We start from the raw sequence: 115,343 nt of genomic DNA, 5'->3' as shown, positions 1-115,343 counted from the left end.
TAGTTCTTCTTCACTGATGGGTTTACTGACATAACCATCTAAACCACTGTCCATAAAGCGTTCACGGTCACCCTGCATAGCGTGTGCTGTCATGGCAATAATGCGTTGATGAGCCTGTTGATGTGTGTGATTCCATGCACGAATTTTTTCGGTTGCGGCAATACCACCCATGACGGGCATTTGAATATCCATCAAAATGACATCATATGTATGCTTAATTGCGGCTTCATACGCCTCTAAGCCATCTTTAGCTAAGGTGACTTTATGGCCTAATTTGTCTAATAACCGCATGGCTAAACGCTGGTTTATCGTGTTGTCTTCTGCTAATAAAATATCAAGAGAACGATTCATGGTTGAGTCTACAGTAGAAAACGGAGCGCTAAAGGGAAGGATATGTGGAGCAATGGGCTGATTGCCTAAACAATCCAACAGGCAATTGAGCAATTTATTGCTATCAATGGGTTTGGTAATCAGGTCTTTAATCCCTAAGAGGGCAAGATTTTTGGGTTGTTCGTGTTCAATCGTGCTCAATAAAATAATAGCAGGTTTGCCTAATTTAGCATCTTGGCTGATGTCACGACTAAAGCTAAGCACATCTTGGTCATACATATCGGCATCTAGTAAGACCATGTGGCAGGGTGTGCCTTCAAGCGCTTGGTCGACTAATTTGATTTTAGCACTGCGTAAGTCGTGTGCTACTAGCGGTTGCATGCCAGAGCTATGGAGTAAATCATGCAAAAAGCGACGATTAGTGGGGTCTTGGTCAACAATTAAAATAGGCACATCACTTAAAAGCTGTGGGTTAATCGTGACTTCGGCGATGTCTTCACCAATGGGCATCGTCAAATTAAAATAAAAACGGCTACCCTGATATGGCGTACTTTCAACGTGCAGTCGGCCACCCATCAGCGAGACTAAATTGCTAGAAATCGCTAAACCTAAGCCTGTTCCGCCATAACGGCGGGTAATTGAGGAGTCAGCTTGCGAAAACGAATCAAAGATTTTATGTAACATGTGTGCTTCGATACCAATGCCTGTATCACTGACACTCACGGTTAATTGAGCTTGCTCTTTATCGATGGCTTGGCATGTGATGTTGAGTTTGACTTCACCCTGTTCGGTAAATTTGAGCGCATTCCCAATTAAGTTCACTAAAACTTGTCGTAAACGTACATCATCACAGACTAAATAGGGCGGAATTTGTTCATCAATTTCGGCGATGAGTGCTAGACCTTTTTCTTGGGCGCGTAAGGAAAATGGGCGTAACACCTCACGAATCAAGGCGCGTAATTTGAATGAGCGCGGGTCGAGTAGAATTTTACCTGCTTCTATTTTAGAAAAGTCCAAGATGTCATTAATCAGGGTAAGCAGTGCCATCGCCGAAGACTGCACCATATCCAAATACTCGCGCTGCTCTTGATTGAGTGGGGTATCTAAGCACAGTTTAGTCATGCCAATAATGCCATTCATGGGAGTGCGAATTTCATGGCTGACATTAGCCAAAAAATCACTCTTGGCACGACTATTGGCCTCGGCCGCTTCTTTGGCTTTGACAAAGGCTTCTTCAGCTGCTTTACGCGTCGTGATGTCCATCATGGTACCGATACCACGCTCATAGTCACCACTGGCACTGCTAATCATTTGGCCATGTACTTGCATCCAAATGTAGTGTCCTTGACGGTGGCACATACGCACTTCGATATCAAATACTGAGGCACTGCCATATAACATGGCAAAAAGACCTTGTTCAAAACGCTGCATATCGGCAGGATGAACTAAACGATTCCATGAGTCGAGGTCAGGCGTAATGTCTGTTCGCTGATAGCCCAATAAAGAGCACCATTGCTCACTGTAATAAACCGAGCCTGTAGTTAAACTCCAGTCCCATAAACCAATTCCAGTTGTTGCAACGGCAAGCTGAAAACGTTCTTCGGAGGCATGTAAAATTTCACTGATTTGCTCGTGTGACTCGACTAGGTCTGTCAGGAGTTGAGTGACTGAGCTGAGATTGGCATCATCGTTATTTTGATAAACAACGTGCATACGTTTAGACAACGTATTCGCGACAGCATTTAATGAACGCATGGCTAGGCGTTGATTTTCGACTTCTTGGGTGAGCTGTAAATTAGTGGCTTGTAGTTCTTGAGAGCGGAGAGCCAGACTACGGCTGTGACCTTCTAAATCACGTGTGGATTGTAGATAAGATTGGTCGACGGTGGATAAGAACGCCTGAAATTGTTGTAGCAGACTTTGGCTAGTACTAGACAGTGTAGGATTGGCCGCATCGGTCGCGAGATTCTTGATAAACTCTGCATACTGTGCAGAATCATTCACTTGAAAAAAATGATGCAGTTGTTGTTTGAGTAAATTACTGTCAATCATTATACGTCCAAGCAGTTTAGGCCTGAGTAGGGTTATGGGGCAATTATAAGTCACTCATGTTATCAGCTTCGTGGTAAAACTGCACCGTACAAACAGAGGGCTATACGTCCTGAGTCTTTAAGTGTGTGATAACAATAGGGGCTGTTGACGTTTTTCGTGTGAGCTGCGTTGCTAATAAAAATAGACTCAGGCAAGGCACAAAACGCAGCGAATAGTTGTTCTATTGGCAAGTTTTGTAACATAGAATGAGTCAATTTTTTACGCAACCCAAAGGGAAAGAACTATTTTTTGAGGCTACCTCGTTGCTCATCGCTTATTTGGAATAACCAAATCACGCGATTCACGCCTTGTATCCTCTAAAAATAGTCTCTTTCGCAACCACAATCAAAATGTTAACAGACCCTAACGCTATGTCATTAAATTAGGAGTTTAGAATGGCTTTTCATCGACGTGTGGTATGGATTACGGGCGCTTCCAGTGGCATTGGAGAGGCCTTAGCTTATGAATTTGCCCAACAAGGTGCGCGCCTTGTGTTGTCGGCACGTCGTGCGGATGCCTTAGAGCGTGTACGTGCGAATTGCCAACGACCTGAGCAACATTATGTGTTAGCAATGGATATGAAAGACATAGACCGCTTTCCTGATTTGGTCAAAGCAGTAGAGCAAGCAATGGGGACGATTGATTTACTGATTAATAATGCGGGGGTCAGTCAGCGCTCTTTAGTGAAAGATACGTGTTTAGCGGTAGACCGAGAGCTGATGGAAGTAGATTATTTTGGCCCTGTGGCACTGACTAAAGCTGTTTTACCCTTGATGTTGGCACGTAAACGTGGCCGTTTAGTCGCCGTGTCCAGCATCGCGGGTTTAGTCGCCACGCCGATGCGCTCCACCTATGCCGCCGCTAAACATGCACTGAGGGCATTTTATGACGCTCTGCGTGCTGAAGTGTATGACCACGGGGTGTATGTCAGTGTCATTTATCCTGGTTTTGTAAAAACCAATATCAGTATTGCCGCGTTAGTAGGCGATGGTTCTACACAAAACAAAATGGATGATGCACAAAATGCCGCCATGTCGCCACAGACTTTTGCGCAGTTAGCAGTGGCTGCGTTGGCACGCGGCGAGGAGCATATTGTCATTGGTGGGCTTAAAGAAAAATTGGCTGTTTATATTGACCGCGCCTCTCCTGAGTTACGTCAGTGGTTAATGCGCAAAGTCAAGGTAGTATAGGGAATAGGGATGTTTGGCATGTCGGTGTATTTTGACAGTTATTCATAAAAAAGAGACTAAATAAACAAGAGACACACACAGCTTATTTGAGGCTTAATCTTCAATAGAATGCATCCTTTTGGTATCATGCGCCACCGCGAGTCTGTAACGCTGGCGCATAATCATGCTTTAGGCTTTCTACAGATGAGATATCGTTTATTCCCCGACGTGAGTATAAGATTTATATGTCAGAAGCCGCCATTTCTACCTCCCGTAGTACGCATTACACGCAAACTCAAAAACAAGCGTTTTACGACCAAATTGAGCAGGAGTTTGACGCAATAAAAAATAAATATCGCGCCCAACTCGGCCAAAAAGATATTGATTATATTGTCGGTTTACGCCGTAAATCACGCGTATTTGAAGTGGCAGGTCGTGGATTGTTATGGCTCAGCAGTGGCCCGATTAGTTTTGGCTCGGGTGTCTTTTTTTTATGGCTTCACCGCAATTTAGAAGCCATTGAAATAGGTCATAACGTACTTCATGGTCAATATGACTATTTTCCTGAAATTCCAGAGTTTCATGCCCATAACTTTAAGTGGAAAGCGCCTATTGATGAAGAAGGTTGGCGACGTGAGCATAATGCCATGCATCATGTGCATACCAATGTTTTTGAGAAAGACCCTGACCTAAATCACGGGGTTTTACGTACTAACGACCTAACGCCTTGGCACAAGTCTAATTTGTATCAAGTCCCACTGTATTTAGGCATTGTCTATCCGACGATGTTGTATCACTTTAATGCCCAAAATTTAGGCTTTACCCAAGATTATCGGCAACAAAATTTTGCTGACGGTAATAAGGGTTATGCTGTAGTTGACCAACACCCGTGGGATGCACAAGAGCGCTTAAAGCGTAGACAGCGTTCGGTATGGCGTGTGTGGGCTAAAGAATTTGCGGCATTTCCCGTCATGGCACAAGTGACGGGTTTTTCGGGCTTAAAAGTATTTGCAGGTAATTTATTGGCCGATACTATTAACAATTATTGGATTGCACTCACCATTCAAGCCACCCATTTAACCGAGCCGTTACAACCCGAAGAAGCCGTTAAACATAAAGGGCATTGGTATTTAACTCAGTTAGACTCGTCCGTCAATTTTAAGGGTAATCGTGTGATGAGTATTTTGTGGGGGCATTTGAATTATCAGATTGAGCACCATTTGTTCCCAGATATTCCCTCGCATCGTTATCCAGACATGGCCAAAGAAGTAAAAGCGGTCTGTGCTAAATACGATATTCCCTATAAGTGTAATCCGAGCTGGTCTCGCGCCATTAAAAATTATGTGTCGGTCTTGTGGAAATACTCCTTTCCATCGCGTAAAGGAGCAGCACAAGATGCTTAATCATTTACGTCAGCACACGAATCGTTGGTTAATGCAAACGGTTGGACACGATTGGGTCGATTATATTGCGAGTAATACCATGACAGTCCTTAATCGTCGATTGAACGATTTTATTTGGACCTATGAGTTGAAGGCGCAGGTCATCGCCATAACTGAAGAAGCCGACCAAGTCAAAACAATGACGCTTATGCCCAATCAGCGTTGGCAGGGGATGCAAGCGGGACAATATATTCAGCTAAAGGTGCTCATTGATGGAGTTGCCTATCAACGCGCCTATAGCCTTTCACCCTTAGAGAACGGCTGTTTTACGATTACGGTCAAACAGCACGCAGGAGGGCGTGTATCAACATGGTTACACGAACAGTTGACGGTGGGTATGGAGCTAAGGCTTGAAGCTGCGCAAGGGCAGTTTTGTTATCAGCAACAAGAGAAAATTTTATTTATCAGTGCAGGCTCTGGCATTACCCCGTGTTACTCCATCATTCAATCGCTGTTGGCGGACACTCGTGCTAAGGTAGACATTGCGTTATACGCACAATTTTCACAGACTAAAGATGTGATTTATCGTCAATCGTTACAACAATGGCGTGCTCAAGGTGTACAAGTGCATGTGGCCTTAAGCCAACAAACAGGCAGTGACCATCTATTGACGGCAGATAATCTACTTCAGTTGTATCCTGATTTTAGACAACGTGATATTTATTTGTGTGGCCCAGCAGGCTTTATGGACAATATCATCACCTTATTACAAATGTATGGTTATGATATGACACGCTTACACTGTGAGCGTTTTAATTTTGCGGCTCCTAATTTGGGTGAGCAATTCGACTTTAGCCAATGCCAGCCGATTGTGGACTTTAAGCATTTACACCAACGTATTAGCTTGAGTCCAGAAGACCAAGGACAAACGCTATTAGCCTTAGCTCATAAGTACGGTGTGTTAGTAGAGTCAGGCTGTGAGCGGGGGATGTGTGGTAGTTGTAAGCTCACCCTCAAAGAAGGTAAGGTGAGCGGTAACCAATTGGGCAAAGCCGTCTACCTGTGTACGTCCTATCCTGATTCGGCGCACGTCGTATTAGATGCTTGAGCGTCAAGACGGAGGGGGCACACCCTCCGTCACCTATAAAAATCATTCAATATGTTCGCCGACTCAGACATTAATCGGCTCGCAGTTATCTATTTTACGGAAGTTTCTTGTCAGTCTAGTGGCTCTCTAGTATTGTCCGTGTAGGCCGATGATGTGCTTAAGTCATTTTGCTACCACCGAGTAGAACTTATGCACTTATCGCTGATATATTCACATGTTTATGTCCAGTTTAAATCCTCGTTTACAGAAGGATAGTATGATGACAACGCCCACTCTCCCCGAATCAACGATGACCCCCATTTTAGTAACGGGCGGTTCTGGTTATATTGCTAGTTGGATTATTAAGTATTTATTAGAAGCAGGATACACGGTGCATGCTACGGTACGTGACCCTGCTAAACAAAGCAGTGTCGGGCATTTGCTCAAAATCGCTGAGCAAGCCAAAGGAACACTCAAGTTATTCAAAGCAGATTTATTGGCAGAAGGCAGTTTTAATGAGGCTATGCAGGGATGCGGCATTGTCATGCACACTGCGTCACCCTTTGTTTTAGAAGGCTTTAGCGATGCAAATGAAGCGCTTGTACGTCCTGCTTTAGAAGGCACGCGTAATGTCTTAAATGCAGTGAATCAATGTCCGACGGTACATCGTGTGGTATTAACCAGCAGTGTTGCCGCGATTTACGGCGACAATGAAGATATTTTGGCTGTCCCTAGCGGTGTGTTTACCGAGGAGCATTGGAACACAACCAGTAGCGTTGACCATAATCCCTATCAATATTCTAAAGCGGTGGCCGAGCGTGAGGCATGGAAACTGCAAAAAGAGCAAAGCCGTTGGGATTTAGTCACCATTAATCCTGCGATGGTGTATGGGCCTTCCTTAACCTCAGGCAGTCAATCGGCCAGTATTGATACGCTGGTACAAATGGGGGATGGCCGTTTACGCACAGGCGTACCCAAATTAACGATTGGTGTCGTGGATGTGCGTGAAGTCGCGAGTGCGCATTTATTGGCGGCATTTAATCCTGCGGCAAAAGGGCGTTTTATCTTAAATGCCACAGAATTAACCATGCTAAAAATTGGGAAGATATTACGTCATAAATACGGTAGCCAATACCCATTTCCCCGTATGGAAGCGCCTACCTTTTTGGTTTGGGCATTTGGTCCTCTAATGGGGCCGATTACCCGTGATTTTGTGAAACGTAATGTGGGCTTACCCTTAAAGTTTGACAATCGCCGTAGCCGCGATATTTTGGGCGTACAATATCGTCCTGTTGAAGAAACATTTATTGAGCATTTTCAACAAGTGATTGATGATGGTTTATTAAAGAAGAAACGCTGATACGTTTAGGGGTGATGGAGGTTTTGCGTGCGGTTGTGAAAGACGCTCTGTTGAAAATGAGACGTTTAAGACGGTGTTGTTCACGGCCTACGCTTATCTCAAATAGAGGTGTCAATCTGGTATTTTTGAGAATACGCGGCGTCATTCGTCGATTTAGATAAACGCCAACCCTCAATAGTGCCATAAACGGAGTATTCCCTATGTTAGCCAAATTATCTTTAGTGTGTTGCTTGAGTTTGGTGACGGTATTGGCGCAAGCCGACGTATTAAAAGGAGAAGTCACTAACCAACTGACGCAAGCCAAAATTATAGGGGCGACAGTTAACATTTTAGACATGCAGTTACAAACCATTGCAACGGCTCAAACAGATAGTCAGGGCGTGTATCAAATAACCGTTAAAAAAGCGGGTGTTTATAATGTCGATGTGCATGCGCAGGGTTATCAGTCGTTTAGGCAAATGGAAGTTACCATTACTCCAAAAAAAGGCCGTGTTTTTAATGCCGCGTTATGGCCAAATGACGATACTCACGATAACCATACCGAGACTATGCCTTAAGTAAGGGTATTAACAAAGGGATATCTTGTTCTGTTCCAAAACAGCACAGCAATAATTTTAAGATAGCCATGCGTGTCTGCGCATAAGTCTGGTCACTACGGTCGGATTCTAATAAAAACTGAAAAGCTAAAAACTCAACGCCTGTAATAAATAAACCCAATGTTGTCTCCGACGGTCTGGGGCGTCCTGACTGAATCACGGCTTGTGTAATCAGACCTTGTAAGGCCTGAATGACTTGTTGTCGGTATTTGGCAATCGGCGAAGAGCGTTCATAAAATTCTGCATACAACGCCTCTACTAAACGACCAAGACTTTTTCCCCAGTCAACATAGGCATCACACGCTAACATAGCTCCCCAAATAGGATCACTGGCTTGTTCAAACGCGACCTCAATACGATGATATAAATCTTGATGTAATTTTAGTGCTGCAATTTGTAAGGGTTCTTCAAGGTGGCGAAAATATTTATAAAACGTAGGACGAGAAATATTTGCTTTTTCTAGAACATGCTCAACTTTTAATTCACGATAACCCTGCTCGCCAAAAGCGGCTAAGGTGGCTTGAGCAATTTTTTCTTTGAGTTGTTCTTGGTCAGCGTCTGTTTTTGGGGGACGTCCGCGACTACGTAGAGGAGGAGTAACAGAGCCATCAACAGTCATAAATCGCTATCCTAATCCAATCGTGATACGACACAGTCTACAAAAAGGTATCACTCAAAATGTCTACTATCGAGTGAAAAAGTGACAATTGTCACATCGGTATTTTCTTTTTTTGACAAGCCTTTTCATATCTTTTGAATGACCATTTGTCGCCAATTTGTAATAAAAAGTAAATTTTCACGCAAATTAAATTAACACAAAAGTTAATATAAATGCTTGAGATATAAGCATTTAGCGTGATTATTGTCAAAAAACGACAGTTGTTTGACAAATTATGACCTATTGCACAAAAAAAAGAATCTCTTTAGCATCCGCCCACAGATGAATAATTGCTGAAAAAAACAGCATTAATTCATAAAAACAACACCCAGTGCATACGGTCAAATCACACATCTACAAGGGCGATGTGGGCTTTTATAACAGGGTATGTATGGGCTGATAACAATAAGTGGAGACCACACATGAAAAACTTTTTTGCCAAAAATGCCATTGCTGCAACCGTATTATTCGGAGCAGTGACAGCGCATGCCGCTTCTTATCAGTTATGTTCAGTATCAACAGGCTGTCGTACAACAGGTAATATCAGTGTGACCTCAAGTTACACCAAAACAAAATATCCTTTAGTGTTTGCACACGGCATGGCGGGCTTTTCTAAGATTGGCCCAGCAGACTATTGGTATGGTATTCCTAAAGACTTGGTGGCAGGTGGCTCTTCGGTGTACGTCACACAAGTAGCTTCATTTCAGTCATCCGAAGTGCGTGGTGAGCAATTATTAAAGCAAGTACAGGATATTGTTGCGATTAGTGGTGCTGCTAAAGTCAATTTAATCGGCCATAGTCACGGTAATCAATCTATTCGTTATGTCGCCGCTGCTATTCCTAGCAAAGTGGCCTCTGCAACAGGGGTTGGCGGGCCTAATAAAGTTCTCCTGTCGCCGATGTGATTAAAGGGGCAACAAACATTCCAGGTTTAGGGCCGATTGCTGCACCTGTCATTTCGGGTGTTATCAATGGGTTTTTTACGTTTGTAGATTTATTTTCAGGTGAAGCCTATCGCCAAGATGCCTTAGCAGGTTTAGATTCCTTAACCACAAAAGGCGCAACCGCATTTAATGCTAAATACCCCCAAGGTATCCCCACAACGGCATGTGGCGAAGGCGCTTACACTGTCAATGGTGTACGTTATTATTCATGGAGTGGTGTAGGGCATTTGACCAACCCTTTAGATTTAGTTGACCCTGCTTTGGCGTTAACGGGTGTGGTCATTCCTGAAGGAAATGACGGTTTGGTGGGTCGCTGTTCGAGTCATTTAGGTCAAGTTATCCGTGATAACTATTTTATGAATCATTTAGATGAAGTAAATCAACTATTTGGCTTAGTTAGCTTGTTAGAAACAAATCCAGTATCGGTGTATCGTCAACAAGCGAATCGCCTCAAAAATATCGGTTTATAAGTGACTCAAACCGTGTTTTAGCCAAAAAGCCACCTCCGTGTGGCTTTTTTATTCGGTTCAGACAATCAAACGACAAAAGTGGTGTCGACTTCATCAACTGTTCACAAAAGCACATCGCACTCTCGTTGAACTCGCGTTACAATGGCCGCAACTTTGCAAACTTGTAACAAGTTATGATGCGTAAAAATCCTCCCCAAAAACCTGAACAAGGATTTATTCTAACGATTCTCGTTTTATGTGTAATGCTTAGTCTGCTTGCTGCGGTGGGTCTGGGTGTGTATGCCTTATCGTTGGATAGTTTAGTACGAGAAAAATTTGAGGGCAAACGTTGGGCGATTCCTGCAAAAGTGTTTAGTCGTCCCTTAGAGTTATACAGTGGTGCGCCACTAAGCAAACAAGATGTCACCGCCGAATTAGCTTTGTTACATTATCGTGCGCAAGCCAATTATGAAGCACCGGGTGTGTATAGCGAAAAAAACGGTGACTTATATATTCATACACGCGGTTTTGTGTTTAGTGATGGCACAGAGCGTTCACAAGTTTTGAAGCTACGTTTTGACGGTAATACACTGGTTGATTTAGCCAGCACACAAGAAAATGAAAAAGGGATAGTTCGTTTAGAGCCGTTAGTGGTTGGCGGGATTTACCCGAAACAAAATGAAGACCGCGTGTTAATGCAACTTAAAGACGCGCCAAAATATTTAGAGCAGGCTTTATTAGCCACTGAAGATAAAAACTTTTATCAACATTACGGTGTCTCTATTCGCGGTACATTACGCGCCATTTTTGTCAATGTTAGTAGTGGTGAATTACGCCAAGGCGGTAGTACGCTGACCCAACAATTGGTCAAAAATTTTTATTTAACCGATGAGCGTTCCTTAAAACGTAAGGTGAACGAAGCCTTAATGGCCTTATTATTAGAATGGCATTACGATAAGCCTGAAATTTTAGAAACCTACCTTAACGAAGTCAATTTAGGTCAAAATGGTAATCGGTCTATTAATGGGTTTGGTTTGGCGGCACAGTTCTATTTTGGTCAACCTATCAGTGAATTGTCGTTACATCAAGTGGCTCTATTAGTCGGTTTGGTCAAAGGGCCTTCATTTTATAATCCGTGGCGTAATCCTGAACGCGCCTTAGAGCGTCGGAATGTGGTGTTGTCTAATTTATTAAAAGATGGACACATTAACGAAGCCCAATATAGCAAAGCCAAAAATAAACCCTTAGGCATCTTGCGTGCGCCAACGGCGGGTTTGAGTGTGTATCCTGCCTTTTTAGATGTGGTACGTCGTCAGCTAAAACAGGAATATAAAGAAGAGGATTTAAGCTCTGCGGGACTTCGAATTTTTACCACCCTTGACCCGCGTGTACAAAATGCTAGCCAACAAGCCTTTAACCAGCAAGTAGGCAGATTACGCGGTGCGAATCGGCGTTTAGCGGCATTACAAGGTGCTGTCGTGGTGGCGAATCCAGAAAGCGGCGAGCTACTCGCTGTGGTAGGAGGTTATGGGACATTTACAGGCTTTAATCGTGCCTTAGATGCTTCGCGCCAAGTCGGGTCTTTGTTTAAGCCCGCTATTTATTTAGCGGCTTTGGCATCGGGGCAATATTCGTTATTATCGCCGATAGATGATAGTCCTGTGACCGTGACCAGCAAAAGCGGTGATGTATGGGCACCTGAAAATTATGACCATCAAAATCACGGGATTGTGCCGTTATACGAAGCCTTAGCATATTCTTACAATCAAGCGACCATTCGTTTAGGCATGACTGTTGGCTTATCCGAAGTCATTGATACCTTAAAAGCCTTAGGCGTAACGCAAGATTTACCCCATTATCCTTCTATTTTATTGGGGACGGCTAATTTATCACCCATGGAGGTATTACGTTTATATCAGCCCTTTGCTGCGAATGGGTTTCAAACTTCACCCCGTGCCATTCGTGAAGTGGTGGATGCTGAAGATAAACGTCTGACACGCTACGGCTTAGAAGTAAAACAAGTCTATGACCCCTCGGCATTATATTTAACTAATTATGCCATGCAGCAAACGATGCGAATGGGAACAGCAGCGGCGGCATATCAACGTTTACCAAAAGATTTAGTGATGGCAGGTAAAACAGGCACAACCAATGATGCACGTGACGCATGGTTTGCAGGCTATACAGGCAATTATTTAGCCGTAGTTTGGTTGGGAAATGACGATAACAAAGCGATTGGTCTATCAGGCGCAACAGGCGCTTTGCCGATTTGGATAGATTTAATGACTAAACTCAAGCCTGTTTCTTTGCAAGCGGTACAACCTGATAATGTACAATGGCAATGGGTCGATAAAACGACTGGCCAGCTCAGCGCTGAAAATTGTGTGGGTGCGATTTATGTCCCTTATTTAGTCAATACGATTCCTGTAGAAAAAACAGCGTGTGCTGAAGGGCAGGATGTCGAAAACGACCCTATCAACAATGTTGTTAATGGCACGGTGAATAAAATTTTAGATATTTTTCGCTAAGGGCTTCACGCTTAAGCATGGTATCTCATCGTGGTGTGTTGCCCAGTCCTCAGTTAATAAAGGACAATACAAGCGTCGTGCTAATTGTATAACCGCCCTATACCTAAGGAGTAGTAAATGCGTATTGTGATGACAAGTGTCTGTTGTTCAATGCTATTAGTGGGCTGTCAACAAATGCCGGATTACAGTTTATCCCGCCAAGCGAAACCCATTGTAAAACCCGTCCAAGTTATCAAAGAAACACCAGCCGTGGCGACCGCCGAAAAACCTAAAGAAATTCGTGCGGCAATGCCCAGTGCTAATTATGATGGACTCAAGGCCTCTGAAATTCCTACCATGATTAAACCCATGCCGACTGTGGTGGTTCAACCGACTAAAAAATTAGCTGATGGCCGTGATATGCCAGCCGTACAAAATTTATTAGCGAGTGCCAGTGACAGTTTGCGTCAAGGTAAGCCCGAAGATGCGGCCACCAGTTTGGAACGTGCTCAGCGTTTAGCCCCACAATCTGCTGTTGTGTATCAACGTTTGGCCGAAGTCCGTTTACAACAAGGGCGTGCCGCCGAAGCAGAGCAACTCGCGCGTAAAGCCATACCTTATGCTCAAAGTACCGTACAGCAAGCGGCGTTATGGCGTATTATTGCCAATGCGGCTGACCGTCAAGGAAAAACGGATACGGCTAATACGGCACGCGATAAAGTACAGCAATTAGAAGGCTTAGGCGATAGAGGATAAGTGACTTATAGTGCGCCTAAAAAGGCGATTAAATCTGCCTTTTCTTGAGCGCTAAAATGTATCTGAAAACGGCGATTATAAAAATCAATAACCGCTTGAAGATTAGCGGCTTGGCCATGGTGAAAATACGGAGCGCGAGCCGCTAAACCGCGTAAAATCGGGACCTTGAATTTCCCTATATCCTGCCATTTACCTGTTAACAAGGCTAAGCCTGCGTCAGTGGTACGAACTATCTGTCCAGTCTGATTATGCTTAAAGGTATATAGCGGTTGGTCAAGATGACGTAACTCGCCATCTGCTGTACCAATATTCATAAAATGTGGCACGGTGGTATTACCAATATTAGGCGCACTATGGCAGCTTGAGCAAGTCGCTACGATTCGTCGTTGTTGGCGTTGGTCATTAAAGCCAGTCACGCCCGTAATCACGATAGGGCGATGATTAAACAAAACTTCGCCCCGTGCAATAGCCGCTTGTTTGGCATTAACTGTGTGGGATGTTGAACGGGGTAGCCATGCTTGATAGAGGGTAAAAACTTGCGGATTAAATTTTGCTTTAGTTCGATAGTCCCCTGCAAAAAAATCATTCATCCCAAAGTATGTACGCAGGGTGCTGAGGGCTTTTACGCCACCAAACGCGCCATTGACACTCAGTTTGCCTGCCTCTCCGTCATATTCTTGGGCGCTAAAATGTTGCATTTCAAAACGGACGATGCGTTGTAAATTCATGCTATTTAGCCCGAGGTGAAATTCACTGTGTCCCTGAATGGCACTATGGGCTTGATGTAATAAGCTGGTTGTTAGGCTGGCATAACAAGGTCTTGACTGAACATCGAGAGGGCAATTTCCGTATTTTTTTGTATGTTGTGTTTCACGCCCATCCCACATCACGGTACTGAGAAAAGCGACATTAGTACTGGGTAATGGCCGTCTAAATACAGACAAATCTTTTTCGTTAGCATAACCATAAGGGTCATCCACCTTAACCAAGCTAAAATCAGCCGCAAGTGGCATCGGCTTAGCAATCCGAATCACTCCATAGTTAAGAAGCATACTGTAAGCTAGTTGACGTTGTGCAAGCGTATTAACACGTTGGTGAGGTGAGTTTGCACCATCTACTAAACGAAATATGGGGTCTAAACCTTGACTCTCACGAAAACGCGCTTGTAGTGCGGTTGGTGTGACAGTCCAACCTTGGTTTTCTTGGTGACAAGAGCCGCAATGTCTGCCATTTCCTACGGCTTGAAAAAAAGGCTGATGATTGAGCATTGTTTGTGTTGATAGTGTCGCGAATCCCTGTGTAGTGACGGTGATAATCGGCTCAGTAAGGGTGGCGGTTGATAGAATAGCGGCTGTGGACAGTGCGGTTGCACTGCTGAGAGAAAAACACGATAGGATGATACTTATCAATCGGCTCATGACGAGAAGCCCTTGTACACAGCATTAATAAGTATCTATCTATAGTATGGAGTAATTATGTAGTCGCTTATCATTCGGTGCGTAGGTGTTGTGCTAAAGCGGCTCTTAAATGGTCAGGTAATGGACTAGATTTTTGTAACTTAAAGTCAAAATGGACTTGTACGGCTTTGCCTTTTGCCACGAGCTTATCATTTTGAAAAGCCTCATGCCAAACCACAAAGGATGAATTAGCTATTTTTTCAATTCCAGTATGTACAGTCACTTCTTGGCCATAATAAATCTGCGCCACGTAGTCGACTTCAACACGCGCCAAAATCATACTCAAGGCTTTAATGTCCATTTCAGGCGTAAAAATCCTAAAAATAGGTTCGCGTGCGGTTTCAAACCAACCTGTCACCACGGTATTATTGACGTGGCCAAAAGCATCCGTTTCATAAAAGCGTGGTGAAAAAGAAGAGATAAACATAGTAGCATTCCGAATATATGTGGTTCACATTCAAATATCATGTGTGCTGTAAGGCCTTAAAATAAAAAAGGGCTATGTTAGCCCTTTTTTATATTGCTTTACTTAGCCTTCAATCGCCTTTTTGATGCGGCCAATCGCATCTTCCAGTACTTTTAGACTCGTTGCGTAGGAAATACGCATGTGACCATCCAAACCAAAGGCAGAACCAGGTACAACGGCGACGCCAACGGTGTTTAATAAGACTTCAGAAAACTCTAAATCATTTTTTAAGCCCATTTTAGCAATCGCACCTTCGACATTAGCAAATGCATAAAATGCCCCATCCGCAGGTGAACAAGACACGCCTGCAATTTGATTTAAGGCACTGACCACATAATCATGGCGCTCTTTGAACGCAGCAACCATCGGTTTTAAGACGTCTTGGTCACCGTCTAATGCTGCTTGTGCAGCAACCTGTGATACAGAGGTCGGGTTGGATGTAGATTGTGATTGCACGTTTTTCATGGCACCAATCACCTTAGCAGGGCCTGCGGCATAACCAATACGCCAGCCCGTCATGGCATAGGCTTTAGAGACACCATTTAATACCAATGCACGGTCATATAAGTCAGGTGCAACAGTGACGATATTAACAAAGGGCTCTTTTGTCCAAATGATATGCTCATACATATCGTCGGTGGCAACCCAAACGTGTGGATGTTTGCGTAGCACGTCGGCGATGGCCAATAATTCGTCTTTAGAGTAGACCATACCTGTGGGGTTTGATGGCGAATTTAAGACTAATAATTTGGTTTTAGGCGTAATCGCCGCTTCTAATTGTGCAGGAGTGATTTTGTAGTTTTGCGATTGAGGACATTCAATACATACAGGTGTGGCATCAGCAATCAATACCATATCAGGATAAGAGACCCAATAAGGCGCAGGAATAATCACTTCATCGCCTTTATTCAAAAAGGCTAAAGCCAAGTTAAAGAAACTTTGTTTGCCGCCACAAGATACTAAGATTTGATTGGCTTGGTAGTCTAAACCATTATCGCGTTTGAACTTGGCGATAATTGCTTTTTTAAGACCAGCAGTGCCATCAACGGCCGTGTATTTGGTAAAACCTTCTTGAATGGCTTTAATAGCAGCCGCCTTGATATGTTCTGGCGTATCAAAGTCTGGTTCGCCAGCACCTAAACCAATAATATCCTTACCTGCAGCTTTTAATTCAGCCGCACGGTTAGTGACCGCTAGGGTTGGGGAGGGTTTGATGCTGAGTACACGGTCAGATAAGCGTAGTTCCACGGAGTTAACCTCTTGATTAAATGGTCGGCACAAAAACTTAAACAATGTTATCAACGACGTATAGTGTCGCTTAATGAGTTAATGATGACTTGCTAAACCACGACAGGCATGGCGTGATTGGTTACACTTTCTGTTAGGCTATGACCGCCTGCACAGAGCAACTTTCAACTCAATGCTCACAGTATCGACTTTGTAGGCTGTCTAAGTCGTTAATGGGCGTAGATAATACCGCAAAATATCGGTAGATAAGAGACCTAAAATGCAATCTAAACAGGCTTTTCAATTACAAACTGACTTTCAACCTGCAGGCGACCAGCCGACAGCAATACAAGCACTGTGCGATAGCATTCAACAAGGTCAGCAACACCAGTTGTTATTAGGCGTAACAGGCTCTGGTAAAACCTTTACCATTGCCAATGTGATTGCTAAGTTGCAACGCCCCACCATCATTATGGCGCACAATAAAACCTTAGCTGCACAGCTATATAGTGAATTTAAGGCGTTTTTTCCGCACAATGCAGTTGAGTATTTTGTCTCCTTTTACGACTATTATCAGCCTGAAGCCTATGTCCCATCGTCCGATACCTATATCGAAAAAGACTCTGCCATTAACGAACATATAGACCAAATGCGTCTTTCGGCCACTAAAGCCTTACTGGAAAGACGCGATGCCATCATTATTTGTAGTGTCTCGGCCATTTACGGTTTAGGTGACCCAGATGCTTATCTAAAAATGTTATTGCATATTAGCCGTGGGGAACGCATTGACCAACGGGCTATTTTGCGTCGTTTAGCAGAAATGCAATATCAGCGGAATGATATGGAATTTAGTCGCGGGACATATCGTGTACGTGGCGAAATCATTGATGTATTTCCTGCCGAGTCAGACGATGAAGCCATACGGATTAGTTTATTTGATGATGAAGTAGAAGGCATTCATTATTTTGACCCTTTAACGGGGGCATTATTGGGCAAAATCGCACGCGTGACCATTTATCCTAAAACACATTATGTCACGCCTAAAGAGCAAATTGATAAAGCGATTGAGACGATTAGAGCCGAGTTGGAGCCACGTTTAGCGTGGTTTATCAGTGAAAATAAATTATTAGAAGCACAGCGCTTAAAAGAACGTACCCAATATGATTTAGAAATGCTGCAACAGCTCGGGTATTGCAATGGGATAGAAAATTATTCGCGTCATTTATCAGGCCGTAAAGAAGGCGAAGCGCCACCCACTTTATTTGATTATGTGCCTGCCGATGCCTTATTGGTGATTGATGAGTCCCATGTCAGCGTACCGCAAATTGGTGCGATGTATAAGGGCGATAGAGCGCGTAAAGAAAACTTAGTCAACTATGGCTTTAGGTTACCATCGGCCTTAGATAATCGTCCCATGAAGTTTGAAGAATGGGAAAAAATTAGCCCACAAACGATTTTTGTCTCGGCTACGCCTGCGCAATATGAACTCCAACACTCGCCCACACCCATTGAGCAAGTCGTGCGTCCGACAGGGTTGGTTGACCCTGTGATTGAAGTCCGTCCTGCCTTTACGCAAGTCGATGATTTGTTATCTGAAATAAATCTCCGCTTAGCCCTAAAAGAGCGGGTATTAGTGACCACGTTAACCAAAAAAATGGCAGAAGATTTAACCAACTATTTAGCAGAATATAAAATTAAAGTCCGTTATTTGCATTCTGACATTGATACCGTCGAGCGCGTTGAGATTATCCGCGATTTACGTTTGGGTGTATTTGATGTCTTAGTGGGAATCAATTTATTACGTGAGGGCTTAGACATGCCCGAAGTGTCTTTGGTTGCCATTTTAGATGCTGATAAAGAAGGCTTTTTACGTTCTGAACGTTCTTTAATTCAAACCATCGGTCGTGCTGCCCGTCATGTCAATGGCAAGGCAATTCTATATGCAGATGTGATGACAGGCTCTATGCAGCGTGCCATTACAGAAACAGAACGTCGTCGACAAAAGCAAATTGCCTTTAATGAACAGCACGGTATTACTCCCCGTAGTGTCTCTAAACCGATTATAGACATTCTAGAGATTTATGGTGGACAAGCGGCTAAACAAGCGGCGAATGATGCAAAAGCCGATAAAGTGGCTGAATCTCAGGCGGAATATGTGATGAGTGACCCTAAAATGTTAGTGAAGCGTATTAAGGAGTTAGAGCAACAAATGCTGACCAAAGCCCGTGAATTGCAATTTGAGCAAGCAGCTAAGTTACGCGATGAGATGATGAAATTAAAAGAGCAGTTGCTCATCCAAAACACATAACGCAATAAGGATTGATACGTCACGTTAGCCTGAGTGAAAGCGACTAAACTTCTGTCGCTAAATGCACTCTATTACGTCCTAGTCGTTTAGCGGCATATAAGGCTTGGTCAGCATGTTGTAGTAAAGTAGCCAAAGTTTCCATCGGGTAGACAGGTGTTGCTACGCCTATACTAATGGTTAATGGAACTTTGTGACCATCGTCAAGGTAAATTTCACTATTAGCAATGTTTGTTTTGAGTCGTTCGGCCACCTCTTGAGCATGCTCCATACGGGTTTGTACTAACAAAATAGCAAATTCTTCACCACCAATACGACCCGCAATGTCTGTATCACGTAATGTATTTTTAATAATTTCCGCCACTTGTTGTAAAACAAGGTCGCCCATAGCATGGCCAAAGGTATCATTGATATGCTTAAAAAAATCAATATCACACATCAGCAAGGCCAGCGGCTCGTGATAGCGTCGACTACGGTTCAGTGTTTGCTCAGAGAGAGTTAAGAAATGACGACGATTATAAAGGTGGGTTAATTCGTCCGTTGTTGCCAGTCGTAATAATTCATCTTCTAAGCGTTTGCGTTCGGTGATGTCAGTAGACATGCCAAGTAGGGCATACATATCACCGTTGTCGCGTTGCAGTGGCACTTTCACCGACCAATAATAGAGTGGTTCATGGTGATGTAGCTGAAAAGTTTCCATGCCTGCAACTTTTTGCTGACTTGTAAAGGCTAGTTGGTCGAGTTTGGCAAAATGGTCAGCCGTGTTTTGTGGAAATAAGTCGCTATCCACACGACCAATTAACTGTTCTGGACGCCTGTTTAATAAGGCGGCCATTGCGGCATTGGCATACAAATAACGGCCATCAGGCGCTTTCATATATACACATGCACCGATATTATCGAGTACGGTTGATAATAAGGCTTGATTATCACGCAGCGCTTGCTCCATCTGCTTACGTTCAGTGATATCGGTTGAAATGCCACATAAACCACGAATATGACCACTTTCATCAAATAACGGAATCTTCACCGTCCAATAAATTCGTAATTCGTGGCCATCTACGGGGCGTAAATGTTCTTCAGCGCGAATGGTTATCCCTTCTCGTAACACCTGTTGGTCGTGTTGTTCAATGTCATTCACCGTATCTTGAGAAAAAAAATCGTGGTCGGTATGACCGATAATATCAATCAAGTTTTTAGAAAATAGTTCACGCACAAGACGATTGGCATAGGTATAACAACCGTTAAGGTCTTTAATAAACACATAAGCGCCAATGTTATCTAGGGCATGAGCAAGGTCGCGTACAGGCAGTTCTAAGGCCAGATTATCAGCCGCCAAATGATGTTGAGCTTCTTCGGTCAGTGCTTTTAACCAATGTTTGAGTGTCTCTTCTGAAACACGGGCTTTGATGGCGACTTCTTCTAAGGGCGTGCCTTGTAACACTGCAATCACCGCCCAAGTTTGAAAATTTTCTAAATGGTGGTCGCTCATACGGTCAGTCCTTAGATTTTGATGGGATATCCAAAAGTTTCATATTTATTAAGGCTTTAATTTGAATATCTTTACGTATTCTGCAAATAATCTTAGACCTAAAAATAGATGTTGTCCTACACTTTGTCGCTAAAATGTCATGTGATGGTCATTTATTCGACACCTGTTTTTTGCACACTAATCGCAAGAAAGAACAATAGGTGCGTTTATGAACACTTGCAGTGACATCTCCTTGTCTACACCCGCTATCATACAGCGTAGACAACAGACACCAACTAAACAACCCAAATTCATCGCGCAGTTTGCGCATAGCCAACGCGCTATTAAGGCCGCGCAGAAATTACGGGCAGAAACCTTTAGTGCAGAGTATGGCGTACAATTTCATCATGCACAGGGTTTAGATGTGGATGATTTTGATAATTATTGCCAACATTTGAATGTTTACGATACGACAACGGGTAAAATTATTGCTACCACACGTTTACTGAGCGATAAACAGGCCAAATTAGCAGGCGGATATTATTCGGCTCAAGAGTTTGACTTGAATAACTTGCTGCCTAAATTACAGGGGCGGGTATTGGAGATTGGCCGAACCTGTGTTCACCCTGATTATCGTTCTGGTGCGGCAATTACGGTCTTATGGTCGGCTTTAGCGGACTATTTGCTGGCAGAAGAGTTTTCCTATTTGATAGGTTGTGCGTCTATTTCCTTAGATGAAAATGGTCAGCGTTTTCATGCCATTATGGCCAGTTTAGATGAAGAAAATTTTATTGACCCTGAATTACGTGTTGTGCCCAAGCGAGCGATGCCCATCCCTAAATTAGCTGTCTTAGAAACCAAAGTCAGCTTACCGCCCTTATTAAAAGCCTATTTACGTATGAATGCCAAAATTGGTGGTGAGGCTTGTTTAGATTTAGACTTTAATTGTGCGGATATGTTTATTGTCTTAGATGTTGCTACCTTGGCAGGCCGTTATGCACAGCGTTTTTTGAAGACTGCATAAACGTATAACCGATGATTGCTGTCTATTTGTACAAGTGTATGCGTTTTCTGCTTCACAAATGTGTTGGATTAAGCTCAAATCAGCAAGCCTGTTAAGGTATGCCCACTGGTATCATTTGAGAGAATTTATGGCACATACACGTTTCATGCTAGACCAAACATGGCGTCAAATGACTCGCTTGGCGCGTTTAGGGCTGCATATCGGTGAAGGTTTTGCGTTAGGCACAGCATCTGGGGCTTTATTTTTTCCACATCAACGCTTTCAGCAACCTGTGGTGAAATTTTGGCATAAACGATTTTGTCAGGTTTTGGGGATAGACATAACGGTACATGGTAAACCTGACCCCCGTCCTGCCTTGTGGGTCAGTAATCATATTTCTTGGTTAGACATTCCTGTCATAGGTGCGCATTTTCCCGTCCATTTTTTATCGAAAGCCGAAGTACAAACATGGCCAGTCATTGGTCGTTTAGCCAAAGCAGGCGGTACGCTGTATATAAAACGGGGTTCTGGCGACTCAAATTCTGTTTCTGAACAGATGGCCGCTCATTTGCAAGCAGGGCGCTCCGTTTTATTTTTTCCAGAGGGTACGACAACGGATGGCAAAGAGTTAAAACGATTCTTTCATAAGTTATTCAAAGCGGCATGTGTGACAGGCACTGATATTCAACCTGTTGTTTTATGTTATCGTGATGAAACTGGCAGCTTGCATCCTGTTGCACCCTTCATCGGCGATGATGCCTTTGCAGACCATTTACTCAAGGTGTTGAAAGAAAAAAAGATTCAAGTAGAGCTTTTAATTTTGCCTAGAGTCAGTATCAATGGCCGCGATGAGCGTACCTTAGCCCGTGATTTACGCCAAATGATGACAACAGCCCTACAACATTTACAAGCAGGCATAGACCTTTGAGGCGAGCTTAAACTCGCCCCGCAACCTATATTATTGATAGCGCGCGTATTCTAAGGAATCATGGGCACTAAAAAGTTGGATTTCACCTTGAGTATTTTGGGCAAGTTGTTGTAAACGCGACAGATTATGTGCACGTGCTTTATTGTCCATGGCTAAACTGCGTTGAAATATCTCTAAGCCAATAGGGCAACTCGGTTCTGCTTTCATTTGATTATGATGGAAGTAAGCATCGCCACAATGTAATAACCAACCCTGATGGGTATTAACGGCAATGCCACTGTGACCGCGCGTATGACCGACTAAAGGGACGAGTAGAATTTCATCTTCTAAGTCGGGAATAGCTCGAATACTGTCAAAGCCATGCCATGTTTCGCCTTCGGTTTCATAAGTGACCCAATTCACGCCATGTGACCATTGATGTGGCATATAGCGGAGTTTTTCACGCCAGTTAGGATTCATGGCTGCTCTAAATTCAGGTGCAAAAACGTGGACTTTGGCTTGTGGAAAATCGGGCAAGCCCCCTGCATGGTCTAAGTCGAGATGCGTGACTAAAATATGACGTACATCCTGAGGATTAAAGCCTAACTCTTTGATTTGTATAAAAGCAGTTTCGCGATAATCTGCCACAGGACGAACAGCCGCCATAAAAGCATGACCTAAGCGTTGTTGTGGATAACGTACATCTTGTATGCCTAAACCCGTATCGACTAAAACCAAACCCTCTTTAGTTTCAATGAGTAAACAATGACAAACCATATGGCCATGGTCGGTTATTTTGCCATGACCATTGATGAGTGGTGCACCATGTGGACACATCGTGCCACAGTTAAGGTGATGAATTTTTAGAGCCATTTGTTGTACCTCAAGAAATAATTTGCTATGGACTACATACAGCTATTTTTGGTTTTTACATTAAGTAAATACTGTAAAATACTGATTTATAACAATAATTAAATAAAATTATCGTGAGTTTGCTAAGCTGTCTGACGATTAAATAATTAGACAGGGGCATTTGTCAAACCTTATATCATGCATTATTCGCGATGGACGGTATCTCATAAACCGTTTATCCGCTTAAAGTTAGCGTTTATACCAATCGTTGATGACTGTCAGACAAAATGAATCTATCGCCGAGAAAAGCAGACTAAACTTAGAATGTATGCCTTGTATTTGTTTACCCTTAAGCATCATGGTATGGAGCGCAACGTGTGAAACAGTTTTATGGCCGTAAAGTGATTATAACAGGGGCTGGCAATGGCTTAGGGCGCTTATTAGCACTCGCTTTTGCAGCGCGTGGCGCAGATGTGATTGTCACCGATTTAAACTATGTCAGCGCCGAAAAAGTAGCGGCTGAAATTTTAGATATTGGCCGTCAAGCGTGGGCTTATGCGTTAGATATTGCGGATTTAGAGGCTATATCATCGTTTAAGCAACAAATTCATCGTGATATTGGAAAAATTGATGCGCTCGTTAATAATGCAGCCATTGTCTTCGGTGGTGCATTTGAGATGATGCCCTTAGACAAACATTTATTGACCCAACAAGTCAATAACATCGGTCTCATGGCCATTACCCATACTTTTTTTACCGACTTACTTGAAAGCCCTGACAGTCATATTGTCAATATTGCCAGCGCGTCAGGCTATATTGGTTTACCTTATGGTTCGAGTTATGCTGCCAGTAAATGGGCAGTGATTGGCTTGTCTGAATCCATTCGTTTGGAATTGGCTGAGCGCGGTTTTGAACAAGTCGGGGTGACAACTGTCTGCTCAGGTTATTTAACAAGCGGGATGTTTGAAGGTATCAAACCACCTGCGTTATTAGCCAATCTGAGTCCAGAAAAAGTCGTTGATAAAATTATGGAAGCGATTGAGCGTAATCAGCCTTTTGTGAAAGAGCCGTTGACTGTTAAATCGGTTGATTTATTGCGGGCAGCACTGTCACAAAAGTGGTGGGATAAGGCCGCTAAAGCCTTGGGTATTTCGACGTCGATGAATCAATGGAAAGGTAATACCCGTTAAAAAGGGACTTTACGACCCACGAGTGCTTCTAGCATAACCAGCTCCTCGTCGGTATGGCCTTGCATCCCTGTTTCTACGACACTGCCATCACTGCCCACTAGTTTGCCTAGATGATGTTCTGCACTGAGTGGGTAGTTAAGTGCAGGGCTATGATTGGCTGCTAAATCGACTTTGCCGTAACATAAGCAGATATAACTGCTGTCTGCCTCAGCCATCATATAAACACCTGTCCCGCGAATACCAATCGTAGCGGTCGGTGTGAGTAATTTTTTATTTCCTGTCCCAAACACACTCAGTAAACCACCAGTCAGTAAACGCAGACCAGAAATAGTAGTCGAGCGTTTGCGAATGGGGTTAAACCGTACTTCACTGTTGGCCGCTAATAAAAATGCATTATCCCCAATGACAAACTGGGCTTTACCGTTAGCGCCTGTTTTGATACGACTATTGGCATTAACCGACATTTTCTGTTGTGCTTTACGGCCATCTATCCAAATACTGCCTTCGGTGGCGGTAAATTGGCTGGCATCTCCCAAAGAAGGGAGTAACAAAGCTAAACCTAAGCCTAGCCCTTGACCTAAAAATTGACGCCGACTTTGGCATTGGCAGTTAGCGCGCATACATTTCTCCGCTGTATATGAGTGTCATGACGATTAGACACGCTTAGTCAGCAGTTGTAACACGTGAGATAGATTTTTTATATACGAAAATGAAATGAACCAGCACTTACAGCGAGTATGGATTGTATGAGAAATACATTTGTGAGATGAGAGTATCTTAATGGGTATGTAAATGGTGCCTAGGGCCGGAATCGAACCGGCACGGCTGTCACCAGCCGAGGGATTTTAAGTCCCTTGTGTCTACCAATTTCACCACCTAGGCTTATAAGATGGTTTTGAGCGGGGGTTATTACATGGTGCCTAGGGCCGGAATCGAACCGGCACGGCTGTCACCAGCCGAGGGATTTTAAGTCCCTTGTGTCTACCAATTTCACCACCTAGGCGTAATAACTTGTTGTGGAAACATCCACTGGAGGCCGAGGCCGGAATCGAACCGGCGTATACGGAGTTGCAGTCCGCTGCATAGCCACTTTGCTACCCGGCCGTACCAAGGACGCAAATGATATATAGCTTGAGGTTGGTCGTCAACTCTGTTTGCTTCAAATATAGACAAATAGTATATAAACCAGAGGGAGCGCTGTTTTTTTGAGCTAAAACAGCGGCTTAGGTCGATGGTTATTTCTATTTTAGGCGTTTAAATCTTCAGCTCTCTAAAATCCATAATCTCACTGCTACGCTCCCACCATTCTAGAAAGCGTTGACGAGCTTGTTGGGCGTAGGGGATGCCTTTGGCTAGCAGAGAGCCACGCCACGGGTCACGTTGCGTACAACGTAATAAGCCCATATTGTCTGCAATCATCACGGCTTCTAAATGCGGTATATCATCTTCGTGCGCTTGTCGAATCTCAATCAGGCTACTGAGTTTACGCATCAGTTTGACGAGACGATGGCCATCGGCAATCGCCAAACGAGGGTCAGCTAATAAGATTCGGGTGATGGTATACCGACTAGAACGACTAAATCCAGATAAGGCGTTAATAAACGCATCGTTATCAAAACGCTCATGTTCTAAATCGGGACTAATGACTAAGATTTCGCGTTGCGTTTGGGCTAACAATGCAATAGCCGCACTTTGCAACATCACCAAATGTGATAATTCAATACGGTTTTCAGTTTCCCCCAAGATAAACGGCGTCAGTTGTTCATCACTAAATAGGACGGTAGGACGGGGTGTCAGTGTGCTGTCACTGTCTTTAATAATCGCTAAGGGTTGAGTGATGACAGGTGGCACATAGTCAATTGTGCCATCTTCACGCAGTTTATCATCAGGGGAGTGCATCATATTAATCTTCCAATAACAACCAATAACCCGCTTCAACTTGTTGGCTTAACCACGTTTGGTTAGCGGTATTGGCTAAATGATGTTGTAAGGCAGGCCAAGTCAACTGACGGTTATCTGCGACTAATGCAATAAATGTAGACTCTGCGCCGTCAATGTCCACAGATTCACCATTAATGTACAAGGCATGTGCAGAACCTGCTTCACCGACATACACAAAACGCGAGGCAGGGTCACGGCACAATACGACTCCCGACTCCAGTTTTTTGACCAAGGTAATCGGGGTCATGGCTTCGCCTGCGGGCTCGTAATCATCGTATTTGGCTTCGCTTAAAAAGGGTGCTAGAGCCTCTGTTAAGAGCGTCGGTTGATTCAGTAACGCCAAGACTTGTGTTTGTAGTTGTTGTAAATGCGCGGGATTGAGCCAAGCATGATGCGTTTGCGCTTGTAAGTCTTTGTCTTGATAAAGATTTTCTGAGCCTGTATGCGCTAAAGCCGTATCGACTAACTGTTCTAATACATGACTTAATGACGGTGCTCTAAAGCCAAACGAGTAAGTAATGCACTCGTTTTGGGCGACACCATAATGCGCTAATTTGGGTGGTACATATAACAAGTCACCTGCATTTAAGACCTCATCAAACGTGACTGGCATATCTTGTAAAATGCGTAATGACGTATTGGCGACTAAGGCGGCATTTTTGTCACAAAACTCACCCAGTTGCCAGCGACGTTGTCCTGAGCCTTGCACTAAAAAGACATCATATTGGTCAAAGTGTTTACCTACAGAACCGCCAACAGGCGCATAAGAAATCATAATGTCATCGGTACGCCAACTGGGTATAAAACTAAAATTTTGCCAAAAAATTGCTAATTCTGGAAAATAATGGTCAACAGCTTGTACTAAAATCGTCCAATGCGTTTTGGGGAGGGTTTTATAAACTTTGCTATTAAACGGCCCTTTGCGTAATTCCCACGGTTTTTTGCCGTCTTTTTCTAAAATAATACGCGCTTCGATACTGTCTTCTTGGCCAAGTTCTAGTAAGTCTTCTTTGCCAACCATCATCGCTAATTCAGGAAAAGCATTACGGACTAATAAGGGTTTTTTTTGCCAATAATCACGTAAAAATTCGTCGGCAGTTAAGCCACCTAAATAAGACAAAGGAATATTCGTTGCGGTCATGACAATATCTCAAGTTATAAATGCAAATGTGGGTAAGCTATCTGTAAAGTGTCGAGTAAACATGTATCAAAGACATCAACACTCACAGGTGTGCTGGCGGCGGGTAATTGTTTTTCTAAACGGCTAAATAAGGCTAATAAATAAGCATCCAATTCTTCTTGGGGCGGAATATGTTCACTTTCTAAGACTTGGCCTTTTAACACCAATAATTCATCAATTTGCTCACGAATATCACCACTTGGCAAAAAACGATTGACCAACTCAATAAAAGCCATTGGTGGTTGGTTATTATTGGCAATTACCCATTGCGTGGCTAATAAGGCTCTAAACATATAGAGATACTTTTTGAGACGAATGTCGCTGCCAATGACCAGTTTGTTAATATCCTGACGAGCCATCGACAAATAATGATGGCAAGACGACAATGGCAAAAATGAAGCTTGTGCTAAGGCTCTTAGTGGTTCAATGGCAGCGTGTTGACGATAAATGATGGGCGAAGATAACCATTCCATCAATGCAGGATTCGATTTTCGCAACAAACCTAAGGCTTTTTTAATATCCCAACCACTAATGTCTAATAAGCCATCAATCGGTTCTTCAATCACATCGCGTTTATCAAACACCCGAATATAACTACTGGGCTTTTGAGCATAAATAAATCGTACATCATAATCACTATCGGGTGAGGGAAAGCCCCATGCGCGGCTGCCCGATTCGCATGCCCATAAAATAGTGACTTGGTATTGTGCTTCAATACGTTGTAACTCCGCTAAAATGCTATCTTGCATTATTTAACCTAGTATGAAGTAAAACCTGAATTGTAATATGCTTTTTTGACAGACAGTGAGATTTTTGTGTTGATAGTGATGGAGAAGTGGGCTTAAGCGGATTGATAACAATCATCTAAGGCCATTAAATAATAGTGCATGCCTTCTATAGCCGTATTTAATGCGGATTTTTGCGCTAAACAGTCCTCTAAACATAATTGCCGAATAAGCTCCATGGCTTCATAAGGATGTAAGTCATCATAGTGGGCATGTGCTTTTAACCATGCAATTGTCCGTGGGTTAATGCTGATGTTTTGCTGCGCGTAGGTGCTGATACCCGCAAATACCTGACTACTCCATTCACCTGTTGCCCATTCTATGGCTAAGTTAGTTGCTGCCAGACTATCGGCAACTGAACCCCTCTGATTGATATGCCATAAAAAATGGTTGATTGCGTTCATCGCTGGTGGCGGTGTGACCTGTTCAAGCTCATGAAGAGAGACACCAAAACTTAGCGCCCAGTCACGATACCACTGCAAATGTCGCTCCTCGGTTTTAATATTATGAATTAACCACGTCCGTGTTGCCTGTATAGCGTTATTTTGAAGATGTGTCGTTTTGGCTAAATTCAGTGCCATATAAGCAGGAAAATTAGCAATGAGAGGATAAAAATTCAGTAACGCATGGCGAAATCCTTTTAAAGACAAATGACCTGCGGTCATATCGACAAAAAGTGGATGTGAGGCAATCTGATTTTTGAGGGGGGTGAGTGTTTGCCAAAATTCGGCAGACCAACCTGAAAGCGGCACGATTTCTAAATGAGTTTTCATGGTGAATATCCTTATTCTTGGTATTTTAATTAAACATGGCTACACTTGCATTATAAGTTAGCTATTCGCTAAGGCATAGGTTAGAACGGCTTTGCTTTGACTGCCTCAGATTCTCATCAATCTGTGAAGGATTAGACACAATGGACTGTCAGTATATTTCCCCTTATAAAGAAATCATTCAACAAACCCTACAGCAAGGGTTTATCACGCTACATTTTCCTTCTCCCATTGAAAAAATTTACCGCCAATTCCATAACGAACAGGCTAGTATCAATTTTCGCTCCCGTTCCTTTGTCATTTTATTTTTATATTTTGTTCTCAGTACAGGCATTATTGGGTTGCTCCCCAAAGGCGAATTTAATAATTGGCTGGCCATATATGGCTGGGTCGGTCTGATTATTATCGGTGCTGGGGTGTTAGCACATGTCAAAAAATTGATGCCGTATTTTGAGTGGTATGTCGGTTTAGGCAGTTTAATTGCCGTGGCTTTGTCGTTTGCGGTGGCGTCAATTCCCTATATAGGAAAAAGTAATATTTTGTCGCACGCAGGGATTATGTACGCCACAATCATTGTTTATGGCTTTGTGGGCTTGCGTTTTTATACAGCATGTATTGCGGGTTGGGGGGGCGGCATTTTAGGGATGATTTTGACCTTATACTTGCAAGCTGATATTGATTGGCTTCTTTTTCATCGAACCTATACAGGAAGTAGTATTTTAGGTATGTGCTTGGCCTATGTGACCGACCATCAGCAACGAGCAAAGTTTTTACAGTCATGTCTATTACAGTTAGCACATGCAGAAAGTGAGGCCAAAAATCAACAACTTGCCATACTTTCTTGCGAAGATGCTTTAACGGGACTTGCCAACAGACGTTATTTACAAGATATGTTTCGTAAAGAGTGGCAACGCGCATATAGACAGCAAACACCACTGGCAGTCGTGATGATTGATGTCGATTATTTTAAGTTATATAACGATTATTATGGTCATCAAGCAGGGGATGTGTGTTTACAAAAAATTGCCACCGCCCTAAAACAACAAACCAGTCGAAGTAGTGACTTAGCGGCACGCTATGGTGGCGAAGAGTTTTTATTGGTGTTACCGAATCTGTCTTTAGTCGAGCTAAATCATTACTTGGCACGTTTACAGTTAGCTATTTTTGAGTTAGCTATTCCTCATGTAACATCCCCCTTAGGGGATTATATCAGTTTGAGTATGGGGGCAACGGTCGCCATCCCTCATCAAGATTTGGGTGTTGATGGATTGATTAAACAAGCGGATATGGCATTGTATCGTGCTAAAACTACAGGCAGACAGCGTTATGTCATATATGAGCAGGACATCTTAACGACGACGTATTTGCCTGAGCCAACACGTGATAAAACAAAAACTCGGCATCATTAAGGAAGGTAAAAAAGCCTTAACCTTGGTTAAGGCTTTTGCTAGATGTATCTTAGATGGCTTTGGCTTGTGTATTGGCATTGCCAATATAGTTAGCAGGTGTGAGGGCAGCTAATGCCGCTTTGGCCTCAGCAGGTAAGCTCGCCATTTCATCACTCGCTAAAAAGGCTTGGATATCGCTAGCAGTGATGACTTTGCCACGGGTAAAGGCTTTGAGTTTTTCATAGGGTTCAGCAATACCAAAACGACGCATCACCGTTTGAATAGGTTCGGCCAACACTTCCCATGCATTATTAAGGTCTTCAGCTAAACGCTGCGGGTTAACTTCTAATTTGCCAATCCCTTTTAAGGCCGCTTCATAAGAAATAACGCTGTGTGCAAGACCAACCCCTAAATTGCGCAATACGGTGGAGTCAGTCAGGTCACGTTGCCAGCGAGAAATAGGCAGCTTTTCGGCTAAATGACTCAAAATAGCATTGGCTAAGCCTAAGTTGCCTTCAGAATTTTCAAAGTCAATTGGGTTGACTTTATGCGGCATGGTCGATGAGCCTACTTCGCCATCTTTTAATTTTTGTTTGAAATAGCCTAAAGAAATATAACCCCAAACATCACGGTTAAAGTCAATGAGAATGGTGTTGAAGCGTTTAATGGCATCAAATAACTCGGCTATATAATCGTGCGGTTCAATTTGCGTGGTATAAGGATTGTAGCTCAAGCCTAAACTTTCAATAAAGTCTTGAGCATTAGCTTGCCAATCAATATCTGGATAGGCAGATAAATGGGCGTTGTAATTACCCACAGCGCCGTTGATTTTACCTAAAATAGTGACACCCTTGACTTGTTCAATTTGACGACCTAAGCGGTAAGCCACATTCGCCATTTCTTTACCTAAGGTAGTAGGCGAAGCGGTTTGACCATGTGTCCGTGATAACATGGCTAAATCGGCATATTGCACACTGAGTTGACGAATAGCTTGATACACCGCTTGCATTTGGTTAAGGATGATGTCTCGGCCTGCATTTAACATTAAACCATGACTCAGGTTGTTAATATCTTCTGAGGTGCAGGCAAAGTGAATGAATTCTGTCACTTGGGCTAATTCGGGCATTGTCGCTACTTTATCTTTTAAGAAGTATTCGACGGCTTTAACATCGTGATTTGTGACCCGTTCTTTGGTTTTAATCCATTCTGCATCTGCTTCTGAAAAGTTAGCGACTAACTCATCCAAAAATGTATTGGCGTCTGCGCTAAAAGCAGGGACTTCGGCAATCTTAGGATGGTTACTCAGTTGTTGTAGCCAACGCACCTCAACGGTAACACGGGCGCGAATGAGGCCAAACTCACTAAACCAAGGCCGTAAACTGTCGACTTTACTGGCGTAACGGCCATCAATAGGGGAAAGGGCTGTGAGAGTGCTTAACATCGCGGACTCCAAATAAAAAAGAAGGGGGCGTGTAGCCCCAAAAAAACAAAGCGCGAATGATATAGTAATCGCGGTGAATCTGCGAGTATTTAGCTCTGTTGGGCTTCACGAATCAGTACGCGTAACTCCGTCAAGATTTGTGAGCGGGTAAATAACAGGTGCCATCTACGCCCTCCCAAACGTCGCCATAACCAAGCACCACGAATGCCCGCTAACAAACAAGCGCGAATTTTTTCGGGAATACCCGCAGTTTCTAAACGCTGCTGATTGCCGACGATTTTGAGCCGAAAACGCAGTGTACCCACCGTATCGACATAAATACTGGCAAAGTTATTTACCATCCCCTGTGCTAAAATGTCATGGTCAAAATGTGCTAATTGTGCCTGACTTTGTTCTAGACGTTGCCTGAGTGTATGGAGTAAGGCGTTTGATTTGTTCAATTGACCTTCTAGATGAATGAGACCTAGCGCATAACGTAAGGGTTCAGCGGATTCTGGCTGGTTTTGTCCTGCGTCAGTGAGGCTATTTTCTAAGGCGCGTAAGCCAAGTTTAAGATTTTTAGCACTACCATAAATGGCATTCGGATTGTCTGTATCAAAGACAACAATGCTGTCTAATAGCACTTTTAAGGCATCAGGGTCGGCTTGCCCGCGTCGTGCTAATTGGTCACACAAAGCAGCCGCTTGAAAGACAGCGGCTAAGGCTAAGGTTTTTTGTTTATGTATGTCTGTCATCTTTATTATCGCTCTATTACATACGAACAGGAGTCTGTACTCGTGTGCTCAATCACCCCGCCACCTAAACACATATCATCAAGATAAAATACGACAGACTGACCCGGCGTGACGGCACGTTGTAGCTCATCAAAGACGACACGAACGCCATTCGACTCAGCAAAAATGTGGCAGTCTTGGTCGGGTTGGCGATAGCGTGTTTTGGCTTTGCAACGTAAAGGTAAGGTAGGACACTGACCCGCAACCCAGTCAAGTTGCTCGCTATATAAACTACGACTCATCATTAATGGGTGTTCGTGGCCTTGACCAATGATTAAACGGTTATTGACAAGGTCTTTAGCAACAACAAACCATGGTGCTTCGGCAGTATTTTTAATGCCACCGATACCAATTCCTTGACGTTGGCCGAGCGTGTAATACATCAAACCTAAATGCTCACCAATGACTTTGCCCTCATCGGTGACAATTTCGCCTTTTTGTGCGGGCAGATATTGTTGTAAAAAGTCTCGAAAGCGGCGCTCACCTATAAAACAAATGCCCGTCGAGTCTTTTTTGGCGTGATTGATAAAACCTTGTTCGGCAGCAATACGTCGTACCTCTGTTTTGGGTAACTCACCGACAGGAAATAGGGTACGGGCAATTTGTTTGCCATTGACCGCATGCAAAAAGTAGCTTTGGTCTTTATTGGCATCTAAGCCTTTAAGCAGTTGGGCGCAATCAACATGGTTACTACGGCGGGTGTAGTGGCCTGTGGCAATATAATCTGCACCCAAGACAAGGGCATAGTCTAAGAAAGCCTTAAATTTGATTTCTTTATTGCACAAAATATCGGGGTTGGGCGTGCGGCCTGCACGGTATTCGGCCAAAAAGTGCTCAAAGACCCTATCCCAATACTCACTGGCAAAGTTAGCCGTATGCAACTTAATGCCTAATTTATCACACACGGCTTGTGCGTCAGCTAAGTCTTCTTTGGCGGTACAATACGCTGTGCCGTCATCTTCTTCCCAGTTTTTCATAAATAGGCCTTCAACATGAAAGCCTTGTTGACACAAAAGATAAGCAGACACCGAGGAGTCTACACCACCCGACATGCCAACGATGACTTTGGGGCGGTGATGAGGAGTTATCACATTCATGCTATAGGATGTTCGTAAATCAGGGCTAAAGGATAGGCTTGGCCTTTGAGATAATCGCGGATACATTGAATGACCAGTGGACTACGGGCACGCTCCGTGGCGATTAACTCATCTAAGGTTAACCAAACAGCGCGAATGATACCTTCATCTAATGGCCGCTCATAGTGATGAATGGCTTTTGCAATAAAACAAAAACGATAATAGCTCATATCGGGGCTATTGGGTGGAGTATAGGTATATACACCCAGTAAGTGTGTCGGCTCGACTTCCCAGCCTGTTTCTTCTAATGCCTCGCGTTTGGCAGCGACAATCAGGGTTTCGCCTTGCTCGACATGCCCTGCGGGCTGATTATAAACATCCACGTGCGAAGACAGAGTTTCTTCTTCAACTAATAAAAATTTACCGTCACGTTCAACCACAACGGCGACGGTGACATGAGGTTGCCAAGTCATGATTTATGCTTCCTATGTAGTTATATAACAATTCAACATCCGCTATGCGCTAGCTATCTAGGTGATTCCCGCCGAATTAACGTCACTCAGATTAGGGGCTGTTGACATTCACAATCAACACGTTAACAGACCCTAAAATACACGAATAATTGCACGCCATTTCAGTTACATTCTATCGTGAGCGCAAGATAATCAGCTCACTAACTTGCGCCATCAGTTATGCTAAGACCAGCGATTTAACATCACGAGCGTTACGCTATCATCTGGCGGCATGATACGCTATTCTTCTCTGCTTAAGCCAATAGGCGAACCATTAACAATGGCCAGTTGCAGCAATTGCTGCAAGATGGGACAGGATTTATTGACTATCGCCTTGTAACAGCATAGTTGCATTCAGGGTTTTTAAGCGATAAAACCCATGAATTTTTTAACCTGAGAGACATTATGGCATTAACCCATTTAGATGAAACGGGCGCAGCACGTATGGTCGATGTTACTGATAAATCGTTGACTCATCGTATTGCCCGTGCACAAGCAATCGTCACCATGCAGGCAACTACCTTAGCAATGATTATGGAGGGGCAACATGCCAAAGGGGATGTTTTGGCTGTCGCCCGTATTGCAGGCATTCAAGCGGCCAAAAAAACAGCCGATTTGATTCCATTGTGCCATCCTTTAATGTTGTCTTCGGTGACGGTGACGTTTCAAGCAGACTCATCTACACAATTATATGTGACGGCAACGTGTAAACTGACTGGCCAGACGGGGGTGGAAATGGAAGCCTTAACCGCAGTTTCGGTTGCGGCATTGACGATTTACGATATGTGTAAAGCTGTTGATAAAGGCATGGTCATTGAAAATATTCAACTGCTAGAAAAAAAGGGTGGTAAGTCGGGAGATTGGCAACGATGATAAAAATTTTATATTTTGCGCGTTTTAGAGAAAAATTAGGCTTAGACCAAGAGCAATACCCCACGACTTTTCCGTTAACCGTAACGGAGTTATTGCAACAATTAGCCCAGCGTGGTGGACATTGGCATGATTTATTTGATTGTCCCCAAGGCGTGTTGGTGGCAGTGAATCAAGAAATGACGACGCAGCAAGCAATAATTACAGTAGGTGATGAAGTGGCTTTTTTTCCACCTGTCACAGGGGGTTAAGATGATTAGTATTCAGCAAGAAGATTTTGACTTGGCGCATGAGTTACAACAGTTAAGAAAAAGTTGTAACCAAATGGGTGCCTTCGTGAGCTTTGTCGGATTAGTGAGAGACTATGCGACGCAGGGGCAAGTCACTGCAATTGAACTAGAATACTATCCTGCAATGACGTATAAATCATTAGTCCGTATTGTACAGCAGGCGGAGTTACGTTGGCCATTATTGGGGCTAAGGGTGATTCATCGTATTGGCTATTTGCCTGCACATGCACAAATTGTGTTGGTGGCGGTGGCAAGTCAACATCGACATTCTGCTTTTGCTGCCTGTGAGTTCATCATGGATTATTTGAAAACCGAAGCCCCATTTTGGAAAAAAGAGTACATCAATGGGCAAAACTATTGGGTAGAGGCTAAAGCCACAGATACGCAGGCTTTAGCAAAATGGCAAAATTAACGAGTTTGTAATTGTGGCTGGTCAAGTAAGGTTTGTGAGCCAACTAACATCATCCGTAACATCATCACCGTGGGTTCAATAATTTCGGCATGGCGTTCTCGTGGCAAGTCGAGGGCAGTTGTACCCATTGCAAAGACTAAACGGGTCATGCCTTTAGCGACTACATCAGGCGCATACAAAGTCTGATTCTTGGCCTGTCCCAAACGAATTAAATCGGCACACAGCTCTTCTTCAAAAAAACGTAATTCCCGTTCAACGGCCTCTTTGAAGGCGGGTGAGCCGACACTGCCTTCGCGTAATAAAATATGTAATAAGGCTTCATCGGCAGAGAGCTGTTCTAAAAAAGTTTCTACAGAACTTCTAATCACACTGCGCTCACTGCTAGCGCGTTGCCTTGCTGCACCAATAATGGTTCGTAATGAGCGGCCTGCCTTATCAATTAAGGCAATTGCCAGTTCGTCCATATCCCGAAAGTGACGATAAAAACTATTAGGAGCAATATTGGCAGCACGTGCCACCTCACGCAAACTGAGTGAAGAAATGCTACGGTGTGGGCCAACTAGCTGCAATGCTGCGTTTATCAAATCTTCGCGTGTAATCACCGCTTTACGTCCTTGAGGGTGAATCACTGTGGTCGTTTCTTTTTCGTGTAACACAACAGTTTCACTCATATACCTTACCTTTGCTGGTTGAGGAAGTATTATTTTTGATAGCGTATACGTTGAGCCTAAACGACTCAACAACAATAAACAGTGTAGCGTAGTTAGTTTATTTAGTCACATGCCTTTTTTATACACTCCCTAATTTTAAGTTAATTAACGCAAAATAACATTTGATTCCTTTTTAATATACATTTGTATATACAAATGTATATTAAATGGTTATGATGGTGGCTGTTCCATAGGCAAACAGTATGTTGGGTACTGTCTAACAAAGGCGATAGAGTGATGTTAAAAACAGTAATTCAGCCCTTAGTGTCAGAAAAAACAATCGATTTTTGGGCAGAGGAGTTGGGATTAACATGGCGTTGGCAACGGCCAATTGCCCGCATCGTGGCACGTCAAGTATCGGCCAAAAATACAGTGAGCTTATGGTTAAAACCCAATAAACATTTTTTAGGATTTAGTGCAGGGCAACATATCAACTTGACGGTAGATGTGCAGGGTACCCGTTTAACGCGTAGTTTTAGTTTGAGTCATGCACCGCGTAAAGACGGATTATTGCGAGTGACGATTAAACAAAATCCAACAGGTACTGTGAGCCGATATTTGATTGAGAACGCGCAAGTCGACGACATCGTAGATATTAGCCAAGCCTACGGTACATTTAATTTAGTGCCACAAAAAACAACGGTATTAGTTGCCGCAGGGAGTGGCATTACACCCATGATGAGCTTATTACATAGTCTAGATGAGCAACAACTTGCGCCTATTTATTTATTTTATTGGGCAAAAACACAAGCTGATGTCTGTTTTTATGAGGAATTACAACATCTTAGCCAACGCCATAAAAATTTGACAATCAAGTTTATCTTCACTCAAGAAGCGCAAACTCACGGCTTAACAGGCCGTGTCAATGCCGAATTATGGCAGCAACTAACCGCAACTTTAGATGAGTACCATGTTCTCATTTGTGGCAATGCAGAATTTGTTGACACGGTTAAGCAGCTATCAAGTAAGGCTATCTCTCAGCAATATGAAGCATTTACACCCCCCAAATTAAGCAACTCGGCAGCACAAGCGGTAGTCCGTGTGGAATTAAAACAAAGCCAAAAAGTGTTAGCACTAACCACAGGAACGTCGTTATTAGCCGCTTTAGAAGCTGAGGGTATTTATCCTCCTTCTGGTTGTCGTATGGGGATTTGTCATACCTGTAGTTGTCAAAAATTAGTGGGTACAACAGAAGATTTACAGTTCGCTGAGCTGAATGCAGAGTCTGGTGCGATTAAATTATGTACTAGCCGTGCCTATAGCGATTTAGTGTTAGATTTGTAATTTACTTGGGTCTGATAGGCAGTAAATTATAAATAAAATCAGAGGTTTGTATGAGTCATATTCAAAATCGTGTGTTGAACGCCGCCGAAATAGCACAATTTGGTGCAGAATTAGATGCATTGCGTGAACGTATTGTCGCCGATTTGGGCGAAAAAGATGCGCAATACATTCGTCGTATTGTCAAAGCTGTCCGCTATACCGAAATTGCGGGGCGTGGTTTACTGTTTGCAGGGATTTTTCCTCCTGCTTGGTTGGCTGGAACTGCGTTATTGGCTACGTCTAAGATTTTAGAAAACATGGAGTTAGGCCATAATGTGATGCATGGCCAATATGATTGGATGCGTGACCCACACTTACAAGGTAAAAGCTACGAGTGGGATATTGTGGGTACCAGTGATAATTGGCGGCACACACATAATTTTAAGCATCATACCTATACCAATGTGAAAGGGATGGATGACGATATTGGTTATGGCTTATTGCGCTTGTTTCCCGAGCAACGCTGGCGACCTTTTTATTTAGGGCAACCCATTTATGCGGTCATTTTTGCCCTATTATTTCAATGGGGGGTGGCTATTCAAGACTTAGAGCTGGGCAAAGTATTTGCAGGCAAAAAGAGTAAAGAACAGTTTCAAGCGGAATGGCAACCGATTGCTGCCAAAATCAAAAAACAATTATTAAAAGACTATGTGGCGTTTCCTTTATTAGCAGGCCCGTTATTTTTGCCTGTTTTGTTGGGGAATTTGGTCGCCAATGGTCTGCGTAATATATGGACGTTTTCGGTGATTTTTTGTGGGCATTTTACCGCAGATGTAGAAGTGTTTCCCAAAGAGATTATTCACAATGAAACACGCGGCCAGTGGTATTTACGTCAATTAAAAGGCTCGTCAAATTTAACGGGTGGTAAATTATTTCACATTATGACAGGCAATTTGAGTCATCAAATTGAGCATCATTTATTCCCTGATATTCCTGCGCGTCGTTATGCTGAGATGGCTGTTGAAGTACGGGACATTTGTCAGCGTTATGGCCAACACTATAATACGGGTTCTATGCCCAAACAGTTTGGCCAAGTGTTGGGGCGGATTGTGCGTTATGCGTTGCCTTCCAAACCCCTAACAACGCCGCTCTCGGCAGTCTAATTTTAGGCACATAGTCTGTAAAGAAAAGACTATGTGCCTTATGGTTTAAGATTCACCACGTAGTCGCATCAGTACTTCATTAAAGCGCATAGGTTTGCCAAACGCATAACCTTGCGCAAAATCGCAATGCTCATCTTGTAATAGACTAATTTGCTCTTGCAGCTCTACCCCTTTAGCAGTGACTAACCAGCCTAATTTGTGCGACATAGCAATCAGTGCCGCAATAATTTCGTGGTCGCTATGATTACTGGGGTCTAATAATAAACAGCGGTCTAATTTTAGTTCACAAATAGGCAACGTTTTTAGCCAAAGCAGTGAAGAGGCGCTGGAGCCAAAGTCATCCACAATCAATCTGATGTTTGACTGCATCAGTTTGCCTAAAAATAGCGGTGCTTTATGCCGATGCTCATATAAAACGGCCTCTGATAATTCAAAACAAAACCATTGGCGGTCAATATTTTCTTCTTGCAATATGCGTTCTGCTTCGGGAATAAAACGGTCATTATTGATATTTAATGCCGAACAATTCATGCTAATGCGTAGCGGAAATTGATGGCTAAGTAAGGTTTTAATATCTCGGCAAATGTGCCGAATGACCCACATATCGACCAACTCAACAAAACCATTAAACTCGGCGATATTGATGAAGTGTTCGGGCGTTAAGATGCCTTTTTCGGGGTGTTGCCAGCGTACTAAAGCCTCGAGCGCAATAATTTTGCCATCACTTAAACGGATAACGGGTTGATAGTCCAAAAAGAGCTGCGATTGAGTGATGGCCGCATGCAGGTCTTTTTGTAAAGATAATTCCCGATGTGACTTATGTTGTAAGTAATCACTGTAAAAGTTAAACGTGTTACGACCACTGCCTTTGGATTGATATAAGGCAGTATCCGCATTTTTAATTAATTGATCTTGGGTATCGCCATCATACGGAAACAGACTAATACCGATACTGATGGTTGTGGTAGCGACTTGTCCACTCAGCGTGATGGGCTCTTGCATTTTATGCAGAATACGCGTGGCAATCACTTTGGCTTCTGCGGTACTGCTAATAGGGGCAATCAGACAAAACTCATCGCCACCAATACGACCAATTAAGTCATGGCCACGTAGTACAGAGCGTAAACGACGGGAGATGATACGTAAGAGTTCATCGCCTGCGGAGTGACCTAAAGAGTCATTAATTTGTTTGAAATTATCCAAATCAATAAATAATACCGCAAGTTTATTGGCGGCTTGCCGTGCTTCATTCAGCCGTGCCGTGAAGGCTTCTAAAAAGGCATGACGATTATGTAAGCCTGTTAAGTTGTCAAAATTTGCCAATCTTTCTAAAGATTGTTGGTCGTTATTTAAGCGGTTCAGGGCGTTTTTGTTTTCTGCTAGGGCATCTGCTTGGTCTAGGAATTTTTTGTGGGCATAAATGGCTAAGCAGACTAAAAAATTCATCACTAATAAAATAATGGTAATCGAAAGCGCACTAATAATTTTGGTTGCCTGTTGTGGCTCACTAATAATCGGCGGCACGATAAATAGGTCTAAGCTGCTTAACGAAATCCTGAAGGCAATCACTAAGCTAATCACGGCTATCACACTCAGAATGCCCGATTTAACAACATGTTTGGGTTGGTGTGTAAAAATGGCATAACTCACTAAACTGACGAATGCCAGTAATAGGCCTGCAATCGCGGCGCGATATGGATGAAAGTCCACATAATTGTTTTTAGTCAGTAGCAAAATAAAACTGCCTTGAATCAGCAGTAAAATAAAGGTATGGCTCATCAGCCAAGCATATTTTTTGACAGGGTGAATCTGATGACTGGCAAGTAAAAAAAACAGTAAAAAATAACTGAATACTGCCAGCAATAATGGCCAGACGATATTAAAATCTGGAGATGGAATAGGGAGCTTTAAGCCTAAACTTAATAAAATGTGACTCGACCAAACGGTTGTACCTAATACAGCACCAGACACAAGTTGCCAACCCAATTTGAGCCGTGGATTACGCATACGTTGCATTTGTTCGGCAATAGGGGTAATTGCGTAGAAGCCGATACTTGCCAAAATCAAACTAAGAATGACAAAAAACGGAGAAATTTGCCAAACAAAGAGGTCTAGTGTCGGATTGGAGAAGGCAGCGATTTGCCAGTTATGCCATGGGCTATCCATAAAAGTCTACAATGTCTCTTAAGTGGTAATGCAGTGACAGTCAGTGAATATACAGGCCATTTTAGCCTAAATCACCGTTAGGTTTACGTTAGAGCTGTGGATACTTTGCATGTCTTTTGTCTCAAATAGTTTTCACTGTGTCACTGCTTAAACATGCCATATATCAGATACGATGCCTATGACGCGGGTTATCTCAGTACACGTTATTTATGCCACCATACGCTGACGACGTGTAGCCCTTATTCATTATGGCTTATAGATGAATGCTACTATCTCTCATTATAACTTGTGATAGTGTTGGTAAAAAACGTCTTAAAGTGTTTTAACGAGTCTTAAAGCATTTGTCTAGTCAACTAAATGGATAAATTACGACTAGTAAAGACTTGACTACATCCTTTTTCTTATAAAAATAATGGCATATTGTCGACAAAGTATGGGCTTTAATTTGACAAAAAGACTTTTTTAGGTAATATCAGCTCAGTTTTATTAAGATTGTAGACAATGTTGTGCAACAAGCTCCTTCTTTAACTATGGAATCTTCCGATGAAGCTAATATGACTTTAGCCGACCGAGTGTTTGCCCAAATTCAGGATGCGATTGTTAAAGGACAGCTCAAAGCTGGCGTAAAAATGTCGGAAGCGGAGTTGACCACGCGTTATGGTGTATCCAGAGGGCCTTTGCGCGAAGCCTTACGTCGTCTTGAAGCGCGAAAATTATTGACCCGTATTCCTCATGTGGGAGTGCGTGTTGTTGAGCTAACCATTGATGATGTGTTGCAAATGTACCAAGTGCGTGAAGTCTTGGAAGGCATGGCGGCTCGTTTGGCGGCTGAGCATGTGACCGAAGAAGAAGTACAAGGCTTAAAGCAACTGTTGCAACAGCACCAACAACAAACCGAATTACAAACAGGTAAGGGCTATTATCAAGAAGAGGGTGATTTTGATTTTCACTATCGTATTGTCAAAGCCAGTCGTAATGACGTGTTGATGCAAATGCTCTGTGGTGAGTTATACCATCGAGTACGTTTGTATCGTTATCAGTTTTCGGTGACCGAAGGTCGTCCCCATAAGGCATTTGCCGAACATTCCCGAATTATTGAAGCCATTGAAGCCAAAGACGGTGAAATGGCTGAGTTGTTAATGCGCCGTCATATCAGTGCCGCGCGTCAAAATATCCAAAACCACTTAGTTGGAGAGAAAAGATGAGTTTACACAGTGCAGGTGCGCGTTTTCGCCAAGCCTTAGCCGAAGAATCACCGTTACAAGTGATTGGTGCTATCAATGCCAATCATGCGTTATTAGCTAAACGTGCAGGTTTTAAAGCCATTTATTTATCAGGTGGCGGTGTTGCCGCAGGTTCGTTGGGTTTACCTGATTTGGGTATTAATACTTTAGATGATGTGTTGATTGATACGCGCCGTATTACCGATGTTTGTGATTTGCCCTTATTGGTAGACATCGACACAGGTTTTGGCCCAAGTGCATTTAATATCGAGCGTACGGTAAAAAGTTTAATTAAAGCGGGTGCTGCCGCTTGTCATATTGAAGACCAAGTGGGTGCAAAACGTTGTGGTCATCGTCCGGGTAAAGAAATTGTTTCTACCGAAGAAATGGTTGACCGTGTTAAAGCTGCCGCCGATGCTAAAACTGACCCTAACTTCTTTTTGATTGCTCGTACCGATGCGATTCAAGTGCATGGTGTGGATGCCGCCATTGAGCGTGCGATTAAATGTGTCGAAGCGGGTGCAGATGGTATTTTTGCCGAAGCCGCCTATGATTTAGAAACCTATAAAAAGTTTGTTGATGCAGTAAAAGTGCCTGTGTTAGCCAATATTACTGAATTTGGTAAAACACCGTTGTTTAGCGTTGACGATTTAGCACCCACAGGTGTGGGCATGGTGTTATATCCGCTCAGTGCTTTCCGTGCCATGAACAAAGCAGCGGAATTGGTGTATCAATCGGTACGCGCCAATGGTCATCAACGTGAAGTGGTGGACATCATGCAAACGCGTGAAGAGTTATATGATCGTATTGGTTATCACGCTTTTGAAGGTAAATTAGACGCTTTGTTTGCGGCTAAAAAATAAAGCAATTCGTTTCTCTCCCTTAAACTAGGGGAGGGTTAGGATGGGGTATTTTGAGACCCCCTCCCGACTTCCCCCTAATTTAGGGGGAGGAGAATTCATTTGAGACAAGAGGAACAGTAAAAATGACGACAGAAACAACGACAACCACAGGTTTTAAACCAAAAAAATCCGTTGCTTTATCAGGCACAGCCGCAGGTAACACCGCTTTATGTACCGTTGGCCGTAGTGGTAACGATTTACACTATCGTGGTTATGACATTTTAGATATTGCAACGACCAGTGAATTTGAAGAAGTCGCGTATTTATTGGTGCATGGCAAATTTCCAAACACAGCTGAATTAGCAGGTTATAAAGCCAAATTAAAAGCCTTACGTGGTTTGCCAGCGGCGGTAAAAGTTGCTTTAGAACAATTACCACCATCTTCTCATCCAATGGATGTCATGCGTACAGGTGTGTCCGTATTAGGTTGTGTGAAACCTGAAAAAGAAGACCATAATCACCCTGGTGCACGCGATATTGCTGATAAGTTAATGGCTTGTTTGGGTTCTATGTTGTTGTATTGGTATCACTTTGCTTATAACGGCAAGCGTATTGATGTTGAAACCGATGACGACTCCATTGGCGGTCATTTCTTACATTTGTTACATGGTCAAAAGCCAAGCGAAAGCTGGGTTCGTGCTATGCATACGTCCTTAATTTTATACGCAGAGCATGAGTTTAATGCATCTACGTTTACAGGTCGTGTGGTTGCTGGTACAGGCTCTGATATGTATTCAGCGATTTGTGGTGCGATTGGTGCATTGCGTGGTCCTAAACATGGTGGCGCTAACGAAGTTGCTTTTGAAATCCAAAAGCGTTACGACACACCAGACGAAGCCGAAGCAGATATTCGTGAGCGTGTAGGCCGCAAAGAAGTGATTATTGGTTTTGGTCATCCTGTTTATACGGTTAGCGACCCACGTAACGTGGTTATTAAAAAGGTTGCTCATGAGTTAAGCGTAGAGCAAAGCAATACCAAGATGTATGACATTGCTGAACGTTTAGAAAGTGTGATGTGGGAAATCAAAAAGATGTTCCCGAACTTAGATTGGTTCTCTGCGGTGAGCTATCACATGATGGGTGTACCCACAGATATGTTTACACCATTGTTTGTGATTGCCCGTACCTCGGGTTGGTCTGCACACATTATTGAACAACGTATTGATGGCAAGATTATCCGTCCAAGTGCTAACTACACTGGCCCAGAAGATCAAAAATTTGTGCCATTAGCAGAGCGTAAGTAAGCATTTAGAAACTTTTCAAAAAGAAACCGTTTCCTTCCCCTAATTTAGGGGGAGGCTAGGAGGGGGTAGACCTCACCCCAACCCTCTCCTAACTTAGGAGAGGGGGATTCAACCCCCACCTGAAACCTCCTCTAGATAAGAGGAGGGAATTCTCTGTAGAGACCGCTATTATGAACAGCCAATTCCGCAAAAAACTCCCCAATACCAACCTAGACTATTTTGACGCACGTGCTGCGGTTGATGCTATCAAGGCAGGTGCTTGGGCAACATTGCCCTATACCGCACGTATTCATGCCGAAAACATTGTCCGCAAAGCCGATCCAGCCATTATCAATGACTGTTTAACACAATTAATTGAGCGTAAACGTGAACGCGATTTTCCGTGGTTTCCTGCGCGTGTGGTTTGTCATGATATTTTAGGTCAAACCGCTTTAGTTGACTTAGCAGGCTTACGTGATGCGATTGCCGACCAAGGTGGCGACCCAGCCAAAGTGAATCCTGTTGTGCCAGTCCAATTAATCGTTGACCATTCTTTAGCCGTAGAGTGTGGTGGTTTTGACCCTGACGCTTTTCAAAAAAACCGCGACATCGAAGAACGCCGCAACGAAGACCGTTTCCACTTTATTAACTGGACAAAAACAGCCTTTGATAATGTTGATGTTATCCCAGCGGGTAACGGCATTATGCATCAAATTAACCTCGAAAAAATGTCACCTGTGATTCACAGTGACAATGGTGTGGCCTATCCTGATACCTGTGTCGGTACAGATTCACACACGCCACACGTTGATGCTTTAGGGGTTATTTCTGTGGGTGTCGGTGGTTTAGAAGCCGAAAATGTGATGTTGGGTCGCGCTTCATGGATGCGTACACCAGACATGGTTGGTGTTGAATTAACTGGCACACGTCAAGCAGGCATCACCGCAACGGATATGGTCTTAGCTTTAACCGAATTTTTGCGTAAAGAAAAAGTGGTTGGTGCTTATTTAGAGTTCTATGGTGAAGGTGTACCATGTTTGACCATTGGTGATCGCGCGACTATCTCCAACATGGCACCTGAATATGGCGCAACGGCTGCTATGTTCTCTATTGACAACCAAACCTTAGATTATTTGCGTTTGACGGGGCGTTCTGATGCCCAAGTTGCCTTAGTTGAAACCTATGCCAAAGAAGCAGGTTTGTGGTCTGACAGTTTGGTCAATGCACAGTTTGAGCGAGTGCTTAAATTCGACTTGTCAACAGTTGTAAGAAACATGGCTGGCCCATCTAACCCACATCGCCGTTTGCCTGTTTCTGCCTTAAAAGAGCGTGGTATTGCCGTTGATTTAGATAAAGCACGTGCCGAAGAAGCACAAGGTTTAATGCCTGATGGGGCAGTGATTATTGCGGCAATCACCAGTTGTACTAACACTTCCAACCCTCGCAATGTGATTGCGGCGGGTTTGTTAGCACGTAATGCTCGTCAATTAGGTTTGGTGCGTAAGCCTTGGGTTAAATCCTCTTTAGCACCCGGTTCTAAAGTTGTTGAATTGTACTTAAAAGAAGCAGGCTTATTAGAAGACCTAGAAGCACTTGGTTTTGGTATTGTTGCGTTTGCTTGTACAACGTGTAATGGTATGAGTGGTGCATTAGACCCGAAAATTCAACAAGAAATCATTGACCGTGATTTATACGCCACCGCTGTGTTATCGGGCAACCGTAACTTTGATGGTCGTATTCATCCATATGCTAAACAAGCTTTCTTGGCATCTCCACCCTTAGTCGTGGCTTATGCGATTGCAGGTACAGTACGTTTTGATATTGAACAAGATGTGTTAACGGTGGTTGATGGCAAAGAAATTCGCTTAAAAGACATTTGGCCAAGTGACGAAGAAATTGATGCGATTGTCGCCAAGGCGGTTAAGCCAGAACAATTTAATCAAGTTTATATCCCCATGTTTGAGAAGCAAGATGCCGAAAAAGCGGCTTCTCCGTTGTATGACTGGCGTCCGATGTCGACTTACATTCGTCGTCCACCGTATTGGGAAGGCGCATTGGCAGGGGAGCGCACGCTCAAAGGGATGCGTCCATTAGCTTTGTTGCCAGACAATATCACCACTGACCATTTATCGCCCTCCAATGCGATTTTGATGAACAGTGCCGCAGGGGAATACTTGCACAAAATGGGCTTGCCTGAAGAAGATTTTAACAGCTACGCCACCCATCGCGGCGACCATTTAACCACCCAACGTGCGACCTTTGCTAATAAAGAGTTGGTTAACGAAATGGCGATTGTTGATGGTCAGGTGAAAAAAGGCTCGTTGGCACGTGTTGAGCCAGAAGGCCAAGTGATGAGAATGTGGGAAGCCATTGAAACCTACATGAACCGCAAACAACCGTTGATTATTATTGCGGGTGCGGATTATGGTCAGGGTTCTAGTCGTGACTGGGCAGCCAAAGGCGTGCGTTTAGCAGGTGTTGAAGCGATTGTGGCTGAAGGCTTTGAGCGTATTCACCGTACTAATTTAATTGGTATGGGGGTATTGCCTTTAGAGTTTAAAGCTGGCACAACGCGTAAAACTTTGGGCTTGGATGGCACAGAAACTTATGATGTTGTAGGTAAATTAACACCACGCGCCGATTTAACCTTAGTGGTTAATCGTAAAAATGGTGAAACTGTTGAAGTAGCAGTGACTTGTCGTTTGGATTCTGACGAAGAAGTGTCTGTTTACGAAGCAGGTGGTGTGTTACAGCGTTTTGCTAAGGACTTTTTGGAAAAACAGGGCTAACTATCCTTTCGACTTCGCTCAGAGAACAGCGTCGCGCTGGTTGCCCTTCGGCTGCGCTCAAGGAGCATAGGTTGTGGTGGTCGAGCGTAGTCGAAACCCGAAACCCATTGAATGAAGCAAAAAGCCCTATCGAAAGATAGGGCTTTTCTCTTTTGTACTCTCTGATAGGCCTTAATTGTCGGGTAAATCCCAAAAACGACGGCGATACATAGCAGGCGTTTCCCCAGTCATTTGTTTAAATAGTTTGGCAAATGCAGTACGGTCATCATAGCCCACACGTGTGGCAATTTCATCAATACCTAGTCTATCTTGTGCCAGTAAAGATTCTGCAGCACTGATGCGCACCCGTTGTAAATAGTCATAAGGCGTGAGTTGTGTCGCTTCCTTAAATCGTCTAATCACGGTACGCGGCGAGCAATGTAGCTGTTGTGCCATATGGTCTAATGTAATATGTTGCGCATAATGTTGTTCTAGCCAACGCTGTAAACGCGCCAATGCGATATCTTGCTGTTGAACAGGCGGCAAGCGCGGAACAAAGCGACGTTGTGAACCTCTGCCATATTCCATTACTAACATACTGGCGACTTGCCTAGCCAACCAATCGCCCTGAAATAATTGAACTAAGTATAAACATAAATCTAATCCTGCCTGAGCACCTCCAGAACAAAAACGTAAATTATCATGGGTCACTAATTGGTCTACAGCCAATTTAACTTGAGGAAAAGTCTGTTGAAAACTGTCAGCTAAATGCCAATGTGTAGTGGCTTTATGGCCATTCAATACGCCTGCCGCCGCCAACATAAAAGCCGCACTGCATAAGCTGGCTAATTTTAATTGTGGATGTTGACGCAACCATTCAATAAAGAGGGAGTTTTGTTTAATTGTTTGCAACGGTTGTGCGCCAATCGCTGGGACTAATAGCAAATCTGCGTCTGCCGCGCGTGCTAAATCGCCTTCTACAGGATAGCTGAGTCCTTTTAAGGGCACGCTTAAACCATCATCACTTATCGTACTCAACTGAAATAAGCGTTGTCCTGCCAGTTGATTAGCCACATTAAAACAATCTTGTGCCATGGTTAAACTAGATAAGACCGTATGACGACAAATATAGACAGCAATTTTAATCATAGTTTGAGCCGATGAATTTTTGTCTATTTTAACCATAAAAATGTCAATAATGACAGTAGAATCTAGGTAAGATTAAACGCATACTTTCTCTATACCTTGAATAATAGAGGAACATAATGCGTATATTTATCGCAGTCGCAGTGAGTAGTCTGTTGATGGCATGTAGTCATGTGTCTGTCACATCAGAAACCGTCAACCCACCCCCCAAAAGAGCGGAGCTTTCTATGAAATCATTACAAAATCAGCAGCTTTTAGACAAGTTTTATCGTGCTTTTCAACAACGTGATGGCGAAGCCATGGCGCAAAGTTATGATGCAAATGCTACCTTTAGTGACCCTGCATTTGGTTTATTACAAGGCCAACAAGTAGGGGATATGTGGCGTATGCTGACCGAACGCGCTCAGGACTTTTCGTTGCAATATAAACTGTTAAGTATCGACGATAACAAAGGTGAGGCGGAGTGGACGGCAAGCTATACGTTTAGTCAAACAGGCCGTACCGTGGTTAATCATATACACAGTGAATTTCGTTTTCAGAATGGTAAAATTGTGGCGCAACAAGACCAGTTTGATTTATGGCGTTGGTCTAGGCAGGCTCTGGGCTTAAAAGGATATTTATTGGGCTGGACACCCTTAGTGCAGCATAAAATACAACAACAAGCGACTAAAAATTTGGCTAACTATCAACAGAACAAAAGCCGTTGAAATATAGCGATTAGTGCTGACTATTTAGCCAGCACTATTTGCGACTAGGTAAGAGTTAAATACAATAATTACATCTCTTCTAATAGATTATTTAACTCTTTAGAAGGCGCTACTTTTTCATCCCAAAATTTACTAAAGTTTTGTGTGGGCGCACGACGGCGTTCATGTTTTAACCATAAACGGTCAGCAATACGACGAATTTGCAAGCCTGCCATTTCATCAAACAGACGATATTGACTGCTGAGTGCTTGTGCGGGGATTGCTTCATAACGCTTCAGTGCATCACGTAAATAATCTTCTCTATCTTTAGCATAAGCAACAACGGCATAGGTCGCATGGCTCAAGCGCACACCTGTTTGTAAACCAATATCGGTAGCTTCTTGTAATTGTTGCCAGCCTTGTGCCTCATCAGCAGCATCTTTGGGTAAAATGACCCGTAAACTCGCTTGCACGGCAAGTGGCTCTCCCCACCATTTTTGATTATCTAAGCAACTCATGGCACGTCCGATTTTGGGGGGGATAGCCATATCAAAATCCACTAAGCGGCCAGAGGCCACATCATTTTGTAAGGCTTGTAAGGAGGCTGTTGCTGCAACCAATAATAACAGTTGTTCTGAGTCGTTTTTGAAAGCAGGGCACTTGCCTTCGCCTATCTCATAACGATATTGATTTTGAAAATAAGTCGCTGCATGTTGATAAGCACGTACTTGACGTACCCCCGCTTCTTTATTTAAGAGTTGTTGAGCGATACGGGCATCAATAGCAATGTCTGTCCAGCCTTGTTGTTCGGCTTGTGTAGACCAAAATTCTTTTTCTGCGGCTTGTCTCTCGATACAGGCAGAAGAACCAGAATAACTAAAGGCTAAAATCATATTTGTGTCTACGCCTGCACGGGCAAAAGACATCATCAACGGGCTAAAACTCTCATTAGAATGACAAACCATCGTAATATCGTCAGACTTCATGACTTCAGGTAATACATTTTCCACCGTATTATGTACGACTTTATTGCCAATAAAACGATTAGGCGAGCAAGCGGTCGTTAAGATGGCAGCAGAAATCAAGGCCAGACGATAAATATGACGCATAGACATAATGGAGTTCCCTAAATTGTGTTTTAACGTTACGCACTATTGCGCGCACAATTGTTTAGTTTTAGAGCCAAAGAGTGTCACCCAAAGGCGAACTTATTTATTTTTATAATAGCTCAGTTTATGAAGGTTAGGCGTAAGTTTGATGGCTATGTTACGCGCTGCTACGTTACTCATAAAGCCTTATAAAGTAAATGGCTTTTTAGGACAAAGCCTTAGCCTGATAAATTATGATTGATGACGATAAAGTTTAGTGATTATAAGGAAAATTTCGTAAAATAGAGAGCTAATACTCTACCGATTGTTGTAAATTTAGATGTCTATCGCATTAACACCTGCATTTTTTTTGATGGGACCTACGGCCAGTGGTAAAACGGATTTAGCCATTCAGTTGGTACAAGCCTATCCTTTTGAAATTATTTCTGTTGACTCTAGTATGGTCTATCGTGGCTTAGATATTGGCACAGCCAAACCGAGTGCCAACGAATTAGCGCTAGCACCCCATCATTTAATAGATGTTCGTGATCCTGCCGAGCCCTATTCAGTTGCTGATTTTAGACGAGATGCCTTACAGGTCATGGCAGAAGTCACAGCAAGAGGCAATATTCCTTTGCTAGTTGGAGGAACAATGTTGTACTTCAAAGCATTGAGGGAGGGTTTAGCCGATTTACCAGAAGCAGATAATTCACTCAGACAATCTATTTTAGCGCGTGCCGAATTAGAGGGATGGCATGTATTGCATCAAGAGTTATCTAAGGTAGATACTGTCACGGCAGCACGCTTAAAGCCAACCGATAGTCAGCGTATTCAACGGGCATTAGAAGTTTATTATATTACCGCAAAACCCTTGTCTGAATGGCATGCACAACAAACAGAACAGAGCTTACCTTATCAACTACACCTATTTAGTTTAGTTCCACAAAACAGAGCATTACTGCATCAGCGGATTGAACAGCGTTTTGATAACATGTTAGTCAATGGTTTTATAGAAGAAGTGACACAACTTAAACAACGACAAGACTTACATTTAGAACTACCCGCCATACGCTCTGTCGGGTATCGTCAAGTTTGGGAGTATTTAGAGGGTGTGTACGGCTATGAAGAAATGCGATTTCGCGGTATTGTAGCGACAAGACAATTAGCTAAGCGTCAACATACGTGGTTACGGAGCTTTGGAAGTGACGTTCACGAACTCTACACAGAAGATGCTCTGATTGTCCTACAAAAATACTTGAAAAAAAACCAGATTGGCCGCAAATTAGGCACTGGTAATTTTTAGTTGTTGAATTACCTTTTTTAATTTTGCACTGATTAAAATTTAGTCTGCCGTGTTGGCAGAGGAGAAGACCATTATGTCTAAAGGGCAAACCTTACAAGACCCGTTTTTAAATGCTTTGCGTAAAGAGCGTATCCCTGTTTCTATTTTCTTGGTCAACGGTATTAAATTACAAGGCCAAATTGAATCATTTGACCAGTACGTCGTATTATTAAAAAATACAGTCAGCCAGATGGTATATAAACATGCCATCTCTACGGTCGTGCCTTCACGCAACCCACGTCCTGCGGGTGCGCCGAATGCGCCAATTGGCCCAATGAGCAGTGGCACAATGGGTGGCGGTTATCCGTATGATGACCACGGTGATGACCAAGATTTAAACTACTAACGAGTTTAAGCATAAAAAATTATGCTCATCACAAAAGAAATAGGCATCATTAAGATGCCTATTTCTTTTGTGCCGTAGGCACATAATATCCCTGTTAATGCAATCATAGGATAAATAACAACGTAATGAGCGGCGTTTTATCTTTCTGCCGCTCGGTGTTATTTGTAATAGATAAGAAAGCCTAAACGCAACTAGCCCTCAAAATTTAGTACACAATAAAACTTTTGTTGTTGTGACAAAGGTCTGTAAATTCACATTAATCACTGTCGCGCTAGCATAGGCGAGTTTGCCGTTAATAAACCCTAAATCTAACACATTAGCGCCAGTCGTTGCAGGAGTGACATCGACAAGCGTAAAGCGTTTTTGTGTGCCTATCGTCGTGACCACGCTATTAGCATTGGGTGCAGTTGTTAAAGATAGCCCGCCACCACTAATGCTTGCCTTGCCATTGGCAATGTTAATGTTACAGGTTTGATTGTTTACGGTGCTTGGATTGGTTGGGTTGCTGGATAAACTAGTTGTCAGTGAACCACCTGTCATACTATAACTGCCTGCAATCGTATTGAGTAAGTCAGCCGTTACCGCTTGGCCATTGACGAGTTCAAAGACGGGAACAATGCTAAGTACCCCATTCAAGTTATAAACCGCCGTATTAGGTACATTTGTATAAGCGACCTTAAAGTTATTCGCCTTTACCAATTTGCTCGTTAAGTCTACTGTGAGGCCTGTACAGCTGCTGTCTAAACATTGCAATATTTTGGTGGGTGAACCATCTTCAATACGAACCGATTGCACTAGCCCTGTCTCTTTGTTGTAAGTGACACTCAAGTTATAGTTGGCATTCTTAATCCACTTTCCAGTGGTTAAATTATCCGTGGTATTTTGCTCGAAGCTTTGCGCGTTATGCAAAAATTGTTCGCCTGTTGCTATTCGAGTGGATAATAATGCACCATAGGAATTTTCACCTTGATAGACAACTGAAATTGGTACACTGAAGTTGGTTTTGAAGTTATTGACGATGGCATCGGTGTATAAGGCTTTGAGAGCAGCCGTTGCTTGTGCAATGGCTTTGAAGTAGTTGTTAATCGCGTCCGCTAAATTGCTTGCAATATCAAGATTATAACTCAGCGCGGTATTGGTATCTTTGCCATCGAAAACACCATCATTGAGGTCTGCTTTCAGTTTTGCTAAAGCATCTAGCATGGGTGTATTGCCTGTGCCTAATTTCGCGTAGGCGGCTAATAAGAGCGCATAGCTGTTAGCAAGGTTATTGGCGGTAATATCATCACTTAAATCATTATCCGCAATCAGGGTCGGGGGAATTAAAATATCTTCAATGCCCGCCGCTAAGGTTTGTTTGATTTGTTGATTGGCTTGATTGACTAATGCCACCGTTAAACCCGCTTCATTATTTGCTGCTTTAAGCGCCGCTTGGTAGGCGAGTTCAGTGAGTGGGGTAATACCAAGATTGGTTCTGAGCGCAGGCAAGGCAGCACGAATACTAGTGGCTGTACTGACGGTAGCTAAGGCTTGTTTGGCTTCATCGTAATATTGTGTGCCACTGGGTAGTTGTACTTCAGCCACCACAGGGTCTGTGGTTTTGATGGCCTTAATTTGCGCTGAACCTGTCGTGCCTGTCGTCCCTGTACCTAGCTCTGTCCCCGTTTTGGCATTGCGTAGAATGACTTTGGCATTCAAAATTTTGCCCAATGACGGGGTGACTGTGACTGTCGTGGTGGTGACGGCACTACCGCCGCCGCCGCCCGAACTAGAAGATTTAGTACTACCACTGTCGTTATTGCTATTACAGCCCAGAAGTGCGGCGGTTAACAGCGTCAGAGTCATAACTGACTGTTGTGTCTTTTTCATTTTTCCTTGCTCCTTGACAAATTGAACACTGTTAGCACAGTGTTTTTTTATTGACTGAGTTTTTCTTTATAGGCTAACAATTGACGGTCTGTTGCATTTCACTGCTTTGTCCCTAATCTACAACAAGATAAGAGCGTAAATACCATGAAAACAGCTACAGACGCTGGTTAATCTACGCACAAGCCTATCAAAAAGAACAGTAAATACGCTATAAATTATTGTTTTTCGATTAACGTAAGAATAACTTATATGCTGGATTGTCACTTTCTTCGCTAAAAGGGTAGCCAACGGCTTGTAAAGAGGCAATGAGCTCCTCTTTGCTTTTTTTGCCTAATTGTAGACCAATCAGTACCCTACCATAAGCAGCACCGTGATTTCGATAGTGAAATAAACTAATATTGTGACCGCTTAAACGAGATAAAAAATTGAGTAGAGCGCCTGGTCGTTCGGGAAATTCAAAGCGAAATAAAAGTTCGTCAGCCAGTCCTGCATGACCGCCGACTAAATGACGAATATGCAATTTAGCCATTTCATCATCAGACAAATCCAAAACAGCATAGTCTTTTTTTTCTAGGTTTTCTTTGAGGTCTAGACGTTCTTGATGGCCTGCACGCAACTGAATACCCACAAAGACATAGGCTTCTTTGTTATCAGCGTAACGGTAATTAAATTCGGTGATATTACGTTTGCCTAAAGTCTGACAAAACGTCTTAAAAGAGCCTGCTTTTTCGGGAATAGTGACGGCAAAAATGGCTTCGCGTTTTTCACCAATTTCGGTGCGTTCAGAAATATGACGTAAACGGTCAAAATTCATATTCGCACCAGAGTCAATAGCCACTAGAGTTTGATGTTCACACTGGTGGCGGCTGATATATTTTTTTAAGCCCGCCAGAGACAGCGCGCCTGCGGGTTCGGCAATGGAACGTGTGTCTTCAAAAATATCTTTAATAGCCGCACAAATTTCATCCGTTGTGCAGGTAATCACATCATCGACACAATGTTGAGCGACCTTAAATGTTTCTTCGCCAATTTGTGCCACTGCCACGCCATCTGCAAACAAACCCACCTGAGCCAGCGTCACGCGTGCGTTTGCCTCTAATGCAACTTTTAAGCAGGCGGCATCTTCAGGCTCAACGGCAATCACTTTAATGTCTGGACGTACATATTTGATATAGGCCGCCATGCCTGCCATCAAACCTCCGCCACCGACAGGTATAAACACTGCATCTATTTTTTGTGGATGCTGGCGTAGAATTTCCATGGCTACCGTGCCTTGCCCTGCAATCACTTGTAAATCATCATAGGGATGAATAAAGGTATAGCCTTTAGACGCGGCTAACTCTTTGGCATATAACGCGGCCTCATCAAAGGCATCACCATGCAAAATCACCTGCCCACCAAAACTTTTGACAGCATTGACTTTAATGTCGGGCGTGGTTTGCGGCATGACAATGATGCCTTTAATACCCAATTTATGCGCGGACAATGCCACGCCTTGAGCATGATTGCCTGCGGATGCACAAATCACCCCTTTAGCCCGTTCTTCGTGAGATAAAGAGGCGATTTTGTTATAAGCCCCACGAATTTTGAACGAAAAAACGGGTTGTAAATCTTCGCGCTTGAGTAAAATATTATTTTTTAGTCGCCGAGATAAATGTTGAGCTTTACTGAGAGGGGTTTCTTGTGCCACATCATAGACATAAGCCTGTAACGTGCGACGAACATAATCTTCAAGACGTATCATTTGTCATTACTAGGAATAAAAAAAACATATTAGGCAGTTATGTCGTGGTACTCAAGTTATAATACGCAAAATTTTAGCAAACTTGCTGATTTTCTGCATAAACCAGCCATCTACCATTTATTTGCGCCATATTAGAGACAAACAATGACTCAAGACCAGTTAAAACGTGCAGTAGCAGAGGCAGCCTTAGCCTATGTTGAAAAAGATGAGGTATTGGGCGTAGGCACAGGTTCTACCGCCAATTTTTTTATAGACGCCTTAGCTAGCATAAAGCAGCACATTCCTGCCGCAGTGGCCAGTTCTAAGGCAACCGCGGAGCGTCTACAAAAACTCGGTATAGAGGTGGTCGACTTAAATTCGGTCGATAATATCAGTGTGTATGTCGATGGTGCAGATGAAGTGAATCCGTATTTACACATGGTCAAAGGCGGTGGCGGGGCGCTCACGCGCGAAAAAATCGTTGCCGCAGTCGCGAAAAAATTTGTGTGTATCGCCGATGCCAGCAAACAGGTGCCTGTTTTAGGTCAATTTCCACTACCCATCGAAGTGATTCCCATGGCGCGCTCTTACGTCGCCCGTGAATTAGTCAAATTAGGCGGTACGCCTGTTTATCGTCAGGGTTTTGTGACTGATAACGGCAATGTGATTTTAGATACCTATCACTTAAGTATTGTTAACCCTGTGGCATTAGAACTGACACTCAATCAAATTGTTGGCGTCGTCACGAATGGCTTATTTGCTCAACGTGGCGCAGATGTGTTATTGATAGGCTCTTCTGATGGGGTCAAAACGTATCTAAAACCATGAACCTAACTGTTATATTTCTGCTGCTCGGTATGGTGTGTTCCAGTACGGTATGCGCGGGGGTGTTAAACGATTTGCGTCCTTGTTCTAAACAAGGCGCGTTTAGCTTTGAACAAAAAATACCCTACCAGCCAATTGCACTGCCAGCTCCCGTAGTGGGGCATTGTTTGGCTGTACCCTTGCACAACAAAGATAAGGTTTGTATGCAAGGGAGTTATCCGTCAGAGCGTGACGACCAAGCAGATTACTTCAAACTGAGTTACTGGCAGCAAGGCAAATCTCGCTTAACGTGGAAGAGCGATGGTTTTTTGATGGCGCCCGCCGAAACCTTTCGTTTGGAGTGGATAAATGTGGATGGCGATACCTCACCTGAGTTAGTGGTATCGGTATTAACCAGCGAAGGGATGGGTATGGGGGTGCAAACCAGTGATATTTTTATTATTGACCCTCAAACATTGCGTGTGAGCCCCCCAATCACGGTAGAGGATTACGGTCGTATTTCTGGCTTTTATGGCAAGAGTGGCCAAGCCTGTCGTTTATTAGCCGCTCAGTGGCAGAGCCACGAAGACGCTAAAGATTCGGGATTATATGCCGAAGGACAATGGTATCAATTAAAAGAAGGACAATGGCAAGTTTCTTCAGCATGGCCCAAAGTCAGTCGACGTTATTTGTTTAGGTTTCAAGACCAACGTGCCGCAGCCACTGCACCTTTATTATGGTTTTTAGACAAAACAGCGACCATTTTACCCGAGTAGTTTTGCACCACGAAATGGTTTTGCTGACTTTGGCCGAAACCAAAGTCAGTCCCGCGGAAGGTGGCTGCCATAGGGGCTTGAAATAATTTCTATATAAAATTCAGGAAAATAACATTTTTTTATCCTGAACTCAGGTTATATAGCCACTTTTGTTGACTGTCGTAGTGCAAATTTACGAAAGCGTTGTGGTGGCATGCCTGCCCACTGACTAAAGGCACGGGTAAATGCACTCTGTTCAGAGTAACCCAGTAACAAGGCAATTTGATTTAATTGTAAGCGTGCGTCAGCCAAATAATGCTTCGCCAAACGAAAGCGTGTTTCGGCCAACAGATGATGGAAATTGAGACCACGCTCCGCCAGTCGTCGATGTAACGTACGGGTCGAGAGATGCAGAAAAGCCGCAATATCGTCTAAAGTGGGGACTTGCTGGGGTAAACGCTCAGCACATACTTGGCGAATAGATGCCAATAAATCATCTTGGTGTACCGATTGGTCAATTAATACTTCTGCTTGTTTAGCTAATAATTCTAAGAGATAGGGATTTTGACTGTTAATAGGTAATTGTAACGCAGCGCTAGGGATGTCTAAAGCGACTTGTTTTTGCTCAAAGAAAACAGGGCAGCCTAATAATTCTGCATACAGTCGGTGTGATGCCGACGTAGGTGCAGGGTGCATAAAATGTACTGCTAAAGGTTTTAAGTTTGAAGCGGTAATTTGGCCAACAAAATGAATCAAACCACTCATAAACACTTCATCGGATAGTTGAGTCGATGCACCCAAGCTGACATCCCAACGCATCCGTAAAGCCCCTTCTTGCTGGCTTAAAATCACCTCAGACATGTTGTGTAGCAACTTTTGATAGCGTTGAAAATGCCAAAGAGCCTCACCAAGACTGGCGCAGTGCATAATTAAATAAGCTAACACGCCCGTATATTGTGGCTGAATACACTGACCAATTTTGATACCCAAGGCAGGTTCTTGTAATAACGCCTGCATATTCTCTAACAGTTCCCACCAAACCTTCATCGGCATTTGGGTATGTGCTGGCCATGCGGCGAGTTGCTGTCGGATAGCGCTTAATTCGAGTTGTTGTTGGTCGAGATAAGCACGTAACAGGCTGGTTAAATCACTGGCAACATAAATACCTTGCATTGAGATTCTCCCCCTTAAATTGGCGAATAATGTTAAATATATGGCGAATTATGTCAATATAGATGGCTAAATAAACGGCAAAATAGCACTATGACAACATCAGATGCGGCTAAGACGGCATCGCTAAAACGGGGGTATTCACCATGAATGATGTGATTCATGCTTTGATGTTTATTGTGTTATTTGGTGCGCTTTTTGTGGGTGTGATTGTGGCAGAGGCATGGTATTGGCACAAAAAAGGCCGCCATGAGATGTACTCGCTCAAAGAAACCTTAACGAATATGATAATGGGCGCAAGCTATAAAATTGTCGATGGTATTGCGGTTGCCTTATTTATTCGGGTCTTTTTTGATTGGGTATATCAATTTGGATGGCAATACCAACCTGTACACGGTATTTGGAGCATCTTGCTTATCTTTTTGGTCGTCGATGCCAGTTTTTATTTATGCCATTTTATGATGCACAAGGTACGTTGGTTTTGGACATCACATGTGACCCACCATTCGGCTGAACGGATGAATTACTCGACGGCTTTACGTCAAAACTTTACGATGGTATTTAACGGAGCATGGTTGTTTTGGTGGGTACCTGTGGCATTGGTAGGCTTTGACAAAAATTGGGTGACTATTGCTATTGAGTTGAATTTGGCTTATCAGTTCTTTTTACACACGGAAACGCGCAGTCCCTTAGATAAATTGGGATTCATTCTCAATACCCCCTCGCATCATCGTGTGCATCATGGCAGTGAAGCGGCACAAATTGATACCAATTTTGGCGGCGTCTTGATTATCTGGGATAAGTTATTTGGCACATTTGTACCAGAGTCGGCAGCAGGTAAGATTCGTTATGGTTTAACAGAGCGTCAACCACACTCCTTGAATCCCTTTTATTTGCAGGTGCACGAATGGATAGCAATGTTTAAGGACTTTAATGCCAGCAAAGATATGCGCGTATTTTGGAAAGCACCAGGTTGGCATAGTGACAAATTATCCCAAGAGACGAAGAATAAACAAGCCTTAAAATCTGTTGAAACCGCTTGAGCATTGATTATGATAGCGCCCGTAGGATGGCGGGCGATATGCTAACGAAATATGGCATCTAAACGGCGGCTAATGCTTCATGCAGTCTACCAACGCCAATAATCTCCATTCCCTCAATTGTTTGACGTGGGACATTGGCTTTAGGCACAATCGCTCGCTTAAAGCCATGCTTGGCGGCTTCTTTGAGGCGTTCTTGGCCATTAGGGACAGGTCGAATTTCGCCAGATAGACCCACTTCGCCAAATACGGCTAAGTCAGCAGATAAGGCTTGGCCGCGTAAACTGGACGTCACAGCCAATAAGACAGCCAGATCTGAACCTGTTTCTAAGACCTTGACGCCACCAACCACGTTGACAAACACATCTTGTCCCATCGTATGTACGCCACCATGACGATGTAAAATGGCTAATAACATGGCTAAACGATTTTGGTCTAGGCCAATGGCGACACGACGAGGGTTAGCAAATGAGTCATCCACTAAGGCTTGCACCTCGACTAATAATGGCCGTGTCCCTTCACGGCTAACCATGACGACTGAGCCTGCAATCGGTTCTTCGTAACGCGATAAAAAAATGGCAGACGGATTAGCGACTTCGCGTAATCCTCTATCGGTCATGGCAAACACACCTAACTCATTCACCGCACCAAAACGGTTTTTTACGGCTCGAATCATCCTAAAGCGGGAGTCTGACTCACCCTCAAAATATAACACGCAATCCACCATGTGTTCTAACACCCGAGGGCCAGCCAGAGAGCCTTCTTTAGTGACATGGCCAACCAAAAACAGGGCAGTCCCACTTTGTTTGGCATAGCGGGTTAATAATGCGGCTGATTCTCGTACTTGTGACACCCCACCGGGGGCAGATTGTAAGGCTTCGGTATATAGGGTTTGAATAGAGTCAATCACAGCCACCGCAGGCTTTTCGCTGCGTAAGGTAGCAACAATATTCTCAACACAAGTTTCGGCCATGATTTTGACTTTATCGCAGGGTAATTCTAAGCGTTTACCACGCATCGCCACCTGTGATAATGACTCTTCGCCAGTGATATAAAGGGCGTTATGTTGTTGCGCAAGATGAGTTAAGGTTTGTAATAGAATCGTGGATTTGCCAATACCAGGGTCACCGCCGATTAACACAACGGAACCAGCCACTAAGCCTCCACCTAACACTCTATCAAGCTCCGACAGCCCCGTATGTGTACGGTCAATGGCATCAATACTGACTTGGTCTAAGACGGTAACCGTACTCGCTTGACCTGCATAATTCCCGCGTTGTCGAGGCGTCAGTGAGGTATCAACTTTGGCTTCATGGATACTGTTCCATGCGCCACATTCGCTGCATTGCCCCGCCCATTTAGAAAAACTACTGCCGCAAGCATGGCATTGATACGTGGTTTTTGCTTTACTCATATTATTTAGAACCTCTTAGGGCAATATTTTTAGCTAAGGTCAAAAAATTTCTGCTAGATTAGTGCTTTTTGAACTGACAGCAAAGTTATAACGACATAAAGTGACGTTTAAGTATTGAGTAAACACATGAAAGGGTATTATTTTTTATTATGTGGTCTTTGTTTGTTTGGCTGTAGTCAACCTGACCAACAGAAGCAATTAGAATCAGAGCGCGTGACGCGTGAATATCAAAAACAATTAGAGGCCGAAAATTCACCCATTCTGAGTGAAGACTCCGACACCATTGAAAATAGCCAACCTAATAACCTAGATAAAAACGGGGATGTCTTAGAAACGGAAACCGAGTTAGCCCCTATTAATATTAGCTTGCCGCCGCCGCCAGCTGAGCCAAGCGAAACACCCACGCAAATTGCTCAGTTAACGGATGTAGAACGCATTGCCAAATTATTAACAGCTAAGTCGGCAGAGCAACGTCTTGCTGCGGTCAACCGTCTATATAACTTGGCGGCAAAACAAACCTTGCCCGATAGTGCACTGCAACGTCTAATCAATGTTTTTGAATCAGACAGCGAACTCGATATTAAGAACCGTGCTATTTTGGCCTTAGGGCAAGTGTGTCATCCTGCCGTCATGATGAGTTTGCTGAGCAACTTAAAACGACCTTTAAACGATATCAATTTAGAAGCCATTAAAGTCTTAGGCGAGGTAGGTGGATATCGGGCTAGCCAAATTTTGAATGATTTTGCCGCAAAATTGGCAGAAAATAATAGCAATAACGCACAAGCCATCTTGTCTGCTGCTGTAGCGGCACGGCAACAGATTTTAGCACGCGGTGGCATGTCGCCTAAATGTCAGTGGTAAAAATATAAACCCCGCGTTCACCAAGGTGTTGCGGGGTTTGTTCGTCTGTACGACGGACGGTAAGGGTGATAAACACCACAGTGTGTTAGAACAGAATTGTCATGAAAACGCGATCGATATTGATTTTAATTCTCCCTTTCAACCTGCCCACATCTTAAATATAGTGCCTATTTTACGTTTAACCAGACGATTATGTTCTAAAAAATAGTATTTATAGAATAATACGTTCGACTCGGGTCGTGATTTGACACGCCAATTCATAACTGATGGTGTGTGCATAAGTGGCAATTTCATCAATCGACAGTGTATCGCCCCATAAAATCACGGTATCGCCATACTCGGCTTCTATATCTGTGATATCTACCGTTAGCATGTCCATACTGACACGCCCCACAATCGGCGCACGTTGACCATTAATCAGTACAGGTGTGCCTGTTTGAATATGACGTGGATAACCATCCCCATAACCTACCGCAATAACGCCTAAACGCGTTGCTCTGTCGGCTCGCCATGTACTGCCATAACCCACGGTTTCGCCAGCGGCGATGTGTTTGATGGCAATCAATTTGGTCTGAAAATGCATCACGGCTTGTAGTTGCAAGTCATTGGCTGTTTGTGTGGCAAAGGGAGAACTGCCATAAAGCATAATACCAGGCCTTACCCACTGATGATGACTTTGTGGCCATGCTAAAATAGCGGCTGAATTGGCAAAGCTGCGTGCTAGAGCGTGTAGTTGCAGGTGTAATGCGTCTAAAACGGCTAATTGCTCGCGTGTTTTGTCTGAGCTTAGGTCATCGGCACAGGCAAAATGACTGGTTAAAATCAGCTCTCTCACACAATCAATGGTTTGCAATCGCTGATAGGCAGGGATAGCTTCTTGAGGCAAAAAACCGAGGCGGTGCATACCACTGTCAATTTTGAACCAGATAGACGTTTTGTGTTGACCTTGATAGTCGGCCAGCAAATCCAGTTGTTGTGCTTGGTGGACGACTAAATAACAGCCTAAATCCAGTGCCTGAGTCAATTCCTCTGGTGTAAAAACACCTTCTAAAATCGCAATAGGACAACGAATCCCCGCCTCGCGTAATGCCACCGCTTCGGCTAAAAAGGCCACACCTAATGCATCTACATGTGGCTCTAGTGTTTGGGCAATAATCAATGCGCCATGACCATAGGCGTTGGCTTTGACCATGGCCAGCACCTTGCTGTGCGGAGCATATTGTTTGACAAGCTGTAAATTATGTAAAAGAGCAGCACGATTGATAATTAACTGAGCGTCACGCATTATTCATCTTCAGGGCGATAATATTCGGGGGCAAGGTCTTTGAACCGCGTGAGATGGCCTAAGAAGGCCAAACGAGAGGTGCCAATAGGGCCGTTACGTTGTTTGGCAATAATAATTTCTGCTGTGCCTTTATCTTTCGATTCGGGGTTGTATACCTCATCGCGGTAAATAAACATAATCAAGTCTGCATCTTGTTCGATAGCACCTGATTCACGTAAGTCAGACATAACAGGCCGTTTATTGGGGCGTTGTTCGACGTTACGGCTTAACTGAGATAAGGCCACAACAGGGCAGTTGAGTTCTTTAGCCAGCGCTTTGAGCGAGCGCGAAATTTCGGCGACTTCGTTGACGCGGTTGTTATCAAAACCTGGCACACGCATCAACTGTAAATAGTCGACCATAATCAGTCCCATTTTACCGTCGTGTTCACGGGCGACCCGTCGTGCGCGTGCGCGTACTTCGGAGGGCGGTAACGCAGCACTATCATCAATATATAACAATTTTTCGTTGAGTTGTGTGATGGCAGACGTCAAACGCGGCCAGTCTTCATCTTCCAATTTGCCTGAACGTACTCGACCTTGGTCGACACCACCAATAGACGACAGCATCCGTAGAATCAACTGTTCGGAAGGCATTTCCATCGAAAAAACTAACGCAGGAAGGTCAGTATTAAAAATAATACTTTCAACTAAGTTCATCGCAAACGTGGTTTTACCCATACTCGGGCGCGCCGCTACAATTACTAAACTGCCGCCTTGCATCCCTGAGGTACGTTTATCTAAATCGGTAAAACCTGTACTTAAACCTGTCAATGGCTCGCTGGAATGATAGAGCTCGTCAATTTTTTGAATGGTTTGTGCCAATAAGGGTTTGATAATTTGAGGGCCACTTTTGACTGAGCGATTTTTTTGCTGCTCGGCAATGGCAAAAATTTTGGTTTCGGCTTGGTCAAGAATAGTGAGCGCCGTTTCGCCTTTGGGATGATACGCGGTGTTGGCAATCTCGCCTGTAATACTAATCAGTTGTCTTAATACCGAAAATTCACGTACACGTTCGGCATAAATGATGATATTGGCTGTGGTGGCGGGGGAGTCACGTAAAATTTGCCCTAAATAGGCTTCGCCGCCTGCCTTTTGTAAGGTACCAATATCCTCCATGTATTTGGCAACCAATAAGGCATCACACGGTTGTTCTGCTTTAAGTAAGCCTGCAATGGCATTAAAAATCATCCGATGACGAGGTGAATAAAAATCATCTTCACTGATAATATCAGCTAACGAATCCCATGCGTCTGGCTCAGACATTAAGCCCGCGAGAATCGCTTGTTCTAGGGTTAAGCTATGTGGCGGAACTTTTAAGGAGGTGACAACATCGTCCTCAGCAACTTGAAGATGGTTATTCATGGTGACACCCAAGAAAAAATAAATCTGTACTTATATGCAAGGTCATTTATGTGATGAAGATTGGCCCGTGCGGTGTGGTTTTTATGGTCGTTACGGTGATGACCTAGAAAGCCAATCAAACTGCCATATCAGCTCTGCAATCATAGGCGTTTTGAGTCAGTATTGTCATCTTTTTCATGTTATTTTAGTCAGACAAACGACAGATAAACACCAATAAAAAAGCACTATTACGGGAAGCAATAGTGCTTTTAGAGTCGTTTTAAACGCTTAAGTTTAAGACTTACTCAGCAACGATAGTCACAGCAACTTCTGCCATGACATCGCTATGCAATTGTACAGCGACTTTGTATTCGCCTGTATTGCGGATAGCGCCGTTTGGTAAACGTACTTCGAGTTTGCTAACAGCAACACCCGCAGCAGTGACAGCTTCGGCAATATCACGTGTGCCCACAGAACCGAACAATTTGCCTTCATCACCTGATTTAGCGGCGATGACAACATTTAAGCTAGCTAACTGTTCTGCACGCGCTTGAGCAGCAGATAAGTTTTCAGCTTCTTGACGTTCTAATTCAGCACGGCGAGCTTCAAAGGCTTCTAAATTAGCTTTGGTTGCAGGAACTGCTTTTCCTTGTGGGATTAAGAAGTTACGACCATAACCAGACTTTACATTCACTTTAGTGCCTAAAGCACCCAAGTTGGCAACTTTTTCAAGCAAAATGACTTCCATTGCACACCTCTTACTGATGGTTGTCGGTATAAGGCAGCAAAGCCAAATAGCGAGCTTGCTTGATGGCTAATGCCAATTGACGCTGATAACGTGCTTTTGTACCTGTAATACGACTAGGTACAATTTTGCCATTTTCAGTGATGTATTGCTTCAAAGTTTCTAAATCTTTGTAGTCAATATAAGTAGTGTTTTCTGCGGTAAAGCGGCAGAATTTGCGACGACGGTAAAAACGAGCCATGATGACACCCCTAAAAATTAGCCTTCGCTATCTAATGAAAGTTCTTCGGCACGAGCAGCTTTACGAGCACGTTTTTCTTCTGCGCTCTTGGCTAATAAAGACTCTTCAGAGATAGCTGAATCGCGACGAATAATGGCGTTACGGAGAACAGCATCGTTATAGCGGAAGGCTTCAGCGAGTTCATCAACAATCTTTTGGTCGCATTCGATGTTTAATAATACATAGTGCGCTTTGTGAATTTTGTTGATTGGGTAAGCCAATTGACGGCGACCCCAGTCTTCGTGGCGATGGATTTGGCCACCAGACTCTTTCACCAAGGAGGTGTAACGCTCTACCATAGCAGAGACTTGTTCGCTTTGGTCTGGATGTACCAGTAAAACGATTTCGTAATGACGCATGATTGCTCCTTACGGGTTAACAGCCCAAGTACAATACAGGGGCAAGGAGTATAAATCACAGGCAAGCTGTGATTTGCTAAAGTGCCAATGCGTTTATATCACTGACAAACCTTAATGTCGTTGGTGTTTAGGCCAGCGTGAAAGGGTGCAGAATCATACGGTAGTGCCAAGCTGAAGGCAATCATTATTTTTTATAACTGGCCACGTTCGGCTAAGGAAATAATCTCGCGCTCGCCAATAATAAAATGGTCTAGTACCTGTATATCCAATAAGGCTAAAGCCGATGTTAAGCGTGCCGTGATGTGGTGATCTGCCGCAGAAGGTTCGGCATGACCCGAAGGATGATTGTGCGCAAAAATAACGCGACTGGCATGGTGTGCCAGTGCACGTTTCACTACTTCGCGTGGATGAATACTGCAAGCGTCGATTGTGCCGTTAAATAATTGCTCAAACGCCAAAAAGCGATTTTGGCTATCCAAAAAAAGGGCAGTAAATACTTCATGTTTATAATGCCGTAATTGCGCGCGTAAAAATTGTTTAACCATGCTCGGAGTGGTCAGTAAATCACGCTCGCTGAGACTTTGTGCTAAGTGCCGACGTCCAAGTTCTACCGAAGCCAACAAGAGAGCATATTTGGCTTCACCGATACCGTTTTGTGCCAGTATTTGTTCTGCAGGGGCTTCGAGTAATTCTCTCAATGAGCCAAATTGAGTTAATAAATCTCGACCAATATCCACGGCCGATTTTTGGCTAGTCCCTGTTCTTAAAAAAATGGCTAATAATTCGGCATCAGACAAATAGTTTGCGCCGCGAGTCAGTAGTTTTTCACGCGGGCGTTCGGCGCTTGGCCATTCAGTAATTGGCATCATACATCCCTTTGTTGCTAGGTATCCATACGGCTAAATTTCAACAATTTTGCTTAAAAAAGCAAGATTATTCGCCTTAAAAGTTAAGACTACCCATTAAATAAGCAGTCCTGCTTTGCTCTCATTCTCAGCAAATGGTATCTTTGCCGCTTTTAAGCCATGCTCTTTGATGATTAGAGCTAGCCATCGTCTTAGCCCCTAAACAAAGTAGACTGTTGACCATGTTAGCAACTTTAGTAGGTAAACGTGTTGTCTTGGCCATTAGTGGTGGTATCGCTGCCTATAAAAGTGCCGATTTAGTCCGTCGTTTGCGAGATGCAGGCGCAGAAGTGCAAGTGGTAATGACCTTAGCCGCACAGCAGTTTATTACGCCATTAACCTTACAAGCCCTCTCAGGGAATGTGGTACATACGGAGTTATTAGACCCCGAAGCCGAAGCAGGCATGGGGCATATAGAGCTGGCAAGATGGGCGGATTTAGTGTTAGTTGCCCCTGCGAGTGCTGACGTGATAGCGCGTTTAGCGCATGGAATTGCCAATGACTTATTAACAACACTTTGGCTAGCAACACGTGCCAAACGTGCAGTCGCGCCTGCGATGAATCAACAAATGTGGGCTGCACAAATTACCCAAGATAATGTCTTAAAACTCAGTCAACAAGGGGTGACTGTATTTCAGCCTGCCAGTGGAAGCCAAGCCTGTGGCGATATTGGTGCAGGTAGAATGTTAGAAGCAGTCGAATTAGCACAACTATCGGCTAATTTATTTGCGGTAGGCAGTTTAACGGGTAAGCGCGTCGTCATTACCGCTGGCCCAACACGCGAAGCCATCGACCCTGTACGTTATATTAGTAACCATAGTTCGGGAAAAATGGGTTATGCCTTAGCACAGGCTTGTATAGAAGCAGGTGCACACGTGACCTTAATCAGTGGGCCTGTGCATTTACCTACGCCCGACCGTGTACAACGTGTTAATGTCACCAGTGCCTTACAAATGTTAGCTGCCAGTCAGCAAGCACTGGCAGAAGGGTGTGATATGTTTATTGCCACGGCTGCCGTCGCGGATTATCGACCTGCCGCTGTCGCTGAGCAAAAAATTAAAAAACAAGGCGATGAAATCGTGATTGAATTGGTAAAAAATCCTGACATTGTTGCGACCATTGCCCAATCAACACCGCGCCCTTTTGTGTTAGGATTTGCCGCCGAAACTCAGTATGTAGAAAATTATGCGCGCGCTAAACTTGAAGCCAAAAAATTAGACATGATTGCCTGTAATGATGTATCCCGCGCAGATATTGGCTTTCAAAGTGATGATAATGCGATGACTGTTTTTTGGCGTGGCGGTTATCAAAAATTAGATAAGGCAAATAAATCGCTGATTGCAAGACAGTTAGTTGCTTTGTGTGTGCAGCAGTTATCGGCTATCAATCCAGCCATTGCCCATAATCCATCTTAATCCGTAAGTTGAACTGATGATGAAACTACAAGTTAAAATCGTAAATCCTCTCGTAGGTACACAATTTCCCTTGCCCAGTTATGCCACTCAAGGCTCGGCAGGGATGGATTTAAGAGCCTGTATTCAAGAAGCAGTGACTTTAGAGGCAGGTCAAACCACATTGATTGGTACTGGTTTGGCAATTTATATTGAAGACCCTGCTTATGCTGGCCTCATACTGCCACGTTCAGGCTTAGGTCATAAACATGGGATTGTGTTGGGTAATTTAGTTGGGCTGATTGATTCAGACTATCAAGGCGAGTTAATGCTTTCGTGTTGGAATAGGGGGCACAGTGCTTTTACTATTCAACCAGGTGAGCGTTTGGCTCAATATGTGCTTGTGCCTGTATTACAGGCTGAGTTATCAGTGGTGGATGAGTTTGTGGCAACCGCACGTGGGAGCGGTGGATTTGGTCACTCAGGTCGGCAATAAACGCAAACAGCCAATCAATTTTATTGGTTTAAGCACGACAAAATAATAAATGATTGCACACTAGAGCTTGTACAAGGCACCCAAAATACAGGTATAAGCTCCACATTAAGAGGGTACGGTTTTGGCGGCAAAAAAGAAGTCTGTATTAAAAACAATGTTACCGTATGCAGCAACAATAGTGGGTGTTGTGACTATCGCATCAGGTGCAAATGTTGGTTTGACCGTATTCCAGCAACAACAACAACATCGCCAATTAGAGTCAAACTATCAACAGCAAGCTGTTGATTTGATCAACCACTATCTTGAACAACAACAACAGTTTGTCACCGAAATGGCAAAGCAACCTGCTGAAATTTTAGTTGGGAGTATCGCGGGGGCTAAGGTTGTACAAGTGGTGATGACGGGGGCAGAGGTGCCTAAAGAGTTGAGCTTTAGTCATCAAGACATTTTACGTCGTGCTATCGCCAATAAAGGTAAAATTGCACCAGAAGTGAGTTTTATCAATAAACAAGCTGCCATTGATTTTGTCCAACCTTTAGCCAATGGTAGCGGTGTTGTTTTGGTCAGTGTGCCGTTTTCTGGTTTAGAAAAGAATTTAGAGACCTTAGTCAAACAAGGCATTAGTATTGACCTGAGCCAGACGATTAACAAAGAAAAGCTGCCCATCTATAGTAAAACCACTGTCGATGTTTCGGCGAACCCTAAACTCAGCTTAACAGGGGCAGAGTGGGAGTTAAGAGTAGAGGTTCCCGCTGCCCCTTCACCGTTATTAACGATACTATCTGCATTGGTAGCGATATTAGGTGCAGGCGTAGGGTTATGGTTATTGGGCCGTAAATTCACACAAGCGGCAGAACAAGATAACACAGCCATTTTAGCCTTTTTGCAAAATAGGCAAACGTATCCCGCACTGAACTTTTCGCATTCCCAATTATTAGTTGAAGCCTTAGCCAAATATAATCCGCCACCTGTATCTTTATCGCAAAAAGCCGAAGATAAAGCGGTGGTTAATGTCAATGAAGTGGCTGCCATTGTGAATGGCACTTTGTTAGAAGACCAAAAACAGACTGTGGCCTTGTCTAAAGACGCGGTCTTAGATTTGGAACTACCACAAGAGGTAGTGGCATCGGCTGATGAACCTGTCAAAGAGCAAACCCCGTTAGAATTTAGTGTGGGTCATAAAACAGACATCAAAGACGATAATACTGTCCCTAAACACATTTTCAGAGCCTATGATATTCGTGGAAAGGCGCATATAGAGCTGAGTAAAACGCTAGCTAAACAAATTGGTTTAGCCATTGGCAGTGAAGCTAGAGCGCGTGGCGAACAAACGATATTGGTGGGGCGTGATGTGCGTCTCTCTAGCCAAGAGTTATCAAAAGCCTTAGTCGATGGTTTGCAAGAGTCAGGTTGTGACGTAATTGATGTGGGGCAAGTGCCAACACCTGTTTTATATTATGCCGCTAAAAAGCTCGGTACAGGCAGCGGTGTCATGGTGACGGCCAGTCATAATCCTGCACCCGATAATGGCTTTAAGGTGATGTTAGCGCATCATACCTTAGTTGACACAGAAATTATGGCCTTACGTCAACGTATTTTAGACAAAGATTTTAGCAAAGGCGCAGGTGCATATACCGAGCGTTATATCACCGATGCCTACTTGCAAGATGTGAACGATGATGTGATTTTGGCACGTAATTTTAATGTCGTCATTGATGCGGGTAATGGTGTAGCAGGGCCTTTAGCGGTCAAATTGTTTGAGTCATTAGGTTGTACCGTCAGTGCTTTATATTGTGACCCTGATGGTAATTTCCCTAACCATGACCCAGACCCGACAAAGGCCGAAAATTTAGACGATTTATTGAGTGATGTTGCGATTAGTGGTGCAGACGTAGGGATTGCATTAGATGGTGATGGCGACCGCGTGGTGATTGTGACAAATTCCACTAAAGTGGTTGCCAGTGACCGTCTATTGATGTTGTTTGCCAAAGAGATTTTAGCCACACAACCCGGTGCAGATATTTTATATGACGTCAAATGTAGCCGTGATTTAGTGACAGTGATTACACAAAATGGTGGCCGTCCTGTGATGACCAAAACGGGTCATTCTTGGTTAAAAGCGGCTATTCAAGAAACTAATGCCCCACTTGCTGGCGAAATGAGTGGGCATTTTATTTTTAATGACCGTTGGGGTGGTTTTGATGACGGTTTGTATGCAGCCGCTCGATTCTTAGAGATTTTAGCCAATACCTATGATGCAACGGCAGATGACTTATTCAAACAATTCCCAGTGCGGGTAAGTACACCAGAAATTCATATTCCCATCGCAGAAGACCATAAAGCCGTTCTCATGGAACGTCTAGTGAACGACTATCATGATATTCCTAATGCCGTTGTCAATACAACTGACGGCTTACGAGTTGAGTTTCCTGATGCGTGGGGCTTAATTCGTGCGTCCAATACAGGCGCACATTTAGTGGCTCGATTTGAAGCGAATGACGAAGAAGCATTAGCCACCATTAAAGACTTCTTCAAACGCTTGTTACAGCAAGCAGAACCTATGTTACTTATGACCTTTTAGAGAGACAGATAATGACCTTATCACGTGATGCCGCTTTGAATGTTGCCAAAGTTCTCACCGAAGCCTTGCCTTACATTCAACGATTTGCAGGTAAAACGATTGTCGTGAAATATGGCGGCAATGCAATGACTGACCCAGAGTTAGAAAATTCATTTGCACGTGACATAGTCTTATTAAAAACCGTGGGTTTGAATCCCATTGTTGTGCATGGTGGCGGCCCACAAATTGGCGATTTACTGACTAAAATTGGTAAACAATCAACCTTTATCGATGGGATGCGTGTCACAGATGCCGAGACGATGGAAGTTGTCGAAATGGTATTAGGTGGTAGCGTCAATAAATCCATTGTTAACCTGATTAACCAGAACGGTGGTCGTGCTATGGGGTTAACAGGTAAAGATGGTAATTTAATTCGCGCTAAGAAATTGTATTTAGAAAAAGCGCAAGCCGATGGGGCAATAGAAAAAATAGATATTGGCCAAGTCGGCGAAGTAGCAGGTATTAAAACCGATGTTCTAGATATGTTTGTAGCCAGTGATTTTATCCCAGTGATTGCGCCTGTGGGCGTGGGTGATGAAGGGGAGTCCTATAATATCAATGCCGATTTAGTTGCAGGCAAAGTGGCTGAAGCCTTGAAGGCGGAAAAATTGATTTTATTAACCAATATTCCCGGTGTCTTGGATAAAAATAAGCAAATTTTAACAGGATTGAGTACACAAGATGTCGATGCCTTAATTGCCGATGGGACAATTTACGGTGGCATGATTCCCAAAATAGCCTGTGCTTTAGAGGCGGTAAAAGGCGGTGTCATTAGTGCGCATATTATTGATGGCCGCGTACCACATGCCAGTCTCTTAGAGATTTTTACCGATGAGGGTATTGGTACCTTAATTACTAACCGTAAAGGACGTGCTAAACAACGCTAATTCGGTTTATTAAAGGTGGCATTAGCACTGATAGAACTATCGGTGCTAGCGTCTTCGAGTTCGCCTAAGCGTTTGATAATCGGGATAAAATCTGATTTTACTTTATCTTGGTCGCTACGCTGGCTGGCAATCAGTTGTTCTAAATCTTTAATTTGACCATCGTAATCAGCGATTTGAGATTTAAGTTTTTTGCTGGGGACTTCACCTTTACGTTCTGCACTTGCGGCGTCTTCTACCGCTTCAGCGCGTAAACGCTTAATCCGAATTAACTGTAAGGTATTAAAGTTAATACTTGAGTCGAGTGTGTCCACTTGACGATTACGTGCCAATTCGGCGTCACGAACAGAACCAAATAAACGTTGAATGCGCTTATCTTCGGCGGCTTGTATTAGGGCAGCATCACGCTTCGCTTTATCTCGTGCATAGGCGTTGGCATCGAAGGGGGGGACACGTTTAATCAGTTGCATGTGACGGTTAACAATATCATAGCCGCGGCTGACATGTTCATCCGTCAGTTGGTCGCTCACCGTAGGGCGGCCTTTATCATCGTAATAACGATAAAGCTGTTTTGCACCGCCTGTACTTGACCCTTTAGTAGCAGGAGCAGCAATCACAGTCGTGCTACTCAGTAACAGGCAGCAAACGCAAAGACCAGAAATGAAACGCTGAAAAAAAATCATAACTAATGCCAAAACCCTTGTTGTCTAGAACAAAGGCTGTCAAAGCAAGCCTGAGTACTATGCATTGTTGGAGTGTAGACAGAATACTTTGCCGTCAGGAGTCTCGGCTAAAATACTCATATCACCACAATCCTTAAAGATAATTTTATACTGTATTGCTGTTTATATTGGTTTAAGTTGGTAACTATATTGTTTTCATTGCAGCATGACAACTACCAACCGACTTGGTTTTAGACTTTCAGAAGGAAACTATAGGTGATTTGGAGTCAATTATTACTGTTATTGGTGGTTGCTTTATTTGCCAATCTTTTATCGGCCTTAGCGGGAGGTGGTGCAGGTCTATTACAGTTACCCGCTTTACTGATGTTGGGATTGCCTTTTGCCACCGCTTTAGCTACGCATAAAATAGCTAGCGTTGCATTAGGGGTGGGAGCAACATTGCGTCATTGGCAAGCAGGTCGCTTAAACTTACGTTTTGCGAGCTTGATTTTGCTGGCAGGTTTACCAGGTGTGTGGTTAGGTACACAGATAATTGTTGATGTGCCTGAGCATTGGGCAACCTTGGCTTTGGGTGTGCTAACCTTAGGCTTAGGGGTATATTCAGTGTTTAAGCCAACGTTAGGGCAGAGTAGCCAACGTATTCACCGTGACCCTTTAGGCTTATTGATTGGCTGTAGCATTTTGTTTGTCATTGGGGTGTTAAATGGCTCTTTAACATCGGGGACTGGCTTATTTGTGACAATTTGGCTCGTACGCTGGTTTGGTTTAGATTTTACCCGTGCCGTCTCGTACACCTTAATTTTAGTGGGTTTGTTTTGGAATGGTTTGGGTGCGTTGTCATTGGCACAACAAACACCCGTCGCATGGACATGGTTGCCACCCTTAATTATCGGTTCATTAATTGGCGGTTATTTAGGGGCGCATTTCGCGCTATTACAAGGTAATTTATTAGTAAAGCGCAGTTTTGAAATACTGACAATTTTAGTGGGTGGGCATTTAATTTTTAAGGCGTTTGTTCACTCCCTATAATGAGCGTTTTATTCCCAGTAAGTTCGTGATTAGTTACACTAAAAACGGTTAGAGTGTATTAAAATACCTATCCCGAGTGAAATAAACACTCAAGCCCCTTGAGATTTTTCACATTTCAACCCATACCTTTTATTGTAGGCTGCTTGTTATGAGCAAAATACGCGATTATCAACTAACATCCAATCAAATGTCAGACCATCAAGATGATGAGGGTCAACATGGGGTCTTGTTAGAAACTGCAAAACCACAACTTAAAAAACCTTTTTTTTATCAGGTGGTTGTGTTAAATGATGATTATACGCCAATGGATTTTGTCGTAGAGGTCTTAGAGCAATTTTTTGGCATGAATATTGAAAAAGCGACACAAATTATGTTAGCTATTCATCATGAAGGAAAAGCAGTTGCAGGCGTGTATCCCAAAGATATTGCCGAAACTAAGGCGCAACAAGTCATTGATTTTGCTCGTGCACATGAACATCCGTTAATGTGTCTTGTTGAGCAAAAATCAGATTAGCTACAACAGAGTGTTCAATAACACGAAGTTATTGACACTACTAACTTAAAAGGTGTTGCTATGTTAAGTCGTGATTTAGAAGTATCGTTAAATTTAGCTTTTCGTGATGCTCGTGCTAAACGTCATGAGTTCATGACTGTAGAACACCTTTTGTTGGCACTTTTAGATAATGACTCAGCAGTCAAAGTGCTCAAAGCCTGTGGTGGTGATATTGCTATTTTAAGGCGTGAACTCGCACAATTTATTGATGAGACAACGCCTAAACTTCCTGTAAAAGACACAGACCGAGAAACACAACCAACCTTGGGGTTTCAACGTGTGCTACAACGTGCGGTATTCCACGTGCAATCTTCAGGTAAAAAAGAAGTATTGGGCGCGAATGTGCTGGTGGCGATTTTTTCTGAGCAAGAGTCACAATCTGTCTATTTCTTGAAAAAACAAAATATCAATCGCTTGGATATTGTTAACTTCATCTCTCACGGTATCAGTAAACAAGCCGAAGAAAATCCTGAAGAAAATAATTCCGAACAGTCGCAAGCAGATGAAGACGGCGAAGCAACACCTAAAAGTGCGCTGGCAGCGTACGCAACTAACCTCAATGAGCTGGCGCTGGCAGGTAAAATAGACCCGTTAATTGGTCGAGATATCGAAGTCGAGCGCGCAGCACAAATTCTTTGTCGTCGTCGTAAAAATAACCCACTCTTAGTTGGCGAGCCAGGTGTTGGCAAAACAGCCATTGCTGAAGGCTTAGCATGGTTGATTGTCAGTCAAAAAGCACCTGAGCCTTTAGCGCAATCAGTGGTGTATAGCCTCGATTTGGGTGCGTTATTGGCAGGCACTAAATACCGTGGTGACTTTGAAAAACGCTTTAAAGCGGTACTCAGTGAGCTAAAAAAGCAGGAAGAAGCTATTCTATTTATTGATGAAATTCATACTATCATTGGTGCAGGCGCTGCCAGTGGTGGGGTGATGGATGCGTCAAACCTCATCAAGCCTGTGTTAGTGAATGGTTCTTTGCGTTGTATGGGCTCTACAACTTATCAAGAGTATCGCGGTATTTTTGAAAAAGACCGTGCCTTAGCTCGTCGTTTTCAAAAAATAGATATTCCAGAGCCAACCGTTGCCGAAACTTATCAAATTCTCAGAGGCTTAAAGTCACGTTTTGAGGAGCATCATGGTGTACGTTATACCGAAAAAGCACTGGAAGTGGCTTCGGAGTTGGCGAGTCGTTATATCAATGAGCGTTTTTTACCTGATAAGGCGATTGACGTGATTGATGAGGCAGGGGCTTTTCAACGTTTATTGCCCGCCAGCAAGCGTAAAAAAACCATTGGTGTCGGTGAGATTGAAGAGGTGATTGCCAAAATTGCGCGTATTCCACCTAAGTCGGTGTCAGCTAATGATAAAGAAGCTCTACGCACCTTAGAGCGTGACCTTAAAATGACGGTTTTTGGTCAAGATGAAGCGATTACGGCCTTGTCCTCTGCAATTAAACTATCGCGTGCAGGCTTAAAAGCCCCCGAGAAGCCAGTTGGTTGTTTCTTATTTTCAGGGCCTACGGGTGTGGGCAAAACAGAAGTTACGAAACAATTAGCTAAAATCTTGGGTATTGAATTGGTGCGCTTTGATATGTCGGAATATATGGAGCGTCATACCGTATCACGTTTGATAGGTGCGCCACCTGGTTATGTTGGTTTTGACCAAGGCGGTTTGCTGACTGAGGCCATTTCAAAGCATCCACATTGTGTGTTATTGCTGGACGAAATCGAAAAGGCTCATCCTGAAGTCTTTAATCTGTTATTACAAGTGATGGATCACGGTACCTTAACCGATAATAATGGCCGTAAGTCGGATTTTCGCCATGTGATTCTCGTTTTGACGACAAATGCAGGCGCAGAGTCCATGACGCGCGCTAGTATTGGTTTTACCCAACAAGACCACAGTACCGATGCAATGGAGGTGATGAAGCGCATGTTTACACCGGAGTTTCGTAACCGCTTAGATGCCATCATTCAGTTTAAGGCTCTAGACCCTGTGATTATTGCGGGTGTGGTTGATAAGTTCTTAGTAGAGTTGCAGGCACAGCTTGATGACAAGCACGTCGTGATTGAGGTAGATGAATTGGCCCGTGCATGGTTAGCTGAGCACGGTTACGATAAGCTGATGGGAGCAAGACCAATGGCGCGTGTGATTCAAGAAAACTTGAAAAAACCGTTAGCCGAAAAAATACTGTTTGGCGAGTTGGCCAATGGTGGCGGTCATGTACAAGTCACTGTCGAGAGCAATGCCTTAGTGCTACATGTAGAGGCTACAGAGTCAAAGACGGCTGCACCCGCTTAATATCTAAGAACAAAAGCCAAATAAAAAAGCCACATTATCATGTGGCTTTTTTTATCACGCCTTAGCGAACGCGGTACGTGATACGACCTTTGCTTAAGTCATAAGGAGTCATCTCAACTTTGACTTGGTCGCCTGTTAAAATCCGAATATAGTGTTTACGCATTTTGCCAGAAATATGCGCAGTGACAACGTGGCCGTTTTCTAACTGTACACGAAACATGGTGTTGGGGAGGGTGTCAATCACCGTCCCGTCCATCTCGATTTGCTCTTCTTTGTTTGACATATCAGTCCTAGTACTCATCAGTGCATGATTAGGCAGGCAGTCACCTAAATAACGCACTATACATAAATTCATGGTTGCAGTCTTTGTTTTAGGTGTTCTGCCGTTGTTGTACCTTCAAGGTCAGATAGGGGCTGACAAAACAAACAACAATTACCTAAGACTAAGGTTGCGCGGGTGCAATATTTTGCACGATTTTTGTAAAAATGGCAAAAGTTTCGTCACAAAATATCGTTATTTAATGCAATCTTCATCTCACAGAAAAAAGCCTTCTCTGCACAAAAACGACGGTGCATCAGAAGGCTAATTTTAGTTGCTTAGTTAGAGCGTTCTGCTAGCCAGTTTGCCACTTTAGGCCAAACATCTTGAGGTGCTTTGCTGCCAGAGAGAATCCCCATGTGTCCCCCTGCAACCACTTCAAAGATTTTATCTTTAGAGCTGACATGTTCCATTAGCGTCTCTACGGCAGCTTTGGTGACCATATTGTCACTTTTGCCTGCGGCAGCAAATAATGCACTTTGAATATCCGATAAACGTACCTCGGAATTACCTAGCTGCATGTAGCCTTTGGCTAATTCGTTATCAATCCAAATGCGTACCATCATGTCTTGTACAATACCACCTGGATAGGCCACCATTTTGTCTAAAAAGGCCGATGTCGTTGCATGATTAATAACAAATTGACGGTCAGCCAGCTTAACGACCAACTCCCAATACCCCATTAAACTGCCAATGGGGTTAGTCATCTTAAAACTAACAACATTTATCCACCCTGGTGTATGCAGCCATTGGGGATTGAGATTGTGAATACGAAAGCCTGTATTTTGTCTGACCCATTCTGCTCGACGCTCAATGAACTGATAAACTTTGCCAATCGCACCAGATGCATGGCTATTAATGGGTGTGCCTAAAATTACCAAGTTACGAATATCGGGGTCATGTGTGAGCGCGGTATAACATAGGGTAAATACACCACCCATGCTCCAGCCGTGTAGTGATAATTGGCGTTGACCGCTGTGTTCACGTATTTTGGCTAAAAACTCGGGCATCAATTCACAGACATAGGTCACAAGATTATAATGCGCATGTTTACGAGTGGGCATGCCCCAGTCAATTAAGTAAACATCAAAACCACGCGCTAAAAAATATTTCACTAAACTACGGTCTGGAAACAGGTCATAAATCAACATATTCACGGCCAACGGCGGCACAATCACAAGCGGTGTTTTGTGTGTTTTTTTGTTGACAGGCAAGGGTTGTCCATCAAGTGTAATTGTATCCTCTGACAATGGAAAATAATGACGTAATTTGACCAAGCCATTATCGTGTATGATTTCGTAAGGTGTTTGGTCGGCTAGGACTAAGTCACGTGCGCGAAATAAACGGTCACTTGCATTATTCAAAATACGACGTGTAGGTTTGGGAATCATTTTGACAGATTTACTAAACAAAGATGTCATGGTGGTGAAGTCTCTATTGTCAGTCAGGTGGTGGACACGAGCCTTAATCATGAGCGTGTTACAATCACAATCATGTGCCAACTAAATGCGCCTATGAAAACAAGCATTTAGCGATAAGTTAATCTATCCTATTGTAATAAGAATAAAACTGACTCAAAAGTTTATTTGTGCGGTGATTTAAGCAAAAAAGCAATTTTTAAGAAAAAATCGTGCGTATTATTTTGATGAGGCTATGTCAATGCATTAAGTAGAAAAAGTATCGGCTTTAACAGCTAGTTGTCTGATGTGTTGTTCATAAAAAAAGGCTTGGTACTCAAGGAGTACCAAGCCAAACCACAGACGAGAAATAATATAAATAAGAGGACTAAATTTAGGCTGCTTGTTCGGTAACGCTACTTTCCTTTTCTGTTTTATCCGCATCGGCCGCTTTTTGTGCCACAGCAGCGTATTTTACTTCTAGCTCTGCACGACGGTCGGGATCCATATTAATTTTACTTAAGTCACCTTTGTAATGATTGATGACACGCTCATCCATCAATTTGTACCATAGCGCTGGTACATAGGCGGGTAATAGCATGGACGCATAACCACCAGGTAACTGCGGCGCATTTTCAAAGTGACGTAAGGCTTGGAAGCTACGGCTTGGGTGCGCATGGTGGTCTGAGTGACGTTGTAACTGATACAAGAATAAGTTAGTCACAATATTGTTACTGTTCCAACTATGCTCTGGCGACGTACGGACATATTTGCCGTTAGGTAGTTTTTCGCGCTTCAAACCATAATGTTCAACGTAGTTTATGACTTCTAGTAAGCTGGCACCGTAAGCCCCTTGACCAATTAAGAAGGGAATAGAGCGCGGGCCACAAACGGCAGCAGTCGCACCGAAGAATGCTGCACTCATCGCCCAACCTTGCAATAACTCATTTTCTAGTGTCCAGAAGCCTTTACCTTTACGAGCAAGACGTTCTTTTTCGATGGTCACCGCAGATTTGAAGCCGCCAATTACAGTACGAGGCAAAAATTTCCAAAAGCTCTCACCTAAACGGCTACTGGCTGGGTCTTCTGGTGTGGCAACACGTTTATGATGACCAAAATTATGTTCGACCGCAAAATGGGTATAACCTGTTGGCGCTAAAGCAGCCATCGCAAATAAACGGTCTACTTTATCGTGTTTATGCCCCAGTTCATGACCTGTATTGATAGCAATACCATTCATAGCACCTACAGACAAGGTTAAACCCACATAATCTAAGGCAGGGACATTTTTGCGGCTGGCCAACCAAGCACCTAAGAAAGTGACGGCATACTGTGCAGGAATAAAGGCTTTGACAATACGGCCATAGTATTTATCATTTTCTAAATCTTTAATCGCAGATTCGGGTGGATTACTGGTATCTTCACCAATGAGTCGGTCTAAAGCAGGAATCACGCCATGAACTAAAGCAGGGCCAACCCATGCTAAAGCACGTAGTTTTTTAGGGGCAACCGCGTAAGCGCTTAATGCCGCAATACCAATGACAGGAACAGCAGGACTTAACAACCATAAGTAACGTTTTTTGTCTTTCCACTTAGCATTCGATTTATCAGCGCTCTCTAATAAATAGTCTGGTGTCTTAGCGTTCATGATGTTTGACCTTTGGTTGGGGAGTGCAGACTCGTGCTACACTCATTATGATTGTCTAACAATTTATGTGGTAATCTTGCCCTTAGCGTGGTCAAACAACCAGTTGTCAACGTCCAATAAACTTGCGTTAAACTCCGACATTGGATAATGATACAGTTATTGTGTTTTTTCTGACGGCTTTGTGAGCAAAAAAGTCCAAAAGACATGCCATGCCGCCGTTTTATCACCATTAATTGCCATTTTGATGAGATTAGTAGTATTTATGGATGCCTTAAGCCATATTTTGGATGATATTCATTTAAGTGGAGCAGAGTATTTATACATTAGCGGCCATGGTCGTTGGCGTTTTAGTGTTGCCCAGCAAACGATTTTTTATGTCGTTTTATCGGGTGAGCTCAACTTACACATATCAGAAAAAGAAACACAGCATTTAGAGGCGGGAGATATAGTCTTTGTTCCATACGGCCTGACACATCACGTACAGCACACAGACACAAGCCTGATATTAGAAGACTTTTGGCTGATGTCTGAGTTTGCGGGACATCGCAATACGCCCTTAAATCTGGGCACAGGCACACATAATGCGCTGGTATTGGCCGTACGGTGTTTATTAGATACCGATATGGGAAGGCCATTATTATCGTCTTTACCCCCTTATTTACTCATCAGACACGGACTAAACGGAAGCGGCCCAGATTGGTTACGTTTAGGTTTAGAGTTTTTGGCACTCGAAGTAGAACGCCATCGACCAGGTAGAGATACGCTCATTAACCGTTTGATTGGCATGTTTCTTATTGAGTGTGTACGTGATTATGTAGAGCAGCTTCCTAAAGGAACAGATAATTGGTTGGGCGCATTAAGAGACCCGTATTTAACGCCTGTATTAAGCGCCATTCACGCGCATCCTGAGCGAGCATGGACTGTCGTTGAATTAGCAGGTTTAGCTTGTTTATCGCGTTCTGCCTTTGCCGAACGCTTTACAACGATGCTTGGCCAACCGCCATTAGCCTATTTAACCCAACATCGCTTAAGACAGGCGGCTCGTCATTTAGCATTACAAGACTTGAGTATTGGCCGAATCAGTGAAAAAGTAGGTTATGCCTCCGAAACGGCATTTAGCCAAGCCTTTAAACGTCAATACGGTATTTCACCGAGTCAATATCGTAAAGAGAGAGCCATAAACTAAATTTATACACCCCCTATAAAAAATGTCAACTTCTATATAATTCCCTTCGAAATGTAATTTATACACTCCCTAAAAATTAAATTTAATAATAAAAAATAAAAACAATAAAGTAACTAGAAGAACAAATCTTTTTGTCAATATAGCCAATGTTTAAGCTATAAACAGACGCTACAACAGTAAAAATAGTCTATCAATGAAGTCGGAAGAGGCGGTAAACGCTGAAATTGAGAAGATGCTTAATAGAATAACAGGAGATATAGCAATGACTCACAACATAACACATCACAAACCTCATATCTGGGCACGTGCATTATCATGGTTAGCCAATCCAAAAGGCTTAAATAATCTGGACAAATTGCGCAACGCAGTGGAGGGGAAGCATATTTTATTAACAGGTGCTTCTTTTGGGATTGGTGAAGCGACTGCTTATCGCTTGGCAAATGCGGGGGCTATTTTATTTTTGGTGGCGAGGTCTAGTGATAAGTTACAGCAAGTCGTGGCTAAAATTAGGGCGGGTGGCGGTCAGGCTTATGCCTATAGTGCAGATTTAAGTAAGCCTGAACAAGCAAAAGCACTGATAGAAACTATGTTAGCAGAACATCATTATGTGGATATTTTAATTAATAATGCAGGAAAGTCGATTCGGCGCTCCATTATGATGTCAGAGAATCGCTTTCAAGACTTCGAAAGAACGATGGCGATTAACTATTTAGGGCCTGTACAGTTGGTATTAGCATTATTACCCTCGATGCGTGCACGAAAACAAGGGCATATTATCAATATTTCAACGTGGGGGGTGCGTATGCCGCCTGGTGCGCGTTGGGCCGCCTATCAAGCCTCAAAAGGGGCATTCGATATTTGGTTACGTAGTGTGGCCTTAGAAATAAAAGCGCAAGGGATTGATACAACCTCGATTTATCCTGCGATTGTTTATACCCGTATGAGTGCGCCAACACCGTGGATGCATTTATTACCTGGTATGACGACAGATGAGGCGGCTCATGTCATTGAACGTGCTATAGTCGATAAGCCCATTGATATTATTCCACCTTTTTTAAGACCAGGCGAAGTGACCTCAGTATTATTTCCCGCACCTATCCGTAAAGGCATGCAGTTAGTATTTAAGTATTCTAAGGATAGTGAGGCAAGTATTAAAAGTGCTCAAAAAGGGCTATAAGTCCATACAATAAATAGAACAGTCATGTTTCATATAAATGACCCTATTATAAATAAGGATTTTAACGCAAGTTTTAACGCGCTTTGTGACTGTACTTTTGATAAATAATGTCAGAGCATCAGTTGACAAAATAAAAAGAGAAGCGACTATGCGTAAACTATTAACCACCGTTATTTTAGCTTTAGGTATTAGCGGTTTAAGTACGACCGTATCAGCAGATGTTGATGATGAGTTATTAGAGTTACGAGGGACACAAGCCTTTAATGAATGGATACTAGTCAAGCATGACACTAAACGTAATATCAAAGCCTACTCAAAACGAGAAGACGGAAAACGTATCCGCTCGTTTAAACTAGATTATTTGATTGATGCGCCATTAGTAGCCTTAGGACGAGTCTATTTGGATATTGATAATTATACGCGTTGGTTTTGGGAAGTACGCAATGCGAAGGTGCTAAAAATTATCTCTCCAACCGAGTTTTATTATTATATTCAGCATGATGCACCTGTAACGTTACCTGATAGAGATGCGATTATTCACGCTACTATTGAACCTTACACACGTAAAAAAGGGTTTGCTGCACTTAAATTAAAAGCTGTACCTGATTTTATTCCCGAAAAGCCGCCTTTAGTACGTATGCTTGCCGAAGATATGGTTCTCAAATTTACTCCCATCAATAAAGAGCAGGTGAGAGTGGAAGTCGAAGGCTATATTGACCCCGGTGGAATGGCACCTACGTGGGCGGTAAATGCTGTTCAAAAACAAGCGCCTTATTATACCGTTGTAGGCTTACAACGTATGGTGCAGCAGGTGAAAAATCAGGGTTTGCCCCCAGACTTTCCCTTTAAAATATTAGAGGAAGAGGTTAACTAAACATTCAATAGGCGATAATCCATATCGCCTATTTATTCAACACACTTATGGTTGTTCTTGACTACTTGTTGATTAATATTTTTGCGCCCAAGATACTGATGCCAGTGAAGCGTCTAAGTTTTGCTTTAACATAAATGCTTTTGCAAAAACTTCGCTTGATCGCTAACACTACGTTCAAAATCCTCACCAAAATACACATCAAAATGACCAACAGGATAACGCACCACTTCTGATTTAGGCATGAGTTTCGCTGCTTTTTCAACAGCAGCTACAGGCGCAACGGTATCTGTTTCGCAAATTTGTAATAAAGCAGGGCATTTTACTTTCTTGGCATCTTTAATTGGTCTAAATAACGGAACTAATAATCCTGTACGCGCGGTGACTTTATTAATAAGAGTCGTGTTTTCTGTTGCGAGGCGCAAATAGGCATCGTACGCATCGTGACTGGTCATTGCGCCAATTTCACCTTCTTTGGCAACGGTAGGAATATAGTGTGTTTTACCTAATACCGATAAAGCAACATCAACTACGCCATGCGTACTGACTTTCATTAACGAGTTTAATCCTGCATAACGAGCAATTTCTAAAGCCGAAGCCAAACCATCTAACATTGGGCATTGGCTAACAGTTGCCGCGACTTTACCGTCTTGTGCCGCCACCGTCACCACTAAACCACCCGCAAACGACGTTCCCCATAAGGCAATTTTTTGACGATTAATATTTGGTAAACGGCGCGCAAAGGCTAAGGCAGCATGCCAGTCTTCTACCTCTTTTTGAGGAATTAAACATTGACGTGGTAAACCATCGCTAGCACCAAAATTGCGATAATCAAAAATCAGCGTTGCCATGCCCAAGTTATTAAAACGCTGAGCATACTGTTCTAAACGCATCTCACGTGTGCCGCCAAAACCATGCGCCATAATCACTAAAGGCACGTCTTGCGTTTGTGCTGTTTGTGGATAAGTTAACCATGCACGGCAAATAACGCCTGAGCTATAAAATTCGACATCTTGGCGAGTATGGATGTGTGGATTGGCGGCAATTGTCATAAAAACCTCATGCTAAATTTATGTTGAATATCATTCAAGATAAATGCTATCATCTGCTTGAACATCATTCAAGATAAAAATAGAGAATTTTTATGGCCAAAAATAGACGTGAAATTGATAGCGAACATAAACGTCAAGAAATTTTATTAGCCGCAAGACAATTGTTGTTAGCAGAAGGTTATGACGCAACCAGTATGTCTCGTTTAGCTAAAGAAGCAGGCGTTGCACCGAATACTTTATATTGGTATTTCAAAGATAAAGACGAGTTATTGATTGCGATTTTAGATGAACTGGTTGCCGAAGCCCTAGCAGAGTATTTAAGCATTCAAGAACAAAGTTTAGACCAACAATTATTGTGGTTACTCGATAAATTTGATGCCGTTCCTCATGTGATTACGACCGTACATAATCGCATGAACTTTGCTGAAAGTATCAAAATATGGCATCAACGTTTTCACTTTATGCTCGAGTCACTGGTTGTTAATCAATTAATGCTGCATGGCTTAAAACAAGAAGAGTGTGTAATAGCCGCCAAAATAGCAACGTTTGTGGTCGAAGGGCTGTTATCACATCATGCAGGCGATGCTTGTGAAAGAGAAACTATTGCCAATTTTTTAATCTCAAAAATCACATCAAACAGAGGGTAAATTATGATGAATCATTTTCCACGTTTAGCGGGTAAAGTGGTGTTGGTAACAGGTGCTTGGGGAGGTCTGGGAAAAACTTTTGTCCGTCACTTGTTAATGGCTAGGGCTAAAGTTATTTTAACCGATGTTAGTGAGCGGCCAATTACCGAGTTAGCCGATGGCGGTGGTTTGCCTTTTGGCTGGGAAAAACAAGTTTTAGGTCAAATTAAAAGTGACTTAAACGCTGTCGAAGGGCCAAAAGCCTTGTACGAAGCCTGTCAAAAAATTGCCCCTGTGGATATGGTGGTGCATAACGCAGGTTTAGCCTTTGTCGGACATTATGAAGAAATTCCGATGGATAAAATGAACTTACAAATGCGTGTGATGTTAACTGCACCGATGGAATTGACGCATTTATTTTTACCTGACTTTTTGCAGCGTGGTAGTGGCCATTTTATTTTTATTGATTCAGTTGCAGGGTTTATTGCTACTAAGTTAGGGACAAGTTATAGCGCGGCGAAATTTGGTTTACGTGGTTTTGCGATGGCTTTATCGGGTGAAATTAAAAAACGTGGCGTAGATGTAACGATTATTTATCCATTTTTTACCCGTACTGGTATCTTAAAAGCCCCGATTGTCGGTAAAGCTAAAATTCCTGTCATGCCTAAAATCTTTATTGATGACCCTGACAAAGTGATTAATACCGCCTTAAAAGGTATAAATAATCGTGATTTGCATGTCAAAACTGGTTTTTATTCTAATTTTATGTGGCAGGTGAATCGTTTGTGGCCAGTCATTAGCAGTCAAATGCAGCCCAAACAGTTGTAAATAAAAAGCCCAGTAAAAACTGGGCTTTTGTTTATTAAACGACTTCAGCAAAGACTCAAGTCGTTTAAGTAAGATTACGTCAACTGAGCAACATCAATCTTGTTAGCTTTGTCGGTGTATTCACTCATACGGTCGAAGTTCAAATAGCGATAAATGTCGCCAGCCATGCTGTCGATTTTGTTCGCATATTCCATGTACTCGGCAACCGTTGGCAATTTACCCATCACTGCAGCCACAGAGGCTAACTCAGCAGAGGCTAAGTACACATTAGAGCCTTGACCTAAACGGTTCGGGAAGTTACGTGTAGACGTGGACACACAAGTGGTGTTTGGAGCAACACGGGCTTGGTTACCCATACACAAAGAACAACCCGGCATTTCGGTACGTGCGCCAGCGCGACCATAAATGTTGTAGTAGCCTTCTTCCATTAATTGATGTTGATCCATTTTAGTTGGCGGAGCTAACCATAAGCGAGTGCTTAAAGAGCCGCCTTCAACTTTGTCTAATAACTTACCAGCAGCACGGAAGTGACCGATGTTAGTCATACAAGAACCGATGAACACTTCATCAATTTTGTCACCAGCAACGGTAGATAACAACTTGGCATCATCTGGGTCGTTTGGACAGCAAAGGATGGGTTCTTTAATGTCGTTTAAGTCAATTTCATACACTTTAGCGTATTCAGCATCGGCGTCAGCACGCAACAATACTGGGTTAGCTAACCATTTTTCCATTGCTTCGATACGACGAGCCATCGTACGGGCATCACCGTAACCTTCAGAAATCATCCACTTTAACATGGTGATATTGGAGGTTAAGTATTCAGCCACAGACTTTTCAGACAAAGTAATAGAACAACCAGCCGCAGAACGCTCAGCAGACGCGTCAGACAATTCAAAGGCTTGTTCAACGGTTAAATCACCTTCCATTTCGGACAAGTCAATTTCTAAAATACGGCCATTGAAAATATTCTTTTTGCCTTTTTTCTCAACCGTTAAATCACCAGCTTGGATAGCATAGTAGGGGATAGCATGCACTAAATCACGTAAGGTGATACCTGCTTGCATTTTACCTTTAAACTTAACCAATACCGACTCAGGCATATCTAAAGGCATCACACCTGTTGCCGCCGCAAACGCAACTAAACCAGAACCTGCTGGAAAAGAAATACCAATTGGGAAGCGTGTATGAGAGTCACCACCTGTACCTACGGTATCAGGTAATAACATACGGTTTAACCAGCTATGGATAATACCGTCACCGGGACGCAAGCTCACGCCACCGCGATTCATAATAAAATCAGGTAAGGTATGATGAGTTTGTACGTCAACTGGCTTTGGATACGCAGCGGTGTGACAGAAAGACTGCATCACTAAATCCGCAGAGAAGCCTAAACACGCTAAATCTTTTAATTCGTCACGTGTCATTGGACCTGTGGTATCTTGAGAACCAACAGTGGTCATTTTTGGTTCGCAATAAGTACCGGGACGGATACCTGCTACGCCACAGGCTTTACCCACCATTTTTTGAGCTTGGGTGTAACCTTTGCCAGTGTCAGCAGGTTGTTGTGGTTGACGGAATAATGTAGAAGGCGCTAAACCTAAAGCTTCGCGTGCTTTAGTGGTTAAGGAGCGACCGATAATTAAGTTAATACGGCCACCCGCACGTACTTCGTCTAATAACACAGGTGTTTTTAACGGAGCTTTAGCAATTTCAACGCCATCTTTAGTAGCAGTCACAATAGCATTAGCATGATCGATGTTTAAAACAATCTCATCACCCATGTTCATTTGTGACACATCTAATTCAACAGGTAATGCACCCGCATCTTCCATGGTGTTGAAGAAGATTGGCGCAATTTTGCTACCAATACAGAAACCGCCATCACGCTTGTTTGGAATGTGCGGGATGTCGTTACCTGTAAACCACAATACCGAGTTGGTTGCAGATTTACGGCTAGAACCTGTACCCACAACGTCACCCACATAAGCAATGGTGTTACCTTTTGCTTTTAAGGCTTCTAATTGCTTGATTGGGCCGATTTCTGTTGGTTTGTCTGGATTAATACCATCACGTACGTTTTTCAACATGGCATTTGCGTGCAATGGAATATCTGGACGACTCCAAGCGTCTTGAGCAGGGGATAGGTCGTCAGTGTTGGTTTCGCCAGTCACTTTAAACACCGTCAATTTGATGGTGCTTGGCACTTCTGGACGGTTAGTAAACCATTCAGCATCCGCCCAGCTTTGTAACACTTCTTTTGCAGCCGCGTTGCCAGCTTTGGCTTTTTCTTCAACGTCATGGAAAGAGTCGAACATTAATAATGTAGCTTTTAAGGCTTTAGCCGCTTCAGCCGCTAACTCAGCATTGTCTAATAACTGAACTAATGGCTCAACGTTGTAACCACCGAGCATCGTACCTAATAAGTACACAGCACGTTGCTTAGTGATTAAAGGAGAAGAAGCTTCACCTTTAGCAACAGCCGCTAAAAAAGCAGCTTTAACATAAGCGGCTGGGTCAACGCCCGCAGGCACGCGGTTTTCAATTAAATCAACCAAAAAGGCTTCTTCACCTGCTGGTGGATTTTTTAATAATTCTACTAAAGCAGCAGTTTGTTGTTCATCAAGTGGCTTGGGTGGAACGCCTTGGGCAGCGCGTTCAGCAACGTGTTGGCGATAGGCTTCTAGCACGATAGTTTCCTCATATTAGCGTGACATTTACACGTATACCGTCAAATTTGTATCGCTCACAGATAAAATACTGGGCAAACTACAACTCTTATGTGTAAATCTAAACGAGCTTTTTGGGGTGCGATTGATGGATATCAACATGCAGCACAAAAACGGTGGCAGAATGTTAGCACTCAATCGGACAAAAGTTAAGAAAACCTTATATTCCAAAGCATATAACCATTCTTTCATAAATAAATACTAAAGTTTTCTAATTGTAGAGCTAGTTTTTAGGCCATGTTTACGATAGCTTTATGACGTTTTTGAGACTTCGGTCAACTATATTTAAGATTTTAGGTGTTTGGTCATGCCAATGTTGACGCTTCCGCAAGGAAAAGTTCACTATCGAAAGATGGGAGTAGGTACAAATTATCTTGTTTTGTTGCATGCAAACCCCGGTGACAGTAAAGATTATAATGCCATTATTGATGCATTAACACGTAATTATTGCGTGATTACCATCGACTGGCCTGGTTATGGCACATCAGATGCACCAGAGCCCATAGATAAAGCCAGTGTTAATTATTTTTATGACGTACTTAAGGGCGTGATTGACGAGAAAGCCTTAGCTGAGGTTACCTTAATGGGTAACTCGATAGGTGGCTATGCTGCTGCACGTTATGCTGCCGAATTTCCAGAGCGGGTTAAGAGCTTAGTCCTTATTTCACCTGCGGGATTTACGAATCATAACGCCATGACACGTTTATTTTGTCGTTTACAGGCCAGTTCTTTAGCCATTCCGCCCATTGTATTAGCCAATTTTTACCTGAAAGGTGGCTCTACGTGGGTAAAAACCATGAAATCTCGGGCATTAAAAGAGTACGGTAAAACAGTTCCATTTGCCATTAATCGTGCAATTTGGCGCAGTATGTTGTTACCAGATGCCGATTTGCGTGAAAAAGCCAAAAATATTCGTTGCCCAACCTTATTATTCTTTGGCCAATACGACCCGTTAGTATCGGCTAAACACGATGCAAAAATTGCTCAGGCTGTCATTCCTCACGCTGAATTACATATTTCAGAAACAGGACATGCGGTTTTTGCAGAATCTCCTGAATATTTCTTGGGTTTTGTGCTAAAGTTTTTACGGAAAATCTATCCAAACGCAGCATAAGACAAACACGTTTTAAGCTATATACGGACACAGAGCTTAAAACGATTTATCATTTCATCACAAATACAAATAACCACACGTAATTTTTAATACAACAACATTAAATATGATGCTTCCTTTAAGGGATATAACTCATCGCATAATGTATATTATGTTAAATAATGTCTATAATAGGCTTTATTTTAGTATCTCCTACTAAAAAATATAAAATAAATTACATAATATGTATTAAGTAATATTTAATACAAAATTGAGGTTGCATATCTATCTTGATATTCGTAGCATGCTATGTGTGTTAATTATTTATTAGTGCATCCAGCCGTAACGAGTAACGATAAAAATAAATTGAGGTTGAATAATGATTTTTGAATTACGTGATGCTTTTCAGGATATACAACAGACGTTGGCAGATTTTAGATTAATGTGGATGCCGCATGTTGTTGACGGAGATGTCTACGAAGTTCCTCTAAATAACAATGGCTTAGCACCAAAAATCATTGAGGTAAAACATATTGCCAAAGAAGCTGCGGCAATAAAAGCGGCTGAAGCATTTGAAGTTTTACATTTTCAAGCCAATCAACACCCTGCTACCGCTTATCGTTTACCTGGCTGGTTGGGCGTTGATAGGGATTTTTCACCGGAAATAGATATCATTAACGCTAAAAAAGATACGCTTAAACGCTTAATGTTAAGTATTCCCGAAAAAGAAAGAAATCGGACAACACGTCAAGCCTTACCTAATGTGTCGGTCTTACAATGTTATCGGCACTTAGTACAATGGACTGCCCCTGAATGTTTATATTTTTCGTGGGCAGGCGCAACACCAAGCAGTGTGCATGTCAGTCGTGCGGATGTTGAAGCACAGTTAGAACGTTCAAGAAAAAATCGTCCCGATCAATTTACGCCGAGTGAGTGGGAAAATATTATTAATTTGCAAAAGCAACAATTAGCAGAAGTTCCACCTGAAATTCCACTTATTTATCGTTGGCGTAAAGCCCCACATCCTCGCATGATGGCATACAATAAAGGACAAAAAAGCAATGCTGGCCGTATTGTCCCTGCGAATCTTCCCGTGTTTATTTATCTTAATGAACCGACCCAAAAACCCCGTGTTTATGGCTTAAATCCCTTTGATATGAGTGAGCATTTACGGGAAACACCACGTGCAGATGCGGCATTACTATCATCGGTGATTGAAAGTATTGGCTTATTCGCACAAGTAAAATCGCCCAAAAAAGTGTTGATTAATGAACAAGCCTTACATGACGGTGCGACAACGCGTAATAACGAATGGCAGCGTAAACCGATAACTGAAGAATAATAGATGGGCTAGGGCAGAGTAAACGACTACTCTACCCTACTCTTTTTTAATTAAACCAATGGCTTAGATTTCTTTCCTCAATCAGTTTACTGAGCTCAGCATGGTGTAAAAAGGGTTTGGTATGCGCTATATAAGGCGGTCTTATCTCATCGGGTATGGCTTGCAACACATCGAATAATGGTTGCCATAATTGATGTTTTATTGCTGTTTGTACGATGTTTTCAGTAAATGTATTCCCTTGTTTTAAGATAACATCCGCTAGTATTTCCCGCTGTGTTTGTCCCATAAACTCAATCAACGGCAAAAAGGTATGCCATAAATCATAGTGGTTGGTATGTAATAAGGCAGCTTCTAATAAATCCGCACGTTGCATGCTGGCGGTATGAATCACTTTGTATTGTGTGCTGGCAGATAAGCAGGCAAATAGTGGTAAGGCATCTTGCCATAATTGTAATTGATAAACGGTTTCTATTAAGTCATTTAAGACGTCTTCGTGTTCTTCTGCGGCCATATCCCCCATTTCACGCTTAAGGTCATCTTCAATATGTACCATCAGTGCTAAGGACTCAGGCCATAATTCTTTATTGACACGCATACAGGCAATGAGTTTTTTGAGTCTGTCTTTGGGTAATAAGCGCATGATGTCGCTGACAATACGCTTTTCTTCAATAAAAAAGCCGATATGTAATAAGGCTTCTTCGTTGCTAACATCACTTAAAATGATTTTTAGGTTTTCGGGCTTCATAAAGCCAACAAAACCACCCATGACAATATATTGATGGCTGCTTAGTAACTCTTTAGCAACCGCACGCATTTTATCTAAAGGCATATTTTGAATAATATCTTTGACGCGGCGCGGGTCTAATTCTAAGGTGACTTTAGCCAAAAACGGAATGCTCATTTTTTGCGCTAATTCTACTGCGCGCTGATGTGGCATTTCGCTCGCAATACGCGCACATAACATGGGCCCAAAGACTTTTTCACCAATACTCGCCGTAATACCTGCTGGCATCAATTTGCTTGCAGAGGCCAATTTTTGAAATAACTTGCGACCATCATTAAACAGTTTATCGGTTGTTAAACCACGTATTTGGGCTAATTCTGATGCGGGCAAGTGTTCTAAAAAACTTAATGAGGTACTTGGTACAGACAATAATTGTGCAATTTTTTGCAATTCTGCGCTGGCTTCTAATTTACTCATGATATGTCTTATCCTCTCACAATCGCTTTGACTGCTCCGCGTAACAAAGCGGGCACATAACTTAATCCTTCTTCAATGGCGTTATTCAGTGTTTCGCGTTGTTTGAGTTGTGCCTGTTCAATGAGTTGATTAAAACGACGAATATCGTCGGCAGATAAAGACTGTAAGCCCGATAATTGGTCGGTTTGAATTTTGAGCGTGTTAGCTAACTGCTCTAAGGCGTTTTGTTGAGACATATCACTCTTCTCTGAAGGCTAATGGTATCGTGGCAGCATGATGACGAAAAAACTATGACAAGTTAAGTGACAAAAATCATTGACTTATTTGACGGTTAATTTCTGCCATGCCTAATAATTGCGCAATTAAGGGGGCAATCTCTCAATAATTTTCTCACATAATAGGCAAATATATGTAATATACATTACAAAATAATTGCTTATTAGAGTCCCTCCTATGCCCCCTTCTATTCAAGATGCTGTTTGGCAAGCTGCTAATCAACTAATGGCACAGGGCATACGGCCGACGGTTGCCAATGTTCGTGAAATTACCCAACGCGGCAGTGCAGGCACGATTAACGATGCCCTTAAAGAGTGGTGGCAAGATTTAGCCAAGCGTATGAGTGTACAGCAAATACACCCCGATTTACCTGAGCCTGTTATTTCAGCAATGCGGCAATTATGGCAAGAGGCCTTACAGCAAAGCGATTTAGCCTATAGCGAGCTTAAACAGCAAGCTACACAACAGGTTGAACAGGCTGAGCAAGTAAAATTGGCCGCCTTAACGCAATTGCAACAACAAACGAATCAATTATCAGTTCTTGAGCATCGTTTAGAAGAAAGCCAACAACGTGAGCATCTCTTACAAACACAGCTAGCCACCGAACAGGCGTTAAGAACGCAAATTACCCAGCAATTTGAGCAACAGCAACAGCATTATCAAGTGCAGCTCAGTACACTTGAACAGCAACATGTACAGCTAGAAAAACAGCTAACCCTCAAAACAGCAGAATACCATCAACTGCAAAAACAACATAATACCTTAGAACAAGAGCGCGAGGTATTAACCCAAACGACGCTGCAATATCAGCAACACGTTGAAGAAAAAACACAGCAACTCCATCTGCGAGATGCCGATATGCGAGTATTGCAGCAGCAGTTAGATGCGGCAATACAAGAAAATACCTTATTAAAACGACATACGGCTAATATGAGTCTGAATAAACGAGAGGCACTCAAAGTAAAACTGCAACGTTATTAAACGTCTGTTGAGGTTAATGGAGTTTATGCGCTTACTACATACGTCTGATTGGCATTTAGGACAGAACTTTTTTGGCTTTAGTCGTTATTATGAGCATCAGCAATTTTTAGACTGGTTGTTAAATACTTTAACGACACAAAACATAGATGTGTTATTGATTGCGGGCGATATTTTTGACACCGCCAATCCTCCCTCAAGTGCACAACAGCAGTTTTATCAATTTTTGTGTTTAGCTAAAGGGCGTATTCCGCATTTACAAGTTGTGATTATTGCAGGTAATCACGACTCTCCGACACGTTTAGAAGTACCGACCCCCTTCTTGAATGCTATTGATATGCGCGTTGTCGGGCAAGTTCAGCGTCAACAGCGCGGTATGGATTTAGAACAGCTCCTCGTGCCCTTATATCATCGAGAAGGAGAGATTGCCGCATGGTGTTTGGCCATCCCCTTTTTACGACCAAACGATGTGCCACGCGTAGAAGATGCAGACGACGCTTATTTAGCGGGGATTAATGCTTTATATCAACAAGTCACTGCATTGGCTAAAAGTAAGCGCGCAGAAAATCAAGCACTGATTGCAATGGGACATTGCCATTTAATGGGTGGCGAAGTTTCGAGTGATTCAGAACGCAAACTCGTCATGGGAGGGCTTGAAACGTTATCTAGTCATATCTTTGATACAGAGATTGCTTATGTCGCTTTAGGACATTTACACTTCGCACAAGCGGTAGGTGCTGCGCATATTCGTTACAGTGGCTCGCCTTTGCCCATGTCTTTTTCAGAAATGCATTATCCCCATCAGGTCGTCGTGATTGATTTAGAAGGCAACTCGCTTCAGCGTATTACGCCTATATTGATTCCACGAACAGTAAATTTGCAGCGTTTACCCGAAAAACCTGCACCATTGGCTGATGTACTCACACTACTCGCGCAGCAAGATTGGCCTCTTGTTCCCGAAGAGCAACAAACTTATTTACAAGTACGTGTTTTGTTAGATAAACCCGAGCCTGCACTACGTCATAAAATTGAACAGGTATTGCAAGATAAAGCCGTTCGTTTAGTCAAAATTGAAACCAGCTATCCGTCAGCTTCAACAACAGAAGCCAGTCCATTATCCTTAGAGGATGTCAGTCAACTACAACCCGAAGATGTTTTTTTGCGTATGTATCAACAGCGTTATCAAAAAAGTCCAGATAATGTATTACTCAAGGCCTTTCATGAGTTATTAACAACGAATATGGCCGACGAAAGCTAGAGACTCTTTACACCTTAGCCAAAGGGTATAGAATAGTGCATATATCCCCCTATCTGTGCCTAGCGTGCATTGATAAAGGAGCAAACATAATGCGTAATATGCTAAAAAATATGATTCAAGGCATGCGTCAAGCCTTACAACTCATGCCATCACAACGTGCTTATATTGTGAACGATGGTGGTTTTGCCCAAGATGCCATACAGCTACGTGCTGACTTTCAACGTGTTAGTCAAGATATGAACAAGGCAATTAACCGTGGCGAACAAACAAACTACCGCACATCTTAAAGATAAAGATGGAGAAATTCTCCTTCAACAGAATGCAACAGACTCTCCCCTTATTCCAATCAATCAACTGGAACGACTACACAACTTCAGACCTGATTTGGTTGATTGGGTCATTCAACAAACGCAAATCGAAGCAGAACATCGTCGTCATACCGTTAAAATAGTCAATCGCTCCGTATTTATAGAGCGTGTATTTGGTCAATTTTGTGCTTTAAGTTTAGGTTTGGCTGCCATCATAGGGGGTGTTTATGCGGCCATTAATGGTGCAGAAACAGCAGGTGGCATCATTGCAACGGCAGGCGTTGGCGGATTGGCTGCGGTTTTTTTAACAGGTAAAAAACAAGATAATTAAGCCTCTTAAGGCGAGTCTTGCCTCACATTTCTGCATGATATTATGAAAATTTTAGCAATTCGTGGCCGTAATTTAGCGTCATTAGCAGGTGATTTTGTCGTTGATTTTCAACAAGAGCCGTTGTTTTCGGCAGGTTTATTTGCCATTACAGGCGCAACAGGGGCAGGTAAAAGCACCTTGCTTGATGCGTTGTGTCTGGCCTTATATAACCGCACTCCCCGTTTAGATAAAGCCAGTAAATTTGCCAAAATCATGGATACCGATGAACAACAGATAGGTATGCACGATACCAAAAATATTCTCAGGCGTGGCTGTACAGAGGGATATGCTGAAGTCGATTTTGTCGGCATAGATAATCAATCGTATCGAGCCAAATGGACTGTACGTCGAGCGCATAACAAGCCAACAGGCGCATTACAAAGCGAAAGCATTAGTCTACAAAGTCTAAAAGATGGACAACAACTCAGCCATAAAAAAACAGAGGTGCTCCCTGCTATCCAAGAAAAGATAGGATTATCTTTTGATGAGTTTAATCGTGCGGTTTTGTTAGCGCAAAATGAGTTTTTTGCGTTCCTAAAGGCTAATGATAATGAACGTGCCGATTTACTGGAAGCGCTAACAGGCACAGAGTATTTTAGTCAAATTTCTCAACAAGCCTTTGAACGCGCAAAACACGAAAAAGATAAATTATTTGCCTTACAGCAACAGTTACAACAGCAACCGCCTTTATCACAAGAAGCACGCCAAGAATTAGAACAACATTTGAGCGAGTTAGAACGGTCATGTCAGGCATCAGAAAAACAACTCTCTACTATACAGCAACACGTACAATGGCATACACGTAAAGAAGAATTAGAAAAACAATACAGTGACGCGCAACAGCAACTCGCTTCTATAGAACAACAATGGCAACGCAGTGAACAAGATTGGGTATTGGTACAACAAATACAAACTGCCCTCCCCATGAAGCCTCTATGGACACAATGGCAACAACAGCAACAGGATTCTCAACAACGGCAAGAGGCACTAGCTGTATTATCTGAGCGCTTAGTCCATGAACAACACAATGAGCAACAACAGTCAGTGCAGTTACAACAGCAGCAACATGACTATCAAACGATAGAACAACAATGGCAACAACAACAGATAGTATTAGAAAAAGCCAAACAGTTAGACTATCAATTAACAGAGGCTAAGCGTAAATTAGCACAAGATAAAACACGCTTAGATGAGCAAGCTAAACGCTTGAAACAGCAGCAAAACTATCAGCAAATCGATATATGGCCACAAATACAGACATTATTGACACAAGCCAAACATCAGCACGATATCCGTTTGGCAGAACAGGCGCATCAATCGATTAGCGAACGGATTCAACACGAAAAACAACAGCTTGCTGTCCTCAATCAGCAACTTAATCAGGTTGATTTGCCTCAATTATTAGCGCAGCAACATACGCTGAACCAAGAACAACGTTTATTGGATACCCTTATTCAAGACTGGCAGCATTGTCTACACATGCATGATAACTATCAACAATTAGTGCAAGAACAAGATGCCTTACTAACATATATCGTTGAAGAACAACAGCAAGAAACACGTATTACTCAAGAGCTGCCACGCGCTGCGGCACAATTGGAACAAGCCCAAAAAGCATGGCAAGAGGCACAATTAGCCTGTAGTCAAAACATTCAGCAATTACGTGCGCAGTTGGAACAGGATAAACCCTGCCCTGTTTGTGGTAGCCAGCAACATCCGTATCAACAAGCGCGTGCACAGGCACAATTAAATCAACTACTCATTCTATTAAAACAGCAGCTTCAACAGTGTCAACATCACTACGATGAACAAAAAACACAAGGTACACGCTTGCACGAAAATATACGCAATCAACAGCAACGACTCGTACAAATTCAACAGCAATTAACCCAATTGAATCAACAACAGCAACACTATCAACAAAAATTTAATCATCTGACTCAGTATAAGGAATGGGTAGCGCTCGCGGAACAAGAAAAGTTGACATGGTTAACAAACCAGCAGCAATACATACATCATCAATTGCAAACAGTTAAGCAACACATAGAGCAGCAACAAGTCATCCAACAACAAAAAGAGGATTTACATCAGGTCATAGAAACCTGTTTGGTGATAGCAGACTGTACAGAAAGTTTAGTCATTTTTTGCGAAAGCTATTTGATGTTGTCTCAATTAGAGCAAACGTATCATCAATTATTGAATGGACAACATAGCCAGCAATTTGAGCAAGCATGGCAACAACGACTCAATGATGCTGTTATGGCGAAAGACCAAGCACAATTACGTTGGCAACAAGCACAACGAGAGGTGGAAAAAACGCAACATAGTCTGAGTGTTTATCAAGACGAACTGAATCAATTAATACGTAAAACACAACATAGTCAGCAGGTGTTTGAGCAAGCCTTTGCCGACTTCACTCAGCTTTATCCATTTAATTTAGCTCAAGTCATACCATTATTTAACTACTCAGCTACTTGGCTACAACAAAAAAAATCAGATTTAGAGGCGTTAAATCAACAACGGGTACAAGCCATACATCACACTAAGGCGCGAGAGCATGACCATCAACAACACTTAAAACTGTCTTTTGCCCAAACAGAACAACAGACAGTGCTGCAACAATTACACGAAGTACAACATAACCTAAGCATACAACAACAAAATTTAGGCGCGTATAGAGAACAATTAAAACAGGATAATCAGCGTCAACAAGCGCAACAGCATTTAGGGGCTGCGCTACAACAACAGCAGCAATTAACCGAGATTTGGTCGCAATTAAATGAAGTCATTGGCTCACGCGATGGGCAAAAATTGCGTAATGCCGCACAACAAATGACCCTAGATGTCTTATTATTTTACACCAATGACCACTTAAAAAACTTAGCTCGCCGTTACCGTTTAGAACGCATAAATAATAGCTTAGCCTTACAAGTGATAGACCAAGATATGGGTGATGAAATTCGTTCCGTACACTCCTTATCGGGTGGCGAATCTTTTTTATTATCCTTGGCGCTGGCATTGGGATTGGCTTCTTTATCTTCGCAACGTGTCAAAGTGGAAAGTCTATTTATTGATGAAGGTTTTGGGAGTTTGGATGCAGACACTTTACGTATAGCAATGGACGCACTCGATATTTTACAAAGCCAAGGCCGAAAAGTAGGTGTGATTTCTCATGTTGCCGAAATGACAGAACGTATTCCCACACAAATTCAACTAACCAAAGGCGTCGCGGGTAAAAGTAAATTAGAGGTTTTTCCAAAAATAACTTGCTCAGACCATCATAGTTTCTGACACATGAATGAGCGTAAATGATTAGATTATTGAGTAAATATATAAAATACGGGTAAAGTATCGAAGGGATTTGTATACTATGCTTATTTTATTATTTTCGTTAATACAAATAAAAAACCGTTTATATTCAGGCATTTTTAACTTTGTTTAATGCCAAATATAAACGGTTCTTAAATAGTGGCGCAGCGGACGGGACTCGAACCCGCGACCCCCGGCGTGACAGGCCGGTATTCTAACCGACTGAACTACCGCTGCGCGATAAGTTACGACTTGGTGGATGCTGAGGGGTTCGAACCCCCGACCCTCGCCTTGTAAGGGCGATGCTCTCCCAGCTGAGCTAAGCATCCAACTACTTACGCTACGTTTAATTTCGTTTGCGTCATGTCGTTCGGTATGGCGTGCATTATAGAGATTTATTTTTGCTTGTCAAAACTTTTCTGCCCCATTTTAGTTCGTTTGCACAAAAAAAAATCAAATATAAACAATATCTTCCGTTTTGCTGAGTTTTTCTACAAATTTGTGTCATAAAACTTAGATAGACTAAAGTATTGCCTCATAAATATGCACAGAGGTATAAATAGGTACTAGGGCAAACAACTCAATCAAGTCTGTATTTCGCATACGAATACAACCATGCGATGCAGGTACACCCATCGGCTCTGTATCAGGCGTGCCGTGAATATAAATATATCGCTGCATCGTGTCGCACTGGCCTAAACGGTTTTTTCCTCGTTCACACCCTGATAACCACAGGATACGTGTTAAAATCCAATCTCGATTAGGATATTTTTCTGCTAATTCACTAGAGTAAATTTCCCCTGTTGGCCGTCTCGCTTTGAATACGGTATTTATCGCGTGATTAGCGCCAATTTTTGCACGAATAATGTGATGACCACGTGGCGTTTGTTCACTGCCCTTTTGTTCACCTACGCCTTTTTTGCCAGATGAAATAGGATAACAGCGTAATTGCAACTCATCCTGCCATAACACCAATTGCTGCCGTGTAATATCAACTTCAATCTTCAAAACTTCATCCTATGTTTCTGTTTGACTACTAATATGTTTACGATAATGGTCAATAATAATCTGAGCGGCTTCTTCGGCACTGTCAACCAGTGTTATCAGTGCCAAATCACTGTGATTGATACAACCTTTGGCTAAAACCTCTTGTTGCAACCAAGTCAATAAGCCTTGCCAATAGGTTTTACCAACCAATACTACTGGAAAAGGTTCACTTTTTTCTGTTTGAATCAAGGTGAGTGCTTCAAACATCTCATCCAGCGTACCATACCCACCTGGAAAAATGGCAAAAGCAATCGCATGTTTTAAGAACATAAACTTACGTACAAAAAAGTACCTAAAACTCAAACTAATATCTTGATACGGATTAGGCTTTTGTTCGTGAGGCAAAGTAATATTAAGACCAATCGATAAGCTGCCATTCTGATATGCCCCTTTATTAGCCGCCTCCATAATGCCAGGCCCGCCGCCAGTAATTACAGAAATACCCGCTTGAGACAATAAACGGCCTAATATTTCAGCTTGTCCGTAATAGGGATTATTTTCGGTTAAACGCGCACTGCCAAAGATATTGACAGCATGTTGGATTTTAACCAAATGCTCTATGCCATCAACAATCTCCGATTGAATACGTAACACGCGCCATGCTTCGGGCATTTTTTTATCAAACATAGCTAGACCTTATTTATTGTGAATATTGTTCAGCTTAGTCTAATAAAAAAGCCCCGTCTAATGGCGGGGCTTTTTATGTTATGAACGATTGCTTATTGGAATGGATGACGTAACACAATCGTTTCGTCACGGTCTGGGCCTGTAGAAATAATATCGACAGGACAACCCACGACTTCTTCAATACGTTTGATATAAGCACGGGCATTTGCAGGTAGGTCGGCTAAGGATTTTGCGCCTACTGTTGAACCTTCCCAGCCTGCCAATTCTTCATAAATAGGCTCAACATGAGCAAAAGATTCGGCATCCGAACTTAAACACTCGACACTATTGGGTTTGAGGGATTTGTAATCCACACAGATTTTAATGGTCTCTAGACCATCTAGTACGTCTAATTTTGTCAAACATAAGCCAGAAATCGAGTTAATTTCGACCGCACGACGTAAAACAACCGCATCAAACCAACCACAACGACGTTGACGACCTGTCGTTGCACCAAACTCATGACCTTTTACACCTAAATGTTTTCCAATTGCATCACCCACATCTTGTGCTGCGTTATAGGGTAATTCAGTTGGGAATGGGCCACTGCCAACACGTGTGGTATAGGCTTTTGTGATACCTAAAACGTAGTCTAAATACAGCGGGCCAAAACCTGAGCCAGTGCTCGTGCCACCTGCGGTTGTATTGGACGATGTCACAAAAGGATATGTACCGTGGTCAATATCCAATAAAGAACCTTGTGCACCTTCAAACATCAAGTCTTTACCTTCACGACGGAAGGCATGCAAGATACCAGAAACATCAGCAACCAAATCTTTAATTTGTTCGCCCCATGCTAAGGCATTATCTAAGGTTTGTTGAACATCAACAGGTTCAGCTTTGTAATAATGCTGTAATTGGAAGTTATGATAATCCATAACTTCGGCTAATTTTGCGGCAAAACCCTCCCCTCGAATCAAGTCCCCGACACGCAAACCACGACGTGCGGCTTTATCTTCGTAGGCTGGGCCAATGCCGCGCCCTGTCGTTCCAATGGCGGCTTTACCACGTGCCGCTTCGCGTGCTTTATCAATCGCACAGTGATAGGGCAAAATTAAAGGACAGTTTGCTGACACGCGTAGACGCTGACGCACAGGGACGCCTTTTGCACTCAAGGTATCAATTTCTTTTAATAAGGCATCAGGGGCTAACACCACACCATTACCAATCAAACACAATACCCCTTCACGTAAAATACCTGAAGGAATAAGATGTAGAACCGTTTTTTCACCGCCAACGACTAAGGTATGACCTGCGTTATGTCCGCCTTGGTAACGCACAACCGCTGCCGCATTATCGGTGAGTAAATCAACGATTTTGCCTTTACCTTCATCACCCCATTGAGTACCTAAGACAACAACATTCTTACCCATTTGTCTAAAACCTTATCAACAAAATATGTTCATTAAAAATCAATTTGCTTCTCAGCGTAGAGCAAATACTCATTAGTCGATTGACTGTTGTTGCCAGCCAGTCGCTGTCTTTACCAACTCTTGCTGGCAACCCAATTGCTTGGCAGTACTTTTATCGTCCGCTAGAGCCTGAATAACGACGTGTCCTTGTGCCCGTAATGCTTTTACTCGCGTGGTGAGTGCCGCATCTTGACAAGCAGGTGCAAAAATTTTAGGGCGAGTTGGACTATCGGGCTTAAAATCGACCAATGGTTTTAAGTCAGCACTAAATCCTGTCGCCGACCTCGCACGACCAAAGGCTTGACCAATATCATCGTAGCGCCCACCTTTGGCAATTTCTGCCGCTGAATTTGGCGTATAGGCTGCAAAGACTAAGCCCGTATGATAGTGATAACCACGTAATTCACTTAAATCAATGGATAACATCACATCAGGATGAGATTGTGTAATAAATGCAGCTACGGCGGCCAAATCGGCAAATGCCTGTTGAACTAACACAGGAACATTTTGGAGGCTTTCTTGTGCCTGAGACAAAATACTGACTTCACCAGATAACTGACCTAAGGCTAAAAACCATGATTTTTGCGGCCAATCTGCAACAAAAACGCGTAATTCAGGCAGGCTTTTGCGTTGATAAATATCAAATAATTGTGCTTCTACGTCTGAACTGAGTTGTGCTGCACGTGCTAATGCACGAAAAATACCGACATGACCTAAATCGAGGTGTAACTGATTGACACCCGCGGTTTTTAGCATGGTCAACATTAAATCGATGACTTCGATGTCGGCATCGACACCGCGATGACCATACAATTCTGCCCCAATTTGAATGGGTGCACGGCAAGTACTTAACCCTTGAGGGAGCGTATTTAAGACCGTACTACTGTAACAATAACGCGCAGTATGTTCACGTGGCAAACAATGCGCATCTAAACGAGCAACTTGTGGGGTAATGTCGGCACGTACGCCCATTAAACGCCCCGTTAGCTGGTCGGTAATTTTAAAAGTCATCAAGTCAAGGTCATGCCCTGAGCCTGTTAATAACGATTCGATATATTCTACTAACGGGGGAAATACGAGTTCATAACCCCAAGTGGCGAACAAATCTAATAGCTGACGACGTAAATTCTCTAAACGAATAGCATCTTCAGGCAATACATCTTGAATACCGTCAGGTAATAACCACGTTTCGGCACGCATAACCATGCTGTTGTTCACTCTTACACTCAAGACAGAGATGAATTGATAAAGTTCAGACAATGACTGACCCTTTACACCATCCCGTCGATGAAGTATGGAATCATATTATCGAAAGCCAAACGCAAATTTTCTTAATCTGTACTATAGACAAGTGCGAGTCTTGGCTTTCTAAAGATGATAGACACAAAAAAACCGAGTCAAAACTCGGCTGCACTATAATAACACTTTTATGACGTTTAGGCAGTTATTTTTAAGCACTCCGCCCTGCTCTCTGTGTAGATTGACAGCAATTACGCAGGGATGGCTAAGTGATTCAGTTGCTATTTGCACCTGTTATCACGCTTTGTCAACGTTTTACCTCACTCATTTACGTTTAATATCCCATTAATTAATTTTTATTTTTTGGTTTTTTACTTTTTTATTATTTATATTTTAGGGAGTGTATAAATCTAAGTAAAACACCAATGTACAAAGGTTGGTAGCCATAATGCGGTTAAGATACCGTTCAAACTCATGCCTAAAGCTGCAAACGCCCCCGCAACAGGACTGATTTGTAAGGCTCTTGCGGTGCCTACGCCGTGAGCCGCAATGCCTAATGCAAAGCCTTTAGCCATATCGTGTTTGACAAACTTTAATAAGGGTTCCGCAACTATTGCGCCTACTAAACCAGAAACAATCACGATGGCAGAAGCTAAAGCCAGTGGCGCATGTATTTTTTCTGCAATCCCCAACGCCATTGGGGTAGTGACTGCACGCGTTGCAAATGCCAATACGCTGGTGTGCGATAACTGACTCAATACCGCCAAGCCAAGTGCCACTCCCGCACCTAACACAGAACCTATCACTAACACCAACGATAAGGGTAAAGCGGCTGCTTTTAAGCGTGCTAAAGACTGATAGAGCGGCACAGCCAATGCAACAGTGGATGTCCCCAATAAAAAATGTATAAACTGGTTTGCCTGAAAATATTGCATATAGTCAACTTGTGCACAGACCAAGACACTGACTAATAGTGTTAACGAAATTAACATCGGTGGCACTAAGACGGGCTCTTTGCAACGTCGGTGCAACCAAAAACCTGCTTCATAACAAACAAGGGTAACAGTCATCCATAACAAAGGGGATTGTAGTAATGATTCCATAGTTAAACCTTTGTTTTTGATAAAAACTTATCCAATAGCCATGCACAACACACTAAGGGAATGAGGGTAGAAATAATCATCACCAAGATAATTTGTATCCCCTCTTCTTGTAAAAGTGGCCATAAGGTATAAATCCCTGCCGAAACAGGTAACAAGTAGAGCGCGAGATGTTGCAAAAATTTAGGGGTAAAAAAAGCCAGACTTTCGGGTACACGCCCATGCACGAGTAAGAAGCAAAATAGCAACAACATGCCCATGATATTACCCGATAACGGTAAATCTAAGGCTTTGACAGCTAATTCGCCTAACAATTGAAACAACAATAAAATAAAAATAGCTTGCATAAAATAAGAATGACCGCAAAGCGGCCATTCTATAAGCAGATGAGAGCGGAGTACAAGCGTGTTATTTATTGGGTTGACGCATATAACGCAAAAACTCACTGTCCCCTTTTAAGACCATGACATCGTTTGGCTTATTAAAGCTCTGACGGTAGGCTTGCATAGAGCGATAAAAACGATAGAACTCTGCATCTTTACCAAAGGCCGCCGCACTGATGGCAGCCGCTTGCGCGTCGCCTTCACCCCGTAAAATTTCTGCTTGGCGATACGCATCCGATAATAACACGCGTTGTTCACGGTCGGCGTCAGCCTGAATTTTTTCTGCTAACTCATTACCTTGTGAACGGTGCTCTCTGGCCTCGCGCTCACGCTCGGTACGCATACGATTATAAATAGACTCAGAAATTGTTTCTGGGAAGTCTACCCGCTTGACACGCACATCAACCACTTGAATACCAAACTCTTTTTGCGAGATTTGATTAGCTTCTGTGGTTAATTGCTGCATCATTTGGTCACGTTGCCCCGCCACCACTTCTTGTACGGTGCGTTCGGATACTTTATTTTTGAGGCTATCTTTGACACGCGTCATCAATAAAATTTCGGCTTTCTTAAAGTCGCCGCCTGTGACGGTATAGTATTTTTTGACGTCAATTATCTTCCATAATACATAGGCGTCGACAATCAAGAACTTATTTTCTTGAGTTAGGTATTCGGTACGTTCAGAATCGGTGACTTGTGTACGGGTATCAAATTTTTTGATTTCATGCATAAATGGCACTTTTAGGCCAATACCTGCACCAATATTGGATTCGATAATTTCACCAAACTGTACTAACACACCGCGCTGACTTTCGCGAATGGTATAGACTGAGCTAGATAACACGCTCAAGCCCAAAAACACGATACTTAATAATTGCATCATACGTGGTGTCATTTAATTACCCTCCGCACGACTAGGACGCTGACTGGGCATACGCACGCTCGGACTGCTGTCTGCAGCTTCATTAACGATGGTTGGTGGTAGTACCGCCGAATTTCCATTCACAATCTTATCTAAAGGCACATAAATCATATTGTTGCCATTATTTTCGATTAACACTTTATTGGTTTTAGCCAACACAGACTCCATCGTTTCTAAATACAAACGTTGGCGGGTGACTTGCGGCGACTTTTTATATTCAACCACTAACTGGTCAAAACGAGCGGCATCGCCTTTGGCACGATCAACCACTTCTTGTTTATAACCCTCTGCTTCGGCAACAATACGTGCTGCCTTACCACGCGCTTCTGGCACAATACCGTTAGCATAGGTTTCAGCTTGGTTTTTCAGACGTTCTTTATCTTCTTTCGCACGAATCACATCATCAAAAGCAGCCTTTACTTCTTTGGGTGGTAAGGCTTCTAAAATGTTTACCCCTGCGACTTGAATACCTGTCTGATAACGGTCTAAATAGGCTTGCAGACGGGGTTGAATGTCTCGGGCAAGTGTGGCTCGGCCTTCATTTAAGATTTGACTCATCTTTGCACCACCTACCACATGGCGTAAGGCGCTTTCGGTAGCGTGCAATAAGCTGGCTTCTGGATTAGCAACTTTTAATAAATAATCAACAGGTTGAATAATACGGTACTGTACGGTCAAACTAATCTCAACGATATTCGTATCCTCGGTAATCATACGGGCGTTGACAGGCACTTGCTCAATACGTTGAATATTGATTTTTTTAACTTCATCAATTAACGGGGGTGCCCAATGCAAACCCGCTGTTTGTGTGCTACTGAACTTTCCAAAACGTAACACAACGGCTTCCTCAGCCTGCTCTACTCGATAAAAGCCCATCATAAAAACTAAGGCGACAATGACCACACCCACAATTTTTAATGTTTGTAAGTCGGGGTCTCCACCTTGTTGGCCAAACCAACGGCTAAAACCTTGGTTAATTTTTTGTAAGGCTTCATCAATATCTGAGGGACGCTGGCCACCATTATTGGGGGGCTGACCGTTATTTGGCTGATTCCACGCCATAAAATTACTACCTTAATGACCACGGGGCTGGGATATATACAATGACATTTTTTGCTGTCTGTCGATTAAACAGGCGCGTACGTTTTATCAAGTCTGTTGATATTTTGTGTGTTAAGCACAATCAAAAGGTCATGAACCTACATTTAACTATCGGAATGACTAAAATACATCCGTTTCAGTCGGCCAGTCTAAGCCCACACTGCTAGGATGTATTTTTAAGCGACCGAGAGTCATGGCTAAATCAACACGTGATAAACGCACAATCAGTGTCATGGTTCCGTCGTCGGCACAGTGCTCCGACTGGACACACGTCATGTCATATAATTGCGCACGCAATTTTGCCTGTTGCGGTAACAGTTGTAGATGAAAGGTTTGTAAATCATCGACCAATAATTGAGCAATCGCATCTGACAGGAGTGAAATGCCAAGCCCTTCGCGAGCAGATAACCAAACAGCGGTTGGCATATTATCATCATCACAGTCTATACGTGGCTCATGGGTTTCTAAACAATCAATTTTGTTATAAACCATTAAAATACGCGTCGTACTGCCAATCTCTTGTAGCACTTCGTTGACAGCAGCAATTTGTTGCTCACGCTCTGGACTGGCAGCATCTACGACATGTAACAGTAAATCTGCTTCCAGTGTTTCTTCGAGTGTTGCTCTAAAGGCTTCCACGAGTTGATGCGGTAAATGCCGAATAAAACCCACTGTATCCGCCAAAACAACTGTCCCCAAACTGGTTAAGTCTATACGACGTAAGGTGGGGTCTAAGGTGGCAAATAACTGGTCTGCGGCATAAACTTCTGCTTGCGTGATACGATTAAACAAGGTCGACTTGCCTGCGTTGGTATAACCCACCAAAGAAATGGTGGGAATGGCTGCTTTTTGCCGTGCGGCACGGCCTTGATGACGTGTTTGACGAACCTTTTCTAAACGCTCTGTCAGCATCACAACCCGATTTTTTAATAAGCGACGGTCGGTTTCTAGCTGGGTTTCACCAGGCCCGCGTAAACCAATACCTCCTTTTTGGCGTTCTAAGTGCGTCCAACCGCGCACCAAACGGGAACTTAAGTGTTTAAGTTGTGCCAATTCAACTTGCAAATTGCCTTCAAAGGTACGCGCACGCTGAGCAAAAATATCTAAAATCAGCCCTGTTCTATCCAAGACTCGACATTCTAACGCACGCTCTAAATTTCTTTCTTGCGCTGGACTGAGCGCATGATTAAATAATACCAGCTCGGCTTCTGTGGCTTTGACGAGTTGTGCGATTTCGTCAACCTTACCTGTGCCCGCATAAAACTTGGCATCGGGTCGTTGGCGTGTGCCCGTGACTATACCTAATATTTGTGCGCCCGCAGAACTGGCCAGTAGTTGAAACTCATTAAAATCTTCATCTTGCAACTGCTGTTGCTTTAATTCTAGATGGACTAATATGGCTTTTTCGCCACCTTGATGTCGTTCAAAAAATTCCACACTACACTCTTCTTATCGATACAGAAATTAAGCGGACAGGATTGGCTATCACCCATGTCTCGGCATATTTAGCATAGTACCATATTATTGAAAGTAGAGGCTGACTCAACCCGTATCACCTGCACGTCGCCCACAATTACGACAGCTTCGGGTTAGAAGACTTGGCTCTCGTTTGCCGACAAATACATAACGACAAACAGGACAACGCACTTTTCGTAAAACTAAAATGAGTACACCACAAGACACCAACAAAGCAGCGAGTAATACTGTCATCACATTCCCTGAATGTGCTGGGAGGCTGTATAGGTCTAATATTGCCCCAAATAAAATGACCGCTAAAACACTACTTAAACTCAGGCAGGCTTTATAGGTGTGTTGTATCCATAAAATATGACGAATTGTCATTCCACACAGCTCCTAAATTGAGGCAAAAAGAGTTTTATTTTTTATTTTTATTGGTCTTATCTTCCTAGCAAACGACATATCCCCCATGATAACTAAGGTAGATTTTTGCCGTAATTACTAAAAAAAAGCTATCTATTATATAAAACTCATCGCTCTTTTGTCTTGAAAATTTGCATCCAGTCTGTAAATAGCGCATAAAAATATGCGGTTAGAACAAAGAGCCGTGGGTATTTTGACTCTTAAAATGCCTAATTAACTGGCCAAAATTCGCTGAAATTAGACAGCAACACTCCCTAAATGTTGTAAAAATACGTCATAATCTTTGACTTACCGACCTTGAAGATTTGTTATGACCATTATTATTGGTATTGACCCTGGCTCTCGTTTGACAGGCTATGGCATTATTGAGAAAAAAGGCAATAAATGTTTTTTTCTAGACGCAGGCACCATCAGAACCGAAAGTGATGAAATGCCTATCCGCTTAAAACGTATATATGAAGGCCTCAAACGAATTATTGATTTTTATCAACCTACAGAAGCAGGTGTAGAAAAAGTTTTTTTAGCACACAATGTCGATACTGCACTTAAACTCGGCCAAGCTCGCGGTGCGGCTGTCACTGCTTTAGTCACACACAATATCAGTGTCGCCGAATATACAGCACGGCAAATCAAACAATCCGTCGTGGGTTTTGGTGCTGCCGAAAAAGAACAAGTTCAGCAAATGGTCACCCGTTTATTAAATATTCCTGTGATTCCCCAAGCAGACGCAGCAGATGCATTGGCAGCGGCTATTTGTCATGCGCATACTTCACAAACCCTACTCAAACTGGGTCATGCGAGTTTACGTGGTCGTTTACGTTAATTTGAGGCAGCTATTATGTTTAATTTTGATTTCTATAACCCAACACGGGTGTTATTTGGTCAAGGCCGTATTAAGGACATAGACCGCCGCATTCCTGCGGACGCCCGCGTGATGGTGTTATATGGTGGCGGCAGTATTAAAACCAACGGGACACTTTCTGAAGTCTTAACTGCCTTAGGGACACGGCATGTGATTGAATTTGGCGGTATTGAACCCAATCCAAGCTACGAAACATTAATACAGGCCGTGAGCCTCGCCAAACAACATAATATTAATTTCTTACTGGCTGTTGGTGGTGGCTCGGTGATTGATGGCAGTAAGTTTGTCGCTGCGGCAAGCTGTTATCAGGGCGAGGCCACTGAGATTTTACAGTCACGCGGTAGCAAAATTAAACAGGCACTGCCTTTAGGTGTGGTATTAACCCTTTCAGCGACGGGTTCAGAAATGAACAGTGCTGCCGTTATTACCCAAAAAGCCATCAAAACAAAATCAGCTTTTTTTAGTGAGCGTGTTTTTCCTGCCTTTGCCGTGTTAGACCCCACTAAAACCTACACGCTATCTAAACATCAAATTGCAAATGGTGTTGTTGATGCCTTTGTTCATATCACCGAACAATATCTGACCTACTCCGTCAATGGTTTAGTACAAGACCGTTTTGCCGAAGGCTTATTACAAACACTCTTAGAGATTGGTGAAACAGCACTTGCCGAGCCTGAAAATTATGACTTACGCAGCAATTTGATGTGGGTCGCGACCATGGCGCTGAATGGTTTGATTGGTGCAGGTGTGCCTCAAGACTGGTCAACACACGGCATAGGGCACGAATTAACCGCCTTATATGATATTGACCATGCACGTACGTTAGCAATTGTATTACCCGCCATGCTCATGGAAAGAAAAGAACAAAAACATGCCAAATTACTACAATACGCACAGCGCGTTTGGAATATTCATGAGGGTGATGACACGGAGCGCGTCATACAAGCCGTTGAAAAAACACGACTTTTTTTTGAACGTCTTGGCGTACCAACACGCTTATCCGCTTATGGCGTCACTGACATTCAGCCCATTTTAAGCCAATTAGCCAACCATCAATTAACGGCACTTGGCGAACATCGGGATATCAATTTAGCTGTGAGTGAACGTGTATTATTAAATTGTTTATAAAAATCATTAGGAAGTCTTATGATTGGTCGTCTTAAAGGGCGTGTGATTGAAAAAAATGCCCCACAAATTATTTTAGATGTACAAGGTGTAGGCTATGAAGTTGAAACGCCACTGCCTACATTTTGCCGTTTAATATTAGGTGAAGAAGCGATTATCTGGACACATTTGGTTGTCCGTGAAGATGCACATTTATTGTTTGGTTTTAGCGATAAAGAAGAACGTGCGCTATTTCGCTTACTGCTTAAAGTCAGCGGTGTTGGCCCTAAACTGGCATTGGGACTATTGTCAGGGATGGAGCCAATGGCGTTTTTACGTTGTATTGAAGCGGAAGATATTTCTACCCTAACCAAAATTCCTGGTGTAGGCAAAAAAACGGCCGAACGCTTATTGATTGAATTGCGAGACCGTATTAAGGAGCTCACCCCTCATAGCGCAACACCAACCGAACGTTTAACGTTGACTAGCCCACTATCGCCTGTTGCAGAGGCCGAACAAGCGTTAATGGCCTTAGGTTATAAACCTCAAGAAGCACAAAAAGCGGTCGCCTTAGTAAAGGGACAACATCAAGACACAGCCAGCCTCATTCGCGCAGCACTCAAAGCGATGGTGAAATCATAACCCAGATTTTGCAGCCTCTAATCCCTCAACATGCTTGAGGGATTTTATCGACCGCGCCAAAATAATTTATCTAAATCGGTCATGCTAAATTGTTTCCATGTAGGGCGACCATGATTACATTGGCCACTAAAGGCGGTGACTTCCATGTCACGCAATAAAGCGTTCATTTCTGGCAATGACAAGGCTCTATTTGCACGTACTGCACCATGACAGGCCATGGTGCCAAATAATTCATTTATCGCCTCTTCGACCCGCTGTGATTGGCCATGCGTCTTAACATCGGCCAATATATCGCGGATTAAAGCGGTCAAATCTGCTTTTACCAATAAAGCAGGCACGGCTCTAACCGCCAAACTTTCTTCACCCATACGGTCTAACTCTAAACCTAATTGTTTGAACCACTGCTGTGCAGGTTCGACCAACTCTGCTTCTGCTCGACTGACCGCAATTGTTTGCGCTAATAGTAAAGGTTGTGACGCTAAACGACCTGTTTGCCACGCAAGTTTTAAGCGCTCGTATAACAAACGCTCATGCGCCGCATGCATATCAACAATAATCAGACCTTGTGCATTTTGAGCTAAAATATAGACACCGTGAAGTTGTGCTAAGGCATAACCTAAAGGGGGCATATCAGGTAAAGTTGATGCCAACTCCACAGGCGTTACCTCCCGTAATGGCGCTAAATAAGCTGCTAAGTTCTCCTGTACGATAGGCGTGCCCGCTTGCTTTATGGGATAGCTTTGGTACGAATGTAATGAGCCATTTGTTAAAGTCAATGGCGTTTGCTGTGTGGGGACGGTGGGATTTGTGCCTTGTAAATACGGACTTGATGTCATTTGCGCTGTGGCTTCCGACTCAGGGTATGCCGTTGTGTGTAATGCCGATAAAGCACGATGAATATGGCGCGCCAAAAACTCATGTACAGCACGCTGTTCTCGAAAACGGACTTCATGTTTGGTCGGATGCACATTGACATCGACTGCCGCAGGGTCAATCTCTAAAAATAAGACAAACGCGGGATGACGATTAGGTGCTAATACATCGCGATAGGCGGTACGAATCGCATGGTTTACTACTTTGTCTCTTACCACACGGCCATTGACATAAAAATACTGCATATCCGCTTGGCTACGTGCCATACTCGGACGCCCCAACCAACCATACAATTGTAAGCCTGATAATGACACATCAACAGGTATAGCGTCTTCGACAAAACTCTGACCACATAAGGTACTGACACGCCGTAATTTGTCTAAATCAGACGGTGCAGGCTTAAAATGCCAACGCTTATTGCCATTATGTTGTAAATTAATGCCTACATCAAAGTTTGCCAAACTTAGCCGTCTCACGACTTCTTCAATATGACTAAATTCTGTAGGAGCTGACTTAAGAAACTTCCGACGCGCAGGCGTATTAAAAAAAATATCCCGCACCGTGACGGTGGTACCACGTGCATGATGCGCAGGACTCACTGAGGCGGTCATGTCTCTGCCTTCCGTTTGTACACACCAACCGATACCGCTATCAAGCTGACTTGACGTCAGACTCAGACGAGAAACAGAGGCTATCGAGGCCAATGCTTCCCCCCTAAAGCCCAAACTAGCAACTGCATCTAAATCTTCTAGTTTTTTAATTTTACTGGTGGCATGGCGCGCAAGTGCTAAAGCTAAATCGTCAGGGTGAATCCCAATGCCATTATCACGGATTTGCAGTAAACGAATACCCCCTTCTTCCACAGTGATATCAATTTGTGTCGCTCCTGCATCAATCGCATTTTCTAATAGTTCTTTAACAACCGATGCTGGTCGCTCAACCACCTCACCTGCGGCAATTTGGTTAGCTAACTGAACATCTAAGCGGTTGATACGTGCAAGCGTCATGGTGTAGGAATCTTCAACAAACTATCTAGTTTGACATTATCATCTTTTAACTGATTAAACTCACGTAGCGTATTGACTGAAACGCCATACTTTGTCGCTATAGAGGATAGACTATCCCCCACTTTTACTTTATGAACCTTCGCTTTGCTATCGCTTGCTGTTTGTTTAGCTTTGTCAGCTTTGTCAGCTTTGTCAGCTAAAGTTTTCTCATTTTTGCCTTTAGGTAAAGTCTTTTCTTCTATAATGGCAACATTCGCTATTTTTTTCTCAGTCTTCGCTTCAACCTGTGATAATTTTTTACTGACTTCAGGTGCTGTTAGGTCTAAGGTTGTTCCCAACACGGCTTGGTCAGTTTTAAGATTATTCCACAACTTTAGCTCACTTACGCTCACTTGATAACGACTAGCAATAGCAGACAGCGTATCCCCTTCCCTAACTTTGTGTTTTGTAGGCTTACTATTCTCTTTGGGCGACGGGGCTACTTTTTTAGACTCTGATTTAGATTTTTGAACAACACTACCCTCCATAAATTCGTCTAAGGAAGAAGGTAAGGTAGCAACTACCGTCTTCGCCTGAGTATTTTTGGGTTCTGCTGGATTTATCATCGGCTTTACTGTAATTGCTTGTTCTTTTTTCTTATCTTCTATCGCCGTATTGTCTTTTATCTCAGGGACGGATGTCGTTAGATGTTGCACTGGTGTCGTTTTAGTTGCGCTTTTATCTTCTTTCATTAAAGCCAACATATCTACTTGCTTGATTTGATGTGCAGGTGCGTCCAGTAATTTTGCAGGATTATGACTTGCTTTAGTATCCACACTGGTAGGAGCTACCGCTTGCATCACAGCTAAGCTGGGTTTACCGCCTTTTTGCTCTTTATTCCATGCAAAATAGGAGCGCGGAATAGGGTATTTGCGAACATATTTGACAATGCCATTAAAAACAGCCGATGCCATTTGTTGTTGATATGCAGGATTAATGAGCTTGGCTTCTTCTTCTGGATTAGAAATAAACCCCGTTTCTACCAATACCGAAATCATGCCAGCTTCTTTCAATACGGCAAAACCAGCTTGTTCTACCCGTTTAGAATGCAGCTTGGTCAAATCCCCCATTTCGGCTAAAATTAAGCTTCCCATATTCAAGCCATGTGTCATCGTGCCTTCAACGACCATATCGGCCAAAATATTCGTGAGTTGATTGTCTTTAATATTACTATTATCAACACCACCAATTAAGTCCGATTTGTTTTCGCGGTCAGCTAAGGCTTGCGCAAACCGTGATGTCGCTGCATTTGCTCCTTTACGCGACAATGCAAACACTGACGCACCACGAGCCAAAGGCGACAACGCGGCATCCGCATGAATACTGACAAAAATATCTGCTTTATAACGATGACGAGCTATCTTTCGACGCTCTTGTAAGGGAATAAAATAGTCATCATCACGGGTTAAATACGCCTTAAAACCCGTCTGGCTACGCAACAAGGCGACCAGTTTTTTGGCAATGGACAAGGTGACATGCTTTTCATAATTGCCATTTGCGCCAATCGCACCAGAATCTTCACCCCCGTGCCCTGCATCGACAACAACAACAACAGAACGGCCATTATTGGTGGTGAGTTCTTCGGGCTCTGGTGGAGAAACCGCTTGTATTGTGATTTTATCGTATAAATCAATCACTAAACGTGGACTATATTTATCATTCGCGGGCAATTCGAAGATATGTGGCCGCACTTCTGCCATCAAATTAATAGTAATGATTTGTTTTTTATCATTTTTCTCAAACAAGATACTGTCAACCAAACCCACGCGAGAGGGTAAATTCATCGTAGAAACGGCTAAATCGGTATTTTCTAGCTCGATTATTAGCTGCTTGTTATTGATACTGAGCTGACGATAACGTGTTTTTTCTGATAAATCTAACACAAGACGCGTATTATCAGGCGCGCGCCATGAACGCACCGCCGTAATGGTTGCTGCCAACGAAACATTGAGCCAACCCATCAAAAATACTATAAAAATAACGAATTTAAGTTTCATGCGCATAACTGTTGTAGTATCTGTTGGCCTTTTAACGAATGGGCAGTCAAACAAAGCTGACGACCTTGAGTCAGCATCTTAATATCAATACGGATGTCAGGCTCTGGCAATAACGGCTGACCTTTCGTTGGCCACTCTATAAGCACAATACTGGTATCATGAAAATAGTCGCGAATACCCAATAATTCGAGTTCTTCTGGGTCGACTAGGCGATATAAATCAAAATGATAAATAATAAAGGTCTCAAACTCATAGGGCTCAACTAAGGTGTAAGTGGGGCTTTTGACCTTACCTTGATAACCAAATCCTGTCAAAATACCACGGCTTAAGGTCGTCTTACCCGCCCCTAAATCGCCTGTTAAATAAATAACCAGACGAGGCAACACGAATTTGGCTAAAGCTGCCCCCAATTTTAATTGCTCTTGCTCTGTGGCAACCAAAATATTCCAACAATTTTCTATCACAATTCGGACTCTTAATCAGGCTTATCTAACGATATAAATAGTTCTGAACAAGGGTATCAACATTCAAGAGAAATCTGAGGCTAGACATATAAGCAACTCGATACGTGATGCTGATAAACTCGTGCTTTTACTACACGCAAATCTGACATATTTGCCGCGTACACCTTAACATGAATTATAAGCATCTGCCGCTAGGAATTGCCAAACAATAGCAAAAGTGTATAGATTAAGGTCTATAGAGGGGTTGTGTGCGACTTACGTGGTAGGTCAAATAGCTCAGGCTAGATAAAAAACACTGCTTATTATAGTTGGATTACGCTGTGTAATGGTCAAGAGAAACAGGACAGTTATTTAGGCAGCTTGTCTTAAAAAATCACGTTCAAATATTAATGGTGATTTATAACCTAGCGTTGAAT

The 115,343-nt window shown here is 43.0% G+C and carries 100 protein-coding genes, 5 tRNA genes and 2 pseudogenes (1 of these 107 running past the window's edge); 51 read left to right on the top strand and 56 right to left on the bottom strand.

Going from position 1 to position 115,343, the window contains the following annotated elements; all coding sequences use genetic code 11:
* Nucleotides 1-2,382 carry the 5' portion of a PAS domain-containing hybrid sensor histidine kinase/response regulator gene (locus C8N29_RS09710; RefSeq protein WP_107865860.1) on the bottom strand. 420 nt of this gene lie to the left of the window's left edge, so only the first 2,382 of its 2,802 coding nucleotides appear in the window; it begins with the start codon at nt 2,380-2,382; its stop codon lies off the left edge, out of view.
* Nucleotides 2,383-2,816: 434 nt separating this feature from the next.
* Between C8N29_RS09710 and C8N29_RS09705 the strand changes: the two genes are divergently transcribed.
* The 5 genes from C8N29_RS09705 (at nt 2,817) to C8N29_RS09685 (ending at nt 7,976) form a co-directional block, all read left to right on the top strand.
* On the top strand, nt 2,817-3,611 hold the full coding sequence (locus tag C8N29_RS09705) for an SDR family oxidoreductase (RefSeq protein ID WP_107865859.1): 795 nt from the start codon (nt 2,817-2,819) through the stop codon (nt 3,609-3,611).
* A gap of 224 nt (nt 3,612-3,835) precedes the next feature.
* Nucleotides 3,836-4,993 carry a fatty acid desaturase family protein gene (locus C8N29_RS09700; protein WP_107865858.1) on the top strand — a complete coding sequence of 386 codons (1,158 nt, stop codon included), beginning with the start codon at nt 3,836-3,838 and terminating at the stop codon, nt 4,991-4,993.
* Entirely contained in the window at nt 4,986-6,080 is a 1,095-nt protein-coding gene (locus C8N29_RS09695) for a flavin reductase family protein (protein WP_170106950.1), read from the top strand. The genes C8N29_RS09700 and C8N29_RS09695 overlap by 8 nt, the downstream gene beginning before the upstream one ends.
* 259 nt (nt 6,081-6,339) lie before the next feature.
* Nucleotides 6,340-7,419 carry an SDR family oxidoreductase gene (locus C8N29_RS09690; RefSeq protein WP_107865856.1) on the top strand — a complete coding sequence of 360 codons (1,080 nt, stop codon included), beginning with the start codon at nt 6,340-6,342 and terminating at the stop codon, nt 7,417-7,419.
* A 200-nt stretch (nt 7,420-7,619) separates the two neighbouring features.
* Nucleotides 7,620-7,976, top strand: coding sequence for a carboxypeptidase-like regulatory domain-containing protein (locus C8N29_RS09685; RefSeq protein ID WP_107865855.1), 357 nt, complete (start codon nt 7,620-7,622; stop codon nt 7,974-7,976).
* Here the strand turns inward: C8N29_RS09685 and C8N29_RS09680 are convergent.
* Complete coding sequence (locus C8N29_RS09680; RefSeq protein WP_107865854.1) at nt 7,966-8,634, bottom strand: TetR/AcrR family transcriptional regulator; 669 nt, start codon at nt 8,632-8,634, stop codon at nt 7,966-7,968. The two genes, C8N29_RS09685 and C8N29_RS09680, sit on opposite strands and share 11 nt — an antisense overlap.
* Before the next feature lie 461 nt (nt 8,635-9,095).
* Between C8N29_RS09680 and C8N29_RS17375 the strand changes: the two are divergent.
* The 3 genes and pseudogenes from C8N29_RS17375 to C8N29_RS09665 all read left to right on the top strand — a co-directional run bounded on the left by C8N29_RS17375 (nt 9,096) and on the right by C8N29_RS09665 (nt 13,329).
* Nucleotides 9,096-10,087, top strand: a pseudogene (locus C8N29_RS17375) (lipase family alpha/beta hydrolase).
* A 173-nt stretch (nt 10,088-10,260) separates the two neighbouring features.
* Nucleotides 10,261-12,594, top strand: a complete 2,334-nt coding sequence (gene mrcB, locus C8N29_RS09670; RefSeq protein WP_107865853.1) for a penicillin-binding protein 1B — start codon at nt 10,261-10,263, stop codon at nt 12,592-12,594.
* 117 nt (nt 12,595-12,711) lie between these two features.
* Entirely contained in the window at nt 12,712-13,329 is a 618-nt protein-coding gene (locus C8N29_RS09665; RefSeq protein WP_239987038.1) for a tetratricopeptide repeat protein, read from the top strand.
* 5 nt (nt 13,330-13,334) lie between these two features.
* Here the strand turns inward: C8N29_RS09665 and C8N29_RS09660 are convergent, their stop codons facing one another.
* The 3 genes from C8N29_RS09660 to C8N29_RS09650 form a co-directional block, all read right to left on the bottom strand.
* A complete protein-coding gene (locus C8N29_RS09660) occupies nt 13,335-14,747 on the bottom strand; it encodes a hypothetical protein (protein WP_146164449.1) in 1,413 nt (470 codons plus the stop codon).
* A 70-nt stretch (nt 14,748-14,817) separates the two neighbouring features.
* The gene (locus C8N29_RS09655; protein ID WP_107865851.1) at nt 14,818-15,213 is read right to left on the bottom strand and encodes an acyl-CoA thioesterase; all 396 of its coding nucleotides are present in this window, start codon (nt 15,211-15,213) and stop codon (nt 14,818-14,820) included.
* A 102-nt stretch (nt 15,214-15,315) separates the two neighbouring features.
* On the bottom strand, nt 15,316-16,500 hold the full coding sequence (locus C8N29_RS09650) for a pyridoxal phosphate-dependent aminotransferase (protein WP_107865850.1): 1,185 nt from the start codon (nt 16,498-16,500) through the stop codon (nt 15,316-15,318).
* Between the two features lie 259 nt (nt 16,501-16,759).
* On the opposite strand from C8N29_RS09650, the gene uvrB reads away from it, so the two are divergent.
* Complete coding sequence (gene uvrB, locus C8N29_RS09645; RefSeq protein ID WP_107865849.1) at nt 16,760-18,787, top strand: excinuclease ABC subunit UvrB; 2,028 nt, start codon at nt 16,760-16,762, stop codon at nt 18,785-18,787.
* A gap of 43 nt (nt 18,788-18,830) precedes the next feature.
* On the opposite strand, the gene C8N29_RS09640 is transcribed toward uvrB, so the two are convergent.
* Nucleotides 18,831-20,276 carry a sensor domain-containing diguanylate cyclase gene (locus C8N29_RS09640; protein WP_107865848.1) on the bottom strand — a complete coding sequence of 482 codons (1,446 nt, stop codon included), beginning with the start codon at nt 20,274-20,276 and terminating at the stop codon, nt 18,831-18,833.
* A 208-nt stretch (nt 20,277-20,484) separates the two neighbouring features.
* On the opposite strand from C8N29_RS09640, the gene C8N29_RS09635 reads away from it, so the two are divergent.
* Nucleotides 20,485-21,279, top strand: coding sequence for a GNAT family N-acetyltransferase (locus tag C8N29_RS09635; RefSeq protein ID WP_107865847.1), 795 nt, complete (start codon nt 20,485-20,487; stop codon nt 21,277-21,279).
* A 127-nt stretch (nt 21,280-21,406) separates the two neighbouring features.
* Nucleotides 21,407-22,186, top strand: a complete 780-nt coding sequence (locus C8N29_RS09630) for a lysophospholipid acyltransferase family protein (protein WP_170106949.1) — start codon at nt 21,407-21,409, stop codon at nt 22,184-22,186.
* A gap of 30 nt (nt 22,187-22,216) precedes the next feature.
* Here the strand turns inward: C8N29_RS09630 and C8N29_RS09625 are convergent, their stop codons facing one another.
* Nucleotides 22,217-23,038 (bottom strand): MBL fold metallo-hydrolase, encoded by an 822-nt coding sequence (locus C8N29_RS09625; protein ID WP_107865845.1) that lies wholly within the window; start codon nt 23,036-23,038, stop codon nt 22,217-22,219.
* Between the two features lie 356 nt (nt 23,039-23,394).
* Between C8N29_RS09625 and C8N29_RS09620 the strand changes: the two genes are divergently transcribed.
* Nucleotides 23,395-24,207 carry an SDR family NAD(P)-dependent oxidoreductase gene (locus C8N29_RS09620; RefSeq protein ID WP_107865844.1) on the top strand — a complete coding sequence of 271 codons (813 nt, stop codon included), beginning with the start codon at nt 23,395-23,397 and terminating at the stop codon, nt 24,205-24,207.
* Here the strand turns inward: C8N29_RS09620 and C8N29_RS09615 are convergent.
* The 8 genes from C8N29_RS09615 to C8N29_RS09580 all read right to left on the bottom strand — a co-directional run bounded on the left by C8N29_RS09615 (nt 24,204) and on the right by C8N29_RS09580 (nt 28,886).
* Nucleotides 24,204-24,827 carry a FecR domain-containing protein gene (locus C8N29_RS09615; RefSeq protein ID WP_107865843.1) on the bottom strand — a complete coding sequence of 208 codons (624 nt, stop codon included), beginning with the start codon at nt 24,825-24,827 and terminating at the stop codon, nt 24,204-24,206. The genes C8N29_RS09620 and C8N29_RS09615 overlap by 4 nt on opposite strands.
* 173 nt (nt 24,828-25,000) lie before the next feature.
* Nucleotides 25,001-25,089: transfer RNA gene (locus C8N29_RS09610), tRNA-Leu, on the bottom strand.
* Nucleotides 25,090-25,121: 32 nt separating this feature from the next.
* Nucleotides 25,122-25,210: transfer RNA gene (locus C8N29_RS09605), tRNA-Leu, on the bottom strand.
* Nucleotides 25,211-25,237: 27 nt separating this feature from the next.
* Nucleotides 25,238-25,311, bottom strand: a tRNA-Cys gene (locus C8N29_RS09600).
* A gap of 150 nt (nt 25,312-25,461) precedes the next feature.
* Complete coding sequence (locus tag C8N29_RS09595; protein WP_107865842.1) at nt 25,462-26,109, bottom strand: DUF7931 domain-containing protein; 648 nt, start codon at nt 26,107-26,109, stop codon at nt 25,462-25,464.
* 1 nt (nt 26,110) lies between these two features.
* Nucleotides 26,111-27,289 carry a ribosomal protein uL16 3-hydroxylase gene (locus tag C8N29_RS09590; RefSeq protein ID WP_107865841.1) on the bottom strand — a complete coding sequence of 393 codons (1,179 nt, stop codon included), beginning with the start codon at nt 27,287-27,289 and terminating at the stop codon, nt 26,111-26,113.
* A gap of 14 nt (nt 27,290-27,303) precedes the next feature.
* Nucleotides 27,304-28,077, bottom strand: coding sequence for a nucleotidyltransferase domain-containing protein (locus C8N29_RS09585; protein ID WP_107865840.1), 774 nt, complete (start codon nt 28,075-28,077; stop codon nt 27,304-27,306).
* A gap of 92 nt (nt 28,078-28,169) precedes the next feature.
* On the bottom strand, nt 28,170-28,886 hold the full coding sequence (locus C8N29_RS09580) for an iron-containing redox enzyme family protein (protein ID WP_107865839.1): 717 nt from the start codon (nt 28,884-28,886) through the stop codon (nt 28,170-28,172).
* Between the two features lie 140 nt (nt 28,887-29,026).
* On the opposite strand from C8N29_RS09580, the gene C8N29_RS09575 reads away from it, so the two are divergent.
* Nucleotides 29,027-30,292 (top strand): diguanylate cyclase, encoded by a 1,266-nt coding sequence (locus C8N29_RS09575; RefSeq protein WP_107865838.1) that lies wholly within the window; start codon nt 29,027-29,029, stop codon nt 30,290-30,292.
* 49 nt (nt 30,293-30,341) lie between these two features.
* On the opposite strand, the gene purB is transcribed toward C8N29_RS09575, so the two are convergent.
* From purB to C8N29_RS09555, 4 genes are all read right to left on the bottom strand, one after another.
* Nucleotides 30,342-31,712 (bottom strand): adenylosuccinate lyase, encoded by a 1,371-nt coding sequence (gene purB, locus C8N29_RS09570; RefSeq protein WP_107865837.1) that lies wholly within the window; start codon nt 31,710-31,712, stop codon nt 30,342-30,344.
* Nucleotides 31,713-31,801: 89 nt separating this feature from the next.
* The gene (gene hflD, locus C8N29_RS09565; RefSeq protein WP_107865836.1) at nt 31,802-32,446 is read right to left on the bottom strand and encodes a high frequency lysogenization protein HflD; all 645 of its coding nucleotides are present in this window, start codon (nt 32,444-32,446) and stop codon (nt 31,802-31,804) included.
* A 5-nt stretch (nt 32,447-32,451) separates the two neighbouring features.
* On the bottom strand, nt 32,452-33,582 hold the full coding sequence (gene mnmA / locus C8N29_RS09560; protein ID WP_146164448.1) for a tRNA 2-thiouridine(34) synthase MnmA: 1,131 nt from the start codon (nt 33,580-33,582) through the stop codon (nt 32,452-32,454).
* The gene (locus C8N29_RS09555) at nt 33,579-34,037 is read right to left on the bottom strand and encodes an NUDIX hydrolase (RefSeq protein WP_204509318.1); all 459 of its coding nucleotides are present in this window, start codon (nt 34,035-34,037) and stop codon (nt 33,579-33,581) included. Before C8N29_RS09555 ends, mnmA begins: the two co-directional genes overlap by 4 nt.
* 441 nt (nt 34,038-34,478) lie before the next feature.
* Between C8N29_RS09555 and moaC the strand changes: the two genes are divergently transcribed.
* From moaC to C8N29_RS09540, 3 genes are read left to right on the top strand one after another with little or no spacing between them, the layout of a single operon-like run.
* Entirely contained in the window at nt 34,479-34,946 is a 468-nt protein-coding gene (gene moaC, locus C8N29_RS09550) for a cyclic pyranopterin monophosphate synthase MoaC (protein WP_107865833.1), read from the top strand.
* Nucleotides 34,943-35,194 (top strand): molybdopterin converting factor subunit 1, encoded by a 252-nt coding sequence (moaD, locus tag C8N29_RS09545; protein WP_107865832.1) that lies wholly within the window; start codon nt 34,943-34,945, stop codon nt 35,192-35,194. Before moaC ends, moaD begins: the two co-directional genes overlap by 4 nt.
* Before the next feature lies 1 nt (nt 35,195).
* Complete coding sequence (locus C8N29_RS09540; RefSeq protein WP_107865831.1) at nt 35,196-35,645, top strand: molybdenum cofactor biosynthesis protein MoaE; 450 nt, start codon at nt 35,196-35,198, stop codon at nt 35,643-35,645.
* Here C8N29_RS09540 and fabR read toward each other — a convergent pair.
* Nucleotides 35,642-36,316 carry an HTH-type transcriptional repressor FabR gene (gene fabR / locus C8N29_RS09535; protein WP_107865830.1) on the bottom strand — a complete coding sequence of 225 codons (675 nt, stop codon included), beginning with the start codon at nt 36,314-36,316 and terminating at the stop codon, nt 35,642-35,644. The genes C8N29_RS09540 and fabR overlap by 4 nt on opposite strands.
* A 276-nt stretch (nt 36,317-36,592) precedes the next feature.
* On the opposite strand from fabR, the gene C8N29_RS09530 reads away from it, so the two are divergent.
* Nucleotides 36,593-37,639 carry a flavin reductase family protein gene (locus C8N29_RS09530; RefSeq protein WP_107865829.1) on the top strand — a complete coding sequence of 349 codons (1,047 nt, stop codon included), beginning with the start codon at nt 36,593-36,595 and terminating at the stop codon, nt 37,637-37,639.
* A gap of 50 nt (nt 37,640-37,689) precedes the next feature.
* Nucleotides 37,690-38,781 (top strand): fatty acid desaturase family protein, encoded by a 1,092-nt coding sequence (locus tag C8N29_RS09525; RefSeq protein WP_107865828.1) that lies wholly within the window; start codon nt 37,690-37,692, stop codon nt 38,779-38,781.
* A 45-nt stretch (nt 38,782-38,826) separates the two neighbouring features.
* Here C8N29_RS09525 and C8N29_RS09520 read toward each other — a convergent pair whose 3' ends face one another.
* Complete coding sequence (locus C8N29_RS09520) at nt 38,827-40,947, bottom strand: bifunctional diguanylate cyclase/phosphodiesterase (protein WP_107865827.1); 2,121 nt, start codon at nt 40,945-40,947, stop codon at nt 38,827-38,829.
* Nucleotides 40,948-41,438: 491 nt separating this feature from the next.
* Here C8N29_RS09520 and C8N29_RS09515 point away from each other — a divergent pair, with 491 nt between their 5' ends.
* The 4 genes from C8N29_RS09515 to acnD all read left to right on the top strand — a co-directional run bounded on the left by C8N29_RS09515 (nt 41,439) and on the right by acnD (nt 47,084).
* On the top strand, nt 41,439-42,152 hold the full coding sequence (locus C8N29_RS09515; RefSeq protein ID WP_420836661.1) for a GntR family transcriptional regulator: 714 nt from the start codon (nt 41,439-41,441) through the stop codon (nt 42,150-42,152).
* Entirely contained in the window at nt 42,149-43,033 is an 885-nt protein-coding gene (gene prpB / locus C8N29_RS09510; protein WP_107865826.1) for a methylisocitrate lyase, read from the top strand. Before C8N29_RS09515 ends, prpB begins: the two co-directional genes overlap by 4 nt.
* A 122-nt stretch (nt 43,034-43,155) precedes the next feature.
* Nucleotides 43,156-44,316, top strand: a complete 1,161-nt coding sequence (gene prpC / locus C8N29_RS09505; RefSeq protein ID WP_107865825.1) for a bifunctional 2-methylcitrate synthase/citrate synthase — start codon at nt 43,156-43,158, stop codon at nt 44,314-44,316.
* A 170-nt stretch (nt 44,317-44,486) separates the two neighbouring features.
* Nucleotides 44,487-47,084: a Fe/S-dependent 2-methylisocitrate dehydratase AcnD gene (gene acnD, locus C8N29_RS09500; protein ID WP_107865824.1), complete on the top strand. Its 2,598-nt coding sequence runs from the start codon at nt 44,487-44,489 to the stop codon at nt 47,082-47,084.
* A 171-nt stretch (nt 47,085-47,255) separates the two neighbouring features.
* Here the strand turns inward: acnD and C8N29_RS09495 are convergent, their stop codons facing one another.
* Nucleotides 47,256-48,212, bottom strand: coding sequence for a GlxA family transcriptional regulator (locus tag C8N29_RS09495; RefSeq protein WP_107865893.1), 957 nt, complete (start codon nt 48,210-48,212; stop codon nt 47,256-47,258).
* A gap of 224 nt (nt 48,213-48,436) precedes the next feature.
* On the opposite strand from C8N29_RS09495, the gene C8N29_RS09490 reads away from it, so the two are divergent.
* On the top strand, nt 48,437-48,916 hold the full coding sequence (locus C8N29_RS09490; RefSeq protein WP_107865892.1) for a nuclear transport factor 2 family protein: 480 nt from the start codon (nt 48,437-48,439) through the stop codon (nt 48,914-48,916).
* 68 nt (nt 48,917-48,984) lie between these two features.
* Here the strand turns inward: C8N29_RS09490 and C8N29_RS09485 are convergent, their stop codons facing one another.
* Nucleotides 48,985-50,010 (bottom strand): hypothetical protein, encoded by a 1,026-nt coding sequence (locus tag C8N29_RS09485; protein WP_107865823.1) that lies wholly within the window; start codon nt 50,008-50,010, stop codon nt 48,985-48,987.
* 313 nt (nt 50,011-50,323) lie between these two features.
* On the opposite strand from C8N29_RS09485, the gene miaA reads away from it, so the two are divergent.
* Together miaA and hfq are read left to right on the top strand one after the other, a co-directional pair.
* Nucleotides 50,324-51,286, top strand: coding sequence for a tRNA (adenosine(37)-N6)-dimethylallyltransferase MiaA (miaA, locus tag C8N29_RS09480; protein ID WP_107865822.1), 963 nt, complete (start codon nt 50,324-50,326; stop codon nt 51,284-51,286).
* Nucleotides 51,287-51,359: 73 nt separating this feature from the next.
* Nucleotides 51,360-51,626 (top strand): annotated as a pseudogene (gene hfq / locus C8N29_RS09475) (RNA chaperone Hfq); the annotation flags it as partial.
* Nucleotides 51,627-51,869: 243 nt separating this feature from the next.
* Here the strand turns inward: hfq and C8N29_RS09470 are convergent.
* Complete coding sequence (locus C8N29_RS09470) at nt 51,870-53,540, bottom strand: hypothetical protein (protein ID WP_107865821.1); 1,671 nt, start codon at nt 53,538-53,540, stop codon at nt 51,870-51,872.
* Between the two features lie 229 nt (nt 53,541-53,769).
* Nucleotides 53,770-55,284, bottom strand: coding sequence for a threonine ammonia-lyase, biosynthetic (ilvA, locus tag C8N29_RS09465; RefSeq protein ID WP_107865820.1), 1,515 nt, complete (start codon nt 55,282-55,284; stop codon nt 53,770-53,772).
* Between the two features lie 144 nt (nt 55,285-55,428).
* Between ilvA and rpiA the strand changes: the two genes are divergently transcribed.
* Together rpiA and C8N29_RS09455 are read left to right on the top strand one after the other, a co-directional pair.
* Nucleotides 55,429-56,091, top strand: coding sequence for a ribose-5-phosphate isomerase RpiA (gene rpiA, locus C8N29_RS09460; RefSeq protein ID WP_107865819.1), 663 nt, complete (start codon nt 55,429-55,431; stop codon nt 56,089-56,091).
* Complete coding sequence (locus tag C8N29_RS09455; protein WP_146164447.1) at nt 56,088-56,843, top strand: hypothetical protein; 756 nt, start codon at nt 56,088-56,090, stop codon at nt 56,841-56,843. Before rpiA ends, C8N29_RS09455 begins: the two co-directional genes overlap by 4 nt.
* 135 nt (nt 56,844-56,978) lie before the next feature.
* On the opposite strand, the gene C8N29_RS09450 is transcribed toward C8N29_RS09455, so the two are convergent.
* Nucleotides 56,979-57,995, bottom strand: a complete 1,017-nt coding sequence (locus C8N29_RS09450) for an AraC family transcriptional regulator (RefSeq protein WP_107865817.1) — start codon at nt 57,993-57,995, stop codon at nt 56,979-56,981.
* Nucleotides 57,996-58,138: 143 nt separating this feature from the next.
* Here C8N29_RS09450 and C8N29_RS09445 point away from each other — a divergent pair, with 143 nt between their 5' ends.
* The gene (locus C8N29_RS09445; protein ID WP_107865816.1) at nt 58,139-59,035 is read left to right on the top strand and encodes a sterol desaturase family protein; all 897 of its coding nucleotides are present in this window, start codon (nt 58,139-58,141) and stop codon (nt 59,033-59,035) included.
* Between the two features lie 58 nt (nt 59,036-59,093).
* On the opposite strand, the gene radA is transcribed toward C8N29_RS09445, so the two are convergent.
* Nucleotides 59,094-60,446, bottom strand: a complete 1,353-nt coding sequence (gene radA, locus C8N29_RS09440) for a DNA repair protein RadA (protein WP_107865815.1) — start codon at nt 60,444-60,446, stop codon at nt 59,094-59,096.
* Between the two features lie 126 nt (nt 60,447-60,572).
* On the opposite strand from radA, the gene C8N29_RS09435 reads away from it, so the two are divergent.
* Entirely contained in the window at nt 60,573-61,307 is a 735-nt protein-coding gene (locus C8N29_RS09435) for a HEAT repeat domain-containing protein (protein ID WP_107865814.1), read from the top strand.
* Between the two features lie 211 nt (nt 61,308-61,518).
* On the opposite strand, the gene alr is transcribed toward C8N29_RS09435, so the two are convergent.
* The 6 genes from alr to radC all read right to left on the bottom strand — a co-directional run bounded on the left by alr (nt 61,519) and on the right by radC (nt 66,227).
* A complete protein-coding gene (gene alr, locus C8N29_RS09430) occupies nt 61,519-62,592 on the bottom strand; it encodes an alanine racemase (RefSeq protein WP_107865813.1) in 1,074 nt (357 codons plus the stop codon).
* Nucleotides 62,592-63,995, bottom strand: coding sequence for a replicative DNA helicase (gene dnaB / locus C8N29_RS09425; RefSeq protein ID WP_107865812.1), 1,404 nt, complete (start codon nt 63,993-63,995; stop codon nt 62,592-62,594). The genes alr and dnaB overlap by 1 nt, the downstream gene beginning before the upstream one ends.
* A 280-nt stretch (nt 63,996-64,275) precedes the next feature.
* Nucleotides 64,276-64,722 carry a 50S ribosomal protein L9 gene (rplI, locus tag C8N29_RS09415; RefSeq protein WP_107865810.1) on the bottom strand — a complete coding sequence of 149 codons (447 nt, stop codon included), beginning with the start codon at nt 64,720-64,722 and terminating at the stop codon, nt 64,276-64,278.
* 10 nt (nt 64,723-64,732) lie between these two features.
* Nucleotides 64,733-64,960: a 30S ribosomal protein S18 gene (gene rpsR, locus C8N29_RS09410; protein WP_107865809.1), complete on the bottom strand. Its 228-nt coding sequence runs from the start codon at nt 64,958-64,960 to the stop codon at nt 64,733-64,735.
* 17 nt (nt 64,961-64,977) lie between these two features.
* Nucleotides 64,978-65,358, bottom strand: coding sequence for a 30S ribosomal protein S6 (gene rpsF, locus C8N29_RS09405; RefSeq protein WP_107865808.1), 381 nt, complete (start codon nt 65,356-65,358; stop codon nt 64,978-64,980).
* A gap of 191 nt (nt 65,359-65,549) precedes the next feature.
* Nucleotides 65,550-66,227, bottom strand: coding sequence for a RadC family protein (gene radC, locus C8N29_RS09400; protein WP_239987037.1), 678 nt, complete (start codon nt 66,225-66,227; stop codon nt 65,550-65,552).
* A 218-nt stretch (nt 66,228-66,445) separates the two neighbouring features.
* Between radC and coaBC the strand changes: the two genes are divergently transcribed.
* The 4 genes from coaBC (at nt 66,446) to argB (ending at nt 71,657) form a co-directional block, all read left to right on the top strand.
* Nucleotides 66,446-67,678: a bifunctional phosphopantothenoylcysteine decarboxylase/phosphopantothenate--cysteine ligase CoaBC gene (gene coaBC / locus C8N29_RS09395; protein ID WP_420836659.1), complete on the top strand. Its 1,233-nt coding sequence runs from the start codon at nt 66,446-66,448 to the stop codon at nt 67,676-67,678.
* A 19-nt stretch (nt 67,679-67,697) separates the two neighbouring features.
* The gene (gene dut, locus C8N29_RS09390) at nt 67,698-68,150 is read left to right on the top strand and encodes a dUTP diphosphatase (protein WP_107865805.1); all 453 of its coding nucleotides are present in this window, start codon (nt 67,698-67,700) and stop codon (nt 68,148-68,150) included.
* Nucleotides 68,151-68,337: 187 nt separating this feature from the next.
* Entirely contained in the window at nt 68,338-70,731 is a 2,394-nt protein-coding gene (locus C8N29_RS09385) for a phosphomannomutase/phosphoglucomutase (RefSeq protein WP_170106948.1), read from the top strand.
* 11 nt (nt 70,732-70,742) lie between these two features.
* The gene (gene argB, locus C8N29_RS09380) at nt 70,743-71,657 is read left to right on the top strand and encodes an acetylglutamate kinase (RefSeq protein ID WP_107865803.1); all 915 of its coding nucleotides are present in this window, start codon (nt 70,743-70,745) and stop codon (nt 71,655-71,657) included.
* Here argB and C8N29_RS09375 read toward each other — a convergent pair.
* A complete protein-coding gene (locus C8N29_RS09375) occupies nt 71,654-72,271 on the bottom strand; it encodes a hypothetical protein (protein ID WP_107865802.1) in 618 nt (205 codons plus the stop codon). The genes argB and C8N29_RS09375 overlap by 4 nt on opposite strands.
* Nucleotides 72,272-72,592: 321 nt before the next feature.
* Between C8N29_RS09375 and C8N29_RS09370 the strand changes: the two genes are divergently transcribed.
* From C8N29_RS09370 to clpA, 3 genes are all read left to right on the top strand, one after another.
* The gene (locus C8N29_RS09370; RefSeq protein ID WP_107865801.1) at nt 72,593-73,366 is read left to right on the top strand and encodes a sulfite exporter TauE/SafE family protein; all 774 of its coding nucleotides are present in this window, start codon (nt 72,593-72,595) and stop codon (nt 73,364-73,366) included.
* A 148-nt stretch (nt 73,367-73,514) separates the two neighbouring features.
* Nucleotides 73,515-73,880, top strand: coding sequence for an ATP-dependent Clp protease adapter ClpS (gene clpS, locus C8N29_RS09365; protein WP_107865800.1), 366 nt, complete (start codon nt 73,515-73,517; stop codon nt 73,878-73,880).
* 60 nt (nt 73,881-73,940) lie between these two features.
* A complete protein-coding gene (gene clpA / locus C8N29_RS09360; protein WP_107865799.1) occupies nt 73,941-76,220 on the top strand; it encodes an ATP-dependent Clp protease ATP-binding subunit ClpA in 2,280 nt (759 codons plus the stop codon).
* Between the two features lie 61 nt (nt 76,221-76,281).
* On the opposite strand, the gene infA is transcribed toward clpA, so the two are convergent.
* The 3 genes from infA to C8N29_RS09345 all read right to left on the bottom strand — a co-directional run bounded on the left by infA (nt 76,282) and on the right by C8N29_RS09345 (nt 79,584).
* Nucleotides 76,282-76,503, bottom strand: coding sequence for a translation initiation factor IF-1 (gene infA / locus C8N29_RS09355; RefSeq protein WP_107865891.1), 222 nt, complete (start codon nt 76,501-76,503; stop codon nt 76,282-76,284).
* A gap of 314 nt (nt 76,504-76,817) precedes the next feature.
* On the bottom strand, nt 76,818-77,960 hold the full coding sequence (locus tag C8N29_RS09350) for an alpha/beta fold hydrolase (protein ID WP_107865798.1): 1,143 nt from the start codon (nt 77,958-77,960) through the stop codon (nt 76,818-76,820).
* 370 nt (nt 77,961-78,330) lie between these two features.
* Nucleotides 78,331-79,584, bottom strand: a complete 1,254-nt coding sequence (locus tag C8N29_RS09345) for an alkane 1-monooxygenase (protein ID WP_107865797.1) — start codon at nt 79,582-79,584, stop codon at nt 78,331-78,333.
* A gap of 181 nt (nt 79,585-79,765) precedes the next feature.
* Here C8N29_RS09345 and C8N29_RS09340 point away from each other — a divergent pair, with 181 nt between their 5' ends.
* From C8N29_RS09340 to C8N29_RS09330, 3 genes are all read left to right on the top strand, one after another.
* The gene (locus tag C8N29_RS09340; protein WP_107865796.1) at nt 79,766-80,770 is read left to right on the top strand and encodes an AraC family transcriptional regulator; all 1,005 of its coding nucleotides are present in this window, start codon (nt 79,766-79,768) and stop codon (nt 80,768-80,770) included.
* Between the two features lie 262 nt (nt 80,771-81,032).
* Entirely contained in the window at nt 81,033-81,947 is a 915-nt protein-coding gene (locus C8N29_RS09335; RefSeq protein ID WP_204509313.1) for an SDR family NAD(P)-dependent oxidoreductase, read from the top strand.
* Nucleotides 81,948-82,095: 148 nt separating this feature from the next.
* On the top strand, nt 82,096-82,821 hold the full coding sequence (locus tag C8N29_RS09330; RefSeq protein WP_107865795.1) for an START domain-containing protein: 726 nt from the start codon (nt 82,096-82,098) through the stop codon (nt 82,819-82,821).
* Between the two features lie 125 nt (nt 82,822-82,946).
* On the opposite strand, the gene C8N29_RS09325 is transcribed toward C8N29_RS09330, so the two are convergent.
* Nucleotides 82,947-83,870, bottom strand: a complete 924-nt coding sequence (locus tag C8N29_RS09325; protein ID WP_107865794.1) for an alpha/beta hydrolase — start codon at nt 83,868-83,870, stop codon at nt 82,947-82,949.
* A gap of 92 nt (nt 83,871-83,962) precedes the next feature.
* Between C8N29_RS09325 and C8N29_RS09320 the strand changes: the two genes are divergently transcribed.
* Both C8N29_RS09320 and C8N29_RS09315 read left to right on the top strand, forming a co-directional pair.
* The gene (locus C8N29_RS09320; protein ID WP_107865793.1) at nt 83,963-84,517 is read left to right on the top strand and encodes a TetR/AcrR family transcriptional regulator; all 555 of its coding nucleotides are present in this window, start codon (nt 83,963-83,965) and stop codon (nt 84,515-84,517) included.
* A 3-nt stretch (nt 84,518-84,520) separates the two neighbouring features.
* Nucleotides 84,521-85,324, top strand: a complete 804-nt coding sequence (locus tag C8N29_RS09315) for an SDR family NAD(P)-dependent oxidoreductase (protein ID WP_107865792.1) — start codon at nt 84,521-84,523, stop codon at nt 85,322-85,324.
* A 74-nt stretch (nt 85,325-85,398) separates the two neighbouring features.
* On the opposite strand, the gene C8N29_RS09310 is transcribed toward C8N29_RS09315, so the two are convergent.
* Nucleotides 85,399-88,014, bottom strand: coding sequence for a bifunctional aconitate hydratase 2/2-methylisocitrate dehydratase (locus C8N29_RS09310; protein WP_107865791.1), 2,616 nt, complete (start codon nt 88,012-88,014; stop codon nt 85,399-85,401).
* A 346-nt stretch (nt 88,015-88,360) separates the two neighbouring features.
* Here C8N29_RS09310 and C8N29_RS09305 point away from each other — a divergent pair, with 346 nt between their 5' ends.
* Complete coding sequence (locus tag C8N29_RS09305; protein WP_107865790.1) at nt 88,361-89,167, top strand: alpha/beta fold hydrolase; 807 nt, start codon at nt 88,361-88,363, stop codon at nt 89,165-89,167.
* A gap of 358 nt (nt 89,168-89,525) precedes the next feature.
* A complete protein-coding gene (locus C8N29_RS09300; protein ID WP_107865789.1) occupies nt 89,526-90,488 on the top strand; it encodes a DNA replication terminus site-binding protein in 963 nt (320 codons plus the stop codon).
* Between the two features lie 46 nt (nt 90,489-90,534).
* Here the strand turns inward: C8N29_RS09300 and C8N29_RS09295 are convergent, their stop codons facing one another.
* Both C8N29_RS09295 and C8N29_RS09290 read right to left on the bottom strand, forming a co-directional pair.
* Nucleotides 90,535-91,689 (bottom strand): hypothetical protein, encoded by a 1,155-nt coding sequence (locus tag C8N29_RS09295; RefSeq protein ID WP_107865788.1) that lies wholly within the window; start codon nt 91,687-91,689, stop codon nt 90,535-90,537.
* An 8-nt stretch (nt 91,690-91,697) separates the two neighbouring features.
* Nucleotides 91,698-91,925, bottom strand: a complete 228-nt coding sequence (locus tag C8N29_RS09290; RefSeq protein ID WP_107865787.1) for a hypothetical protein — start codon at nt 91,923-91,925, stop codon at nt 91,698-91,700.
* 217 nt (nt 91,926-92,142) lie between these two features.
* Between C8N29_RS09290 and C8N29_RS09285 the strand changes: the two genes are divergently transcribed.
* The 5 genes from C8N29_RS09285 to C8N29_RS09265 all read left to right on the top strand — a co-directional run bounded on the left by C8N29_RS09285 (nt 92,143) and on the right by C8N29_RS09265 (nt 98,170).
* Nucleotides 92,143-92,946, top strand: a complete 804-nt coding sequence (locus tag C8N29_RS09285) for a DNA-binding protein (protein WP_107865786.1) — start codon at nt 92,143-92,145, stop codon at nt 92,944-92,946.
* 25 nt (nt 92,947-92,971) lie between these two features.
* Nucleotides 92,972-94,201 (top strand): exonuclease SbcCD subunit D C-terminal domain-containing protein, encoded by a 1,230-nt coding sequence (locus tag C8N29_RS09280; protein ID WP_107865889.1) that lies wholly within the window; start codon nt 92,972-92,974, stop codon nt 94,199-94,201.
* 89 nt (nt 94,202-94,290) lie between these two features.
* Complete coding sequence (locus tag C8N29_RS09275) at nt 94,291-94,488, top strand: hypothetical protein (protein WP_107865785.1); 198 nt, start codon at nt 94,291-94,293, stop codon at nt 94,486-94,488.
* The gene (locus C8N29_RS09270) at nt 94,457-94,840 is read left to right on the top strand and encodes a hypothetical protein (protein WP_146164445.1); all 384 of its coding nucleotides are present in this window, start codon (nt 94,457-94,459) and stop codon (nt 94,838-94,840) included. Before C8N29_RS09275 ends, C8N29_RS09270 begins: the two co-directional genes overlap by 32 nt.
* Nucleotides 94,841-94,882: 42 nt before the next feature.
* Nucleotides 94,883-98,170: an SbcC/MukB-like Walker B domain-containing protein gene (locus C8N29_RS09265; protein ID WP_107865783.1), complete on the top strand. Its 3,288-nt coding sequence runs from the start codon at nt 94,883-94,885 to the stop codon at nt 98,168-98,170.
* 178 nt (nt 98,171-98,348) lie between these two features.
* Here C8N29_RS09265 and C8N29_RS09260 read toward each other — a convergent pair.
* The 12 genes from C8N29_RS09260 to C8N29_RS09205 all read right to left on the bottom strand — a co-directional run bounded on the left by C8N29_RS09260 (nt 98,349) and on the right by C8N29_RS09205 (nt 107,900).
* Nucleotides 98,349-98,425 (bottom strand) — tRNA-Asp (locus tag C8N29_RS09260).
* A 16-nt stretch (nt 98,426-98,441) separates the two neighbouring features.
* A tRNA-Val gene (locus C8N29_RS09255) sits at nt 98,442-98,517 on the bottom strand.
* Between the two features lie 193 nt (nt 98,518-98,710).
* On the bottom strand, nt 98,711-99,196 hold the full coding sequence (locus C8N29_RS09250) for a L,D-transpeptidase (protein WP_107865782.1): 486 nt from the start codon (nt 99,194-99,196) through the stop codon (nt 98,711-98,713).
* Nucleotides 99,197-99,205: 9 nt separating this feature from the next.
* Nucleotides 99,206-99,862 carry an LOG family protein gene (locus tag C8N29_RS09245; RefSeq protein WP_107865781.1) on the bottom strand — a complete coding sequence of 219 codons (657 nt, stop codon included), beginning with the start codon at nt 99,860-99,862 and terminating at the stop codon, nt 99,206-99,208.
* Nucleotides 99,863-99,954: 92 nt separating this feature from the next.
* Nucleotides 99,955-101,274 (bottom strand): adenylosuccinate synthase, encoded by a 1,320-nt coding sequence (locus C8N29_RS09240; protein WP_107865780.1) that lies wholly within the window; start codon nt 101,272-101,274, stop codon nt 99,955-99,957.
* A 72-nt stretch (nt 101,275-101,346) separates the two neighbouring features.
* Complete coding sequence (locus C8N29_RS09235) at nt 101,347-102,519, bottom strand: ATP phosphoribosyltransferase regulatory subunit (protein ID WP_107865779.1); 1,173 nt, start codon at nt 102,517-102,519, stop codon at nt 101,347-101,349.
* A gap of 443 nt (nt 102,520-102,962) precedes the next feature.
* The gene (locus C8N29_RS09230; RefSeq protein WP_107865778.1) at nt 102,963-103,655 is read right to left on the bottom strand and encodes an LrgB family protein; all 693 of its coding nucleotides are present in this window, start codon (nt 103,653-103,655) and stop codon (nt 102,963-102,965) included.
* Between the two features lie 2 nt (nt 103,656-103,657).
* Nucleotides 103,658-103,999, bottom strand: coding sequence for a CidA/LrgA family protein (locus C8N29_RS09225; RefSeq protein WP_107865777.1), 342 nt, complete (start codon nt 103,997-103,999; stop codon nt 103,658-103,660).
* Between the two features lie 61 nt (nt 104,000-104,060).
* The gene (hflC, locus tag C8N29_RS09220; RefSeq protein ID WP_107865776.1) at nt 104,061-104,930 is read right to left on the bottom strand and encodes a protease modulator HflC; all 870 of its coding nucleotides are present in this window, start codon (nt 104,928-104,930) and stop codon (nt 104,061-104,063) included.
* The gene (gene hflK, locus C8N29_RS09215; RefSeq protein ID WP_107865775.1) at nt 104,931-106,019 is read right to left on the bottom strand and encodes an FtsH protease activity modulator HflK; all 1,089 of its coding nucleotides are present in this window, start codon (nt 106,017-106,019) and stop codon (nt 104,931-104,933) included.
* Between the two features lie 159 nt (nt 106,020-106,178).
* The gene (gene hflX / locus C8N29_RS09210; protein ID WP_107865774.1) at nt 106,179-107,495 is read right to left on the bottom strand and encodes a ribosome rescue GTPase HflX; all 1,317 of its coding nucleotides are present in this window, start codon (nt 107,493-107,495) and stop codon (nt 106,179-106,181) included.
* A 105-nt stretch (nt 107,496-107,600) separates the two neighbouring features.
* Nucleotides 107,601-107,900, bottom strand: a complete 300-nt coding sequence (locus C8N29_RS09205; protein WP_107865773.1) for a hypothetical protein — start codon at nt 107,898-107,900, stop codon at nt 107,601-107,603.
* Between the two features lie 349 nt (nt 107,901-108,249).
* Here C8N29_RS09205 and ruvC point away from each other — a divergent pair, with 349 nt between their 5' ends.
* Genes ruvC through ruvA form a run of 3 tightly spaced genes read left to right on the top strand, consistent with a single transcriptional unit; the run spans nt 108,250 to nt 110,547 of the window.
* Nucleotides 108,250-108,762: a crossover junction endodeoxyribonuclease RuvC gene (gene ruvC / locus C8N29_RS09200; protein WP_107865772.1), complete on the top strand. Its 513-nt coding sequence runs from the start codon at nt 108,250-108,252 to the stop codon at nt 108,760-108,762.
* A 15-nt stretch (nt 108,763-108,777) separates the two neighbouring features.
* Nucleotides 108,778-109,929 (top strand): iron-containing alcohol dehydrogenase, encoded by a 1,152-nt coding sequence (locus C8N29_RS09195; protein WP_107865771.1) that lies wholly within the window; start codon nt 108,778-108,780, stop codon nt 109,927-109,929.
* An 18-nt stretch (nt 109,930-109,947) separates the two neighbouring features.
* Entirely contained in the window at nt 109,948-110,547 is a 600-nt protein-coding gene (ruvA, locus tag C8N29_RS09190) for a Holliday junction branch migration protein RuvA (protein ID WP_107865770.1), read from the top strand.
* Nucleotides 110,548-110,591: 44 nt separating this feature from the next.
* Here ruvA and mutL read toward each other — a convergent pair whose 3' ends face one another.
* Genes mutL through tsaE form a run of 3 tightly spaced genes read right to left on the bottom strand, consistent with a single transcriptional unit; the run spans nt 110,592 to nt 114,924 of the window.
* The gene (gene mutL / locus C8N29_RS09185) at nt 110,592-112,427 is read right to left on the bottom strand and encodes a DNA mismatch repair endonuclease MutL (RefSeq protein ID WP_107865769.1); all 1,836 of its coding nucleotides are present in this window, start codon (nt 112,425-112,427) and stop codon (nt 110,592-110,594) included.
* Nucleotides 112,424-114,463 (bottom strand): N-acetylmuramoyl-L-alanine amidase, encoded by a 2,040-nt coding sequence (locus C8N29_RS09180; RefSeq protein ID WP_170106947.1) that lies wholly within the window; start codon nt 114,461-114,463, stop codon nt 112,424-112,426. The genes mutL and C8N29_RS09180 overlap by 4 nt, the downstream gene beginning before the upstream one ends.
* Entirely contained in the window at nt 114,460-114,924 is a 465-nt protein-coding gene (gene tsaE, locus C8N29_RS09175; protein ID WP_420836660.1) for a tRNA (adenosine(37)-N6)-threonylcarbamoyltransferase complex ATPase subunit type 1 TsaE, read from the bottom strand. The genes C8N29_RS09180 and tsaE overlap by 4 nt, the downstream gene beginning before the upstream one ends.
* Between the last annotated feature and the right edge of the window lie 419 nt (nt 114,925-115,343).

The organism is Agitococcus lubricus (assembly GCF_003051055.1).
Classification (GTDB): domain Bacteria; phylum Pseudomonadota; class Gammaproteobacteria; order Pseudomonadales; family Moraxellaceae; genus Agitococcus; species Agitococcus lubricus.
This window is presented reverse-complemented; position numbering and strand designations above follow the sequence as displayed.

Bases quoted from the DNA above. Each gene is read 5' to 3' on its own strand.
- C8N29_RS09690 (WP_107865856.1), top strand. From the start codon at position 6,340: ATGACAACGCCCACTCTCCCCGAATCAACGATGACCCCCATTTTAGTA.
- purB (WP_107865837.1), bottom strand. From the start codon at position 31,712: ATGTTAAGCACTCTCACAGCCCTTTCCCCTATTGATGGCCGTTACGCC.
- C8N29_RS09275 (WP_107865785.1), top strand. From the start codon at position 94,291: ATGCGTAATATGCTAAAAAATATGATTCAAGGCATGCGTCAAGCCTTA.
- dut (WP_107865805.1), top strand. From the start codon at position 67,698: ATGAAACTACAAGTTAAAATCGTAAATCCTCTCGTAGGTACACAATTT.
- C8N29_RS09180 (WP_170106947.1), bottom strand. From the start codon at position 114,463: ATGAAACTTAAATTCGTTATTTTTATAGTATTTTTGATGGGTTGGCTC.
- C8N29_RS09615 (WP_107865843.1), bottom strand. From the start codon at position 24,827: ATGCGCGCTAACTGCCAATGCCAAAGTCGGCGTCAATTTTTAGGTCAA.
- C8N29_RS09265 (WP_107865783.1), top strand. From the start codon at position 94,883: ATGAAAATTTTAGCAATTCGTGGCCGTAATTTAGCGTCATTAGCAGGT.
- C8N29_RS09305 (WP_107865790.1), top strand. From the start codon at position 88,361: ATGCCAATGTTGACGCTTCCGCAAGGAAAAGTTCACTATCGAAAGATG.
- C8N29_RS09595 (WP_107865842.1), bottom strand. From the start codon at position 26,109: ATGATGCACTCCCCTGATGATAAACTGCGTGAAGATGGCACAATTGAC.
- argB (WP_107865803.1), top strand. From the start codon at position 70,743: ATGACCTTATCACGTGATGCCGCTTTGAATGTTGCCAAAGTTCTCACC.
- dnaB (WP_107865812.1), bottom strand. From the start codon at position 63,995: ATGAATAACCATCTTCAAGTTGCTGAGGACGATGTTGTCACCTCCTTA.
- moaC (WP_107865833.1), top strand. From the start codon at position 34,479: ATGGCATTAACCCATTTAGATGAAACGGGCGCAGCACGTATGGTCGAT.
- C8N29_RS09240 (WP_107865780.1), bottom strand. From the start codon at position 101,274: ATGGGTAAGAATGTTGTTGTCTTAGGTACTCAATGGGGTGATGAAGGT.
- C8N29_RS09300 (WP_107865789.1), top strand. From the start codon at position 89,526: ATGATTTTTGAATTACGTGATGCTTTTCAGGATATACAACAGACGTTG.
- mutL (WP_107865769.1), bottom strand. From the start codon at position 112,427: ATGACGCTTGCACGTATCAACCGCTTAGATGTTCAGTTAGCTAACCAA.
- C8N29_RS09315 (WP_107865792.1), top strand. From the start codon at position 84,521: ATGATGAATCATTTTCCACGTTTAGCGGGTAAAGTGGTGTTGGTAACA.
- prpB (WP_107865826.1), top strand. From the start codon at position 42,149: ATGAGTTTACACAGTGCAGGTGCGCGTTTTCGCCAAGCCTTAGCCGAA.
- C8N29_RS09195 (WP_107865771.1), top strand. From the start codon at position 108,778: ATGTTTAATTTTGATTTCTATAACCCAACACGGGTGTTATTTGGTCAA.
- mrcB (WP_107865853.1), top strand. From the start codon at position 10,261: ATGATGCGTAAAAATCCTCCCCAAAAACCTGAACAAGGATTTATTCTA.
- C8N29_RS09585 (WP_107865840.1), bottom strand. From the start codon at position 28,077: ATGCAAGATAGCATTTTAGCGGAGTTACAACGTATTGAAGCACAATAC.
- C8N29_RS09540 (WP_107865831.1), top strand. From the start codon at position 35,196: ATGATTAGTATTCAGCAAGAAGATTTTGACTTGGCGCATGAGTTACAA.
- fabR (WP_107865830.1), bottom strand. From the start codon at position 36,316: ATGAGTGAAACTGTTGTGTTACACGAAAAAGAAACGACCACAGTGATT.
- C8N29_RS09235 (WP_107865779.1), bottom strand. From the start codon at position 102,519: ATGGTTATGCGTGCCGAAACGTGGTTATTACCTGACGGTATTCAAGAT.
- C8N29_RS09695 (WP_170106950.1), top strand. From the start codon at position 4,986: ATGCTTAATCATTTACGTCAGCACACGAATCGTTGGTTAATGCAAACG.
- C8N29_RS09655 (WP_107865851.1), bottom strand. From the start codon at position 15,213: ATGTTTATCTCTTCTTTTTCACCACGCTTTTATGAAACGGATGCTTTT.
- C8N29_RS09350 (WP_107865798.1), bottom strand. From the start codon at position 77,960: ATGACATCTTTGTTTAGTAAATCTGTCAAAATGATTCCCAAACCTACA.
- C8N29_RS09530 (WP_107865829.1), top strand. From the start codon at position 36,593: ATGTTAAAAACAGTAATTCAGCCCTTAGTGTCAGAAAAAACAATCGAT.
- C8N29_RS09520 (WP_107865827.1), bottom strand. From the start codon at position 40,947: ATGGATAGCCCATGGCATAACTGGCAAATCGCTGCCTTCTCCAATCCG.
- infA (WP_107865891.1), bottom strand. From the start codon at position 76,503: ATGTCAAACAAAGAAGAGCAAATCGAGATGGACGGGACGGTGATTGAC.
- C8N29_RS09325 (WP_107865794.1), bottom strand. From the start codon at position 83,870: ATGACAATTGCCGCCAATCCACACATCCATACTCGCCAAGATGTCGAA.
- acnD (WP_107865824.1), top strand. From the start codon at position 44,487: ATGAACAGCCAATTCCGCAAAAAACTCCCCAATACCAACCTAGACTAT.
- C8N29_RS09345 (WP_107865797.1), bottom strand. From the start codon at position 79,584: ATGAACGCTAAGACACCAGACTATTTATTAGAGAGCGCTGATAAATCG.
- C8N29_RS09640 (WP_107865848.1), bottom strand. From the start codon at position 20,276: ATGAGCGACCACCATTTAGAAAATTTTCAAACTTGGGCGGTGATTGCA.
- rplI (WP_107865810.1), bottom strand. From the start codon at position 64,722: ATGGAAGTCATTTTGCTTGAAAAAGTTGCCAACTTGGGTGCTTTAGGC.
- ruvA (WP_107865770.1), top strand. From the start codon at position 109,948: ATGATTGGTCGTCTTAAAGGGCGTGTGATTGAAAAAAATGCCCCACAA.
- C8N29_RS09590 (WP_107865841.1), bottom strand. From the start codon at position 27,289: ATGACCGCAACGAATATTCCTTTGTCTTATTTAGGTGGCTTAACTGCC.
- C8N29_RS09320 (WP_107865793.1), top strand. From the start codon at position 83,963: ATGGCCAAAAATAGACGTGAAATTGATAGCGAACATAAACGTCAAGAA.
- clpA (WP_107865799.1), top strand. From the start codon at position 73,941: ATGTTAAGTCGTGATTTAGAAGTATCGTTAAATTTAGCTTTTCGTGAT.
- radA (WP_107865815.1), bottom strand. From the start codon at position 60,446: ATGAGTAAAGCAAAAACCACGTATCAATGCCATGCTTGCGGCAGTAGT.
- C8N29_RS09665 (WP_239987038.1), top strand. From the start codon at position 12,712: ATGCGTATTGTGATGACAAGTGTCTGTTGTTCAATGCTATTAGTGGGC.
- C8N29_RS09280 (WP_107865889.1), top strand. From the start codon at position 92,972: ATGCGCTTACTACATACGTCTGATTGGCATTTAGGACAGAACTTTTTT.
- mnmA (WP_146164448.1), bottom strand. From the start codon at position 33,582: ATGAATGTGATAACTCCTCATCACCGCCCCAAAGTCATCGTTGGCATG.
- ruvC (WP_107865772.1), top strand. From the start codon at position 108,250: ATGACCATTATTATTGGTATTGACCCTGGCTCTCGTTTGACAGGCTAT.
- C8N29_RS09635 (WP_107865847.1), top strand. From the start codon at position 20,485: ATGAACACTTGCAGTGACATCTCCTTGTCTACACCCGCTATCATACAG.
- radC (WP_239987037.1), bottom strand. From the start codon at position 66,227: ATGATGCCAATTACTGAATGGCCAAGCGCCGAACGCCCGCGTGAAAAA.
- C8N29_RS09335 (WP_204509313.1), top strand. From the start codon at position 81,033: ATGACTCACAACATAACACATCACAAACCTCATATCTGGGCACGTGCA.
- hflC (WP_107865776.1), bottom strand. From the start codon at position 104,930: ATGACACCACGTATGATGCAATTATTAAGTATCGTGTTTTTGGGCTTG.
- miaA (WP_107865822.1), top strand. From the start codon at position 50,324: ATGTCTATCGCATTAACACCTGCATTTTTTTTGATGGGACCTACGGCC.
- ilvA (WP_107865820.1), bottom strand. From the start codon at position 55,284: ATGATACGTCTTGAAGATTATGTTCGTCGCACGTTACAGGCTTATGTC.
- alr (WP_107865813.1), bottom strand. From the start codon at position 62,592: ATGCGTGACGCTCAGTTAATTATCAATCGTGCTGCTCTTTTACATAAT.
- rpsR (WP_107865809.1), bottom strand. From the start codon at position 64,960: ATGGCTCGTTTTTACCGTCGTCGCAAATTCTGCCGCTTTACCGCAGAA.
- clpS (WP_107865800.1), top strand. From the start codon at position 73,515: ATGAGCAAAATACGCGATTATCAACTAACATCCAATCAAATGTCAGAC.
- C8N29_RS09205 (WP_107865773.1), bottom strand. From the start codon at position 107,900: ATGACAATTCGTCATATTTTATGGATACAACACACCTATAAAGCCTGC.
- C8N29_RS09705 (WP_107865859.1), top strand. From the start codon at position 2,817: ATGGCTTTTCATCGACGTGTGGTATGGATTACGGGCGCTTCCAGTGGC.
- C8N29_RS09495 (WP_107865893.1), bottom strand. From the start codon at position 48,212: ATGATTAAAATTGCTGTCTATATTTGTCGTCATACGGTCTTATCTAGT.
- C8N29_RS09470 (WP_107865821.1), bottom strand. From the start codon at position 53,540: ATGAAAAAGACACAACAGTCAGTTATGACTCTGACGCTGTTAACCGCC.
- moaD (WP_107865832.1), top strand. From the start codon at position 34,943: ATGATAAAAATTTTATATTTTGCGCGTTTTAGAGAAAAATTAGGCTTA.
- coaBC (WP_420836659.1), top strand. From the start codon at position 66,446: ATGTTAGCAACTTTAGTAGGTAAACGTGTTGTCTTGGCCATTAGTGGT.
- C8N29_RS09525 (WP_107865828.1), top strand. From the start codon at position 37,690: ATGAGTCATATTCAAAATCGTGTGTTGAACGCCGCCGAAATAGCACAA.
- C8N29_RS09225 (WP_107865777.1), bottom strand. From the start codon at position 103,999: ATGCAAGCTATTTTTATTTTATTGTTGTTTCAATTGTTAGGCGAATTA.
- C8N29_RS09700 (WP_107865858.1), top strand. From the start codon at position 3,836: ATGTCAGAAGCCGCCATTTCTACCTCCCGTAGTACGCATTACACGCAA.
- C8N29_RS09660 (WP_146164449.1), bottom strand. From the start codon at position 14,747: ATGAGCCGATTGATAAGTATCATCCTATCGTGTTTTTCTCTCAGCAGT.
- uvrB (WP_107865849.1), top strand. From the start codon at position 16,760: ATGCAATCTAAACAGGCTTTTCAATTACAAACTGACTTTCAACCTGCA.
- hflK (WP_107865775.1), bottom strand. From the start codon at position 106,019: ATGGCGTGGAATCAGCCAAATAACGGTCAGCCCCCCAATAATGGTGGC.
- C8N29_RS09685 (WP_107865855.1), top strand. From the start codon at position 7,620: ATGTTAGCCAAATTATCTTTAGTGTGTTGCTTGAGTTTGGTGACGGTA.
- C8N29_RS09630 (WP_170106949.1), top strand. From the start codon at position 21,407: ATGGCACATACACGTTTCATGCTAGACCAAACATGGCGTCAAATGACT.
- C8N29_RS09445 (WP_107865816.1), top strand. From the start codon at position 58,139: ATGAATGATGTGATTCATGCTTTGATGTTTATTGTGTTATTTGGTGCG.
- C8N29_RS09490 (WP_107865892.1), top strand. From the start codon at position 48,437: ATGAAATCATTACAAAATCAGCAGCTTTTAGACAAGTTTTATCGTGCT.
- C8N29_RS09285 (WP_107865786.1), top strand. From the start codon at position 92,143: ATGCCCCCTTCTATTCAAGATGCTGTTTGGCAAGCTGCTAATCAACTA.
- C8N29_RS09580 (WP_107865839.1), bottom strand. From the start codon at position 28,886: ATGAAAACTCATTTAGAAATCGTGCCGCTTTCAGGTTGGTCTGCCGAA.
- C8N29_RS09450 (WP_107865817.1), bottom strand. From the start codon at position 57,995: ATGCAAGGTATTTATGTTGCCAGTGATTTAACCAGCCTGTTACGTGCT.
- C8N29_RS09455 (WP_146164447.1), top strand. From the start codon at position 56,088: ATGAACCTAACTGTTATATTTCTGCTGCTCGGTATGGTGTGTTCCAGT.
- C8N29_RS09435 (WP_107865814.1), top strand. From the start codon at position 60,573: ATGAAAGGGTATTATTTTTTATTATGTGGTCTTTGTTTGTTTGGCTGT.
- C8N29_RS09330 (WP_107865795.1), top strand. From the start codon at position 82,096: ATGCGTAAACTATTAACCACCGTTATTTTAGCTTTAGGTATTAGCGGT.
- C8N29_RS09680 (WP_107865854.1), bottom strand. From the start codon at position 8,634: ATGACTGTTGATGGCTCTGTTACTCCTCCTCTACGTAGTCGCGGACGT.
- C8N29_RS09245 (WP_107865781.1), bottom strand. From the start codon at position 99,862: ATGTTTGATAAAAAAATGCCCGAAGCATGGCGCGTGTTACGTATTCAA.
- C8N29_RS09575 (WP_107865838.1), top strand. From the start codon at position 29,027: ATGGACTGTCAGTATATTTCCCCTTATAAAGAAATCATTCAACAAACC.
- C8N29_RS09485 (WP_107865823.1), bottom strand. From the start codon at position 50,010: ATGTCTATGCGTCATATTTATCGTCTGGCCTTGATTTCTGCTGCCATC.
- prpC (WP_107865825.1), top strand. From the start codon at position 43,156: ATGACGACAGAAACAACGACAACCACAGGTTTTAAACCAAAAAAATCC.
- hflD (WP_107865836.1), bottom strand. From the start codon at position 32,446: ATGACAGACATACATAAACAAAAAACCTTAGCCTTAGCCGCTGTCTTT.
- rpsF (WP_107865808.1), bottom strand. From the start codon at position 65,358: ATGCGTCATTACGAAATCGTTTTACTGGTACATCCAGACCAAAGCGAA.
- C8N29_RS09295 (WP_107865788.1), bottom strand. From the start codon at position 91,689: ATGAGTAAATTAGAAGCCAGCGCAGAATTGCAAAAAATTGCACAATTA.
- C8N29_RS09290 (WP_107865787.1), bottom strand. From the start codon at position 91,925: ATGTCTCAACAAAACGCCTTAGAGCAGTTAGCTAACACGCTCAAAATT.
- C8N29_RS09625 (WP_107865845.1), bottom strand. From the start codon at position 23,038: ATGGCTCTAAAAATTCATCACCTTAACTGTGGCACGATGTGTCCACAT.
- C8N29_RS09230 (WP_107865778.1), bottom strand. From the start codon at position 103,655: ATGGAATCATTACTACAATCCCCTTTGTTATGGATGACTGTTACCCTT.
- rpiA (WP_107865819.1), top strand. From the start codon at position 55,429: ATGACTCAAGACCAGTTAAAACGTGCAGTAGCAGAGGCAGCCTTAGCC.